Origin of the sequence: Saprospira grandis, from assembly GCF_027594745.1 — a bacterium.
In the GTDB taxonomy this organism is placed as follows: Bacteria; Bacteroidota; Bacteroidia; order Chitinophagales; family Saprospiraceae; genus Saprospira; species Saprospira grandis.
This window is the reverse complement of sequence record NZ_CP110854.1, coordinates 288,358-403,700: the sequence shown is the minus strand read 5'-3', so window position 1 is coordinate 403,700 and position 115,343 is coordinate 288,358. Positions and strand designations below refer to the sequence as shown.

The 115,343-nt window shown below is 45.2% G+C and carries 94 protein-coding genes and 1 pseudogene (1 of these 95 running past the window's edge); 67 read left to right on the top strand and 28 right to left on the bottom strand.

What is annotated here, in order from left to right:
* The first annotated feature begins 299 nt into the window (after positions 1 to 299).
* The 13 genes from OP864_RS01565 (at position 300) to OP864_RS01500 (ending at position 16,427) form a co-directional block, all read left to right on the top strand.
* Positions 300 to 7,322 carry a T9SS type A sorting domain-containing protein gene (locus OP864_RS01565; RefSeq protein WP_270099558.1) on the top strand — a complete coding sequence of 2,341 codons (7,023 nt, stop codon included), beginning with the start codon at positions 300 to 302 and terminating at the stop codon, positions 7,320 to 7,322.
* A gap of 517 nt (positions 7,323 to 7,839) precedes the next feature.
* On the top strand, positions 7,840 to 8,232 hold the full coding sequence (locus OP864_RS01555; protein ID WP_270099557.1) for a hypothetical protein: 393 nt from the start codon (positions 7,840 to 7,842) through the stop codon (positions 8,230 to 8,232).
* A gap of 140 nt (positions 8,233 to 8,372) precedes the next feature.
* Positions 8,373 to 8,912, top strand: coding sequence for a hypothetical protein (locus OP864_RS01550; RefSeq protein ID WP_270099556.1), 540 nt, complete (start codon positions 8,373 to 8,375; stop codon positions 8,910 to 8,912).
* A gap of 14 nt (positions 8,913 to 8,926) precedes the next feature.
* On the top strand, positions 8,927 to 9,508 hold the full coding sequence (locus OP864_RS01545; protein ID WP_270099555.1) for a hypothetical protein: 582 nt from the start codon (positions 8,927 to 8,929) through the stop codon (positions 9,506 to 9,508).
* Positions 9,509 to 11,231: 1,723 nt separating this feature from the next.
* The gene (locus OP864_RS01540) at positions 11,232 to 12,038 is read left to right on the top strand and encodes a hypothetical protein (protein ID WP_270099554.1); all 807 of its coding nucleotides are present in this window, start codon (positions 11,232 to 11,234) and stop codon (positions 12,036 to 12,038) included.
* Between the two features lie 12 nt (positions 12,039 to 12,050).
* Positions 12,051 to 12,644, top strand: coding sequence for a hypothetical protein (locus OP864_RS01535; protein WP_270099553.1), 594 nt, complete (start codon positions 12,051 to 12,053; stop codon positions 12,642 to 12,644).
* 51 nt (positions 12,645 to 12,695) lie between these two features.
* On the top strand, positions 12,696 to 13,040 hold the full coding sequence (locus OP864_RS01530) for a hypothetical protein (protein ID WP_270099552.1): 345 nt from the start codon (positions 12,696 to 12,698) through the stop codon (positions 13,038 to 13,040).
* Between the two features lie 93 nt (positions 13,041 to 13,133).
* On the top strand, positions 13,134 to 13,355 hold the full coding sequence (locus OP864_RS01525) for a hypothetical protein (RefSeq protein ID WP_270099551.1): 222 nt from the start codon (positions 13,134 to 13,136) through the stop codon (positions 13,353 to 13,355).
* Between the two features lie 40 nt (positions 13,356 to 13,395).
* Positions 13,396 to 13,653, top strand: coding sequence for a hypothetical protein (locus OP864_RS01520; protein ID WP_270099550.1), 258 nt, complete (start codon positions 13,396 to 13,398; stop codon positions 13,651 to 13,653).
* A 555-nt stretch (positions 13,654 to 14,208) separates the two neighbouring features.
* Positions 14,209 to 14,832, top strand: a complete 624-nt coding sequence (locus OP864_RS01515) for a hypothetical protein (protein ID WP_270099549.1) — start codon at positions 14,209 to 14,211, stop codon at positions 14,830 to 14,832.
* 84 nt (positions 14,833 to 14,916) lie between these two features.
* Positions 14,917 to 15,303, top strand: coding sequence for a hypothetical protein (locus tag OP864_RS01510; RefSeq protein ID WP_270099548.1), 387 nt, complete (start codon positions 14,917 to 14,919; stop codon positions 15,301 to 15,303).
* A gap of 101 nt (positions 15,304 to 15,404) precedes the next feature.
* Positions 15,405 to 15,773: a hypothetical protein gene (locus OP864_RS01505; protein ID WP_014373410.1), complete on the top strand. Its 369-nt coding sequence runs from the start codon at positions 15,405 to 15,407 to the stop codon at positions 15,771 to 15,773.
* A gap of 258 nt (positions 15,774 to 16,031) precedes the next feature.
* Positions 16,032 to 16,427, top strand: a complete 396-nt coding sequence (locus tag OP864_RS01500) for a hypothetical protein (RefSeq protein ID WP_002661239.1) — start codon at positions 16,032 to 16,034, stop codon at positions 16,425 to 16,427.
* A 573-nt stretch (positions 16,428 to 17,000) separates the two neighbouring features.
* Here the strand turns inward: OP864_RS01500 and OP864_RS01495 are convergent.
* Positions 17,001 to 17,612, bottom strand: coding sequence for a hypothetical protein (locus OP864_RS01495; RefSeq protein ID WP_270099547.1), 612 nt, complete (start codon positions 17,610 to 17,612; stop codon positions 17,001 to 17,003).
* A 3-nt stretch (positions 17,613 to 17,615) separates the two neighbouring features.
* The gene (mrdA, locus tag OP864_RS01490; protein WP_270099546.1) at positions 17,616 to 19,469 is read right to left on the bottom strand and encodes a penicillin-binding protein 2; all 1,854 of its coding nucleotides are present in this window, start codon (positions 19,467 to 19,469) and stop codon (positions 17,616 to 17,618) included.
* A gap of 261 nt (positions 19,470 to 19,730) precedes the next feature.
* Between mrdA and OP864_RS01485 the strand changes: the two genes are divergently transcribed.
* Entirely contained in the window at positions 19,731 to 21,065 is a 1,335-nt protein-coding gene (locus OP864_RS01485; protein ID WP_270099545.1) for a hypothetical protein, read from the top strand.
* Positions 21,066 to 21,361: 296 nt separating this feature from the next.
* Here the strand turns inward: OP864_RS01485 and cdaA are convergent, their stop codons facing one another.
* The 3 genes from cdaA to OP864_RS01470 all read right to left on the bottom strand — a co-directional run bounded on the left by cdaA (position 21,362) and on the right by OP864_RS01470 (position 25,438).
* The gene (gene cdaA, locus OP864_RS01480) at positions 21,362 to 22,132 is read right to left on the bottom strand and encodes a diadenylate cyclase CdaA (RefSeq protein WP_014373402.1); all 771 of its coding nucleotides are present in this window, start codon (positions 22,130 to 22,132) and stop codon (positions 21,362 to 21,364) included.
* Between the two features lie 107 nt (positions 22,133 to 22,239).
* The gene (locus tag OP864_RS01475; RefSeq protein ID WP_270099544.1) at positions 22,240 to 23,148 is read right to left on the bottom strand and encodes an MORN repeat-containing protein; all 909 of its coding nucleotides are present in this window, start codon (positions 23,146 to 23,148) and stop codon (positions 22,240 to 22,242) included.
* Positions 23,149 to 23,176: 28 nt separating this feature from the next.
* A complete protein-coding gene (locus OP864_RS01470) occupies positions 23,177 to 25,438 on the bottom strand; it encodes an AAA family ATPase (protein WP_270099543.1) in 2,262 nt (753 codons plus the stop codon).
* A 334-nt stretch (positions 25,439 to 25,772) separates the two neighbouring features.
* Here OP864_RS01470 and OP864_RS01465 point away from each other — a divergent pair, with 334 nt between their 5' ends.
* Together OP864_RS01465 and OP864_RS01460 are read left to right on the top strand one after the other, a co-directional pair.
* Positions 25,773 to 26,009, top strand: coding sequence for a hypothetical protein (locus OP864_RS01465; protein ID WP_270099542.1), 237 nt, complete (start codon positions 25,773 to 25,775; stop codon positions 26,007 to 26,009).
* 263 nt (positions 26,010 to 26,272) lie between these two features.
* Positions 26,273 to 26,839 carry a Crp/Fnr family transcriptional regulator gene (locus OP864_RS01460; RefSeq protein WP_050981153.1) on the top strand — a complete coding sequence of 189 codons (567 nt, stop codon included), beginning with the start codon at positions 26,273 to 26,275 and terminating at the stop codon, positions 26,837 to 26,839.
* Here the strand turns inward: OP864_RS01460 and OP864_RS01455 are convergent.
* The 3 genes from OP864_RS01455 to OP864_RS01445 are packed head-to-tail and all read right to left on the bottom strand — an operon-like array spanning position 26,784 to position 30,347.
* Positions 26,784 to 27,992, bottom strand: a complete 1,209-nt coding sequence (locus OP864_RS01455) for an ABC transporter permease (RefSeq protein ID WP_270099541.1) — start codon at positions 27,990 to 27,992, stop codon at positions 26,784 to 26,786. The two genes, OP864_RS01460 and OP864_RS01455, sit on opposite strands and share 56 nt — an antisense overlap.
* 5 nt (positions 27,993 to 27,997) lie before the next feature.
* Positions 27,998 to 28,972, bottom strand: coding sequence for an HlyD family secretion protein (locus OP864_RS01450; RefSeq protein WP_270099540.1), 975 nt, complete (start codon positions 28,970 to 28,972; stop codon positions 27,998 to 28,000).
* A gap of 4 nt (positions 28,973 to 28,976) precedes the next feature.
* Complete coding sequence (locus OP864_RS01445; RefSeq protein ID WP_270099539.1) at positions 28,977 to 30,347, bottom strand: TolC family protein; 1,371 nt, start codon at positions 30,345 to 30,347, stop codon at positions 28,977 to 28,979.
* Between OP864_RS01445 and OP864_RS01440 the strand changes: the two genes are divergently transcribed.
* Complete coding sequence (locus OP864_RS01440; RefSeq protein ID WP_270099538.1) at positions 30,346 to 30,729, top strand: hypothetical protein; 384 nt, start codon at positions 30,346 to 30,348, stop codon at positions 30,727 to 30,729. The genes OP864_RS01445 and OP864_RS01440 overlap by 2 nt on opposite strands.
* Before the next feature lie 1,696 nt (positions 30,730 to 32,425).
* Here the strand turns inward: OP864_RS01440 and OP864_RS01435 are convergent.
* On the bottom strand, positions 32,426 to 32,971 hold the full coding sequence (locus tag OP864_RS01435) for a hypothetical protein (RefSeq protein ID WP_270099537.1): 546 nt from the start codon (positions 32,969 to 32,971) through the stop codon (positions 32,426 to 32,428).
* Between the two features lie 117 nt (positions 32,972 to 33,088).
* On the opposite strand from OP864_RS01435, the gene OP864_RS01430 reads away from it, so the two are divergent.
* Complete coding sequence (locus OP864_RS01430; RefSeq protein ID WP_270099466.1) at positions 33,089 to 34,024, top strand: IS5 family transposase; 936 nt, start codon at positions 33,089 to 33,091, stop codon at positions 34,022 to 34,024.
* Here the strand turns inward: OP864_RS01430 and OP864_RS01425 are convergent.
* On the bottom strand, positions 34,001 to 34,954 hold the full coding sequence (locus OP864_RS01425; protein ID WP_270099536.1) for a hypothetical protein: 954 nt from the start codon (positions 34,952 to 34,954) through the stop codon (positions 34,001 to 34,003). The two genes, OP864_RS01430 and OP864_RS01425, sit on opposite strands and share 24 nt — an antisense overlap.
* A gap of 989 nt (positions 34,955 to 35,943) precedes the next feature.
* Between OP864_RS01425 and OP864_RS01420 the strand changes: the two genes are divergently transcribed.
* From OP864_RS01420 to OP864_RS01410, 3 genes are all read left to right on the top strand, one after another.
* Positions 35,944 to 39,612, top strand: a complete 3,669-nt coding sequence (locus OP864_RS01420; protein WP_270099535.1) for an AAA family ATPase — start codon at positions 35,944 to 35,946, stop codon at positions 39,610 to 39,612.
* A 258-nt stretch (positions 39,613 to 39,870) separates the two neighbouring features.
* On the top strand, positions 39,871 to 40,761 hold the full coding sequence (locus OP864_RS01415; protein ID WP_270099534.1) for a hypothetical protein: 891 nt from the start codon (positions 39,871 to 39,873) through the stop codon (positions 40,759 to 40,761).
* A 228-nt stretch (positions 40,762 to 40,989) separates the two neighbouring features.
* The gene (locus tag OP864_RS01410; RefSeq protein WP_349294440.1) at positions 40,990 to 42,255 is read left to right on the top strand and encodes a serine hydrolase domain-containing protein; all 1,266 of its coding nucleotides are present in this window, start codon (positions 40,990 to 40,992) and stop codon (positions 42,253 to 42,255) included.
* A 307-nt stretch (positions 42,256 to 42,562) separates the two neighbouring features.
* Here OP864_RS01410 and OP864_RS01405 read toward each other — a convergent pair whose 3' ends face one another.
* Both OP864_RS01405 and OP864_RS01400 read right to left on the bottom strand, forming a co-directional pair.
* On the bottom strand, positions 42,563 to 43,486 hold the full coding sequence (locus tag OP864_RS01405; protein ID WP_270099533.1) for a LytTR family DNA-binding domain-containing protein: 924 nt from the start codon (positions 43,484 to 43,486) through the stop codon (positions 42,563 to 42,565).
* A gap of 12 nt (positions 43,487 to 43,498) precedes the next feature.
* Positions 43,499 to 44,059, bottom strand: a complete 561-nt coding sequence (locus OP864_RS01400; protein WP_270099532.1) for a hypothetical protein — start codon at positions 44,057 to 44,059, stop codon at positions 43,499 to 43,501.
* 112 nt (positions 44,060 to 44,171) lie between these two features.
* Between OP864_RS01400 and OP864_RS01395 the strand changes: the two genes are divergently transcribed.
* The 3 genes from OP864_RS01395 to OP864_RS01385 all read left to right on the top strand — a co-directional run bounded on the left by OP864_RS01395 (position 44,172) and on the right by OP864_RS01385 (position 45,408).
* Positions 44,172 to 44,741 carry a sugar O-acetyltransferase gene (locus tag OP864_RS01395; protein WP_270099531.1) on the top strand — a complete coding sequence of 190 codons (570 nt, stop codon included), beginning with the start codon at positions 44,172 to 44,174 and terminating at the stop codon, positions 44,739 to 44,741.
* A gap of 3 nt (positions 44,742 to 44,744) precedes the next feature.
* Complete coding sequence (locus tag OP864_RS01390) at positions 44,745 to 45,098, top strand: cyclophilin-like fold protein (protein ID WP_270099530.1); 354 nt, start codon at positions 44,745 to 44,747, stop codon at positions 45,096 to 45,098.
* An 85-nt stretch (positions 45,099 to 45,183) separates the two neighbouring features.
* Positions 45,184 to 45,408, top strand: coding sequence for a cupin domain-containing protein (locus OP864_RS01385; RefSeq protein ID WP_270099529.1), 225 nt, complete (start codon positions 45,184 to 45,186; stop codon positions 45,406 to 45,408).
* Between the two features lie 307 nt (positions 45,409 to 45,715).
* Here OP864_RS01385 and OP864_RS01380 read toward each other — a convergent pair whose 3' ends face one another.
* From OP864_RS01380 to OP864_RS01370, 3 genes are all read right to left on the bottom strand, one after another.
* Complete coding sequence (locus OP864_RS01380; protein WP_270099528.1) at positions 45,716 to 47,434, bottom strand: T9SS type A sorting domain-containing protein; 1,719 nt, start codon at positions 47,432 to 47,434, stop codon at positions 45,716 to 45,718.
* A gap of 233 nt (positions 47,435 to 47,667) precedes the next feature.
* Entirely contained in the window at positions 47,668 to 48,027 is a 360-nt protein-coding gene (locus OP864_RS01375; RefSeq protein WP_270099527.1) for a HesB/IscA family protein, read from the bottom strand.
* Positions 48,028 to 48,135: 108 nt separating this feature from the next.
* Positions 48,136 to 48,564, bottom strand: a complete 429-nt coding sequence (locus OP864_RS01370) for a DUF4296 domain-containing protein (protein WP_270099526.1) — start codon at positions 48,562 to 48,564, stop codon at positions 48,136 to 48,138.
* 493 nt (positions 48,565 to 49,057) lie between these two features.
* Between OP864_RS01370 and OP864_RS01365 the strand changes: the two genes are divergently transcribed.
* From OP864_RS01365 to OP864_RS01305, 14 genes are all read left to right on the top strand, one after another.
* Positions 49,058 to 52,213: an AsmA family protein gene (locus OP864_RS01365; protein WP_270099525.1), complete on the top strand. Its 3,156-nt coding sequence runs from the start codon at positions 49,058 to 49,060 to the stop codon at positions 52,211 to 52,213.
* A 302-nt stretch (positions 52,214 to 52,515) separates the two neighbouring features.
* Positions 52,516 to 53,175 (top strand): hypothetical protein, encoded by a 660-nt coding sequence (locus tag OP864_RS01360; protein ID WP_270099524.1) that lies wholly within the window; start codon positions 52,516 to 52,518, stop codon positions 53,173 to 53,175.
* A gap of 119 nt (positions 53,176 to 53,294) precedes the next feature.
* The gene (locus tag OP864_RS16940) at positions 53,295 to 53,627 is read left to right on the top strand and encodes a pseudouridine synthase (RefSeq protein ID WP_349294429.1); all 333 of its coding nucleotides are present in this window, start codon (positions 53,295 to 53,297) and stop codon (positions 53,625 to 53,627) included.
* Between the two features lie 981 nt (positions 53,628 to 54,608).
* Positions 54,609 to 55,061, top strand: a complete 453-nt coding sequence (locus tag OP864_RS01355; protein ID WP_270099523.1) for a heme-binding domain-containing protein — start codon at positions 54,609 to 54,611, stop codon at positions 55,059 to 55,061.
* Positions 55,062 to 55,065: 4 nt separating this feature from the next.
* A complete protein-coding gene (locus OP864_RS01350; protein WP_270099522.1) occupies positions 55,066 to 55,971 on the top strand; it encodes a hypothetical protein in 906 nt (301 codons plus the stop codon).
* Between the two features lie 176 nt (positions 55,972 to 56,147).
* Entirely contained in the window at positions 56,148 to 56,759 is a 612-nt protein-coding gene (locus OP864_RS01345) for a superoxide dismutase (RefSeq protein WP_270099521.1), read from the top strand.
* An 89-nt stretch (positions 56,760 to 56,848) separates the two neighbouring features.
* A complete protein-coding gene (locus tag OP864_RS01340; protein ID WP_270099520.1) occupies positions 56,849 to 57,322 on the top strand; it encodes a hypothetical protein in 474 nt (157 codons plus the stop codon).
* Positions 57,323 to 57,443: 121 nt separating this feature from the next.
* On the top strand, positions 57,444 to 57,806 hold the full coding sequence (locus OP864_RS01335; RefSeq protein WP_270099519.1) for a hypothetical protein: 363 nt from the start codon (positions 57,444 to 57,446) through the stop codon (positions 57,804 to 57,806).
* Between the two features lie 272 nt (positions 57,807 to 58,078).
* Positions 58,079 to 58,564 carry a hypothetical protein gene (locus OP864_RS01330; protein ID WP_270099518.1) on the top strand — a complete coding sequence of 162 codons (486 nt, stop codon included), beginning with the start codon at positions 58,079 to 58,081 and terminating at the stop codon, positions 58,562 to 58,564.
* A 53-nt stretch (positions 58,565 to 58,617) separates the two neighbouring features.
* Positions 58,618 to 59,007, top strand: a complete 390-nt coding sequence (locus OP864_RS01325; RefSeq protein ID WP_270099517.1) for a hypothetical protein — start codon at positions 58,618 to 58,620, stop codon at positions 59,005 to 59,007.
* Positions 59,008 to 59,932: 925 nt separating this feature from the next.
* Positions 59,933 to 60,688 carry a tetratricopeptide repeat protein gene (locus OP864_RS01320; protein ID WP_270099516.1) on the top strand — a complete coding sequence of 252 codons (756 nt, stop codon included), beginning with the start codon at positions 59,933 to 59,935 and terminating at the stop codon, positions 60,686 to 60,688.
* 66 nt (positions 60,689 to 60,754) lie between these two features.
* Entirely contained in the window at positions 60,755 to 62,047 is a 1,293-nt protein-coding gene (locus OP864_RS01315; RefSeq protein WP_270099515.1) for an LVIVD repeat-containing protein, read from the top strand.
* A 97-nt stretch (positions 62,048 to 62,144) separates the two neighbouring features.
* Entirely contained in the window at positions 62,145 to 62,978 is an 834-nt protein-coding gene (locus tag OP864_RS01310; protein ID WP_270099514.1) for a hypothetical protein, read from the top strand.
* 222 nt (positions 62,979 to 63,200) lie between these two features.
* The gene (locus tag OP864_RS01305; protein WP_270099513.1) at positions 63,201 to 65,534 is read left to right on the top strand and encodes a TonB-dependent receptor; all 2,334 of its coding nucleotides are present in this window, start codon (positions 63,201 to 63,203) and stop codon (positions 65,532 to 65,534) included.
* A gap of 238 nt (positions 65,535 to 65,772) precedes the next feature.
* Here OP864_RS01305 and OP864_RS01300 read toward each other — a convergent pair whose 3' ends face one another.
* A complete protein-coding gene (locus OP864_RS01300; RefSeq protein ID WP_041329435.1) occupies positions 65,773 to 66,312 on the bottom strand; it encodes a DUF6794 domain-containing protein in 540 nt (179 codons plus the stop codon).
* 338 nt (positions 66,313 to 66,650) lie between these two features.
* On the opposite strand from OP864_RS01300, the gene OP864_RS01295 reads away from it, so the two are divergent.
* The 6 genes from OP864_RS01295 (at position 66,651) to blaOXA (ending at position 70,277) form a co-directional block, all read left to right on the top strand.
* Positions 66,651 to 66,962, top strand: coding sequence for a rhodanese-like domain-containing protein (locus OP864_RS01295; RefSeq protein WP_270099512.1), 312 nt, complete (start codon positions 66,651 to 66,653; stop codon positions 66,960 to 66,962).
* 9 nt (positions 66,963 to 66,971) lie between these two features.
* Positions 66,972 to 67,412 carry a rhodanese-like domain-containing protein gene (locus tag OP864_RS01290; RefSeq protein ID WP_270099511.1) on the top strand — a complete coding sequence of 147 codons (441 nt, stop codon included), beginning with the start codon at positions 66,972 to 66,974 and terminating at the stop codon, positions 67,410 to 67,412.
* The gene (locus OP864_RS01285; protein ID WP_270099510.1) at positions 67,396 to 67,602 is read left to right on the top strand and encodes a hypothetical protein; all 207 of its coding nucleotides are present in this window, start codon (positions 67,396 to 67,398) and stop codon (positions 67,600 to 67,602) included. Before OP864_RS01290 ends, OP864_RS01285 begins: the two co-directional genes overlap by 17 nt.
* 3 nt (positions 67,603 to 67,605) lie before the next feature.
* Entirely contained in the window at positions 67,606 to 67,902 is a 297-nt protein-coding gene (gene trxA, locus OP864_RS01280) for a thioredoxin (protein WP_014373347.1), read from the top strand.
* A 103-nt stretch (positions 67,903 to 68,005) separates the two neighbouring features.
* The gene (locus OP864_RS01275; protein ID WP_270099509.1) at positions 68,006 to 69,250 is read left to right on the top strand and encodes an NAD(P)/FAD-dependent oxidoreductase; all 1,245 of its coding nucleotides are present in this window, start codon (positions 68,006 to 68,008) and stop codon (positions 69,248 to 69,250) included.
* Positions 69,251 to 69,449: 199 nt separating this feature from the next.
* Positions 69,450 to 70,277, top strand: a complete 828-nt coding sequence (gene blaOXA / locus OP864_RS01270; RefSeq protein WP_270099508.1) for a class D beta-lactamase — start codon at positions 69,450 to 69,452, stop codon at positions 70,275 to 70,277.
* A 206-nt stretch (positions 70,278 to 70,483) separates the two neighbouring features.
* Here blaOXA and prmA read toward each other — a convergent pair whose 3' ends face one another.
* Positions 70,484 to 71,314: a 50S ribosomal protein L11 methyltransferase gene (prmA, locus tag OP864_RS01265; RefSeq protein ID WP_270099507.1), complete on the bottom strand. Its 831-nt coding sequence runs from the start codon at positions 71,312 to 71,314 to the stop codon at positions 70,484 to 70,486.
* A 418-nt stretch (positions 71,315 to 71,732) separates the two neighbouring features.
* On the opposite strand from prmA, the gene OP864_RS01260 reads away from it, so the two are divergent.
* The 3 genes from OP864_RS01260 to OP864_RS01250 are packed head-to-tail and all read left to right on the top strand — an operon-like array spanning position 71,733 to position 75,056.
* A complete protein-coding gene (locus tag OP864_RS01260; RefSeq protein ID WP_270099506.1) occupies positions 71,733 to 73,415 on the top strand; it encodes a 1-acyl-sn-glycerol-3-phosphate acyltransferase in 1,683 nt (560 codons plus the stop codon).
* 10 nt (positions 73,416 to 73,425) lie between these two features.
* Entirely contained in the window at positions 73,426 to 74,073 is a 648-nt protein-coding gene (locus OP864_RS01255) for a hypothetical protein (protein WP_270099505.1), read from the top strand.
* Positions 74,074 to 74,114: 41 nt separating this feature from the next.
* The gene (locus OP864_RS01250) at positions 74,115 to 75,056 is read left to right on the top strand and encodes a hypothetical protein (RefSeq protein WP_270099504.1); all 942 of its coding nucleotides are present in this window, start codon (positions 74,115 to 74,117) and stop codon (positions 75,054 to 75,056) included.
* A 410-nt stretch (positions 75,057 to 75,466) separates the two neighbouring features.
* Here OP864_RS01250 and OP864_RS01245 read toward each other — a convergent pair whose 3' ends face one another.
* A complete protein-coding gene (locus tag OP864_RS01245) occupies positions 75,467 to 76,300 on the bottom strand; it encodes an ion transporter (protein ID WP_270099503.1) in 834 nt (277 codons plus the stop codon).
* 108 nt (positions 76,301 to 76,408) lie between these two features.
* Between OP864_RS01245 and OP864_RS01240 the strand changes: the two genes are divergently transcribed.
* The gene (locus tag OP864_RS01240; protein WP_270099502.1) at positions 76,409 to 77,503 is read left to right on the top strand and encodes an Mrp/NBP35 family ATP-binding protein; all 1,095 of its coding nucleotides are present in this window, start codon (positions 76,409 to 76,411) and stop codon (positions 77,501 to 77,503) included.
* Between the two features lie 221 nt (positions 77,504 to 77,724).
* On the top strand, positions 77,725 to 78,606 hold the full coding sequence (gene fabD / locus OP864_RS01235; protein ID WP_270099501.1) for an ACP S-malonyltransferase: 882 nt from the start codon (positions 77,725 to 77,727) through the stop codon (positions 78,604 to 78,606).
* Positions 78,607 to 78,663: 57 nt separating this feature from the next.
* On the opposite strand, the gene OP864_RS01230 is transcribed toward fabD, so the two are convergent.
* A complete protein-coding gene (locus OP864_RS01230) occupies positions 78,664 to 80,862 on the bottom strand; it encodes a VIT domain-containing protein (RefSeq protein WP_270099500.1) in 2,199 nt (732 codons plus the stop codon).
* A 262-nt stretch (positions 80,863 to 81,124) separates the two neighbouring features.
* On the bottom strand, positions 81,125 to 81,574 hold the full coding sequence (gene rpiB, locus OP864_RS01225) for a ribose 5-phosphate isomerase B (protein ID WP_014373331.1): 450 nt from the start codon (positions 81,572 to 81,574) through the stop codon (positions 81,125 to 81,127).
* A gap of 100 nt (positions 81,575 to 81,674) precedes the next feature.
* On the opposite strand from rpiB, the gene OP864_RS01220 reads away from it, so the two are divergent.
* Positions 81,675 to 82,019: a DUF5684 domain-containing protein gene (locus OP864_RS01220; RefSeq protein WP_270099499.1), complete on the top strand. Its 345-nt coding sequence runs from the start codon at positions 81,675 to 81,677 to the stop codon at positions 82,017 to 82,019.
* Positions 82,020 to 82,225: 206 nt separating this feature from the next.
* On the opposite strand, the gene porG is transcribed toward OP864_RS01220, so the two are convergent.
* The 3 genes from porG to OP864_RS01205 form a co-directional block, all read right to left on the bottom strand.
* Complete coding sequence (gene porG / locus OP864_RS01215; RefSeq protein ID WP_270099498.1) at positions 82,226 to 83,038, bottom strand: type IX secretion system protein PorG; 813 nt, start codon at positions 83,036 to 83,038, stop codon at positions 82,226 to 82,228.
* Positions 83,039 to 83,171: 133 nt separating this feature from the next.
* Entirely contained in the window at positions 83,172 to 84,626 is a 1,455-nt protein-coding gene (locus OP864_RS01210) for a leucine-rich repeat domain-containing protein (protein ID WP_270099497.1), read from the bottom strand.
* 45 nt (positions 84,627 to 84,671) lie between these two features.
* A complete protein-coding gene (locus OP864_RS01205) occupies positions 84,672 to 86,087 on the bottom strand; it encodes a hypothetical protein (protein WP_270099496.1) in 1,416 nt (471 codons plus the stop codon).
* A 36-nt stretch (positions 86,088 to 86,123) separates the two neighbouring features.
* Here OP864_RS01205 and OP864_RS01200 point away from each other — a divergent pair, with 36 nt between their 5' ends.
* The 8 genes from OP864_RS01200 to OP864_RS01165 all read left to right on the top strand — a co-directional run bounded on the left by OP864_RS01200 (position 86,124) and on the right by OP864_RS01165 (position 94,147).
* The gene (locus OP864_RS01200; protein ID WP_270099495.1) at positions 86,124 to 86,768 is read left to right on the top strand and encodes an alpha/beta hydrolase; all 645 of its coding nucleotides are present in this window, start codon (positions 86,124 to 86,126) and stop codon (positions 86,766 to 86,768) included.
* Positions 86,769 to 87,608: 840 nt separating this feature from the next.
* Complete coding sequence (murI, locus tag OP864_RS01195) at positions 87,609 to 88,445, top strand: glutamate racemase (RefSeq protein ID WP_014373324.1); 837 nt, start codon at positions 87,609 to 87,611, stop codon at positions 88,443 to 88,445.
* 182 nt (positions 88,446 to 88,627) lie between these two features.
* On the top strand, positions 88,628 to 90,262 hold the full coding sequence (locus tag OP864_RS01190; RefSeq protein WP_270099494.1) for a S41 family peptidase: 1,635 nt from the start codon (positions 88,628 to 88,630) through the stop codon (positions 90,260 to 90,262).
* Between the two features lie 30 nt (positions 90,263 to 90,292).
* Entirely contained in the window at positions 90,293 to 91,939 is a 1,647-nt protein-coding gene (locus OP864_RS01185; protein WP_270099493.1) for a S41 family peptidase, read from the top strand.
* A gap of 36 nt (positions 91,940 to 91,975) precedes the next feature.
* Positions 91,976 to 92,470, top strand: coding sequence for a hypothetical protein (locus tag OP864_RS01180; protein WP_270099492.1), 495 nt, complete (start codon positions 91,976 to 91,978; stop codon positions 92,468 to 92,470).
* Between the two features lie 132 nt (positions 92,471 to 92,602).
* Positions 92,603 to 92,956, top strand: coding sequence for a hypothetical protein (locus OP864_RS01175; protein WP_270099491.1), 354 nt, complete (start codon positions 92,603 to 92,605; stop codon positions 92,954 to 92,956).
* Between the two features lie 43 nt (positions 92,957 to 92,999).
* Positions 93,000 to 93,551, top strand: coding sequence for a 3'-5' exonuclease (locus tag OP864_RS01170; RefSeq protein ID WP_270099490.1), 552 nt, complete (start codon positions 93,000 to 93,002; stop codon positions 93,549 to 93,551).
* An 8-nt stretch (positions 93,552 to 93,559) separates the two neighbouring features.
* Entirely contained in the window at positions 93,560 to 94,147 is a 588-nt protein-coding gene (locus OP864_RS01165; RefSeq protein ID WP_270099489.1) for a 2OG-Fe(II) oxygenase, read from the top strand.
* 284 nt (positions 94,148 to 94,431) lie between these two features.
* Here OP864_RS01165 and speE read toward each other — a convergent pair.
* Positions 94,432 to 95,721 (bottom strand): annotated as a pseudogene (speE, locus tag OP864_RS01160) (polyamine aminopropyltransferase).
* Positions 95,722 to 96,137: 416 nt separating this feature from the next.
* Here speE and OP864_RS01155 point away from each other — a divergent pair.
* Positions 96,138 to 99,851: a sensor histidine kinase gene (locus OP864_RS01155; RefSeq protein ID WP_270099488.1), complete on the top strand. Its 3,714-nt coding sequence runs from the start codon at positions 96,138 to 96,140 to the stop codon at positions 99,849 to 99,851.
* Between the two features lie 205 nt (positions 99,852 to 100,056).
* Complete coding sequence (locus OP864_RS01150; protein ID WP_270099487.1) at positions 100,057 to 101,328, top strand: CapA family protein; 1,272 nt, start codon at positions 100,057 to 100,059, stop codon at positions 101,326 to 101,328.
* A gap of 221 nt (positions 101,329 to 101,549) precedes the next feature.
* On the opposite strand, the gene OP864_RS01140 is transcribed toward OP864_RS01150, so the two are convergent.
* The 3 genes from OP864_RS01140 to OP864_RS01130 are packed head-to-tail and all read right to left on the bottom strand — an operon-like array spanning position 101,550 to position 105,014.
* Positions 101,550 to 102,989: a hypothetical protein gene (locus OP864_RS01140; RefSeq protein ID WP_270099485.1), complete on the bottom strand. Its 1,440-nt coding sequence runs from the start codon at positions 102,987 to 102,989 to the stop codon at positions 101,550 to 101,552.
* A gap of 5 nt (positions 102,990 to 102,994) precedes the next feature.
* Positions 102,995 to 103,543, bottom strand: a complete 549-nt coding sequence (locus tag OP864_RS01135) for an adenylate kinase (protein WP_245538612.1) — start codon at positions 103,541 to 103,543, stop codon at positions 102,995 to 102,997.
* 4 nt (positions 103,544 to 103,547) lie between these two features.
* Positions 103,548 to 105,014 (bottom strand): hypothetical protein, encoded by a 1,467-nt coding sequence (locus OP864_RS01130; protein WP_270099484.1) that lies wholly within the window; start codon positions 105,012 to 105,014, stop codon positions 103,548 to 103,550.
* A 1,050-nt stretch (positions 105,015 to 106,064) separates the two neighbouring features.
* On the opposite strand from OP864_RS01130, the gene OP864_RS01125 reads away from it, so the two are divergent.
* The 7 genes from OP864_RS01125 (at position 106,065) to OP864_RS01095 (ending at position 114,589) form a co-directional block, all read left to right on the top strand.
* Positions 106,065 to 107,498: an MBOAT family O-acyltransferase gene (locus tag OP864_RS01125; RefSeq protein ID WP_270099483.1), complete on the top strand. Its 1,434-nt coding sequence runs from the start codon at positions 106,065 to 106,067 to the stop codon at positions 107,496 to 107,498.
* A gap of 3 nt (positions 107,499 to 107,501) precedes the next feature.
* Entirely contained in the window at positions 107,502 to 109,022 is a 1,521-nt protein-coding gene (locus OP864_RS01120) for a DHHW family protein (protein ID WP_270099482.1), read from the top strand.
* A gap of 233 nt (positions 109,023 to 109,255) precedes the next feature.
* Positions 109,256 to 110,785: a GDSL-type esterase/lipase family protein gene (locus tag OP864_RS01115; protein ID WP_270099481.1), complete on the top strand. Its 1,530-nt coding sequence runs from the start codon at positions 109,256 to 109,258 to the stop codon at positions 110,783 to 110,785.
* 29 nt (positions 110,786 to 110,814) lie between these two features.
* Entirely contained in the window at positions 110,815 to 111,357 is a 543-nt protein-coding gene (locus OP864_RS01110) for a hypothetical protein (protein ID WP_270099480.1), read from the top strand.
* Positions 111,358 to 111,619: 262 nt separating this feature from the next.
* Positions 111,620 to 112,282: an ABC transporter ATP-binding protein gene (locus tag OP864_RS01105; protein WP_014373300.1), complete on the top strand. Its 663-nt coding sequence runs from the start codon at positions 111,620 to 111,622 to the stop codon at positions 112,280 to 112,282.
* Between the two features lie 10 nt (positions 112,283 to 112,292).
* Positions 112,293 to 112,982 (top strand): endonuclease V, encoded by a 690-nt coding sequence (locus tag OP864_RS01100; RefSeq protein ID WP_270099479.1) that lies wholly within the window; start codon positions 112,293 to 112,295, stop codon positions 112,980 to 112,982.
* A gap of 65 nt (positions 112,983 to 113,047) precedes the next feature.
* Positions 113,048 to 114,589 carry an acyl-CoA carboxylase subunit beta gene (locus OP864_RS01095; RefSeq protein WP_270099478.1) on the top strand — a complete coding sequence of 514 codons (1,542 nt, stop codon included), beginning with the start codon at positions 113,048 to 113,050 and terminating at the stop codon, positions 114,587 to 114,589.
* A 413-nt stretch (positions 114,590 to 115,002) separates the two neighbouring features.
* Here the strand turns inward: OP864_RS01095 and nfsB are convergent, their stop codons facing one another.
* Positions 115,003 to 115,343: the 3' portion of an oxygen-insensitive NAD(P)H nitroreductase gene (nfsB, locus tag OP864_RS01090; RefSeq protein WP_014373297.1), read on the bottom strand. It continues 313 nt past the right edge of the window; 341 of the gene's 654 nt are visible here — the last part of the coding sequence; its start codon lies beyond the right edge, outside the window; the stop codon is at positions 115,003 to 115,005.

The following is a 115,343-nucleotide window of genomic DNA, read 5'->3' as shown; positions in this document are numbered from 1 at the left end:
TAGCGATGTGTAGCAGTGGCCCTTAGGCCAGACCCAGCGGGCGCAGCCCGCGCAGGGCCGAGCGAATAGCGAGCTGCGAAACGTAGCGCCCGCCGAAGGCGGGAGGCCCCAAAATAGCAGCGAGCCCTGAAACGACAACAAGAACTTTAGTTCGCAGTTCGACGACCGAAGGGAGTAACCGCCGCAAGGCGAAGCCGCAGCGGAGGCCCCAAAAAATAACCATAAAAAATACAAAATACTTGCGTTAATAGATAGAGTTGCATAACTTAGGTATATGTTTAAAGTTAAAACCTCAATTTATGCGTAATTATTTACTGTATTTCTTGTTTCTCTTGCCCTTGGGACTTTGGGGGCAGGCTTGGCCAGCGGGGGCGCTTCCTGTTTCGGGGGACAGTTATCGGCTTTGTCAGGGCAGTGTATTGTTTGTTCTTCCTGCGGGGGGGAGTTTATATTTTCAGGGCCAGCATTTGGGCAGTGCGCCTGCTTTGGGGGCCGATAGTTTGCAGTTGCATCAGCCGGGCGCCTATTTATATATAGATAGTTTGGGCCAGCCCCTATTTTTTGAGCTCTTGACCAGACGGCAGCCGCCTAGTCAGTTGTTTTTTGGGCCGCTTTGTCAGTTAGATGCTCGGGCTCAGCAGCCGCCTTTTTTTCGCTATAGCTATGCCTTGGCCGACAGTCTGCCCGACCTCCGCCTGCGGCTTTATGCGGGCAGTCAGCTTTTAGAAAACCGCCTGCTGCCCCATGCGGGTCCGGGCTTTCATCAGGATAGTTTTTTGCTTTCTTTGCCCAGCAGCAGTCCCCAGCTTCAGCTTTGGCTTTCTTGGGAAAGCTGCGGGGGCCGCGACTCTATCGGCCGAGTCCTCCCCAATTATCAATCGCCCTTTGGGGGCTGGCAACTGCCTACTAGCTACGCCCTAGGCGATGATTCGCTCTATACTCCAGCGCTTTATAGCTTGCTAGATACGGGCTGGCAGAGCCAATTGCAATTGGGGCAGCAGCCCTTGGGCCTCTTGCAACAAGACTATTATTATCCGCAATGGGCCGGCCAAGATAGCCTGCTGCTCTATATAGAAAAAGCAGGCTGCCGCTATAGTTACGACAGCCTGCTTAGGGTGGCTCCTGCCCCCAGCTTTGCTTGGCAAAATTTAGAAATTGGGGCGGCAGTAGGAGAGGCCTGTGTGGGGGATAGTTTGCGCTTTTATTGGGCCAATTTGCGGGCGGTTCCGGCCCAGATTTTATTGCGGCAACTTAATGGGGATACAATAATCATAGACTTAAATAGTCTGCATTTGCAGCAGCAGTCTATTCGCTGCAAAGCTGAGTCTGATTGGCGATCGGCCAGCATCTATTTATTAGATAGTATTGGTCAGCATTTGATGCAAGCTTCGTCTATCTTGATGCCTGACATTAACTTGGCCTTTAGTCCATTAAAGACACCTATTTGTGCCAATGACCGCTTATTGATTTATGCTCAGCCCTCGGGCGGGACCTTTTCTGCGGAGCAATTGGACACCCTAGGCGGGCGGTCGGGCAGTTGGCAGCCCAATTTTGCTTTGGTAGATGGAGACACCTTAAAGGCCGATGAATTTATTTTTTCGGATCCGGACTTAAATTACGGTCGAGCTAATATTCGATTGACTTACAGTTATTTGCCGACCTACAGTAATCAGCAGTTTTGTTCGGACAGTATTCGTTTAGCTGTAGAATATCCGATTATAGACAATCGCTTGAGTTCGGCTTTTTTGCCTCCTCAATTAGTGGGAAATAATATTGCTTTAGGAGATATTTTGCAGGACCTTCGTCCAGCGCCACAAACTGCTTATTTTAGCGATTTGGACAGCAGTTTTTCGGGAACCTATGTACAGACTTATGGGAATACGGACTCCTTTTTGGTCCATTTGTCGGGCAGTGGAGAATATCCCGTAAATCTAACCTTAGGGTCATCGGCTTGTGAGGCAGAAATAGAGTTAAACTTATTTATTCAGCCTGAAGCTAGTATTCCGGATTTGCCCAGCGTAATTTGTACGGGGGCAGATACAGTTGTTTTTCATCGGGATAGTTTGTTTGCCTATTCGGATTGGTCTAGAGACACTATTTTGCGGCGAAATTGTGTGCAAATTAGTGCATCTTCTGGCGGCACTTTGGTTAATCGGAGTACAGGGGCTGTTATTTACGATTGTCAGAATGTACCTAGTGTCTTACGCAGCCGTAAGCGCAATGAGTTGATTAGCGTGGCGGCTTATTCGGACCAAGGCGCCCTTAGTTTAAATGATATTTTGTCTGGAAGAGCACCTATTGCTGGAGCTATAAATGCGCCTAATGCCTACAATGGGCAACCCGAGGATTTCTATTTGAATATGGGGGCGATTAACAACTTTTTGGCCTCCTCGAATGACAGTTCTTGTTATGTGGCCATGTTATTTAGGAGCATAGAAGAGCGGCAATATTTTAATGAGGAGGGGACGGCCTTGGATACGAGTCGGCAACCAACATATGATAGCAGTTATTTTGCGGCTATACAGTATGTAGAATTTGTGGATGTGGCCAATATTGGGATCATCGATAGCTTACTAGACCCTACTTATTGTTATAACCAGCAGGCTTTTCCCTTGGCGGTACAGCCTGCTTATGAAACCGGCTTTTCTAGAGTGAGTATTCGACGTTTGGGTGGAGCTACAGGAATTAGCTTAGTGGATGACATCATCGATATTTCGGGGGAGCCCTACTTTCAGGACAGCGTAGATCGAGAATATATTGTTCGTTATGAGTACAATAAATACTATGGTTGTCAGTCGGGTTTGCAGGAAGACACCTTTAAGGTGATTGCGCCCTTGCGTTTAGATTTTACTGGTCCACAAACTAATAATACCTATTGTGAAAATAGCCAAGAGGTCTATTTGAATGCTTATCCTACGGCCAATATGGGTTTATCTGCTCAGTTTGTTGGGCCAGGTATGGGCTATTTAAATAATGGTCAGCCGGCGCCATTGGCCAATACTTTTTCGCCTGTTTTGGCCGATACGGGGCAGCATACGATCAGTTATATTTTTACAGATTTGGCGGCTTGTGAGCACCGTATAGATAAAAGTTTTCGGGTACAGGCTGCGCCTGTAGTTCGTTTGCAAACTTTGGCGGGATCGCAGGACTTTTGCGCCAATGATACGGCTGTTGCTTTAGTGGGGCAGCCTTTTGGTGGGCAGTATTTTGGTCCAACTATTTTAGGCGATAGCTTATTTCATCCCAATCAGGCCTACTTACTAGATAGTGCAGCGGCTTCGGGTGGGGTACAGCTTTGGTATAGCTATAGTGATAGTTTGGGCTGTCGGGCTACGGATACTTTAGCCTTATCTATTTATCCTCTGCCTACTCCAGAAATACTAAACTTAGCTCCTGCTTACTGTGCCAATGCTTCAGCTGTTTTATTGCAGGGGGGCGATCGTTCGGGCAATTTGGGGCAGGGGCAGTTTTGGGGGAGAGCTTTGACCAATAATGTCTATCGGCCTCAATTGGCTGCAGCCCCTGAAGATACCGTTTATTATAGTCGGACAAATCAGTACGGATGCCAGCGTGAAATCATGCAATTGGTCCAAATAGATTCTGTGCCTCAGCCGCAGATTTTGCAGTTGGATAGTCAGTATTGCTTGACCGAGCCATCTTTTGTTTTGCAAGGGCAGCCACAGGCTGGACCCAATGAGCAGGCTACATTTACGGGGGCTGGAGTCAATTTTATCAATGGCCAATTTCGCTTTTCTGCTCAGCAAGCGGCAAATACAGCGGGTATTTTACAGCCAATAGCGCTTACTTACAGCTTTGTAGATAGTCGAGGTTGTCAGGGCCAAAATCAAGTGCAGACCTTGGTCAATCCATTGCCTCAAGCACAATTCAGTTTGGCTTCGGCCTATTGTGTAGATGCAGAAGCAGATACTTTGTCTAATAGGGTACAAATGCAACAGTATGCCCAAGCTTATTTTCAAGCTGCAGGTATACAGGATAGTAGTTTGGGTATTTTTTCTCCTGCTTTAGCGGCTCAGCAAGCAGGTTTTGGTTTGCAGCAGATTCAGTTTTTTGTACAGGATAGTAATGGTTGCCAAAACAGCAGCACAGAGAGCTATATCTTAAATGGTTTGCCTATAATCAATATTACGGGCTTGCCTGCTGCGCTTTGTAATCAAGGGGCAGAGGTAGATATTAGAGCTTTTCCTGTGGGAAGTATTGGAAGTCAAGCTCAGTATAGCCATAATTTCCCAATGGCCAGTTTTCAGATTCGTTCTGCTTTGCAGGCAGAAGCCAGTTTGAGTCCCTCTCTTTTGGCAGCTCAGACTTACTTTTTAGCCTATGCCTATACCGATGCCAATGGTTGCCAGAATCAGGATACGGTTTTTACTACTGTTTTTGCTCGACCGCAGGCCCAAATACAAGGGTTGGATACTAGCTATTGTGAGCAAGAGGATAGTATTTATATGCAAGGAAACTCCATTTATGGAGAGTTTTCGGGCCCGGGGGTTTTGCAAAATAGCAATATCTTTATTCCTGCTCGAGCTGCAGCTGGAAACCATCTAATTAGCTATTTAGTAGAAGAGCTACACTTATTTCCTACCGCTCAAGATAGCCTAATTTGTAGTGATCTGGCCCAAGCCCAAGTTCAGGTTCGGCCCAAGCCCAGACCCAGTCTGTTGCAACCTACGGCAAATAGTAGCTTCTGTCTGACTAGCCCTAGTGAGCAACTTATTGGGGGAATTCAAAACACGGCTTTGCTACTAGATGCCAGCTATACTGGCAATGGCCTACGGCCCGAATATCTGCAAAGAGTAGATACGATGACCGTAAATGGTCAGACCGTGAATGTCATTGTTTTAGATACCATTTATCATTTTGATCCCGCCCTGGCTGGAGTAGGCCTGCATGAACTACAGTTTAGCGCAAGCAATGTTTTCGGTTGCCTAGATTCTGTTAGCCATTTGGTGCAGGTGTTGGCTACCCCCAGTCCCAGCTTTGCCCTAGATAGCCAGTTTTGTGAATCGGCTCCCCGCCAAATTCTATCGGCTAGTCCAGCAGGGGGGATTTTCTTTCTCAATGGCGATACGCTATTGCAAAATGAATATCAACCCAATTCATTGTATCCTCAGCAGCCACTGAGTCAAAATCAGCAAGATACACTGGTCTATTTGGTCAGCAATAGTAGTTGTGAGGCTAGCGATACGCAGTTTGTTACTGTTTTTCCCAACCCTCAGGTTAGTTTTAGCTTGGACCAAAATGTAGATGCTTTTTGTCTAGGCCAAAATGATAGTTTGCTTTTGCTTCCCCAACCTTTGGGCGGTCAATTCTACGGCAATGGGGTGGCTTTTGGGCAGTCTTTATTTTTGGCTGAGAATGCGGGTTTGGGCGAGCATATTATTCGCTATGAATATACGGATAGCCAAGGCTGTCAGGGAATTTTCTGGGACAGCCTACGGGTGTATAGCCAACCCCGCTTGGCCTTGGATGCCTCTGGGGGCTGTTTGAATGATGCTTATTTGTTTTGGAATAACGGGCCCTTGGGCCTAGGGGGACTTTTTCAGAATCAGGTTTTTGATAGTATCAGTCAGGCTTATTGGCAGATAGGCGGGGGTGCACCTATTGCGGCTAGCTTATCGGCTCCCTTCGAGCTGGACAGTCTGTCCTATCAATTTACACAAGCGGGCAGCTATTGGGCCAGTCTAACCATCGAAAATCAGGGCGTTTGTTTGGCCAAGGACAGCATTCTAATACAGGCCTCGCCTAATGTTCAGCCTACTGCGCAACTCCCTTATGCAGAAGACTTTAATCAGGATGATGGCCAATGGCTAGCCGAAAGCCAAGCGGGTTATCCCGATAGTTTATGGGAGTGGGGCTTGGCCCAAGGTCAGCGAATCAACAGCCTACAAGATAGCGCCCATTTATCGCTTTGGGCCAGTCGTTTGTCTGCTCCCTATCCCGCCAATCAGAGTGCTTGGGTCTATAGCCCTTGTTTTGATTTGAGCCTTTTGGACCGCCCGATGCTCAGCCTCGATATTTTTGATGATACCGATGCGGGCAATGATGGAACTGTCATTGAGTTTTACGATCCTCAACTCGCGCTTTGGCGGCCTTTGGGCGATTTAGGGCAGGGCCTAAATTGGTACAATGAGGATATTATTGCGGGCCGCCCTGGCGAGCAGCAACTGGCCCCCAGAGGCTGGTCGGGCTCAGGTACAGGCTGGCAAACGGCCCGCTACGCCCTAGATAGTTTTCGACAGCAGTCTTTTCGCTTTCGGATTGCCTTTGGGGCCTTGGGCGTGAGCCCTACTGCCTATGAGGGCTTTGCCTTTGACAATATATTTCTGGGCAATCGCCGCAAAAAGGTCTTGTTAGAGTACTTTTCCAATTTGGGGCAGGCTGATTTGGGGGCGGCTTATACGCATCTCAATCAGTTGGTTTATCATCCGCCTTTGGTGCATGATTTGGTCCTCATACAGTACAATACGGATTTCCCTAGCTACGACCCTTTTTATGCCCAAAACATGGCGGATCCTTCTGCGCGTTTGTTGTTTTATGGCCTATCGGAGGCGGGGAAATTGGTCCTCAATGGTCGCCGTTTTAGCCAGTCGGCTCCCTTGGCCCTACAACTGCAGGCTATGGATTTGGAGAAAGATCGCTTAGCCGATCCGCTTATAGATATAGAGGGGCAGTCTTTTATTCGGGCCAATGAGATAGAGCTACAGCTCTCGCTCGATGCTTTGGGCAATTGGCAGCAGGCCAACCTCAAGCTTTATGTTGCCTTGGTCGAGGATTCGCTTTTTTATGATAATGGCCAGCCTTTGCATGCTTTTGTGCGCAAACTTTTGCCCGATGCAGCGGGTACAGAGCTGCCCGAAAACCTGAGCGCTGGACAGTCGCTGAACTATAGCTTTAGCCAGCCTTTATCGCCAGATTGGCAGCCGCAACAGCTACAATGGGTGGCCTTTGTTCAAGAGCAAACCGCCGATAGTAGCTTTATTCATCAGGTCTATAGCAACCGAGATATTTCTATTTATTTGGGACAAGAAGAAGCCCCAGAAGAGGCTGTCGCACCTCAGTTATCGCTTTTTCCCAACCCCAATATTGGACAGTTTCAGTTGTTGTTGGAGCAGCCCGCGCTTCAGGCCGGAAGCTGGCAGTTGTACAGCCTTTTGGGCCAAACTATAGCTACTGGAAGCTGGGCCCAAGGCCAAAAAGAACAGCAGATAAGGATGCCGCAAACGGCTTTGGCTGGAACCTATATCTTGCGCTTGCAAATAGGCGATTGGCTGCTGCAAAAGAAGGTCGTTTTTAAGGGCTATTAAGGTTTGGGGCCCGCGGCCAGCTAGGCCTTTGGCCTAGGTTGGCCGCCGCTATGCTGCGGGGCTCACAGGTCTGTTCGGCCCTTCGGCGGCAAAGCCGCCTCGGTCTGGCCTTCGGCCACCCCTCCGCAGCGCTGGGCCGTTTGGCCTTCGGCCAATTAATGAATCCATTAACAAGTAAATCCAACCAAACTAAACAACATAATTTTTAACAAAAACACAATTCCTATGAAAAATTACACTGAAAATCCTGATCCAGATCAGGACACCCCACCCAATCCCCCTGCAAAATAAGCGGGCGGAAGAGGAGAAGAAGCTTGGCTTTTTCTCCTCTTTTTTGGCTGGTTTATCGTATGCTTGCTTTAGGGGTGACCTACAGTAAAAAAGGTCTTGAAAAAACTTGCTTGTAAGCAATTACTCCTTATTATTAGTAATAAGGCTAGGGTTGCGTTAAATCTAAACAACTAATAATATAATGTATAGAGGGTTAATTTTTTTACTGTGTCTGACTTTTGGGACTTTGAACGCTCAAAAAGATAGCTGTTTTATTGAAAACTATAAGAAAGACCCTGAACATGCAGAAATGTTTGGGTTTGATGATAATACAATTTTTATCTATGAGTTAGGGCGACTTGTCAAGTCTGATAAAGCAAAACTAAGCAGAGACCTAGAAGGAAAAGTTTATATTAAGGTCTTTTTAAATAAGTCTCTAACTATAATAGATTCTATAGAAGTTGAAGGTTTAAGACTCAGTCCTAAAAAACAAAAACGTTTATTAAGACGATCAAGGAAAAAAGTGAAAATTATAAGGACTTGTTGGGCTGTTAATTATTATGCAACAGGACCAAAGCCTCTGCCTGTATATATTAGATTTCGTAAACGACATATTCTTTTTGCTATAAATAGGCTTTAAGAGCTTGATATTCAGGCTTAACTTCTTGCGATTTATTTGAGCAAAAATGGGCTTAACCCTTTTTATGTCTAATCCATAAGACTTTAGATTTATTCGGTAAGTCCATGGAGAGTTTGAAAATGCTACTGAAAAGTATAACGATGACAATAAAATTAAGCGAAAAGATGGAGAGCCTATTGAAAATAAGTAGTGTAATTTTAATTTTTATAGTTTATTCTTCCTGTGATGTAAAGCAAGTAAACTCAAAGGAAAAGTTGCCAGCCAAAGAAATAGAAGAGCTTAGAATTGATAAAAAATTTAGGGGGAAATGGAGAGTCGTAGATGTCCTAGAGATACCCCGAGCTAAACCAGGTTTTTTTAATATTTCAAAGGAAGAGGCAGAAAGGTATCGAGGGAGTTTTATTTTTATTGCAAGAGGTGTATACAAAAATTTAGATGGTAGTTGTGAACTTAAAGATATAGAGAACTTGAGACTTAGTGTTTTTGACTATATGGAATACTCTAGAACAGCTGCTTATCCTCCTGTTCGCTGTAAAATAGATATAGATACAATAGAAGTAGTCCGACCATATTGTACAAATCGAATTGACGCATTAGACATTTTTGAATTAAAAGGGGTTTTTTATGCTAATTTAGGATCTGTTTGGCTAGTATTGGATAAAGAAAATGAATTTAAGTAAATGAATTAACATATATGTGGTTGACTATAAGAAATATTTTGTTTGTTGTTGTGATGTTATTCTGCCAAAATAATAACAATACAAAAGAACTAGAGAGAACAAATTTGGAGCCTAAAGATGAAAAGGCCAAAATAGACCACCGTCCATCTAGGTTGTGTCGATTTTACCAAATTATAGATGAGCCTTGTTTAAGCGATTTGAAACAAAATCAGTACAGATTGACATATAAGCCTTCAATAGATAGTGGATGGGATACAGCCGTACAGTTGATAAGAATCGAAGAATCTGACTATCCAGAAGCTGTAATTTTAAAAGAAAAAAAACTGAAACAGTACTACTGGGGGCTAGAATCTGAAGCAGAAATAACATATAGTGGTCGCTATCATCATCTGCTGAGAGATATGAGCTTAGTTTATAGGCAGTTGGATGCTTTAATCTTGGAGAAAAGTAGCAATTTAGATGTCGAGGAAGCATATTTTGTTCTAGAAAAAGAACAGCAAACACCTGTATATTTTGGAGAACAACATGCCCCTAAGTTTTTTTTAAAATTAAGGACTATTCATGATAGTTTGAATGCCTATATGCAAGAGCATTAGCTTTATCCTCTAAACTTTAAGGATTACATTTTAGGGCTAGCTTTTCAAACTATTTTGGGGCCTCCCGCCTTCGGCGGGCGCTACGTTTCGGGGCTCGCTGCTCGCTCGGCCCTTCGGCGGCAAAGCCGCCTTGGTCTGGCCTTCGGCCACCCCTGCACATCGGTTACTCCCGTTGGTCGTCGAACTGCGCCCTAAAGGGCTTGTTGTGGCCGCTCAGCTGTCTTTTTTCTTTTGGCTGTTCTCTTCGGCGGTTAGTCAGTTTTGGGCCCTTAGAAGTAGGAAAAGCGAACAAGGACTTTAGTCCGTCAGTTCGCTCAAGTCAGAACCCTGGGCTTCAGCCCATGGCGGTAAGCATAGCCGCTTATTAGTCCCCCAACTTTTTCTTGGGAGTTTGGAAGAAAGGGAGGGTTGAGAAGAAGCCTTTTAAGAACTAGCGGGTTTTTGGATCCATGGGCTAAAGCCCATGGTTGTGGGGTTGAGCAAACTGGCGGGCTAAAGCCCTTGTTTGCTATAAATGATATGGGCCGATGGTTTCAACCATCGGCTCATTTTTATTGTGCTTAGTATGGCTGCTTTTGTTGCTGTAGGTTTCAACCTACAGGTACATATATCCATCCTACAGGTCTCAAAAAACAAAACTAGTCCCTCAACTTTTTCTTGGAAGTTTTGAGGGGAAAGAGGAAAAAGTAAAGAAAAAGCCTTTTAGCGGCTGGGCAGTTTTGGGCCCATGGGCTGAAGCCCATGGTTGTGGGGCTATGCAAACTGGTTGCTATAAATGTTATGGGCTTAGTATGGCGGCTTCTGTTGCTGTGTATTTTAACCCAAGGTATTCATATTATATAATCGCCTAGGGACAAGCCCCTAGGCTAATCAAATGGAGTCAGCCCTAAAGGGCCTCAAATTGTGATGTAGGGTTTTGCTCTGTTGTTATTGCAAAGAAGGACCATATCCAAAGGCCCTCTTTAGAGGGCTGTCTGAAAAAGCTAGCCTAGGGGCTTGTCCCTAGGCAGCAGAGCAGGTATGTATTGAGATAGTTTTATTAGTCCCTCAACTTTTTCTTGGAAGTTTTGAGAGGGAGGGAGAGAGGATTGAGAATAAGCATTTTACTGATAAAGCTTTATATTACAACTCATTATGGGCCGATGGTTTTAACCATCGGCTCATTTTATTGGGCTAAGTATGGCTGCTTTTGTTGTTGTGGGTTTTAACCCAGAGGTTCAAAAAAACAACCGCCAGACAATAAGCGCCGAAAAAAATCCCTCGAATGAGGGGATGGCGATTTTTTCGATAGCCTAGGGCCAAGGCCCTAGGCTGGGGCAAAGGCCAAATAGAAGCTCTGCGACTTCTATCCTTTGCTTTAATTTCTTGCTATTTTCCCTTATTTTCTCTCTCATAGCTAGGGCTATGCTTTAAAAAAATGCCTTGACTAGTCTGAAATTTTTATCAAAGGATGGCCGATAAGTTAATTTTATGAGGGTTTCAACCCTCATTTATAGATTATTGCGAAGCAATACCGCTGTTGTATGGCTGCTGGTTTCAACCTGCAGCCACGGCTAGCAGGCGGCGAAGCCGCCGCAAAGGAGCGAAGCGACTTGGCCTAGGGGCCTGAAAGGGGGCCGCGCAGCGGCAGACCAAGGGCGAAGCCCGCAGGGCCGAGCAGACTTGCGAGCCCTGCAAGGGCCCGGCCGCCAAAGGCGGCAGGCCCCAAAAAATAAATATGGATATGCGGATAAAAAGATTCCTCAACTTATTCTTATGGCTACTGTTTTTGGGCCTATCATCTTGTCAAAGAGTGCCCGCAGAGCTCGATTTTGAGCAGGCTGCCAATGAGTTGATGCAGCAGCATTATCATGAAATCAAGCCCATTAGTAATTATTTGCATCAGAAGCAGTTTGCGGCAAATGCAGCGGCTATCTATAGGGCGAAAAGGAAAGAGCTGCGAGCCAAAAGCTTCTTGAAGGTCTTGGATTACCCTGAAGACTGGGATGCACTTAGCGATTTTGAGCAGTTGCTATTCTTGCAAAATAATGCTGATTTGAGGCAACTTATTGCGGAGGATTATGCCGTTTTTGAACAAACAGTGTTTTTAAATAAGGTTTTGGCAGGCTCAAAAAAACGTTTAAAAGATTGGGGTAAAGAGGATGTAGAGGCCTTTAAGCGACTAATTTTACAGCTAGATTGGGGGAAAAGCAAGCAAGCATTTTTTGTAGATAATAAAGCAGATCCAAGGCTTTCGACTTATTATATAGATCCCTATGAGGCAGAAGCTGTTGTCTTGGCTGGTGGAGCTAATAAACAAGCTGTTTTTGCTCTATTTTTATTGGATAAGCTGCTTTTGGAGGAGGAGATGAGCAGGGCGAGCAAGCATAGCTATTTGCTTTGTTATCAGACTGTTCATCCGAAGAATCGCAAGGATCAGCAGTTGCATGATTATGGAGATATATTTTATCGCTATGAGCTGGAAGAGAAGGAGGGACAGCTACTGCTGAAAAAGCATTTTTTGAATGATTACAAGCTATTTATTCATTAAAAAAAATAAGTTATGCGTTTTTTGCTTTGTGCTTGTGCTTGGCTGTTACTCCTTGCTTGTCGGTCAGAGGTTAATCAATTATCGGAACTAAAAGAAATAGACCAAAGAATCATTGATGCAGTAATTCCTGCGCCAATAGGGACAGAAGCTGCCTTAATTTTTTATGGGACTCATTTGTCTAGTCGGCGAGTTTGCTACCTGCAAAAGTCGGATAGCAGCTGCTGTTGTTATTATTTGGAAGAAAAAGAAAAAAGCGAGAAAGGCCGTTTAGTAGCTAGTTATGCAGATGAGCAAACTTATCGTTTGCGTCAGCTTTATTTGCAGCAGAAAGCTTGTTTTAAGTTGGATAAATTTAGCTATCGAGGCTTTTGGGAAAAGCTAAAATTAGAAAAAAGTCTATCTTTGAAGCCACAAGAAAAAGCAGCAGCCCCCTCAAATTATTTGGCTCGTTACGCCCTGATTGAAGTAGTGGATAAGCAGCACATTTTTGTAGAAAATTACTTTTTGGAAGAAAAGGTTAATCTAGAGCATATTCCAACTCGCTTTTTGATGCTTTATGATGAATTAAATCAGTTTTTGCGAAATGAGTATTGGGAGAGGGGTTAAGTTGTATTAGTCCTCCAGCTTTTTCTGGATTTAGATCCAAAGTAATAGTTTATGGGAAAATTGATTGCAGGAGATAAGGTTATTCTTGTTCTGATGCTACATTTGGTTAATAGCAATTTTAAGGTAAAGCGTTTTTATCTAATGTTTAAGGCTTTCACTAAGATAGGGATATTTGTAGATCTACCTTTTTTCTTTCAAAAGCTAGAAAGTGAGGCTTATGTTCAGCTTTATGAGAAGACTTCAAAATTAGAATTAGGGCAGTATGAAATGACTGATAAGGGCAGAAAGCTTCTTGATGCAATGCCAACAAAAGAGTTAGTGAAATACCTTGAATTGTTTGAAGAATTTAATTTAGAGGGATTTCAGTTTTTTATAAAAGAGAAGGACGCTAGTTAAACTCGAACTTTAGTTCTCTAAAGTCTGACCGAAACTTATTTTTAGTATATTGTGAGCTATTTGTTTGAGATTTATGCAGCAAAGTTTATAAACATGGAAATAAAATACGGCGTAGTTGGCCTTATATTAAACGGTGATGATCAAGGTAAATATGTTAAAATAGAGGATGATACTAATGGTAGTACTGGAGGAATTTACATCTTAATTTCAGAGGACGAGTTTTTTACTAAAAATGTTTTTGATGACTGGCTTCCGAATAAAGATGATATCCTCGAATATGTTGAAGAGTCTAGATGGAAAATTCAATGGAGATAGAACAAAATAATATTATTTGGTAAGCCACAATTAAACAGGTATGATGGATGAAGAATGGATGAAAGTATTAGAGCTCATTGTGGATGAAAAGATAAATGCGTTATCGCAAGTCTTAAATCACAGAGGAGAAACCTATGGTTATAGATTTGTTGTCGTTCAAAAAGACAGTCGAATAGGGTATTTAGTTATATGGAAAGAAGATACATTACAAGCTGTAAATATTTCACGAATTAAAGTACCAGTTACTTATCTAAATCAGAGACAACCTATTCCTGAAAATTTAATTTTCGATTGGTAGATAGGCGTTCATCGATACTAATTGCCCTTGCAGTTAGGGGCCTCCCGCCTTCGGCGGGCGGTTACTCCCGTTGGTCGTCGAACTGCGGACTAAAGTCCTTGTTGTCGTTTCGCAGCTCGCTGTTCGCTCGGCCCTGCGCAAAAAACAAGTTTTTGCTGGGTCTGCGGCTTTGCCGCACTGCCTACCATCGCTAGGCCATTTGGCCTTCGGCCATGGCGGCGAAGCCGCCTGCTATTCATCGCCTAGGGACAAGCCCCTAGGCTAACTCCATGGAGTCAGCCCTAAAGGGCCTCAAATTGTGATGTAGGGTTTTGCTCTGTTGTTATTGCAGGGGAAGACCATATCCAAAGGCCCTCTTTAGAGGGCTGTCTGAAAAAGCTAGCCTAGGGGCTTGTCCCTAGGCAGCAGAGCAGGCAGATAGCTTCAGTAGTCCCTCAACTTTTTCTGTGGATAGAAGCGCGAAGAAAGTAAAGTGTCTTTTAACGGCTGGGCGGCTTTGGCCCATGGGCTGAAGCCCTTCATTGCTATTTTAGGACAAGCACATAATTTATAAAAATGCTAAATTTAAAGAGAGTAGCTAGTGTTGTCGCTCTTAGTATACCTTTTTTCCTTTTCTTTGGTTGCAGTAGTTCTCCTTCAATCAAAGGAGTAGTCAAAAGGATGACCATCTGCCACGATTTTAGAAATTTACCTAATAGCGATTGCAACATAGTATTTATTTTAATAGATATTGAGGCTGTAGATTTTCCTGAGGAGGAAATTATATTGTCCTATCCTTTTGGACAAGCCAACTGTAGGGATAGCGTTCTTCTAGCAGAAAATTTACGTATTAAGGTTAAAGATAAATTATATCCCCTCAGCTCATTAAAGGGGGGAGAGGCCGCCGAACTGCTAACAAAAGCGGAGAATGTATTTTCGGTTATGTTTACTGATAGTCTTATGTCGCCTCCACATTCATTAGAGGTTTTCTCTAATTACTATAAAACTGTTTTTGATGATGGATTTGAGATTATCTTAGATAGAGGGCAGCGAAGAAAGCCAGACTATCTTTCAATAGTCTGTGAGAAAATACCTGATTTTCAATATCAAGTATTAGAGGATAGTAGCGGCTGGAAGGCGGTTTTTGAGCATTCTTCAGAATTTGATTATTCTCCCTTTGCTCCAGCAACTATAAAGTAACGGCAATAAATAAATGCTCAAGGGGGTAAGCCAGCATACAGTTGTTTTGTCTTTCTGCACAAACATCTTAAAATATCATCCATTATGGATATACTTAAAATAATGTTTTTTATTTTCAACCTACACTACAATGCTGCTTTTCCAGAAGATTATATTCCATTCCCAAAACCAGAAGCTGTTCCACAAACTGCCTGCTGGCTTGGGGGATATGATGGTGGAAATTGGCTGAATATAGACTCAATAGTTCAGAAGAATAACAATATGTACCTCTATGCTCAGGTTTATTCGGGGTATTATGGAGAAAGCTTAGCATCAGGAAAGTTTAAATTATCTTGTGAAGACAGCCTATTCGACTTTGATGAAAAAAATGTTGAAAGCGTACTTTCTTTTTATCAAGAAGGAAAAATTTTTACTTTAGCCGTGAATCAGGATGGCCGTTATTGTGTATTTATCTTGGAGGAAAATAATTAGCTTTAAGGCTATTTCATCCTGCCTATATACAACTTTGATTTGGGGCAAAAATCTCCCCGAAGACGGAAACTAAACTCATATACCATTAAATACAGTTGATAATGTGGGCCGATAAGTTGAAACAGATAAATGAGAAATTAAGCAACCATTTATGGTTAGATGTAGAAGTTGCTTCAATTATGGATGAAACATTGGTATTAAATCTAGGAGAAGATTTGACATATAGTCCTAGATATCAGCTTAAATTGGAGGGGGTGAATTATTTTAACCTAGGTCGCTGCTGGACTTGGGAGCCTACTAAGCCATTTATTGAATCCGTTGACTTTTCTTTTATCGAGCAAGTTAATCGTCAATATATACAGGAGAGTTTGACAGAAGAAGGAGTAACTTCATTATTTAAACTCGCCACAGATGAGGACGCATTTTTCTTAGTTATTGCCGCAGAAATCGAATTATTAGCTATTGATTAAGTTGATGGACCGTTATCGCAATGATGCGGCTCAAGCACTTTTTCTCTGAATGGCTCTCTTCGCTCAGCATCAAAATGCAGAAACAAGAAGTCCTGATGCGTATTCAAATTTTAAATGAGCTTAATGCTATTAAGTTAGAAGTTGCTGTTAATCAGTGAGTTATGATTTACACCACAAGGCCCCTAGAAGCCAAAACAATGATTCTTCAGTGAAAGAACCAACTATTCTGTACGAATAAGGTAATTAACTTAGATTGATATGCAAAAAATATACTTATTCCTATTACTTAGTTTAGGTAGTTGTTATCAAATTATGAAGCCTGCACCTAAAGGAATTTACGGAGAGTATTATTACTCAATACTGTATACTACACCTTTAAACAGTCAGGAATTATATGAGAGAGCAACTTCAAGCTGTGGACTCTTTAGCATTAAGGACTCAACTTATTGGGAGTGTGAATTTACTGATGTTATTGAAGAGGATAGTTGTGATGAAAAATTTTTACTAGGCATTTATCCATTTGATTCTGTTCTGCAAATTAAGTTGATACAGGTTAATGGAGCTATAACTAGCGATGACGCTCTTTTTCAGAGAAGGAAGAAGTTTTATAAAGAAAAATTTGAAAAAGTTATCTTACCTAATTTCTTAAACTAGGTATTTCTCCAGACTAGTACGCCGATTATCTTTAAGACTAGCAATCTCAGCTGTGTTAATTGGTAGATGGGGCCTCCCGCCTTCGGCGGGCGCTACGTTCGGCAGCTCGCTGTTCGCTCGGCCCTGCGCAAAAAACAAGTTTTTGCTGGGTCTGCGGCTTTGCCGCACTGCCTACCATCGCTAGGCCGTTTGGCCTTCGGCCATGGCGGCTTTGCCGCTATCTGCAGCCTAAAGGCCGCAGCCATTCTTGTTGGGCCTTCATCTTTCTTGCCGCAGCGGCTTAAAAGCCCCTGCTTTGTTTGTGGAAAGGAGCTATTCGGTTTTCAGGTCCTGCGGCTTTTAAGCTGCAGGCCAATTGTTGCTGAGGAGCGGGCTCTGCTGTACCTAAATTGGCTGTAGGTTTCAACCTGCAGCCACAGCTAGCAGGCCCGAAGGGCCGCAGGCCTAGGGGCCTGTAAGGGGGCCGCGCAGCGGCAGACCCAGGGCGAAATGAAATGAGCCCGCAGGGCCGAGCAGACCTGCGAGCCCTGCAAGGGCCCGGCCGCCGAAGGCGGCAGGCCCCAAAAAATAAAACTACTTATTGAAAGAAGAGGAGAAGGCAAACTTTTGCAGAAAGGCCTCCACCTTTTCTGTATGCTCTATTTTAGGGCTAGAGGGATGGTTTTCGGCTAGGGTGTAGAGCGCCTTCTGTTGGTCCTCAAAGAAATTGAGCCAGTCGCCGCTAATAGTGGTTGTTTTATCGGGATGGGCTAATAATTCCTTTGTTTTTTCTTGCCAAGCCCTGCTCAAGAGAGGGAGCAAATTGGTCCAACGCTGGCTGGCTAAACTGCTGTTTTGGGTCAAAAGATACTGAGCGGCAAGCATAGGGCGCAAAACCGCCAAATAGTGACTTTGGGGGAGCTCCCAACAGCCAAATATTTCTTTACGCAGAAAAGTAGAGGCCTGATCGAGCAGCTCTAGCGCCAGCTGCCGAGGACGAATTAGTTTTTGGGCCAATTCATAGAGCTCCTTTTGGACATCATCCTGCAAAAAATCGGCAGTTTCTAGCGCCCAAAAAGCTTCTGCTTTAGAGGCTTGGAGCAAGCGCAAAAAAGAGCTAATATTCTCTGCAGAAACCCTCACTTTTTCAGAAGGGCAATGAAGGGCCGGGTAACTAAATAAAAATGCTTGTTTTTGGCTAGACATGGCTTAAGGGATATGAGTAGGAGAAACCAAATCGGCTTCTAGCATCATCTTTTCTAGAAGCTGGCGTTGAGGGCTTTCGATATGGCCTCTGAGGTGTTTTTCAATGATGAGCGAAGAAATCGGGGCTCCATAAGTAGAGCCATAGCCTCCATTTTCTACATAAACGGCCACCACAATTTCGGGCTTTTCCATAGGGGCAAAAGCAATAAAGGTAGAGTGGTCTTTGCCATGCACATTTTCTACCGTTCCCGTTTTGCCACAAACGGCAATATCCTCGATATCTGCGCGGCGGCCTGTACCCGAGAGAATAACTCGGCGCATGCCATCAATAACGGCTTCAAAATGTCTTGGGTGGACCTTGGTATAATGTTTTTTCTTAAACTTAGCCAGGGTGTTGCTTGTATCGCCTTTGAGCTCTTTGGCAAAATGAGGGGTGTAATAATAGCCTCGGTTGGCAATAATGGCGGCCATATTGGCCATTTGCAAAGGCGTCACTTCAAGTTCTCCTTGCCCAATACCAATAGAAACAGAATGAGAAAAGCGCCAGCGGCCCTCTCCGTATCGGCGGTTAAAATAATCTACGGTAGGGATGTTTCCGCTGGCTTCTCCACCAATATCAATACCCAGTTTTCTACCCAGGCCAAAGGCTTCTAGATGTTCGCTGAGGAGCTGCATCCCTTTAGCTGGAAAATCATAGCCATAGAGGTTGACCATTTCTCGATAGGTTTGGCAGAAATAGTTGTTGCAAGAGTATTGAATAGCGGCAGCTACATCATGTGTAGGGGCATGGCCGTGACAACCTACTCTTAAACTCCCCATCACAAAACCACCTGCGCAGCCCATGCCACGATCGGGTTGTAACACCCCTTCTTGCAGGGCAATAGCGGCCAAAACGGGTTTGAAAATAGAGCCTGGAGGATATTTTGCCTGCAGGGCGCGGTTAAAGAGTGGGCGGCTAGAATCTCTGACCAGTTCTAGGTAAGCTTTTTGTCGCTCTTGGTCTACGGTTAGTAACTGAGGGTTGTAGTTGGGAGCACTGACCATGGCTAAGATTTCACCTGTAGAGGGTTGAATGACCACTACGGCCCCTCTTTTATTTTGCATGAGTTCCTCGGCATAGCGCTGCAAATTCAGGTCGATAGAGGTAATGAGGTCGCAACCTGAAATAGCGGGAACATCTTGGCTTCCTTCTTTATAGCTCCCCTTGATTTTTCCCCATTTATCTTTGAGGACCTGTTTTTTACCTTTAGTTCCTCTGAGTTGGGCTTCATAGGCTTGTTCTAGGCCAGAAATACCAATATAATCCCCTCTTTTATAGATGCCTTCAGAGGCTTTGATTTGCTCGGGATTGACCTCAGAAATATAGCCCAAGGCATGGGCGCCTACGGTTACGGGATAACCACGGCTGTTTCGGCTATGTAGTTCAAAGCCAGGGAAATTGTAGAGGTGTTCTTGTAAAATGGCGAGGCTATCGGCACGCAGGCGGCTCATGAAAGTAATGGGCTTGCGTTTAGAAAAACGGCGATCGCTCCAGTCTTTCTCCATATTTTTGACAAAGGTAGCGGTATCGATGCCTAGCAGCTCACAGAAAAGAGCAGTATCTATATTGGCTCGGCGAACAGTTTCGTAGGTGGCCAATATGTCGTAGGTGGGTAAATTATAGATCAGTAGGCTATCATTGCGGTCATAGAGCAGTCCTCTGGAAGGGTAGAGGGTGAGGGCTTGTCGATAGCTTTGTTGTTGTTGATAGGAGGTATCTATAATTTGAATTTGGAAACATTTAAACAAGAGCGCCAAGGCGGCCAAAATGATGGCGCCTTGTAAAATTCTGAGCCTTGTTTGATATATATCTTGCATAAAGTAGCGTCAACTAGGAGGGCAGTGGTAAAATAGAGGCTTCATTTGTACTGCTTCAGTATGATGCCTTTAGCGAAAATACTGCTTTTGTGTAGGCTGGCCAACTAACAGCCTTTTTTTTAACCTAATTTTTAGGAGAGTTTCTTCTCGAAATAGAATAAGTTTCTGATTATTTTTTTGTAGAAAATTTGTGATTAATTGAGTTTTGCCTAGGTCGATTTTGCTATTTAAGTGTAGGATGTATGCATCTATTTATTAAATATGTACTATATTGTTTTAGAGTTTAGAAAACTAATCATGTATAAAAAAAAAGAAATGACAGTACAAGCACAAGAAACTCTAAAGTACAGAGGAGATGACTATTTGCTTATTGGGGCACCACTCTATTCTTACTTAGAAAATCATAAAGAAATTGAATTTGAGCCTTATCGCACTGATCGTTGGAATGGCTATCAAGGAACTTGGCTCTTACAAGATAATAAACTTTATTTGGTTGACCTTGAAAGTGCAAATTATACTATTCAAGATATATTTAAGACAACTGGACCTGTTTTCGCAGATTGGTTTAGTGGACAACTTCAGTTTGGAATTGGAAACTTTCAGGAGGACCACTATTGGGGATGCTATGATAACTATGTTTGGCTAAGATTCGAAAAGGGGAAAGTAGTTGATAAAAAAATCGTTAAAAACTTTAAAGAAGAAGTTAAGTTAGAATTTGGTAAGTATAAAGGTAGGTTTTTTAAGGAAGTCGTAAATGGGAAGATTGGGGATGGGCTTTATAAAACTATAAGAGAATATATAGAATGTTTGTTAGAAGTTTTGAAGAATGAAAGATTTGAGTATAAAGTTCTATTCCCACGTTTTAATGTAACAGAACAAGATGTTGAGTTGATTCGAGAAATTAGAAATTATGGAATAGACTACCTCTTGACTCAAAATTTTATTGCAGTAAGCTCAAAAATATTTTACGAGAACTCAAATAAAGATGAGCTTGCTTCTAGGTTCTCTCGCTTAGTGGAAAAAATATTATGTTCTGATTTTACTAAAATACCTAGACAAACCAAAAATGGGCTAGAAATAGCGGAAAAATCAATTCTAATTAATGGCGATTTAGAATATTTAAGCTGGGCTTTAAAAAATGTAAGTACATTTACAGTTCCACCAAAAGAGTTAGGAGGGATTTTTTTAGTTAAAGTATTAAAGACAATTTCAGTTAAGCGATTAAATAATTTTGTATTCGAATACAAACCTGTTTTTGAAACAAGAGAGTATGCTTTTTCAGAAAGTATATTGGCTCTAAATATAAGTAAATTTGAGGCAACTAACAGCGTTAAGTATGATTCTGAAAATCAGATTTACTTACTTAATCTGACTGATAAGGAGTTAATGGATGAATTTGGATATTTTCTTGATGAAAACCATTCTAAGCAAGATATAGTTAAACTTGAAAACCATTTTGACAACTATTACTCATACGAAAATTACGATGATTATGATGACCATTATGACCATTATGACCGAAATAATTGGTTAGAAGATGCTGCAGGAACTGATGATCCTGAAGTTATGAATGCAGCCTACTGGAATATGGATTAAATAAATACAATTTAACTAAAATATTGTACTTATACTTTAAGAGGACGAGTTTTTCGGGACAGAAGGCAATCGTCAAATTTAAACGCATTTGCTTTTATAGTTTACAGCAATAGTTGAGTTTATTGTTAGTAGAGCGAAAGTAGCGCGACCAAATTTGGCTGAGGGATGGAAAGGGTGGCCGCAGGCCAGACCGAGCTTTTTGAGCGTAGCGAAAAAAGCGATGGGCCGAGCAGACCTGCGAGCCCGGCACAGCCCGACCCGGCCAACGGCCGGGGCAGCCCCAAAAAAAGAAAAAACTAACGCAACACTCGACGCAACAGTTTGTGCATATCTTCAGCAGAAATATTGCGTTGGATATTGCCTTGGCGGGCATAAGAAATATGGCCTGTTTCTTCAGAAACGATGAAGGCTAAAACGGGAGTTTCTTCGGTGATGCCAATAGCGGCTCGGTGGCGAAGGCCCAGCGATTGAGGAATACCGGGGCGGTCAGAAACGGGCAGCACGCAGCTAGCGGCAATGACCTCTTGGCCCGAAATAATGGTGGCCCCATCATGCAAGGGGCTATATTTATTGAAAATGCTGAGTAATAATTGGCTACTGATTTTTGCGCCCAACATTACGCCCGAACTGTAGTAGCCGTCTAGGCTCGCGCCCGTATTGATGAGGATGAGCGCTCCTGTTTTTTCTTGGGCCATTTCTTCGGTAGCCCGGGTTATTTCACGGATAATCAGCTCTATTTGTGCATCTTCTTGGGCGCCCGACTTTTTGCCCAATAGCCGCTCGATAAGTTGGCCTTGTAGGTAGCCTTGGCCCAAAAAGAGCAGAAAACGGCGGACTTCTGGCTGAAAAAGAATGAGCAGGGCAATCATTCCAACACTAACAAATTGTCCCAAAATGCTGCTGAGTAGGGGCATGCCCAGGGCCGAGACCAGCCACCAAAGGATGTAGACGAAGACCAGCCCCAAAAAGATATTGAAGCCCAAACTTCCCTTGAGTAATTTATAAATTTGAAAGAGGAGATAGCCAACAATAATGATGTCGACTAGGTCCCAGAGGGTTACATCCATAAACCCTATTTGTAACAGCCAGATGCAGTCCATGATATCTAAATTCAGTGTGGCACAAAAAAAAGGTCCTCGAAGGACCTTTTTTATATTTTCGCCTTTTGCAAGGCTTATTCGGCATGGATCAAAGCACCTCGATCCCAAATGCCCTCTTCTACTTCTCCAAGCTTAGAAATATATTTTCCTCGGCCATGGAACTCATTTTCTCTAAAAAAGCCCTCATAATAGCTGCCATCAAGATAAAAATATTTTCCAAAACCTGTTCGTTTTCCATTGATCCAATTGCCTTCATAGCGGTCGCCATTATTATAATGGTAGGTCCCAAAGCCATTGCGTTTATCATGTAGCCAGTGGCCTTCAAAGATATCGCCATTGGCATAGAAGTATTTGCCAAAGCCATTCATTTTACTTTCGGCCCATTGGCCTTCATAGCGGTCATTGCTGGCCCACCAAAAAGTGCCTTCTCCAGTGCGGCTATCGCCTAGCCAGTCGCCCAAATATCGGCTACCCGTGGTTTCATAGACATATTCGCCACGGCCTTGCTTAAGGTCATTGACCCATTCGCCTTTGTAGCTATCGCCATTTTTATAGTAGTAATTGCCTTGGCCGTGCATTCTACCAAAGACCCAATCGCCATCATAGTATTCATTATCGGCCCAGACAAAAATGCCTCTGCCGTGTCGGCTGCCTCGGCTCCATTCGCCAAAGTAGACGCTATTATCACTAGAGTAATAATATTTACCAACGCCTTCGCGCCAACCTCCGAGCAGCTCGCCAACGTAGCGATCGCCATTTTCATAGCTGTTCTGATGGCTTTCATCGGTGAGCAGCGACTCGATATTATGAAAATGGTAGCCATTAACTTTAAAATAGCTAAAGGGACCTTCTAGCTGTTCGTCAGATAGCTCATTTTCATGAATATCTCTTTGTTTTGGGGGTTCCCAACCGCCACCATTGGCATCTCCGGGTTGCATAGGGGGCCCAGGGCCGTCGCCATTGTTCCATTCGTTATCTTTCATTGTATTTCGCGTTTTATGAAGGGATGAATTAGAGGTTAATAATAGTTAGCTCTCCATCTACATATTCAATATACAGTTTTTGTTTCTGAACTGCAACATCTTTTTGAAGTAACCAATTGGCTAGGGGGGCAATTAGTTCTCTTTCTAGGCAGCGTTGCAGAGGTCTGGCCCCATATCGTTGGTCAAATCCTTTATGGACCAATAGTTCTTTGAGGGCTGGCCCAAAGTCCAATTCTAGTTCTCTTTTCTTAAAGCCTTCTCTTTGCGCCAGTTGCTGCAGCTCGATGTCTAGAATTTTCCGAATATCTTTTTCTTCTAGGGCTTTGAAAAAGACAATTTGGTCCAAACGGTTAATAAATTCTGGACGGAAGAATTTATAAATGGCCGATTCATAGTTTTGCTGATCATTTTGGCCATAACCAATGCGGCTTTGGTTGCTAGCCCCCAAATTAGAGGTCATAATAATGATGCAGTTTTTAAAATTGGTCACTCGACCAAAGGCATCCACAAAGCGGCCTTCATCCAATAGGCTGAGCAAGCTATCAAAAATGGCGGGATGCGCTTTTTCGACCTCATCCAAAAGTAATAGGGCAAAAGGGCGTTCTCGAACAGCCTGGACCAGTTTGCCCGGCCGCCCAGCGGCCCCAATAAAACGTTCAATTTGAGCCGGATGCTGAAATTCACTCATGTCAATCCGAATCAAGGGACTTTTTTGCTGCCCTTGCCCAAAAAAGTAGTCGGCCAGCAGTTTGGCCGCCGCCGTTTTTCCTACTCCCGTCGGTCCAGCAAATAGTAAACTCCCAATGGGTTTGCTGGGGTTATTGAGCCCTACCTTAAAGATTTTGACCAAGTTGCAAAGGGCATCTACCGCTGGCTTTTGCCCAATTAAGCGACTAGAAAAATAGTCTTGCAGCTCTTCGGGCTGCAATAAAATATCATCCCGCAAAAATATTTCTGGCAATCCCGTCTGCTTGCTAAAGCTTTCTAAAACCGCTTTACTATCTATTGTTGGCTGATTTTTGTGGCTTTGCATGACTTTATCCAAAAAACGAAGGGCTTTGCCCGGAAAATGCTCATAAGGATAATAGCGATCTAAAAGACGATATGCCAATTGCCAAGCATCGGCCTGTATGCTTTGCTTAAATTGTTGCTCGGCATACTGGGCAAAACGCTCCAAAATTCTAAACACAGCCATTTCATCTAGCTGATTGAGCTGCACAAGCTGAAAATGCTGAACAAAACTAGGCAGCTTCTGACGCAAACTCTCCAGTTCTTTGGGCGTCAATTCTCCAATCAATTGTAGTTTGCCCTCCGCAATAAATCCACTCATAAAGGCCGCCAAACTATCCTCGGCCCCTTCGCCACCAATTTGCAACAAACGAATGCAGTCATTGACCCAAAGTACGCCTTGCACCGACTGCAGTTCTTCTACCAAACTTTCTACTTTCTGCTGCCATTCGCCCAAATATTTGGCCTGCGCCGTGATTCGCTGACTATTGATGCGCCAAAATTGCAAGCCCATCTGACTCACTTTCTGAATTTTTCGTAAGGCTTCTTGCAAAACCACCGTTTTCCCAGAAGAAGGTGGCCCTACCAATAAAATATTGGCTCTTTTGTTCAAAATTTTATCAATCAGTTGCTGCACCACATCTTCTCGTTCCCAAGCTTGCTCGGGTAAACGCTTTTTGCGAAGATCGGCCTGCTTGGGCGGATACAATTCGGCCAAAGCGGGCAATTCTTTTAATTGCGGACCCTGCTGCCAAGCCTGTCCAAAAGAACTGCGCTCTTCCACTTCCTTAATCCGCAATTGCAATTCACTCAACTGCGGCTCGGGCCGATTCATCAAACGAAAAATACTTTTTGGCTGATACTGATTGAGCAAGTTGCTACAATAATATTGAAGCAAAGAAGACAAACTATTATTATCCTGATACCGAAAAGACTCAAAAAGATCAGGCAACTGACATTCATAGGCATATCCGTTCGAGCTGGGCCCATAAACGGTCCAAATCGGAATTTTTAAACTTTGCTCTACCGGAAAATTATGCTCCCCCAACTGATAACTGGGCCGAAACTCAATCTCAAAGCGCTTTTTCTTAAACTGCTCCAAAGTCTGCGGCGGATAATGCCCATATTTTTTATACTGCTTCTGCAAAAGCTGCACAAAAGCCGCCTTCAAACTTTTTAAATCCTTTTCTATCAAAGGCAAATGATTCTGGCCCAAAATAAAGCCCAACTGAGAACCATCCGCCAAACTATAACTCCACAAAGGGTAGGTCAATGTTTTCATGCTCATATTTTTATCTCGGAACGCATCAAATGAGTCCACGACCCAATTTAGGATTTTTTATTTTTCTTTTCCAATTGTTTTATTTGGGGCCTCCGCTTCGGCTTCGCCTTGCGGCGCTACGTTTCGCAGCTCGCTGTTCGCTCGGCCCTGCGCAAAAAAACAAGTTTTTTGCTGGGTCTGCGGCTTTGCCGCACTGCTGCACATCGCTAGGCCGCTCATCTGTATTTTTTCTCTAAACTTTTTTCTTAGGCCCTTAAATCCCCCTTTCAATTAGCGGCTTTCAATTAGCAACTGGGCCAAAAAACAATGAATTTTTTGGCCGCTAAAAAAACTAATGGATCCAAAACAAGAGAAAAAAAAAGCGAACAAGGACTTTAGTCCGCCAGTTCGCTCAAGTCAACAACCCTGGGCTTCAGCCCAGGGCCGAACGAATAGCCGTTATTTTTTATCACTGAATTTTTTTGGCGGCAATAATAAAAGAGATTTTTTATCACTGAATTTTTTTCTGGAATTGTTTTATGGCCATGGGCTGAAGCCCATGGTTGCGGGTCTATGCAAACTAGCGGGCTAAAGCCCTTGTTTGCTGGAAAATGGAAAAATTTTAGCTTCAATAAAAAAACAACCGCACAACCGCCGAAGAAAAAAAATGGCCTGAAAAAATTAGATGAGCGGCTGAGGGATAGATAGCAGTGGCCGCAGGCCAGACCCAGTTTTTTTGAGCGCAGCGAAAAAAAACGCAGGGCCGAGCGAACAGCGAGCTGCGACATAGCCCGACCCAAGCGAAGCGCAGGGGCAGCCCCCAAAAAAACGTATCTTTGCAAAAAAAGATAAAAAATGAAGCGATTAGAAGCGGCAATAAAAGCTAGAGTAGATTTTCCAGCAAGTGATTTGGCCAGGCTCAAAGAAGAGTTTGTAGAAAAAAAATTGCCCAAAGGCGAATTACTTCTTCCAATGGGCAAGGTTTGTCGCTCACTTTTTTTTATTGAAGAGGGCTTGGCCCGCAGTTTTTACTATGGAGATTCGGGCACTGATGTTAGCTTGTGGTTTTTTAGAGAAGGAGAGTTTTTGACCAATAGCGAAAGTTTTTTCCAGCAAAAGCCCTCTATATATAATATAGAATTGTTGGAAGATGCCCGCTTGTATGAAATTTCGCATCAGCGTTTGGAGCAACTCTTTGAAGAATTGCATTTAATTGAGCGCTTTGGCCGATTGCTAGCGATTGAAATGTTGGGCGAAATGATTCAGCGTTGGCATGCTATGCAATTTAAATCGGCCAAAGAGCGCTACGATTTTATGTTGGAGCGTTATCCCGATCTATTTCAGCGATTACGCTTAGGCGATATTGCTAGTTTTTTAGGGATTCGGCCCGAAACTTTGAGTCGGATTCGGGCAAAGCATTAAGTTTTCTTCTGCGCAAAAGGGTTTTTATTTGTACCACCACAAAAAGTAAAACGAAAGCCGAAAGCGCTAAAAATTGTAGCTGTTGAATTTCGGGCTCAATTTGCGAAAGCTCTGCGCCATAGTAACTCAATTTCCTAAGGCCTTCAATAAAAGGCGTTAGGGGAATATAATTGGCGGCTTCGGCCAAAAGGGGCGGCATGCCCGAACGCGGCCAACTAAATCCACTCAAAACAAAGGCGGGAGTAGAAATGACCATCAATAATTCGGTGGCCGTTAATTGGCTGGGCAAAACAATCGAAAATAATAAACCGATAAAGGTAGCGGCCAAAGAAAAATAAATGACCAAAGGCAGCATTTTATCTAAGGGCATCAAAAAATCGATCTGAAAATATTGGAAGCCCCAATACATCAAGGCATAATTGAGGGGCAGAAAAATGGCCATGGGCAAAATTTTCAGCAATAAACTATAGCCCGCAAAAGGAGAAGCCTTGGCCAAGCGACTAAAATGACCATCTTCAAAATCTCGAGCAAAACTAATGGCCATGGCCAAAAAAATCACTTGTTGTAAAATCGCAGCCAACAAACCAGGCAACATATAATATAAATAGCTGCCGCTACTATTATATAACTTGTGAAAACTAATTTGAAAAGCTTCATAAGCTGCGGCAGCCTGAGGAGGCGCCATCCCTTGTTTTTTTAGGCCTTCAATTTCAAAACCCGCATTTAAACTGGCCAAAACCAATTGCAAATTTCTGCTGGCGAGGTTGGCTTCCAACAAATTAACCATATTGAGATCTACACGAACCTCTGGATGACGCTTTTGTAAAATATCGGCCTCAAAATCTTGGGGGATTTGCACCACCGCCATAAATTCTTCTTCCAACATTTTTTCTTTTAAATATTGTACCTCGCCCAATACTTCGGCCACTTTTAGGCTTGGATTATCGGAAAGGGCATCGATTAGGAGGGCCGAAGAAGGCGTTTGATCGGCATCCACCACCAAAATGGGCAGGTCTTGCAATTGTGCTTTGCGATAAACGGCCTGAAATAAAAGGCCATAAAAAACAGGTGCCATAAAAAAAATGGCCAGAATGACACGGTTGCTCAAAAAACGCTTAAACTCTAGGCCCAGCAATTGAAAAAACTCTTTCATTTCTCTTATTTTTTTGTAGCCTCAGCAAGCAGCAAAACAGTTGCATTGACATATTGCGGACTTTTTGTTTTTTGAATGGGCCAAAGTTGTAGCTCGTATAAATTTTCGGCCAATTCGTAGTTAGGGGCCGCAGAACTTTGGCTGGCATAACGGGCCAATTGTTTGATGCGACGCAATTCGCAGGGAATTTCTTCTTTGGTGTAAGGATTTTGGACATTTATTTTTTGTCCTTCCTCAAAGTTGTAAATTTCAGATTCGGCAATGCTAAAGCGGAAATACATGCTTTCTGTTTTGTAGCCATAAAAAAGGCTGTAGCCGGGGCCAAGGAGCTCGCCTTCTTCTAGCGAAATGGTTTCGATTCTAAAATTGGCGGGCGAAATAATATAAATTTCTTCTTGGGCCACTTCTAATTCTTGTTTGGCCGCCTGCGCTCTGGCCAATTGTCCCTGCGCTTGCTGTACTAATTCGCTGCGACTTCCTTTTTCTACTTCTTTTCGCTTTTCTTTTAAAGCCGCTAGTTGTGCTTGAGCCAATTCTACTTTCATGGCTACTTCTTCATAAGATTGCGTAGAGAGTAATGAATCGGCATGCAAAGCCGCTAATCTTTTTTCAGAAGCTTCTGCAAAAGCGAGTTGTGCTTTGGCGGCTTCAATTTTTTGTTCCAATTGCGCTCTTTGTTCGCTAGTTGCCCCATTTTTTGCCATCTCCAATTGTCCAGAGGCCGCTAAAATAGCGCCTTCGGCCTGCGCCATCTTTGCAGCGATCTCCGGAATGTCAAGTCGGGCTAAAGTGTCGCCTTTTTGGACCAGCTGTCCTTCTTTGACATAAATTTTAGCCAAGCGGCCGGCAATCTTCGAGCTAACGCCCAAGGTTTTATATTTTACTTTTCCCTGAGGAAATTTAATTTTTTCTGGCTGTTCTTCTGTCTGGCAACTAAAAAGGAGTAGGGGCAGAAGGCCCAAAATAAATAGTCGTTTCATTTGATTATTGTTGTTCGATGGTCTTAATTAACTGTCCTTTTGCTTGAATGAGGGCCAAATAGGCGCGTCTTGCTTGGTATCTGCTTTGCGCCAAGGAAAAAGAAATTTGTTCAATATCTTTTAGGGCCGCCAAAGGCTCACGCAAATCCGTCAATCCATTTTGATATTGTTCTTGCACTAGCGCATAATGTTCTTCGGCCAATTTTTTCTCGGCTTTTTGCAACTCAATTTTTTCTTGGGCCAAATCCCAATCCGCCTGCGCTTTGGTCTCGGCCAAAAGCAGTTGTTCTTCTACTTCACGTATTTTTTCTTTGATTTTTTGTTGCTCCAAAGCTTTTTGCTCTGCTTTGAGGTGACCTTGCCGGCCATCAAAGAGCGTCCAATTCATGCCCAAAGCGATATAGGCCTTGGGGTCGAGTAGCGATAAATCTTGCTGCAAAATTTCATAATGTCCTTTGAGCGCAAGTTTGGGAATAAAACTTTGGCGTTCCATTTTTTCTTGGGCTTCCAAAGCTTTTTGGGCCGCTTCTAAGGCGTTTAATTCCACTCTTTTTTCGCTAGACCAGTTTTTTTCTGCGGGCAAAACCAATTGAGGGTGCAAATTGGCCAATTCTTCTGCGGGCAGTTGCGATTGCTGAGCTAAAAGGGCCAAAACAATTTTCTTCTTGCTTTTTTGCTCTTCTACTTTGAGGGCCAGTTGTTTTTTGGCCAGTTCAATTTTTTTGCGATCAATCGGAATCGCCAAACCGTTGGCAATCGCTTTTTCAACAAAATTTTCTTGCTGGGCCAAATAATCGCCTGTTTGCGACAACACTTTTTCTGCGGCCAGCAATAAACCCAACTGATCATAAGTTTGCAGCAAATTATTAAATAGCGTTTCTTTTTGCATTTGTTTTTGGGCCAATTGCAGTTCGCCTTTGGCTTGCAAAGCTTTTCGGCCCTGTTTAATTTTTCCGCCACTATATAATAACCAATTCATATCGGCGGAGGCTTTCAAAATATTTCGCTCCAAAATGGGCGGAATTTCAGAAAGTGGTACTTGTTCGGGCAAAGGCATATTAAATGGAATGCCCAAAGCTTCTTTGGCCAACAAACTTTGGCTGCCCATTAACAAACTTTCCATATCGCTATCAAAACGAAGGTCTTCGCCCAAGCGAGTATAACTTGCATTGAGTTCTAAATTGGGCAAAAAGCGATAGCGCAGCGCTTTATCTTGCAATAAAATTTGCTCTTGGGACAAATCGAAACTTTTTAGGCCTGCATCTCGCTTTGCTGTGGCCTCCCAAAGCCCCCAAAACTCTTGCGGAATAAATTCTTGGGCCCTTATCGGTAGTACTGCCCAAAAAAGAAAAAAGGAAAACATCAATTTTTTCATGCCAGATCTATTTTTGTCTAAGGCAAAGGTCCTCTTTCCAAATTTCTTCCTTCTTGACCTAGATCAAGAAATCTATAGGGCTGCATTTTTTTGCTTTTTTTATGCGATTTTTTTGGGGCGTTACTCCTTTCCGTCGTCGAACTGCAGACTAAAGTCTTTGTTGTCGCTGCGGCTTCGCCTTGCTGCGCTACGTTTACTCCCTTCGGTTGTCGAACTGCGAACTAAAGTTCTTGTTGTCGCAGCTCGCTATTTTTTTGGGGGCCTCCGCTGCGGCTTCGCCTTGCGGCGCTACGTTTCGCAGCTCGCTGTTCGCTCGGCCCTGCGCAAAAAAACAAGTTTTTTGCTTGGTCTGCGGCTTTGCCGCACTGCTGCACATCGCTAGGCCGCACAATCTTAGTTTTTTCTATAAACTTTTTTCTTCGGCCCTTAAATCCCCTTTCAATTAGCGGCTTTCAATTAGCAACTGGGCCAAAAAACAATGAATTTTTTGGGTGGTAAAAAAACTAATGGATCCAAAACAATGAAGAAAAAAAAGCGAACAAGGACTTTAGTCCGCCAGTTCGCTCAAGTCTACAACCCTGGGCTTCAGCCCAGGGCCGAACGAATAGCCGTTATTTTTTATCACTGAATTTTTTGGCGGCAATAATAGAAGAGATTTTTATCACTGAATTTTTAGTCTGTCTTTATTGTACCGTCATGGGCTGAAGCCCATGGTTGCGGGTCTATGCAAACTGGCGGGCTAAAGCCCTTGTTTGCTAAAAAAAAACGGTTTTAACCCACTGGTCTAAAAAAACTTCAAAACAACAACCCCCCAACAACAACCGCCAAGAAAAATCCCCTCGCAAGAGGGGATGACAATTTTTTTTCTTAGCCTGGGGTTCCTATGAAATTTATCTGGGAATAAAATCCCCCTTTCAAATAGCGGCTTTCAATTAGCAACTAGGCCAAAAAACAATGAATTTTTTGGGTGGTAAAAAACTGCGGTGATCAAAACAAGGAGAAAAAATAACCGCCCCGAAAAAAGAAACAGTTTTTAGTTTAATTTTTTATGGGCCGATGGTTTCAACCATCGGCTCATTTTTTTGGATGTAGAATGTCCTCCCTTCTTGCTGTGGGTTTTAACCCACTGGTCCAAAAAAATTTCAAAACAACAACTCCCTCCAACTACAACCGCCAAAAAAAATCCCCTCGGATGAGGGGATGACAATTTTTTTCTTAGCCTAGGGCCTTGGCCCTGGGGTTTCGATGAATTTTATCTGGGAATAAATCCCCTTTCAATTAGCGGCTTTCAATTAGCAACTGGACCAAAAAACAATGAATTTTTTTCTGTGGTAAAAAACTGTGGTGGTCTGTAGGTTGAAACCTACAGCCAGGCAACAAAAAGGCATTTCATTTTAAATGGAGGTTTAAAAACCTCCATAAAAAAACAAGAGAAAAAAATAACCGTCCCGAAAATGGAAACGGTTTTAGTTTAATTTTTTATGGGCCGATGGTTTTAACCATCGGCTCATTTTTTTGGATGTAGAACGGCCATCTTTTTTTAACCCACTGGTCCAAAAAAACTTCAAAACAACAGCCCCCCAACAACAACCGCCAAGAAAAATCCCCTCGGATGAGGGGATGACAATTTTTTTCTTAGCCTAGGGCCTTGGCCCTAGGGTTCCTATGAAATTTATCTGGGAATAAAATCCCCCCTTTCAAATAGCGGCTTTCAATTAGCAAGAGGATTTAAAAACAATGAATTTTTTTGGGGCTAAAAAAATTGCGCTGATCAAAACAAGGAGAAAAAACAACTGCCCCGAAAAAAGAAACGGTTTTAGTTTAATTTTTTATGGGCCGATGGTTTCAACCATCGGCTCATTTTTTTGGATGTAGAATGTCCTCCCTTTTTGCTGTGGGTTTTAACCCACTGGTCTAAAAAAACTTCAAAACAACAGCCCCCCAACAACAACCGCCAAAAAAAATCCCCTCGCAAGAGGGGATGACAATTTTTTGCTTTAAATTCTGTATCAGTTTTTCAGGACGGGACACATAACAGTACTTGATGTTCCTATTTTAAATTTTCTCAAAAATAGCGTTTATTGCTTCTTTTTCTTTAATTGCTCTAAAGCAAGCGTACCAATTTTGGCAATAATACCTTTGGTGATATCATTAGGATCAAGACTAGCTTTCAATTTAAATTTGAGCTCCTTCCCAAATAAAACCAACTCACAATGTGTATTCCCACTCATTTTCATATTCTTATCTGCCTCTAGATGGGTATACATTTTTTTAATTTCTAAATTTGATAACGCATTTTCCAAAGCTTCATTCAGTTTATTCTTTTTTCCATCACCTATGTAGTGTGCGAGGATGTTGTACATCTCCTCTGCATGCAAATTCACATCCATGCTGATTTCCTCTTTATTTTTTGCCATAAATGCTAGATTTCCAGAAAGTAAAGTATCTGAAATTTCCAAGCCTCCTTTATATGCAAATCCTTTTTCAATCTTTTGATCTGCTATCTGCCCCCCACTAGGAGAAAAAAGAAGTTCTGCATCTTTGATGATTATCTCTTCAGGAAATAGATTTTTGGGTAGCTTTAGGCCAAACCCCTCTTCCAACATTTTAGGGCCTTGTTGCATAAATAAAACCCTTCAAATCAGTTAATTACAAAAAACCTTGCGAATTAGGCATAAAAAAAGGGACAAGCCCCGTAGATTTAAGTTTTTTCGACGAACAATAAAACCTCGAGCTGTCCCATGACAAATGTAGAAAAAACCTTACAGAATTACGCACTAACCAACAGATTTTATACCGCCCAAGGGGAGTTTATTTTTAATGTTTGGTTCCCGCCTTTGGCAAGCAAAAACTTCATCGCTAAGCGCCCAAAACGCGGCAGACCTAAAACAATTTCTGATGAATTTATTCGCTATTTATTCCGCTTAAAAGTGCTTTTTTCGTTTGGATACCGACAATTAGAAGGTATTCTAAAATGCGTTGTTTCCGAATATAATTTGGATGTCAATCCAATATCTTACAGCCAAATATGCCGTAGAGTCAAAAAACTAAAGCTGAATATTAAGCCTAAAAAAACGGATGACGAGCTGTCTATAGCAATAGATAGTACAGGACTAAAAATAAAAGGACAGGGAGAATGGCGGAGAATAAAACATACCGAAAAGTACCGTTCTGGCTGGATTAAAGTACATTTGGCCGTAAATGACAAAACAGGAGAAATCCTGGTTGTAGAGATTACCACAGAGCAAAAAACCGATGCTTCTCAACTCCTCAAAATGATAAAAAAATTGAAGCCATTTAATATTAAGCAAGTTTATGCAGATGGCGCCTATGACCAAACAAAATGTCGAGAAGCAATTTGTGATGCTGGGGCGGTTCCATTGATTCCCCCACGTAAAAATGCTCGCCTAAAAAAAGGAAAAAATGGAGAGCTAGTCGATAGTTATCGCAATGATGATATTTTATATATCTGGGAGTTAGGAGCGGCTGCTTGGAAACAAGATTTAGGCTATCATCGTCGAAATTTAAGCGAAACGGCAATGATGCGACTCAAGCACTTTTTCTCTGAACGGCTCTCTTCGATCAGCTTCAAAATGCAGAAACAAGAAGTGCTGATGCGTATTCAAATTTTAAATGAGCTTAATGCCGTCAAGCTAGAAGTTGCTGCTAATCAGTAAATTACGATTTATGCGACAAGGCCACATTTTAGTGAAATTCTCCGATGAGACTTCTTTTTGAGTGGCTTTGAGCGCAACTTGCTGCTTGGCTGGAGCAATACTCATCTGAGTAAGGTATTCTAACTCAAAAAACTGTGCTTTTTCTATGGCAAAGGCAATTGTTGTAGGCATTGGAGCGGTGGGGATCCACCCTAATGAAATGGCTGCACCTTCAATAGTAACCGCATCTTCCTTAATTCGAATATAGTCTGAGATCCCCAAAGGATCTACCCAATTATCCATCATTGCGCCTGTTCCAGTGATTTCTTGTATGAGTAAATTGTAGGACAGTTCCAATCTGCTGGTCAGATCAGGGTCCTTCTCTGTTGGGCGCATCTTTGTATTGACAAAAACTTTGAGTTTTGGGCTATTTTTTCCCATCCCAAAATCTCCTCCAATACCTATGTTATCCAACATCATACGAGTGCCAACCTCCTTAGAAATTTCTACTAATACTGGATCTTTGGAGAAATTAAGATTTGCCTCCAACTGCATTCCATTTTTACTGAGTAGGGCATGGAACTGAATGTAGGGTGCTTCTATATTCAGTGCTTCGGCTAATGTTTTCAATTTTTTGTCTGTACTTGCTTTGCCTTCTAGCTGCAGGCTATCATTTTCTAGCTTCAACTTGATTTCTTCTAATTCTAACTCTTTTATCACCTCATAGCCCGGAACCTTTATCAACTGATCAATAGTTACTGCACTTTCTAAGGCAAGAGGTTTTAGGGTTCCTTTGAAATTAAAACTCCCATAATCTTCTAAATTCAGGGTATAGGCGTCACTACCTTTTGTGTATTGGATTTCACCAAAACCTTTTAGGTTGAGGCTGTTTTGGGCAGATAGGCTAGAGACTATGCCAATTAGGAATAATAGCTGAATAGTCGTTTTCATGTTTGTGTTTTAAGTTAGACCCTTTTTGAATTTTGTTTTCTCATTAGGAATAAAGACAGTGCAGTCGCAAAGACTATTCCAGCCCCAATAACCCACAAAAACCAATTATAGGAAAGTGAAGCTCTTGCCTTTATGGTTATAGGCGCTTCATTATACGACTTTTTTCTTCCGTTTGCCACCTTAAGCTACTGTACTAATTTGGGGGGTAAGGACAGCCGCTCATCTGTATTTTTTCTCTAAACTTTTTTCTTCGGCCCTCAAACCTCCCCTTTCAAATAGCGGCTTTCAATTAGCAATTGGGCCAAAAAACAATGAATTTTTTTCTGTGGTAAAAAACTGTGGTGGTCTGTAGGTTGAAACCTACAGCCAGGCAACAAAAAGGCATTTCATTTTAAATGGAGGTTTAAAAACCTCCATAAAAAAACAAGGAGAAAAAACAACCGCCCCGAAAAAGGAAACGGTTTTTAGTTTAATTTTTTAGGAGCCGATGGTTTTAACCATCGGCTCATTTTATTGGATGTAGAATGTCCTCCCTTCTTGCTGTGGGTTTTAACCCACTGGTCCAAAAAAACTTTAAAACAACAGCCCCCCAACAACAACCGCCAAGAAAAATCCCCTCGTATGAGGGGATGACAATTTTTTTCTTAGCCTAGGGCCTTGGCCCTAGGGTTCCTATGAATTTTATGGGAAACAAAACAACAACCACCTCTAACCGCCGAAGAAAAAAAAATGGACTAAAAAAATTAGATGAGCGGCTGAGGGATAGATAGCAGTGGCCGAAGGCCAGACCCAGTTTTTTTGAGCGCAGCGAAAAAAAACGCAGGGCCGAGCAGACCTGCGAGCTGCGACATAGCCCGACCCAAGCGAAGCGCAGGGGCAGCCCCAAAAAAAACTTCAAAAAAACAAAGCCTTTTAATGCCGCTACAGTTTTTCTGCACAAGCGAAAGTCCGTAACTTGGAACATTCTATTTTATTTAGCCAAGTTGTACATGAAGATCCTAAAACTCTATATCCAAAATATTAACTCTTTACAAGCAGAAGAGCCCATTTGCATTGATTTTGAAGCGGCGCCTTTAAAAGAGCACAGTCTTTTTTTAATTGCTGGACCAACAGGCTCTGGAAAAACAACTTTATTAGATGCCATGACTTTGGCGCTTTATGGAAAAGCCGCCCGTTTTAGTGGTACGCAAGGAAGCGACCACGGAAAAGAAAGCAATATGATTTCTAAAGGCCAAAAAAATGCTTTTTCGGCCTTAGAGTTTTCGGCCAAGGGCGGAGTTTATCGCGCAGAGTGGACAGTGCGCATCAATAGAAACGGAAAATTGGAGCTGCCCAAGCAACGATTGGTGCAAATTATTTCGGAAAAACAAAAACCTATTTTAGCCACTAAAAAAAGAGAATTCCATAAAAAAATAGAAGAACTTTTAGATGGGCTCAGTTTTGAAGGCTTTTGTCGCTCGGTGCTTTTGGCCCAAGGCGATTTTATTGCCTTTTTGCGCGACAAAGAAAATCGCTCAGATATTTTGGCCCGCATTACCTCCGCAGAGCAGTATAGCGAAATTTCTAAAGCCGCATTTCAAAAAGCAAAAGAGGAAAAAGAAAAGCTAGAAGCATTAGAAAAGCAATTGCAGGCCGTTGATTTATTATCGGCAGAAGAATTATTGGCCCTAGAAACGGCTTTGGCCCAAAAAAAGGCCGAAGCAGAAGAGCGACAGCAAAAAGTAAAGGAACTAGAGGGGCAAATTAAATTGGCCGAGCAAAAAAAAGAATGCGAAACTGCCTTGCTCGAATTGCAGCAACAAAAAGCAAGTTGGGCTAAAAATTGGGCGGCCCAAGAGCCAGAACATTTTTTATTGGCCCAACACCAAAAGGCCGAAAAAGCTGGGGGCGAATTGAAGCGCCTAAGCCAGTTGGAGACAGAAATTAAGGCGCTTTTGGTCCAGCAAACAAAAGATGAACAGCAATTGGCCGAAAAAGAAAATGCTTTGGCCAAAGAAGCTACTGTTTTAAAAGAATTGACCCAAAAACTAGCCGAAGAAGAGGCCCAAGAAAATGATTTGCAGGCGCAATGGCAGGCCTGTGAACGCTTGGATCAGGAAATTAAATTTGCGCAAAAAAAATTGGCCGAAACAGAAGCAGCCCTAGAAAAAATATTGGCCCAAGAAAAAAAACAAGCCGCAGAACAGGACCAATTGGCCAAGCAAAAAGAAAAAAGCGAGCAAAAAGCGGCCACTATAGCTTTGGCCCAAAAAGAACAGGCCGCCCTGGCCGATAGTCCAGAAATTATTGAAGAATTGCAGGCCTTGGCCCAAGAAATTGAGCAATTGCATAAGGCCGGAAATGCGCAGCGAGCCGAAGAAAAAAAGCAAAAAAAGGCCAAAAAAGACTTAGAGCAACAATTAGAACAACTTAAAAATAAATTAGCCGAAGAAGTCAAGGAAGAGCAAGCCCTTTCAGAAGCTTTGGCCAAAGAAGAACTAAGTTTAGCGGAGCTGCTTCCCAAAAAGACGCTTTTGGAAAAAGATTTGGCTCAGGCCCAAGAAATTCAAGGGCCTTGGCAAGAACATATCGATTTGCGCAAGGGGATTCAGCAAGCGGAAGAGCAATTGGCCAAAACTTTGGCCGAGAAAACAAAAAATGAAGAAGAATTACAGCCCCTGCAAGAAAATGAGGCCAGAAACAAAGAGCGTTTGACCGATCTGCAAAAACATATTGCTTCTCAAGAACGCCTTTGTGAATTGCTCAAGCAACAAATGGGGGCGGCCCAATATCGCCAATATTTAGAAGAGGGAAAAGCCTGTGCACTTTGCGGATCTACAGAACATCCGCATGCGCATGAAGCCTTTGACCAAGAAGGCAAGCAAAAAGAATTGCAGGCCGAACAGCAGCGTTTGGTCGAATTAAAAGCAAAACAGCAAGAAATTCAATCGGCGCAGAGCAAATTGGAACAAAAAAGTTCTGTTTTGGCCGATCGTTTAAAGCGATTGGAGCAGGAAAAAGAAAGCCTGAATCAATCGGTAGAGCAATTGTGGGCCAAACTAGATGCCTTGCCTCAATTGAATTGGTCCGAAAAAAACTTAAAAACTTTAGAGCTTGCAGAATTGCAGGCGCTTTATCAACTTTTTGGCGAAGAGCAAGCGCAAAAAACAAAGCAACTCAAATTATTAGTGGACATTCAGCACAAGTGGGCCATTTTGGCCGAAAAAAAGAAGGCCACAAAAAATAATTATGCAGAAAAAGAGCAGCAAAAAGAAAAAATACTCGAAAGCTTGGCGCAATTGGAGGCAGAACTAGCAGAAAAGCTAGAGCAAGACCAAAAAATATTGCAACAGGCGCAATCGGCTTTGGCCCAATTGGGCAGGGAATTGTCGAGCTCCAAACAGCTCAAGCAAGAAATTGCGGTTTTAAAAAGCGACTACAAAAATTATCAGGCTTTATTGGAGCAAGCGCAAAAATTGCAACAAGAACTGGCCATTATGGCGGTAAATTGGGAAAAATCGAGCAAAGATTTGCAGCGTTGCCAAAAAGAGAGAGAGGAACAAAAAGAAAAGCAATTGGCTGAAAAAGCGGCCTTATTGCAGTTAGAAAAGCAGCGAAAAGAGCAGTTTGGCGATTTGCAGGCAGAAAAAGCCCGCAAAAAATTTGTCGAGCAATTGGCTCAATTGAGAAAAGCCGAGAAAAAAGCACAAACTTTATTGGCCCAGCTACAAAGCGAAAAAGAGGCTTTAAAAGGAGGCTTGCGGCAGTTGGGGCAGCAATTGCAGGGCAATGAAAAAGAGGAAGCCGAATTGCGTTTAAAATTAGCCGATTTGGCTGGGCAGTTAGGTTTTGAAAACCTGGAAAAATTATCGCAGGCGCTTTTGCCTGCTAAAAAAGCGGCCACTATTGCCGAGGCCAAGGAAAAAGCGGCCCAAGAAAAATTGCGTTTGGATGATCGAGCGGAGCAGTTAGAGCTGCAGGCAAAAAATATAGCCGAAAATTGGCCCAATTTGTCCCCCTTAGCCGATTATTTGGCCGAAAAAGAGCGGCTGCAAAAAATAATCAAGGAAGAACAAGCCGAAATTGGGCGTACCTTAGAGCGATTGGACCGACAAAAAGAGCAGGAGAAAAAAGTAAAGCGCATACAGTTGGCCCATAAAAAACAAGAAAAAGAAACCGACCGCTGGATTTTACTTAAAAATGAAATTGGTAGCGCTGATGGGAAAAAGTTTAGAGATATTGCTAATGCCATTTCTTTGGAGCGACTTCTCTATTATGCCAACCAACATTTGAGAAGTTTTGCGCAAAATCGCTACGAATTGGAAAAAGAAAGCTACGACAGCTTAAATATTAACGTCATTGATGCTTTTCAGGCTGGATCTAAGCGGCCACTCTCTACACTTTCTGGCGGAGAAACTTTTTTGTGCAGCCTAGCCCTGGCTTTGGCCCTCTCTAATTTATCGGCCAAACAACAAATGCAATCTTTATTTATAGATGAAGGTTTTGCGACCTTAGATCAAGAAACATTGGGATTTGCCTTGCAATTATTGGAGCGATTGGAGCATGAAGGCAAACGCATCGGCTTAATTTCTCATTTAGAATTGCTCAAGGAAAGAATTCCCTGCCAAATTCAATTGCAGAAAAAAGGAGAAGGCCGCAGCGAATTGCAAATTGTTTAAGAACTTATTTTACCTTTGCGCTTTAAACAGCAGAAGGCGAGCGAAGCGAGCCTTGGCCTAGCGATGTGTAGGGGTGGCCGTAGGCCAGACCAAAGTTTTTGAGCGAAGCGAAAAAACTGCAGGGCCGAGCGAGCAGCGAGCCCCGACAACCAGCCCCTATAGGGGCGCCAGTTCGACGACCATAGGGAGTAAACATAGCGCCGCAGCGAAGCTGCGGAGGCCCCAAAAAAAAATCATCATCATCTTTAATATTAGAAAATGAGCAGCGAAAAAAAGAATCCCAATTATTTGGTGCAAGAATTTAGTTCTATTGACTTGATGCCCAAGAATCCGAAACAAAATGCAAAAAAATTGCAAGTAAAAACGCGGATGCAGCGAGCGGAGCAAGAAATTGAGTTTTTGAGCGAAGAAGTGCTTTATGATGAAGAAGGCCGCAGCAAAGTCGTGCGCCATTTTGGTCCAGATAATGAATTGATGGAAGAATATCAGCATAATTATCCCGCGGCCAACCAACATGAGGTACTTAATGTACAGGAGGGCGAAGAAGCTGGCCATTGGTTGATTACTTATAATGAAGCGGGCCAAATTCTGCAGTCTGTTTTTTCTGATCTGCAAGAAGGCGGCAAAGATACCGACAGCTATTTTTATAATGAGGCGGGCCAACTAGTTAAAGTGGTGCAAGAAGTTTTTCCTTCTGATGAGCCCACTAGCTATGTCCTTTTGGATTGGGAAGGCGAGCGTTTGCTTAAAATTACTGAGCTTTTTGGCGATGAGTTGGAAGGCGAACATCGTTTTGAGTATGCCGAAGGCAGCAACTTGCCCAAAAAAGTAGCGCATTATGTCATGTTGGAAGAAGAAGGGGAGGCGCCCGACCTACAAATGGCGGATGTGCAGCAGCCCAAATACAATGAAAAAGGCCAACTGATTTATAATGAAGTAGAATATTTGTTGACCGATAGCAAAATTGAGTTGACACAGGAATATAATGCGGAAGAAGTTGCCGTTCGCTTTACACAAAAAGAATATGTAGAAGGCGAGCTATTTTCTGATTTGCTAAGAATTGAAGATGGAAAAGATCGAGTGATTTCTGAAGTCACGAAAATTCCGGCCGAAAATGTAACGGTAGAACAAATTTACGACTATATCTAAGTCAAATTTTTTTAGCCTAGCCAAAAAGCCAACTCTCAAAAGGAGTTGGCTTTTTTTATTTTATTTTTTCTTGGGCCAAAAAAATAAGCTAGCTTCATAGGGTACAAAAACGAATAGATTATGCAAAAACTCAGTGTATTACTCTTGTTCATGGGCTTGTCGGGCTCAATTTGGGCGCAAGCAGAAGAGATTTTAGAGGCAGAAATGCGGAGACGGTAGCAAGAAAAAATCAATCCGGCCATTTCTGTCGCTTTAATATATCCTGAGGGGCCGTTTGCTTATCGGAACTTTGGGGGCCCTGAAATCACGGAAAAAAGCCAGTACGAAATTGGTTCGTTGAGCAAAACCTTCACGGCAGAATTGGCCTTGCATTTATTGGGCAAAAAACTTCGGCAGCCTTTATCGGAGCTGCTTCCGAAAGTCGATAATCAATATTTGGAAGAAATTCGGCCTTTAGATTTACTGCAGCATCAGGCGGGCATCCCTCGTTTATCGCCTAATTTTTCGCCGGCCAATTGGGCCAACCCCTATCAAGATTATAGCGAAAAAAAAATGTGGCAGGAATTGAGGGATTGGGAGCCCTATGAAATGGGGCAATGGGCCTATTCTAACTGGAGCTATATGATTTTGGGCCAAATTATAGAGCAGCAAACAGCGCAAAGCTATGAGCAACTCCTGCAATCGGTTTTTAAAAAAGCCAAGCTGAAAAATACGCATTTTGGTCCCACTGCCGAGGCCGTAGCGCCTCGAAATTTGGGCGTACCGAGTGCAAGTTGGGAATTTTCTGGTCCTAGTCGCTATGCGGGTGGACTTTGGAGTTCGACCGAAGATTTAGCCACTTTTTTGAGCTACCAAATTGAACATAATATTTTATTTCAGCCCGGTTGGGTGGAGGATGCGATTCCTACTGGCCTGGATGATTTGGGCCAAGGAAAACTTTATTACAAAGGCGGTTGGTTTATTTATCGACCTGATGAAGAGACTGAAATCCTCATGCAGACGGGCCTCACGGGCAGTTATTCTAGCATCATGGCCTATAATAAAACCAACGGCAAGGGCGTAGTGCTGCTGAGCAACTCCCTACAATTGGCCGATGATATTGCGCTGGCCTACATTTATCCAAAAATGGAATTGGAGGAGCCGCAGCGCAATTTAGCCTATGATTTGGCCGAAAAAATTGAGGCGGGCGACTTCAAAAACCTAGAAAAATGGTATTGGAAAAACAAAATGGACGATAGCCAAGAGGATTTGCTCGATATTTATTGGTTGGAGCGCTATCATTATGGCCAAAAAAATTATGCGGCTAGCGGCCCGCTCAGTAATATTATGTACAAAATTTTGCCCGAAGATTGGGAAGCTTGCGTTATTCAAGCTGAAAACTTAGCGGCCCAGGGAAAATGCAAGGCCGCTAAAAAAATCTATAAAAAAGCCATGAATCTGGCGCCAGAACGCCAAGAAATGATAAGCAAAAAAATGAATGCTTGTAAAGATTAGGGGATGTTTTTGGGGCGTTACTCCTTTCAGTCGTCGAACTGCAGACTAAAGTCTTTGTTATCGCTGCGGCTTCGCCTTGCGGCGCTACGTTTACTCCCTTTGGTCATCGAAGACGAACTAAAGTTCTTGTTGTCGCAGCTCGCTGCTGTTTTGGGGCCTCCGCCTCGCTTCGCTCCTCGGCGCTACGTTCCGCAGCTCGCTGTTCGCTCGGCCCTGCGCAAAAAAACAAGTTTTTTGCTAGGTCTGGCCTTCGGCCACTGCTGCACATCGCTAGGCCGGCGGGCCTTCGGCCCTTTAATGGCCAGCGCTAATCCATCTCAAAATAATCTTGTACGGCTTTTCTATAAGTTTTAGAAACGGGAATGCTTTGTGGCAACTGCGGCAAAGAGAGTAAAATATGTCTTGCATTACTTTCGGTGGCGGTTACTCGGGCCAAATTGGCCCAATAAAAACGGTGCACCCGATGCAAAATAGTTTGTTGGGCCAGGGCTTCTTGGGTGTCTTTTAGCCGCATTTGCACTTTTATGTAAGCCAGTTGTTCGGCTTCGGCCCAATAAATCTCCAATTCTCCCTTTTGGCTATAAAGCGCCAAAATATCTTCTAAAAAAATGCTCTTGGCCGCTCCCTGATGATAAACCAACAACTTGGGCCCTTCTCGTTTTTGGGGAGCGGGCAAACCCAAAGGCCTTTGGGCCGCTTGCAAGCGCAGCAGCTCGGGGCCAGGGCCTAGGGCCAAACTGCCTCGCTCCTCAATTTTTTCTTCAATCTGTTTGGACCAAGCCATATTTAAGGCCGCATACTTCTGATTGCGCCAAACCACCATCAAACTAATAGGAGGGAGGCCCCAAGCCAATTGTAAAAACTGCTGCCAAAAAAAGCCAGACCACTGAAACTGCATCCAGCCCAAATAAACCAGCATTAGCGAATTGACGACCCCCACCACAAAAAACACCCAGCTACTAAACAGCAAATCTCGGCCAATTGTCCAACGGTCCGGACTAAACCAACTGCCAAACAAATAAGGCAAAATGCTGAGCTGCCCACTAAAAACCAAAATAGCCGTAAGTCCACAAATGGCAGCATCCGCCCACTCCCGATAAGCCGAAACCGGACTATCGGGCATTTGGCTATGCACCACAAGAGTGACCACTAGCCCCAAAAAAAGGCTAAACCCAAGCTGATAAGAAAGTGATTCGCGCAAAGCCGAGGGCTGCCGAAATAAGGGAAACATAAACAGAAAAACTTAATGGGCCAGAAAATGGAGGTGGAGACGATATTGGGCAGAGTCAAAAGCAACTACTTTTTGGTCCTTATGTAACTGATAGCCCTTTTTGGGCCAATAAGTTAGCTCGCTTTGGCCCGCATATACCGTATTGTTTTGGCTTAGACTTAACCGCAAGCTTTGCAACTCCTTTTTTGGACCATATTCAAGGACTAAACGCTGTAAATTACGCTTTTCTATCAAACTTTGATAGCGAATCTCATAGCCATTTTCTAAAACAATACTATCTCTTTGGTAATCTTCTCGCACAGCTGGCTCATGTAGCTGCTCTCGACCAAAAATGGCCAGCTCTTTTTCCCAATCTAGGGTTTCTCCAGGTATACTATCTATTTCTCCCTTGGCCCAAATTACTTTTTGGTAAGCTGGCGCTTCTTCTTTCAAGCGTTGGGCTTCTGCCTTAAAATAAGCGGGTAGATTAAAATATTCGGCTCCTTTTTGGGCCAGTTTTTCTTCTGTTTGACAAGCAAGAAGGCCTAGGGCCAAAAAAAAGTAAACGACTAAGTTTTTCATTATGGTCATCATCTGATTTATTTGGACCAAAGGCCCTATCTATTAAGTATTACTTTGAAAAGCATTGTTTGCTGATCGAAAGCCTAACTATCTTTGTCCTATTATCAAATACAAAGGTAGTCTAATGAAGAATAAAACTATTTTAGATCGGCTTAAAAGCGGAGAAATAATTCCACATTCGGATGCAGGTTTTGCAGAGCTAGGCCATGCCTGCAAAGAAAAACGCCAACTTATTCGCAAGATGAATCGAGCCATCAAAGATGAGGAAATCCAAGAACTCTGGGAAAAAATCACGGGCCAAAAAATGGCCGAGAATAGCTGCGTTTTTACTCCTTTCCATACGAACTATGGAGGAAACATCCAGTTGGGCGAAGGGGTTTTTATCAATCACAATTGTTCTTTCCTAGATCTGGGCGGCATCCGCATTGATAATGATGTCATGATTGGACCAAATGTTTGCCTTACATCTGAAGGACACCCTATAGCCCCCAGTCAAAGACAAAGTATGAAAACGGCTCCCATTCATATTAAAAAAAATGCTTGGATTGGCGCCAATGCCTGCATTTTAGCTGGAGTAACAGTGGGGCAATATTCTATCGTTGCCGCCGGCGCAGTAGTAACCAAAGATGTTCCCGATTATGTGGTGGTGGCTGGCTGTCCCGCCAAAGTTATTAAGTCAATTCCAAAAGTCTAAATTATGCAATTCCAATTAGTCAATGAGCGCTTTATGCTCCACGGACGATTATTTGATAATGCCTGGGCCAACGCATTGAGCCAAGAACTTCCACTAAAGCAATTGTTGGTAGAAGATTATGCGGGCTGCGAAAAAATTATGCGCCGGCCCAAAAAACTACAAAGCGCTCAAGCGCTAGGCGGTCATGCCGCCAGAGCCGGGGAGCTCTGCTATTATGCTCCTTGGGGCAACCTTTGCCTCTTTTATAAAGATTTTCGCTATGCCGACGGACTGCTGCTTTTGGGCCAAGTTCATGAGCCTGCCCAAAGTTGGTCCAGCATAGACGATATTTATTTTGATTTTCAACTTATACACTAATGAGAACCCCCAATATTTTTTTCAATTTCTGATTCTGGCAAGCATATTTACGGCTTGTCAAGAACCAACCATAAAAGAAGAACAGATGGAAAATAATGCAAAAAAAGTAGAAGCCATTTTCCCGCAGGGCCAAAAAGGTCCCGCTGAGGTTTTTACCGGAAATGCCTATAATTACGGCCTAGTTGCCCCCGATGATGTATTTACCACCGCTGTCGGAAATGTTTACTTTGAGCCCGGCGCTCGTAGCAATTGGCACAGCCATCCCGCAGGCCAAATTCTAATCATCACCGATGGAGTGGGCTACCACTAAATTGAAGGTGGCGAAATCGAAATCATCAAAAAGGGAGATGTCGTTAAATGTCCACCCAATGTAAAACACTGGCATGGCGCCAGCGCAAATACTGGCTTACAACAGCTCTACATCGTTCCTAATGTAGAAAAAGGAATTGTAGACTGGATGGAGGCCGTAAACGAAGAGCAGTACAGCCAGGCAGAAAAATAACCTATAGAAAATGCCCATTTGAATTAGAGTTGGTCCATTATGGGCCAACTCTTTTTTATAAAAAAAGAGTGCTTAGGCAAAGGCCTAAGCACTCTTCTCTATGCTTATAGAAGGATTATTTACTCAAAATTACCTTCTGCGTTCGTTTGCCCAAAGCGGTATTTACCTCTAGTAGGTAAATGGCAGCGGGAAGTTGCTGAAGATTTAGCTCAACTTGACTTTCATTTTGGTAGTGCTTGGCGAAAACCAGCTGCCCCAAACTATTGTATAAGCGAACCACTTCTATCTGAGGCGTTTGGATAATGAACTGCCCTTGACTAGGGTTGGGAAATACTCTTAAGTCTTTGGCGGCTAGTTCGCTTTCGCTAGTATTACTCAAAATAAAAGAGTAGCAGCTAGAGGTATCTACACAACCATTCTGAGAGATGATGACCGAATAATATCCATTACTCAAGGGGCTAAAGCTCTGTCCATTTGCCCCAGAAATGCTTCCAAAGTTACAGCTCTGCCACTGATAAGAAGCATTGGCCTGATTGGCAATGAGGTCGTTGCCCGATTGGCTGATGCTAAGGTCTAGGTTGGCCGCGCAGTTGTATCTAAATAGCCGACTTTGTCCAGATTCTACTCCGTTATCATCATTGTAAGGCGCACCCACAATCAGGTATTGGCCATTGGTACTCAAACGAGTACAAAAACCCGACAAACTATTGGCCGATTGCCCATTAATGCTCTGCCCATATTGTACCCAACTGCTCTGAGTATTGTCATAGCGATATACCCGGCTATGTCCTGCATCCGAGCCATTATCATCATTGCCAATGGCCCCAGTAGAAATCATCAAGCCATCGCTAGTGAGCGAAACTGATGAACCATTTTTGTCGCCAGCACGAGCACCCAACAAATCTTGGCCCATTTGGACCCAGCTGCCGCCTTGCAATTTGAAGACCTGAATAACACCCGCATCTGTTCCATTGGCGTCATTTAAAGGAGCCCCAACCGCCAAGGTAGAGCCATCTTTATCAAAGGTTACCGTGTTGCCCATATAATCACCTGCCGCAGCGCCCAAAATCGTCTGCCCAACTTGGGTCCAAGTCCCATTCAAATTATCAAAAACACGAACTTCACCAGCATTGGTCCCATTGCCATCAGCCAAACGACCACCAACCGCTACTCGGCTGCCTGCATCATTGATACTGACCGAAAAACCGAGGCCATAACCCGCTGCTGCACCAGAAATGCGCTGCCCAGTAAGCACCCAAGCCCCATTCTGAAAACTAAAAACACTAAGCTGACCCGCATCGGTCCCCCCAGCATCATTGTTCATAGCACCAATAGCTACTGCATTGCCATTGTAACTCAAACAAACGGCGCTGCCAAACTGATCTCCAGCAGCCAAACCATCAATGTCGGTACCTAGCTGTACCCAGCTACTGTTAATAGCATCATACTCATACACCCGAACATGCCCAGCATCTGTGCCCGAAGCATCATTGTAGGGGGCCGAAATGGCCAAACGACTGCCATCTCCACTCAAACTAATCTCATGCCCAGCATGATCGTTGCTGCCCTCGCCATAAATGCGCTGCCCCAACTGCTGCCGAACACCATTGACCAATTGATAAACATCCACATAACCCCGAAATATAGCCGCTCCCTCATTAGATGGGGTGGCCACAGCAAAAATTTGCCCATCATCACTTAAGGCTACAGAACGACCAGAGTATTCCCGGGCCGCCTGCCCCTCAATGTCTGAACCTACTTGTACCCATTGAGCATAAATGCAAGTAGGAAAATAAAGCAATAGCCCGAACAAAAGCAATAAATTTAATCTCATTTTGAAAATTAAAAATGGTAAATAAAAAAAAAGTGTACTACTATAGTGGTTTCTTTTAGCTTCCCAAAACTAGCGCTTTCGCCTCTATTTATCCTTGTATCAACAACTAATGTTTAAAAATATAGTGTTAAAATTAAGCATGTTGATTTTCAATATATTTAGATTCAATGTCACAAAAAAAAGAAGCTAGCAATAAAATTGCTAGCTTCTTTGGACGGAATAAGTATTATTACTTAAGCCGAAAAAGAGGTGCCACAACCACAGGTTTCTTCAGCATTGGGGTTGTTAAAGGTAAATCCTCTGTTGTTTAAGCCATCCTGAAAATCAATCTCAATGCCGAGGAGGTAAATCGCATGGGCCCGGTCCATAAATACCGTAATGCCATTAATCACAAATTCATCATCATCGGCGCCTTTTTCATCAAAGCCCAAAATATAAGAGAAACCAGCACAACCGCCACCCTTTACGCCCACGCGCAAACCATGGCCCTCGGCAATGTTCTCGTTTTCCTTAATTCTAAGGAGCTGTTTTACGGCCCCATCCGTCAATACAATTGGGTTTTCCATCTGAGGGGTATTTTTTTCTGTAGACATAGAATTCAATGTAGTTTATAGCCAACAAAGCTAAGGCTTTTTTCTGAATTTGGCTGTTTATTTAGACAATATCTTAACAGCCCAGCCCCAAAAAGAGTTTAAGCTCCCTTAGTTTTCTTTTTTGCTACTGTCCCGAACTTGCTCTATTCGTTTTATGGCTTCTGTCGCCGAGCGTTTTTTGCCTTTCTTAGTCCGCTCACTATGTTTCAACTCATGCGCCAATAGGGCCTCTACTACTTTTTCATAGAGCTGCTGCAACGCCTCGGGATTGCCCATATAGGCCTGCATGCTCTGCTGAAAATCAGTGGGGGCAATCTGGTGAATCTGAAAGAGAGTGGCATATTGCTCGGCCGCTAAACTATCTTTGGCCAAAATAGTCAAACTATTATATTCCGCTAGCTTGGCCTCCGCCAAATGAAGGTCCACCAAAAAAGGAATGATTTCTTGCTCTCCCAAAATGGGTGTTTCGGTCTCTAATGGCCGATAACAAGCCAACAAAAGAAACAAACAACTACTATAGATAAGGACTTTAAACATCTTATTTTTTGTTTTTGGGGCCCGCGGCCAGCTAGGCTGCGCCTAGGTCGGCCGCCGCTAAACGCATGAGGGTTTTAACCCTCATGAAGAAATCATCGCAAAGCGATACCACTGTTGCGGTGGGTTTTAAGCTACCGTAAAAGATAGTAGCACTAGCCTAAAAAGGCCCAAGCAAAGTACAGAAAAAAATAGCAGGCAGACAAGCTTTGGAGCTCAAATGAAACCCAAAGGCTAGCATTTTTTGGTCCAAATAAGGCGGCGAAGCCGCCGCCGAGGAGCGAAGCGACGACCGGCTGAGGGATGGATAGCAGGGCCGCCAAAGGCGGCAGACCCAAGGCTTTTGAAGCAAAGCGAAAAAGCCTGCAGGGCCGAGCAAACCTGCGAGCTGCGGTACAGCCCGACCCGCCCGCAGGGCGGGGCAGCCCCAAAAAAAAATGACCTTAAAGCCCCTGCTTTAGATCCTAATTTTTACCTTTAAAAAAAAACTTACTGTATGAAAAAATGGATAAAGTACTCCCTAATCGGATTGTTTAGCTTTCTCATCCTCTTTGTGCTGGCCGCTATTACGCTGCCCATGATTTTTAAAGAGGATATCGAAAAATTGGTCAAGGAAGCAGCCAATGAACAACTCAATGCGACCCTAGATTTTGAAGGGACCGAGCTTTCTCTCCTCTGGACCTTTCCCAATTTTGCCTTTGATCTCAAGGGCCTCAAAGTGACGGGCCAAGATGAATTTGATGGCCTCAAACTAGCCGATGTCAAACGCATTAGCCTGCGCCTCAACCTCTTCCAAGTGATTTCGGGCAATTATGCCGTGAACTCCTTGGTTTTTGAAGAACCCAAGTTCTATGTGAAGGTCCTCAAAAATGGAAAGGCCAATTATGATATCATGAAAACGGATAGCAGCGCCACCGCCGAAGAAGAAACGAGCAGTAGCGAAAGCAGCGATTTTCAGTTTGCGCTCCGCTCTTACCAAATTATTGAGGGCGAAATGACTTATGATGATGCGCCCAATGCCGCCTTTTTGCAAATTAAAGGCCTTAATCATAAGGGGTCTGGCGATATGAGCCTAGAGCAATTTGATTTTTATACCAGCACCCAAATGCAGTCGCTCCAACTCAATTATGATGGCGTGAGCTACCTCAATAAAGCGGTGGTTGATGCCGAAATCAATATTGGCGTGGGCATGAAGGAAGACGAAATGAGCTTTACGCTACTTGATAACCAACTTCAACTTAATGCCCTAAAGTTGGGCGCAGAAGGGGCCGTACTCATGAAAGGCGACGATATTATTTTTAAGGAGCTTAAGTTTTCGGCTCCCAATAATAATTTTGCAAGCCTGCTCTCTATGGTGCCCGCCGCCTATATCGAGGGCTTTGAAAGCGTAAAAACTTCTGGCGATTTTAGTCTGAGCGGAGCGGTAAACGGCACTTTTAACGAAAAGAGTTATCCCGCCTTTAATATGGCCCTAAAAGCCGCTAATGGGACCTTTCAATATCCCGATTTGCCCATGGGCGTGAGCGATATTGGGGTAGACCTCAAGATCAATAGCCCTTCTTCAGATTTGGATAAGTTGACCGTAGACTTGAAGCAATTTGCCTTCAAATTGGGCCAAAATCCCTTTTCTGCCTCGCTTTTCCTCAAAACGCCTATGAGCGACCCCGATATCAAGAGCGCAGTAGAAGGAAAAATCAATCTGGCCGAACTCTCTAAGGCTTTTCCCATGGAAGGCAGTAGCATGGCTGGCCTCATCGAGGCCCAACTCCAAGCCAATACCCGCATGTCTTATGTGACCGAACAAAAATATGATAAGGTCGATATGCAAGGAAAATTAGGCATCGAAAACATGATTTACCTGATGGAGGGCATGCCCGATATCCGCATCAAAAAGATGTTGATGCTGTTTAGTCCCAATGATGTGGACCTCCAAGCCTTTGACCTGACAATGGGCAAAAGCGATGTTCAGGCCCAAGGAAAATTGGACAACCTACTCACTTATTTTTCTGGCGATAAAATTATGACCGGAAAACTTAAAGTGACTTCTCGTCTGCTTGATCTCAACGAGCTAATGGGCGATACAACAGCTACCTCCGAGGAGGAAATGGCCGCTACCGATATGACCGATACCACTACGGCCATCAATCAGGATGAACTCTTTGACCGCTGGGATTTTGCCGCAGATTTTAGCTGCGATAAAATGGTTTATGATGTCTATGAAATGAAAAATATGAAGGCCGTGGGCAAATTCTCGCCCAGCCGAGCCAAAATGAGCAACTTTGAGCTGCTTATCAATAAAGTAGATATCAAAGCCGATGGCCAGCTGGATAATGTTTTTGGCTATCTCTTTAAAAATGAGTTGCTCAAAGGGGAACTGAACCTCTACTCTAATTACATGAATGTCAATCAGTTCATGACCGAAGACGGCAGCGCCACAGAACCCGAAGCGGCTCCCGCTCCCGCAGATCCTAGCACCGCAGAAACAGCCTTTGAACCCATTTTGGTCCCTGCCAATATTGATTTTCACATGAAGGCCCGCTTCAAAAAGTTTATCTATGATGTCTATCAATTGGATAATGTGGCTGGCGACCTCCGCATCTATGAAGAGAAGGTAGAAATGACCAATTTGAGCTGTAATGCCTTTGGCGGAAGCATTGTCCTAAACGGAGAATACAACAGCCAAGACCCCAAAGCGCCCAAGTTCAACTTCGCCTATGATGTGGCCCAGCTCGATTTTGCCAAAATTGCCGAGGGAGTGCCTCTAGTGGCCACTTTTGCGCCCATCATGAAGGGCATGTTGGGCAAGTTTAACTCTAAATTTAGCCTCAACGGGATTTTAGAGCCCAATTTGTATCCCGATATGGCCAGCCTCAACTCCGAGGGCTTGCTAGAAACCTTTGATGCGGTCCTTAAAGGCAGCACGCCCCTCAAGGGCCTGAGCCAGAAATTGGGCATCAAGGCCCTAGAAAATATCGAGATTCAAAATACCCGCAACTTCTTTAAAATTAAGGATGGAAAACTGATGGTAGAGCCTTTTGCCTTTACCCAAAAGGGAATTGATATGACCTTTGGCGGGGCCCATGGGTTGGACCAAAGGATGGACTACGACCTCAAGATGCGGGTCCCTAAAGCCATGATTGATAATTCGGCAATTGGCGGGGCCACTCAAGCCGCTGGCAATCTCCTTGCTAGTCAGGCTAGTAAGCTGGGTATCAAGGTAGAAGAGGCCGCATTTATCAACTTTGGCGTAGATATTACGGGCAATTTGAGCAACCCCAAATTTAGTCCCAAGGTCCTTGGCGCCGAGGGTAAATCTGGCGAATCTATGGGGGACCAAGTTAAGGACAACCTAAAAGAAGAGGCCGAAAAACTCAAGGCCGAGGCCGAGGAAAAAGTAAAAGCCGAGGCCGAACGCCTACAGGCCGAAGCCGAAGAACGCGCCCGCAAAGAGGCCGAGCGCCTAGCCGAGGAAGCCAAGGAGCGTGCCCGTAAAGAGGCCGAGCGCTTGGCCGCTCAGGCCGCCTCTGCCGAAGAGGCCAAACGCATCCGAGATAGCATTGAGACGGCGGCCAAAGAAGCAGCCGACAAGATTCTTCAGGATAAATTGAAAAATCCCTTTGGCAATAAAAATCCCTTTAAGCGGAAGAAGTAAGGGGAGGAGGATTTGGGGCTGCCCCAGCCTGCGGCTGGGTCGGGCTATGCGCTGGCTCGCTGCTCGCTCGGCCCTGCAGCCCTGCGGGCTTTGGTCTGGCCTTCGGCCACCAGCTACTATCCCTCAGCCAAAAAAGGCATCGCTTCGCGATAGCCGAAGAGGGCAGGGGCCAGCCCCTGCCCAATAGGCGGCTGCGCCGCCCAGCCAAGGCCCTAAAATATTGGGCCTTTCCTAGAATAAAGTGTAAATTGGGGCGGCCATGGGCCGCCCCTTTTTTTGCCTATTAAATCGCTTTAGCAACTATGAAATATTTCCTCCTCTTCTTTTCTTTTTTTGCCCTTTTTTCTGCCCCACTTTTGGCCCAAAGCGATAGCTTGGCCCTAAAAAAAACCTATAGTGGTAGCCTTTGGCCAGAGGGCGAGGCCCCCAAGGCTTGGGGCTGGGGACAAAGTATTTTACTAGAGTTTAGTGCCTACCGCTGGGACCAACAACGGCAAGAAGCGATTAGCCCCCAACCCCAAAGTATTGGGCAGGTCCTTAATGTTTTGCCTGGCTTGCATATGAGCGTCTGGGCAGGCAATCGAAAAAGCTTTCTCTTTTCTTTGGAGGGGGGACTGAGCTATTATCCCTTTAGTCTAGACATTGGACCGAAGAAAAATAAAATCCGCTCTACTTTGGCGGCTCCTCTTATGCTAAAAGGGCATTGGCTACTCGATTCTTCTTATAAACAAAATCGCAGAACGCCCTTTAAGAGCTTTTTGAGTTTGGGTTATGGCCAAGAATGGGTGTATTTGGGCCATAATGTGAATGGTAGCGATGCCAAATGGCTGCATATTGTCGAGCTTTGTCGCGGCAGCACAGTAGATAGCTTTTCTCTACAAACCTTCATCAAGTTTGGTTGGGGCCAAAGAGATGCCCTGCTGGCCCAATTGGGCATCCGCTTGGGCTGGGATGGCTTTTAAGCGCTTTTGTAGCCAACCAAAAGGCGAAAAACTTAGGTTTTTCGCCTTTTTTTGGGCCTATATGTTAGGGTTTTGTTAAAAACTGAAAAAACGTAACAAAATGAAAAAAGGCAAAAGTTATGTCTGGAAGTAAACTAGTTATGTCTGGAAGTAAACTAGTTATGTCTGGAAGTAAACTAGTTATGTCTGGAAGTAAACTAGTTATGTCTGGAAGTAAACTAGTTATGTCTGGGAGTAAACTAGTTATGTCTGGGAGTAAACTAGTTATGTCTGGGAGTAAACTAGTTATGTCTGGCGGTAAACTAGTTATGTCTGGCGGTAAACTAGTTATGTCTGGCGGTAAACTAGTTATGTCTGGCGGTAAACTAGTTATGTCTGGAAGTAAACTAGTTATGTCTGGAAGTAAACTAGTTATGTCTGGAAGTAAACTAGTTATGCCAATAGTCGCCTAGGGACAAGCCCCTAGGCTAATCCAATGGAGTCAGCCCTAAAGGGCCTCAAAGGCTCATATGAACTGACGGAGAAAGTCCTTGTTCACTTTTCTACTCTTGAGGCTATTTAGGAAATAAGAAAATGAACCTAAGGGCTAGCAGCAAACAAGGGCTTTAGCCCGCTAGTTTGCATAGATCCACAACCATGGGCTTCAGCCCATGGCTATAACCAGCTTTCCCCCGACTACTATATATACTAGAAAATTCATAAGGAGACCTTACAAAATTTTAAATAGACTCATAGTCGCCTAGGGGCTTGTCCCTAGGTCAGGATAAAAAAGCCATTATTAGTCCCTCAACTTTTTCTTGTGGGTGGGGAGAGAGAATAGAGAAGAACTTTTTTAATAAAGCCTTATATTAGAATACATTATGGGCCGATGATTTTAACGATCGGCTCATTTTTATAGCAGTTAGTATGGCCTCTTTTGTTGCAGTGGGTTTCAACCCACAGGTACTATAAAATGCCAATAGTCGCCTAAGGACAAGCCCCTAGGCTAATCCAATGGAGTCAGCCCTGACAAGGGCCTCAAAGGCTGATATAGAGGGCCTTGCTCAATAGTTGTAGCAGAGAAGGTCTATATCCAAAGGCCCTCTTTAGAGGGCTGTCTGAAAAAGCTAGCCTAGGGGCTTGTCCCTAGGCAGCAAAAAGGGCATACACAAAATATTAAACAGACTCGCTTAGTGATAGCAGGCGGCTTTGCCGCCCTATGGCCGAAGGCCAAACGGCCTAGCGATGTGCAGCAGTGGCCCGCAGGGCCAGACCGAGGCGCTTTGCGCCGAAGGGCCGAGCGAACAGCGAGCTGCGGAACGTAGCGCCGCAAGGCGAAGCCGCAGCGGAGGCCCCTAAACATTAAACTTTATTAAAAAACAGTTGTCTAAGGGCTTCTTAAATATAAGAACCTCTATATTTGCACAAATTAGAAACAGTCTAAATTAAAACTTATGAAAAAGAAGTGGATGAAAAGGGGCCTTTGGGGCTTTTTGGCTTTGCTCTTAGTGGCTCAATTTTTCCAAATCCAAAAGGAAAACCCTACATTTGATGAGCAAGCGGATTTGATGGCGATTCATCAGCCGACGGCCAAGCAGAAAGCCTTATTGGAGGCGGCCTGTTATGATTGTCACAGTTATAAGACGGTATATCCTTGGTACACCTATGTGGTTCCGGTTGGGCAGTGGATCAACAACCATATAAAGCATGGGCGCAAGCATTTGAATTTTTCGGTTTGGGGCAGTTATGAGGCCAAGAAGCAGGTGCATAAATTGGAGGAATGTGTAGAGGAGATGGAAAAGGGGAAAATGCCTTTAAAGTCTTATACTTGGACCCATGGGGATGCCAAACTATCGGCGGAGGATCAGGCGGAACTGCTTGCTTATTTTAAGCAAATAGCGAAATAACCGTATGAAAGGACTTTTGAGTTGGGGGCTAGGCCTCTTTTTGATGACAGCAGCTTCGGGCGCGGCAGCGCAGAGCGGCTATTTATATTGGTCTGTGGGAGCTGAAAATGGCCTACCCACAGGCCTTTTTTGTGGAGAGCAGCCGCCTAAAAGCCTAGAGCTAAAAGGGCCAAAAGGCGGGCTTAGGCGGCTAGATTTGGAGCCCACCGCCTTGCGTTTGCCGGCCAATATGCAAGATCTTTGGGGGGCATCATTTTCTATTTTGCCGCTTGATCCTTTGAGTGAGTTGCCCAACTTTTTTATAGAAGAGGGAGCGGGGGATTATGTGGAAACAAAGAGCCAGAGGAGTTTTTCTTTGTCGGGGCAGCGGGTGGCGCTTAAAAAGCTGGCGGCAAATTATTTGCGTTATAAGCAGCTGTTATTGACCCTTAAAAGTCAGGAATTAAAACTGCAGGCCCTAGATGCGCAGCTCAGGCAGCAAGAGGAGGATTATGAGTTGGCGGAGGAGCAGGCCAAAGAGGCGGAAAAAGCCTTAGCAACTTGGGTAAATGCCCAGCAGATAGGGGGAGGAGCCAAGGCGATTTGGCAGGAGTTATTGGCCCAATCGGCCAAGATTGACCAGAGTTTGATGCAAGTATTTAAGCATAACGACATAGATGGGGCTCGTCGTTTGGCGGATCAGACGGCGGCCTATGAGCGATACCTGCGAGCGGCAAAAAAGGAGGCGGCTTTTGCTCAGATCGCCACGCAATTTCAGGACTACGAGCAAAAAAGGGCTCAAAAAATCAGTAAAAGGCGGGCGGCTGATATTCTGGCCCAGAAACTGGCTAAAAGTAAGGACCAAATTAGCCGATTAACAGCCGAGATAGAAGCGCTAGAAGCGGAGAAAAAGGAAATAGAAAAAAAATAATTTTTTTATCTTATTGACAATCAGTCGATATTTAGCCTTTAACATCTAGCTAAGGACATATCGGCCAACTTTTAATCTAGCTCCTTGTTTAGATTCTGTATAAAAAATGATAGCTTCGCAAGAAAGGGCGAAGCGCCCGAAACATTCAATTACTTTACCCACAAAATAAGAAAACTATGGCTTTCGAATTGCCCAAATTGCCCTATGCGCATGACGCACTAGAACCACATATTGACGCCCGCACCATGGAAATCCACCACGGAAAGCATCATGCTGGCTACACAAATAAATTGAACGCTGCTATTGCAGGCACTGATTTAGAAGGCAAAAGCATTGAGGACATCCTCGCTAATGTTTCTGCTGCAGGCGCTGGCGTTCGCAACAATGGCGGTGGATTCTACAACCACAGCCTTTTCTGGTCGGTCATGTCTCCCAATGGTGGTGGCGAGCCTACAGGCGAAGTAGCTGAGGCTATCAAAGCTACATTTGGCGACTATGAGACTTTCAAGGACAAATTTGCTGCTGCGGCCAAAACTCGTTTTGGTTCTGGTTGGGCTTGGCTTTGCGTGAAAGATGGCAAACTAGAGGTTTGCTCTACACCTAACCAAGATAATCCCCTAATGGATGTAGACACTGCGGGTTGCAAAGGTACGCCTATTCTTGGACTAGATGTTTGGGAGCATGCTTACTACCTCAACTACCAAAACCGCCGTCCCGACTATGTGGAAGCTTTTTTCAATGTAATCAATTGGGAGGAAGTGAATAAGCGTTATGCGGCTGCTAAATAATTTGGCAAAGATATAATTGTTTTAATAGGCCTATAGTTTTTTGCTATGGGCCTATTTTTTTTGGGGGGAGATTCAACTAAATGATGAATATGATCAACTATTTTATTTGTTTGCTTTTGTCTTTCTGTAGTCACTCTCCTAACTACAGTCATGGGGAGTGTTTGGAGTTCTTTGCTAACGCTAAAATTGATAAGAATGCTAAGGTTGTAAGATTGACCTTTGTAAATAATTGTTCTCAGGAAATAATTATTCCTTTAAGACTTGAGAGTTTAGGTCCCAAAATGGCATCTGTTAGATTTTATTACCTATCTGAAGACATGGAGTTAACTCCCGTAAAACTCCATGAAAATATAAATTGGGACAGCCATGTAAGCACACTTAAGTTAGAGCCTATGAATAAAGTAAGCTATGATTTAAGTGTAGAATTTTTTGACTTTGATTATAGTGTTTTGAGAATTTGTAATTACAAGATTTTAGTATCTTTGAAAATAGAGGGCGCCTTAGAGGATGAAAATATTAACTTAAAGACTATACTTAATAATAACCACCTCTTGCTGAATTGAGTCTGAAAATACAGCTTGCTGTGTGCACCTATTTTCGTTGCTCTTCGAGGACAGGGCTTTTTCTTCCGTTTTAAACTAGGGTTCTATTTTGGAGAAGGGCAGTGCAAACTAACAGATTAACATGAAGAAATTTTTTAAGCTACTGATAATTAGCTTGTTGGGCGTTGGTTTGTTTTGCCAATGTAGTCTTTTTGAGACCAAAAGTTTAGTTGGAAGTTATCAGAATGATTTTTTTGACGAAATAACCTTAGAAATAGAAACTTCTGGATATTATACTCTTAGAAAGGGGAGTAAGATTTTAAACGAAGGTACTTATGATTTTCGTGGAAAAACGGTTTACTTAGATAGCTGGGTGGCGACTAGAGAATTGGGTATCTGTAAGTCAAGTAGTTGTATGCTTGGGTTCAGTTATGACGGTCGTTGTTCTCTAACTTTATTTGAAGATAATCCTAAATATAATTTCTCTCGAATTGAAACAAAATAGATGTCTACTTGTACTAGTGGCCGAATCCATCTTCAGATGAATAGCCCCATCTATATTGATGTGTAGCAGGGGCCTCCCGCCTTTGGCGGGCGCTACGTTTCAGGGCTCGCAGGTCTGCTCGGCCCTGCGGCCTGACGGCCTTGGTCTGCGGCTTCGCCGCCCCCTTTCACATCGCTAGGCCGTTTGGCCTTCGGCCATGGCGGCTTCGCCGCCTGCTGTTCATCGCCTGAGATGATTAGCCTAATGGAAATGACCCTGAAACAAACTAAAGTATGGATAGACGAACTTTATTGGTTTTGATAACAATGGCTTTTTTGGGTTGTACCCAACCAAAAGATGATAAAACAAGCGCTAAAGAATCATTTATTGATAAACAAGGGGATAGAGATACATCTAGAGTTTATGAATATGATCTCAAGAGATTATTTGATGAAGGTATGAAGGCTGTTAAGGAGAATAATCAAGTCAAATATGATAGCATAGCAAGGTTGTTCAATCTCAGCAGAGCTCCTCAAAAAGGAGTTTCAATTTCACTGCTAATGGCCGTACAGAACAATTATGCCAAGGCTTATTTTGATATTGTTCGCCTATATCCATATAAGGTAAAAGAATGCTATAAGCCCTACAGTGAGAAAAGGTTATTCTTTTTTTTGTCAATGGCAAAGAAAAATGGGTATAAATGGAAAGGAGGTATACATCTGTTTGAAAAGTACGTAAAATATGAGGATGTGGGAATGCCTAATGAGTATATTGAATAGCTAGTGTTTTGGCGAACTAAGTACTTTTGCTAGAATTTAAATTTTACAAACTGTTGATGATAAGTAGTTTTGATTTATGTAGTTATGAGGAAATCGTTCTTTTGTCAAAAGAAAAGGACGCTATCAATGTCAAGGAGGACGCTTTCGTTCTTTTTTGGGGTATACAAAAAGCTGTTGCTAAAAAAGGGAAGACTTTTTATAAGTTGGGGCGACTTGAATTCTTTTTTTTCAAATCCCTCCTAGCTAGGATCTCGATGAGTTTTATGGAGTCTGACCAAAATAATTCATACACAAAGGTCTGCCGTTTTTTAAGTGATGAGCAGTTGCTTTTTGAAGAAGATTTTCGGTATAGAAAGTTAGGGCAAAAAGGGGTGCTTGCGGATAATTTGTTATTTATATTTGATGCTAAGGGGCTATTGATAGAAGTTCATTTATCTGTTTAAATAGGAGGGGCCTCCCGCCTTCGGCGGGCGGTTACTCCCGTTGGTCGTCGAAGACGCCCTAAAGGGCTTGTTGTGGCCGCTCAGCTGTCTTTTTTCTTTTGGCTGTTTTCTTCGGCGGTTGGGCAGTTTTCGGTCCTTAGAAGCAATGAAAGCGAACAAGGACTTTCTCCGTCAGTTCGCTCAAGTCAGCAACCCTGGGCTTCAGCCCAGGGCAGTAAGTATAGCCGCTTATTAGTAGTCCCTCAACTTTTTCTTGGGAGTTTGGAAAAAGGGAGTGGAAGAGAGAAGAAGCCTTTTCAGAACTAGTTGGTTTTGGGTCCATGGGCTGAAGCCCATGCTTGTAGGGCTATGCAAACTGGCGGGCTAAAGCCCTTGTTTGCTATAAATGATACGGGCCGATGGTTTCAACCTACAGTTAAAAGGCCCGTCGGCAAAGGCCAAATGAAAGCCCTGCCACTTCTATCCTTTGTTTTAATTTCCTGCTATTCTACGTTATTTTTCTCAGCCATAGCTACGGCTATGCCTTTAAAAAATGCCTTGACTAGCCTGAAATTTTTATCAAAGGATGGCCGAGAAGTTAATTTCATGAGGGTTTCAACCCTCATTCATCAATTATTGCGAAGCAATACCATGCTTGCTGTAGGTTTCAACCTACAGTTAAAAGGGCCGAAGGCCCGTCGGCCTAGGGGCCTGAAAGGGGGCCGCGCAGCGGCAGACCTAGGGCGAAGCCCGCAGGGCCGAGCAGACCTGCGAGCCCTGCAAGGGCCCGGCCGCCGAAGGCGGCAGGCCCCAAAAAAAGAAGCTTCGAATAAACATCTAGAAAAGGGAGGAGGATTTAAGTGTAGCGTACGGCCTGAGGCGCAAAAAAGAGTAAGACCGCTGGCTATTCTCCTGATAATATTTAGCTTTGCAAAAAAAAGAACGTATGCAAATGCTCAAATCTATATCTTGTTTGGGGCTTCTCCTTTTAGGCCTAACGGCCTGCCAAGACCAACAGAATTTGCCTGCCAAAGAAGCGGCTAAACTCAATACAGAAGAGGGCTGGTTGCCCCCTAACTATGAGGCGAGTCCGGAAATGCTCCGCCTAAATGACCTTGGTATTCGCTATCAAACACAGGCCGAAACCGACCCCACAATCAACTTAGAACAGCGAGAAATTTATTTAGATTCGGCCCGCTATTACTATCAGCAAGCTTTGGCCCAAGATAGTAGCTATGGCCTTTTGTATAGCAATATGGCCGCCCTAGAAATGCAAGAAGGCCGTATGGCCGAGGCCGAAAAATACCTGCGTCAGCGTCTAGCTCAAGAACCTGAATTTGCAGAAGGCTGGCAATCTTTGGGCTTTTTTAAGGACCTGCAAGGCGATAGTGTAGCGGCCTTTAAGTACTATGAGAAAAGTCTAGCTTTATTTGATGGCCGTTTGGCTAAAGGCAAAAAGTACCGACAGCCAGAAAATATTATTTACTACTATGATAATTGGGCGGGGAAATCGCATAGCTTGCTGCTATTGGGCCAAGAAGAAAAAGCGAGAGAAAGTGTTGATGCCCTGCTTAAAGAAGCGGCTCCCATTATGGGCCCGCAAAAAGTGCAAATCTATGCCGCCATGCTACAACTGAGCCGCCAAGATTTAATTCAAGGCATCCGAGATCGACAAAAAGCAGCAAGCAGTCCAACGAATTAAGGAAGACGAACGTTTTAGAGGAAAGTTTAAATGAGAAATTTATCTCCCCACTAAACAAGATAACTTATGTACTTAAAATCCTTTTTTTACCTCGGATTGCTGGCCCTTATTTTAGGCCTCGGAAGTTGTACTAAAGACCAATGTAAGACCACTACTACTTATATTAAGTATGACCCCATTTACCTAAATGGAGAGGATTACCGCAAGCCCGTGATGATGCTGCCCGCTCGGCCCCTCAAAAAGCCAGGCAAGCTCTATATCTATCGCAACTTCTTGCTCATCAATGAGCAACTAGAAGGGATTCACGTTTTTGATAATAGTAATCCTGCCGCACCCGTTAAAATTGGCTTTATCAATATTATTGGTAATCTAGATATGGCCATTAAGGGCAATATTCTCTATGCGGATAATTATACCGACTTGCTTACTATTGATATTTCGAACTGGCAAAATGTACAGTTGCTAGACCGAGATCAGGACGTTTTTCCAACTTATGGACAGGATGCAGAGGGGCGCTCTTTGGTGGCTTACCACAAAGAAGAAGTTACCGGAAAAGTAAATTGTAGCGAGCTAGATGCCTTGGCTGGCGGCTGGGGGAACCCTCAGCTAGAAGACCAGGGAGTTAGCCCCGTAATGGTGGGGAGCTCTAATGGAAGTAACGGAAGCAATGCCCGTACTGCCACCGCTGTAGGTCTGGGCGGCTCTATGGCCCGTTTTACGATTACTGGAGATTATCTGTATACGGTAGATGAAGCCAACCTTAGAGTCTTTAATATTAGCCAGCTCGATAATCCGAGCTATCAAGGACCTCAAAATATTGGTTGGGCGACTATCGAGACGATTTTCCCACATGAAAACAATCTCTTTATCGGAAGCAATAGCGGGATGTATATTTATAGCCTAGCCGATCCTGCCGCCCCTCAACTGACTGGGACTTTTGAGCATGCTACCGCCTGCGACCCCGTTTATGTAGAGGGCAACCGCGCCTATGTGACTTTGCGTGGCGGTGGAATTTGCGATAGCTACAATAACCAGCTAGATGTAGTAGATGTGAGCAACCTGAGCGATCCTCAGCTAATTACTAGCCACCCTATGCACAACCCACATGGCTTGAGCCTGAAAAATAATCTGCTCTACCTTTGCGATGGTGATGCTGGCCTCAAAATCTTTGATGCAAGCGATGATTATGCTATTGGTAGCAGCCTCATGGCACAGGATGCCAGCTTTTCTGCCTATGATGTCATTGCTTCTCCCTTTGATGACTTGGCCCTAGTGATTGGTCCCGACGGCTTTTATCAGTATGATATTAGCAACCCCAACCAATTGCAACGCATTAGCAGCATTTTGGTAGAAGAATAAGGAATTGTTTTATTTGGAGCAGCAAAAACACTTCTCTGTTTTTGCTGCTTTTTTAGCATCTTTAAGGCCCTATTAAGCCCCCTATTTCCAATTAACTATGCGAACTATATACCTTTTTTTGCTCTGTCTTTGTTTGTCGACCTATAGCTACGCCCAAGACGGAGCGCTAAAAGCACCCCGCAGCGAAAGACGCCTCACTAAAGAATACAATGGTTATCCCGATCTTGTTATTTTGAAAAATGGCAGCGAATTGCGCTGCAAGATTATCAATTATGGGGAGAAGGGAAATATTCGAGTAGAGATTGAAGGAGGGACCAAGTTGGTTTATCCCTTAAGCGAAGTGGATCGGATTGAACGGCCCTCTCTTGTTGTCAACAACCGAGGAGTAGAAAATTGTAGAGATAGTAGCTATACAGAACGCAGCTACTTTTTTCTGAATATGGGCACGCCTGGAAGCATTACAGAGACAGGTACACCTGATGTAGGTATCTTTATGCAGTTTTCTGGAGGTTGGGCCAAAAACCCTAACTTGATGTTTGGCGCTGGTCTGTCTATGCTGCGGATGTCTAACGGCTTTATGCCTTCTAGCCATATTCCTCTTTTTGCAGAAATCCGTGGAGATTTTAAGACTAATCGTCCTTGGGCCTTTACTTACAATTTGTCTGTAGGCTATAATGTGGCTTTGCTAGACACTAGTGCCACTTCTGCAGGTTGGTGGAACGATAGCCGGAGAATGCTTGGCGCCAAAGGAGGGCTTTATGCTCGCCCCGAGCTAGGTATCCGCTTTGCGGGCAAAAGACATATTCGCTGGCATATGGGCTTTGGCTACCAATTTATTCAGGCCGCTTATGAGATGGAAATTAACAATAGCCTTATTGCTACTGAGCAATGGCTGATCCGTCCCCACCTTTCTGTAGGTATATTGTTTTAATGAAAGAAAACCCCAAGGGCTAAAAGCTGTTATGCTTTTGGTCCTTTTTTGCGTCTAAAAAGGCGCGAAGCGCCTTGGCTGAGGGATGGAAAGTGGGGCGGCGAAGCCGCAGACCCAAGTTTTTGAAGCGAAGCGAAAAAACTGCAGGGCCGAGCAGACTTGCGAGCCACGACACAGCCCGACCCGAAGGGGCAGCCCCAAAAAAACTTAAAACTATAGCTAATGAAACTCCCCTTAGTCCTCCTATTTTGCTGCCTGCAAATGGCCAGCTTGATGGCCCAAAAATACACGATTAGCGGCCAAATTCAAGATGCTAACTCTGGCGAAGACCTGATTTCGGCCACCGTTTATGCCCCGCAGGCCAATGCCGGGGTGGTGAGCAATGTCTACGGATTTTATTCATTGAGCCTGCCGGCTGGCGAATACGAAATCCGAGTAAATTATACGGGCTATACCGAAAAACGCATTTCGCTAAATTTACAGGCCGATACCACGATCGATTTTTCTCTATCCAATGAAGAGGGAATTACCCTCGATTCGGCCGTAGTGGTGACCGATGTCCGCGGCGATGCCAATGTGAATAATACGCAGATGGGGACAATTGACCTGCCCATGGAGCAGATCAAAAAGTTGCCGGTATTGATGGGCGAGGTCGATATTTTAAAGACGATTCAGCTTTTACCAGGCGTTTTGGCCGCTGGAGAAGGCAATACGGGCTTTTATGTGCGTGGGGGAGGAGTGGACCAAAATCTGCTTTTGCTCGATGAGGCGGTGGTCTATAATGCCGGACATTTACTAGGCTTTTTCTCGGTCTTCAATGGCGACGCAATCAAAAATACTACCCTGATTAAGGGCGGAATGCCGGCCAATTATGGCGGGCGACTTTCTTCGGTCATCGATATCCAAATGAAAGATGGCAACAAGCAAAAGTTTGGGGCCGAGGGCGGCATCGGTTTGGTGGCTTCTCGCCTGACTTTTGAGGGCCCAATTGTAAAAAATAAAGGCTCTTTTTTGGTCTCTGGCCGCCGAACTTACCTCTTTGATTTGGCCCAGCCCTTTCTCAAAGGCAGCCCATTTGAAGGGACCAATTACTATTTTTACGACCTGAATTTAAAGGCCAATTATCGACTTTCGCCCAGAGACCGCATTTATCTTAGCGGCTATTTTGGTCGAGATGTCCTGAAATTGAATAATCCCGACCGAGACCTAGAGTTTGGCCTCAATTGGGGAAATGCCACTTCTACCGTTCGCTGGAACCACCTTTTTGGCGATAAACTCTTTATGAATGCTAGTTTTATCTTTAATGATTATGATTTTAGCAGCAGCGGAAGACAGGACCAATTTTCCTTTTCTGTCAATTCGGGGATCCGCGACTGGGGCGGAAAACTGAGCTTTGATTATTATCCCAACCCCAAGCATCATATTAAGTTTGGCGGCGATTATACCCACCACCAATTTACCCCCAATATTGCCGAGGCCGTTTCTGGCGAGGAGGCCTTTGATATTGCGCCCCCTATTAAGTATGCCCAAGAGGCGGGGCTTTATATTCTGGATGATTGGAAAATCTCTAACCGCTTGTCAATCAATGCAGGCCTGCGCTTTTCGCTTTTTCAGCAGTTGGGGCCCTATACTTCTAGCCTAGATAGTACGGTTTATGGCCGCTTCGAGCCGGTCAAAACCTTTTATGGACCAGAACCCCGAATTAGTGGAAAATACAGCCTTACCGAACGCTCTTCTGTCAAAGCGGGCATCAATATCGGCCGCCAATATGTGCATCTGGTGGCTAATTCGGCCACAACCTTACCCACCGATTTATGGGTGCCTTCTGGCGAGCTGGTGCAGCCACAATGGGGCATCCAATATGCCCTGGGCTATTTCCAAAACTTTAAAGAAAATACCTATGAGTTTTCGGTAGAGGCCTATTATAAGGACCTCCGACAGCAACTCGATTATGCCGAAAACTATACGCCTACGGTCGATCAAGTTGTAGAAGAACAGTTTATTTCTGGCAAAGGCCAAGCTTATGGCCTAGAGCTGTTTTTGCGCAAGCAAAAAGGCGATTTTACAGGCTGGATTGCCTATACTTTGGCCCGCTCTACCCGCGATTTTGAAGGCATTTTGGGCAATCAATATCCCTCTCGCTTCGACCGCCTACACGATTTGTCTATTGTCGGTAGCTATGATTATAAACGCTGGAACTTCGGTGCTAGCTTCATTTTTGGCTCCGGCAGCCCCTATACGCCCATCAAAAGCATTTACCTGATCGGTAGCGACCCTGTCCTAGAATACGGCCTGCGCAATTCGGCCCGCCTGCCCGCCTACCATCGCCTCGATCTCTCGGCCTCTTTCCGCCTCAACAAAAAGAAGGAAAAACGCTTTAGCTCTACCCTCGTTTTCTCGATCTATAATGTCTACAACCGCAAAAATGTCTTTTTCACTTACACCCTGCCCGAGGAAAATGCGGACTCTGGCAATTTAGAACTCAAATCTTATAAAGTTTCGCTCTTTCCCATCATTCCTTCCATCAGTTGGAATTTCAAATGGAGACAAAAGTAGCTGTTTTGGGGCCCGCGGCCGCCCTGATTATTGGGGCGGCCGCCGCTATGCTGCGGGGCTCGCTTTTCGCTCGGCCCTTCGCTTTTTTCGCTTTGCTCAAAAAGCTCGGTCTGGCCTACGGCCACCCCTCCGCAGCGCTGGGCCATTGGCCCTTCGGGCCCTGGGGGCTTCGCCCCCAGCCAAACAACAAAGCCCGCTGGCCTTCAGGCCAGTGGGCTTTTCCTTAATTGGACCAAAATTACTGCCCCAGCAGGGCTTTGGCCTCTTCCTCTTGTTTTTTGGCCCAAATCTTCTGAAACTTCTGGACCAACTCCTTGACCCCCAAATCTCTTTGGTGCAACTTCCTATGATAGGTCTGAATAATAATCCCCACGGCATACTCCGGATGAGGAACCCCCATCTTCCTAAAATAATCAGACAAACGAGAACCCTCCATCAATTGCCAACGGTGCTTCATCCAAAGCCCTAGGCTGCCATGGGTGCGAGCATCTACCTCCTCATCAGATAAACTCATGAAATACTCCTTAAAGTCATCTTCCATGGCCCCATCCAAAACCCGAAAACAATCATAAAGGTCTCTGGGGATATAAATCCCATTGATTTCTCTTTGGGTAATCCGCTGCTGATAAAGCGAATCCATCCGCTTTTCAATAGGTCCCACCTGCCGACGAATATACATCCGCTTTTCTGCCCCACTACTATCAGAGGCTGTTTCTATTTGGCCCCAACTTAGGGGCAGAAAGAAAAGCGAGAAGATCAAAAACATAAATGGACGCATACTAGAATCTGGTTTTAGTAGAATAGAAATACAGGACAAGCTCAGCCTGTTACAGAATAGTGCCAAAAATCTAAAGAGGTTAGGGCTAAAGACAGAAAAAAAGAAAAAAAATTTGGACCAAGGCTTTATTCCCCCATTTTAATTTTGCTAATTTAAATGCCCTATCTGCCTCATTTTCTGAAGTCTAGACCAAAATCTCGTCCCCATTTTAGCGCCTAGCGCTGTTTCGATGTGACGACTGTCACCAATAAAGTATCAAGCATGCTTTAATTTTAGGTTAAGAAAAGCAAGAAGTACAGCTACTTTTTGCTCTCTTCACCCTCAAAAATAAAGATAAAATGGGATTTTTCGATTTTTTGTTCAAACCACAAGAACTCCCTCAAGAAGTCAAGGACGCCATTGAAAAGGGTTGCCCTATCGTTGATGTACGCACGCCTATGGAGTATGGCATGGGCCATATCGAAGGGAGCATCAATATGCCCTTGGGCAATTTGGCCGACTTTCAAGCAAAATTAAAACAACTTCCCGGTCCAATCATTACCTGTTGCCGCTCCGGAAACCGCTCCGGCCAAGCCGCTAATCAACTCAATGCTTGGGGCATCAAGGCCGTTAATGGCGGCGCCTGGACCAATTTGAACAAACAACTCTAAATCTGTACAATGAAATATCTATCGCTTTTTGTAGCCGCTCTTATTTTTGTCTCTTGCAATGCCCAAGAAGCCCAAAAAGTACAAGAGCTCGATAAAAAAGAAGCCGCTAGCCCTGCTGCTACGCAACTAGCTAAAAATATCTCTGCTGCCGACTTTAAAGCCGCAGTAGAAGCCGCTGGCCCAGAGGTTCAATTAGTGGATGTTCGCACCCCCGGAGAATGGGCCCAAGGTACCCTCAAAGGAGCCGATAAAATCAATTGGAATGACTCGGCCTTTGACCAAAATATTGAAGGACTAGACAAAACAAAAGCCGTTTATGTCTATTGCCGCTCTGGCGCTCGTTCTGGTCGCGCTATGGCCCGTATGAAAAGCCTAGGGTTCACAGAAGTCTATAACCTCAATGGAGGAATTATGGCTTGGCAAAGAGCAGGTTATGAAGTGGTCAAATAAATGGCCCTTCATGCGCATCCTCCGCTTAACTATGGCGATCTTCTTCCTTATAGATGTCTACTATAGTCATAGCCCCTGGATGCTAATTTTAGGCCTATTCCTTCTCTATCAAGGCATTTTTCACAAACCCTGTCTAGGCAGTTGCCAACTGCCTTACTCTCTCAAAAACAATCACCTAAAAGAATCATAAGTTATGAGCAAATTTCAAGAAATCATTAGTGGCGATACCCCCGTACTCGTAGATTTCTACGCAGTCTGGTGCGGCCCCTGCAAAATGATGCCCCCCATCCTCAAAGAAGTAAAAGATAAAATGGGCGATGCGGTCCGCATTATCAAAATTGATGTAGATAAAAACCAAAAATTATCTGCCCAATATGGTATCCGCTCTATCCCCACAATCATGCTGTTCAAAAATGGCCAAGCACTCTGGCAACAAGCTGGTGTTGCATCAGCAGACCAACTACAAAAAGTAATTAAGACCCACAGCTAGGCCTTATATTATTTGCACTGACTATTCACCAATGACTGCCTGCTCTGCTTAGAGGAACGCCCAGTTTAACCGAGTCAGACAGTCAGCAACTATCCAATATATTATGAAACATTATCAGGTACTCGTCATCGGTGGAGGAACAGCCGGAATTATGGTTTCTTCCCAACTCAAAAAAGAAAATGCTAGCCTTTCTATCGGCTTAGTAGAACCCGCAAAAACACACTATTACCAACCCGCATGGACCCTAGTCGGTGCCAATACTTATAATTATGAGGATACGGCCCGCCCTATGGCTAGCCTTATCCCCGCTGGCGTAGATTGGATCCAAGATTATGCCACGGGCTTCGATCCCGATAATAATAAACTCCACTGTAAAGAGGGAGACTATACTTATGACTACCTCGTGGTCGCTCCAGGTATCAAAATCGACTGCTCTTTGGTGGAAGGCCTCTCTGAAGCGATCGATAAAGGGGTGGTTTGTAGCAACTACACCGACCCCAAACACACTTGGAAGGTCCTCCAAAACTTTAAAGGCGGTACGGCTCTCTTTACGCAGCCCACGACGCCCATTAAGTGCGGTGGCGCTCCCCAAAAAATTATGTATCTAGCCGCCGACTACTTTAAAAAAGCCGGCCTGAAGGATAAAACAGATATCGTTTTTGCCTCTCCTGGCTCTAAGATCTTTGGCGTGAAACCTATCGCCGAAACCCTGATGAAGGTGGTAGACCGCAAAGATATTCATCTCCGTTTTGGCCACCGTTTGGTTAAGGTAGATGGCCCCAACCAAATCGCTTGGTTCGAAATGGCCGATCATAAAAGCCTTTATAATGAAAACTCTAATGCCAAAATTGAAGAAAAAGACGGCCTAGTGGGTATTCATTATGATATGATGCACCTAGCACCACCCCAAACCGCTCCCGATTTTGTCAAAAATTCTGTTTTGGCCTCCGAGGCAGGTTGGGTAGATGTGAATATCGAAACAATGCAACATGTCAAGTTTCCCAATATCTTTAGCCTAGGTGATGTGGCCCAATTGCCCACCGCCAAAACAGGGGCCGCTATCCGCAAACAAGCCCCTATCGTGGTAGAAAGTATTCTCCGCCTCATGAAAGGCCAAGATATTAGCGCCAAACGATACAATGGCTACTCTTCTTGCCCCCTCGTTACCGGCTACGGAAAAATGGCCCTAGCCGAATTCGATTATAAAAATAACTTTATTCCCGATCCCAAACTCAAGCAAATGCTTGTCTTTAATTCGGCTAAGGAACACTGGCGTCTCTGGATGCTCAAGAAGTATATGCTTCCCTATTTGTACTGGAATTACATGATGAAAGGGAAACAAGTTTAGGCGTTCCTCTTTTATCCATTCGCCTCTGTTTCCTCTTGCTGAATCATAGAAGAATTTAAGGATGGATGGTGTAATTGTCAGGATAGAAAGTCAGTAGCTACGGTTGCTGGCTTTCGTTTTTTTTAGGCCAAGCTTTATCGCTATCTTGTCCCCAGAACTACAAGATTGTAGCTGAAAACCCCTAATAGCAAACTTAGCCATGTATCAGTACTTTTCTGTCGCCATCCTAATCTTAGCCCTTTCTTGCACCAACTCCCAGCCCAAAAAACAGATCGAAATAGCCGGGCCTAAAGAAGAAATTAAAGCAGAGTTTCACGCAATTCTCGACTCCGCAAATGTTCGAGGCGCTATCTTAATCTATGAGCTGCAAACAAATACCTACTACTCCAATGAGTATCACTGGGCCCAATCAGGACGCCTACCCGCCTCTACCTTCAAAATACCTCACTCCATCATTGGGCTAGAAACCGCCCTGCTCGAAGATGATAGTACAATCTTCTATTGGGACCAAAAACCAAGGGCCTTCGCTAGCTGGGAACAGGACCTTAGCCTCAAAAAGGCCTTCCACTACTCTTGCGTCCCTTGCTACCAAGAATTAGCCAGAAAAATTGGCGCTAAAAGAATGAAGGAACAACTCGCTAAACTGAATTTTGGCGAGATGCAGGTAGACTCATCAAATATTGACCTATTCTGGCTAGAAGGGAACTCCAAAATTAGCCAGTTTGATCAAATCAATTTTCTGAAAAGGTTCTACCAAGACCAATTGTCCATCAGGGCCCGCACCAAAGAAATCATGAGCCGAATGATGATTATTACCCAAGAAGAGGATTATATTCTAAGAGGAAAAACAGGCTGGGCAAGCCGAAATGGAGACCATAATGGCTGGTTTGTTGGCTACCTCGAAAGCAAAGACAAAACCTACTTTTTTGCCACGAATATCGTCCCAAAAGAAGGCCTAGAACTCGATAAGTTTACCGCCGCCAGAAAAGAAGTCACCTTAAAAGCTATCGATTTGTTATTACAATAAGCATCTTTTTTGGGGCTGCCCACTCGCTGCGCTCGGGTCGGGCTGTATCGCAGCTCGCTGTTCGCTCGGCCCTGCAGCGCTTCGCGCTTTGGTCTGGCCCTTCGGGCCACTGCTGCCCATCCCTCAGCCGGCTCGCTACGCTCGCCCCTACACCCAGAATTTGGACCAAAAAAAAGCAGAGGAAGATCTTCCTCTGCTTTTCGCATTTAGCCTTTCTCAAAAATGAGGCAACGCCACTTTTCTCGAGCTTTCTGCTCCAATAAACGGAGCCCTTGGCCCTTTTCTATAATCAAGGGAATATCTTCCTCCAAAAAGCCAGAGCAAATCAATTGCCCGCCAGGCTTTAAGGCCGCCACCATATCCGACATAGAAGATAAAATCACATTGCGATTGATGTTGGCCAAAATTAAATCATAATCTGTTTCGCCCTCCAATAATTCGCTTCCCCCCTGGGCCAAACGCAAAGGCGCCTCAGGACAGTTGTTGGCCACATTCTCCACCGAGTTTTCATAGGCCCAAGGATCAAAATCAAAGGCAAAAATATCTTTGGCCCCCAAATAGGCCGCCATGATGGCCAAAACGGCTGTACCACAACCAAAATCCATGACCTTTTTGCCTTTTAGGTCCAAAGGACGCATGGCCTGCAAAACCATATAGGTAGTAGCATGATGCCCAGTACCAAAAGACATTTTGGGCGTAATGACAATCTCATGCTCAATATGTTTTGCCGCAGGCGCATGAAAATTGGCCCGAATAAGACAGAAGTCATCTACTTCAACGGGCTGATAATCCGACTCCCACTGGGCATTCCAGTTGGTAGGCGCAATTTCTGTAATTTGGGCCTCTGGCCATTTGGGCGCCAATTGGGTCAAAAATCTTTTTAGCTGCTCATCTAGGGCAGACTGAGGCAAAAAGGCCGTTAGGGCCTCCTCCTCTTGCTGAAAACCCTCAAAGGGAAAATCGGCCAAAAGCGCAATTAACTGCTCTTGTTGGTCTTCTTCAGCTACCGAAAAGGAAAAAGAAAGGTAAGTTTGCATAAGTTTTTTATATGTTTGTAGGCCCAGCAAAATATCATAAATTGGAATGGCCACTCTCTCTAGCGGCCGTAGGCCGAACGGCCTAGCGATGTGGAGCAGTGGCCGCAGGCCAGACCTAGGCGGCAAAGCCGCCGCAGGGCCGAGCGAATAGCGAGCTGCGAAACGTAGCGCCTGCAGCTTTGCTGCAGGAGGCCCCAAAACAACAGCGAGCTGCGACAACCAGCCTCGAAGAGGCGCCAGTTCGATGACCAACGGGAATAAACGACAACAAGGCCTTTAGGCCGCAGTTCGACGACCAAAGGGAGTAACCGCCCCGAGCCCCTAAAGGCGAGGGGAGGCCCCAAAATAAAAAAAGAGTAATTTGGGCCCTTATTGGCCTGCAAAAATACACTTTAATTTTTCATTTAAGCCCCTTTACATGAAAATAGAACAGGAGGATCAGTCTTATCAGGCAGAAAAAGCCTATCCCTTGCCCTCTGTGATTGAGGACCTCAATAAATGGCCCATCAATCAATTGTATCGAGATAAAAAAGCGTTTATGGACCAGCTTGTGGCCTTTACGCAAGACCGCTTGATTGCCCAGAAAAAAGGGGGAGAGTTGGCCCAGAAAATTGCTGCCGTAGTCTATAAAGAACGACAACGAATTTTAGAAAACCCTTGGAAAGTAGACCCCCCAGATGAACTCGATTTTTGGGGCGATATCCGCCGAAAATTGGTTAAGGGGGCCAAATTGGAAGGGGCCGAAGCCCAGGCGCATCATGAGCAACTTTCTGAGCGAATATTGAGACGTTACACAGAAGAAATTACGGGAGATTTTAAGATCTCTACCTATAAATTGGCCCGAATTCTTCTGCCCATGCTCTTCAATTCTATCCTTAATACCCTAACGATCCGCAAGGCCGATTTGCGCAAAAAATTGCGGATTTCTGGGCATGTAGAAGAGCTGCGCTCTTTGGTCGATAAGGGAACGGTGGTCTTTGTGCCTACGCACTTTTCTAATCTAGATTCTATTCTGATTGGCTGGGCCGCCGATAGAATCGGTATGTTGGCCTTTTCTTATGGGGCAGGGCTCAATCTGTTCAATAATAAAATTATGTCCTATTTCTTTAGCCGATTGGGGGCCTATACCTTAGACCGGCGAAAGAAAAACCCTTTTTACCTAGAAAGCCTGAAGTCCTTTTCTCAACTTTCTATTGAAAGAGGGGTGCACTCGCTCTTTTTTCCGGGCGGTACCCGCTCTAGAGATGGCGCCCTAGAAGAACGCCTGAAGTTGGGCCTGCTCGGTACAGCCATTGATGCCCAAGGAGCGGTTTTGGAAAGAGGAGAGAAAAATAAGGTTTACATTGTACCCGTGGTCCTCAATTACCACTTTGTGCTAGAGGCCAAAAGCCTAATCGAACAGCATCTGAAGTATACGGGTAAGGAACTCTATATCCCTGAAGGTAGCGGATTTAGCGCTATGGGTATTCTGAAGTATCTACGGCAATTTGTCTATAATAGCTCTGAGATTTTGGTCAATTTTGGGCAACCCATGGACGTTATGGGCAACTTTGTAGATGAAGAGGGACGTAGCCTAGACCCCCAAGGTCGAGAAGTGGACCTTAAAGATTATTATACTTCTGCGGGGCAACTTTGCTATGATCGCCAACGCAATGAGGTCTATACCGAGCGCCTAGCCGATAAAATTGTTGAACGCTTTAGGGTGGAAAATGTGGTCCTTTCTAGCCATCTTTTGGCTTTTACGGCCTTCAATATTATTAAAGCAAGACAAAAAGAACAAGATTTATACGGTATCTTGCGTTTGCCAAAAGAAGAACGCCGAATTAGCCAAGCCCTGCTCTTTGATAACTTGAAGCTGCTCCGAACTGCCCTAAAAGAGCTAGAGGCCAAGGGGGAACTCAAACTATCAGAGATGTTGGCCAAAAATAGCCTAGAAGAATTGGTGGCCGATGGCCTGCAAAATATTGGCGCATTTCATGTCAATAAACCTCTTTTTTGGAACAAAAAAGAGGGCTGTTATGAAAGTGAAGACCTCAATTTGCTATATTATTACCACAACCGCATGAAGGCCTATGGCCTGCACCGATTGATTAAAATTTAAAACCCTAAAGATGTATTACCGTCTCCTATGGCTGCCCCTAGCCCTGCTGCTCTTTAGTTGCGGCCCCAATGTATCTCCAGAAGAAGAGGCCGCCTGGCAAACTGCCGAAAAAGCCAATAGCTTAGCTGCCCTCGATAGCTTTGCCAGCCAATATCCCGAGCATAGCTTTAAAGAGCAACTGGCCAACAAAAAAGAACGCCTGCTCTTTGCACAGGCCCAAATGGAAAACCGCGTCTATTTTTATAAAAAATATTTGGCCGACTTTCCAGAAGGAAAACGAAAAGCCGAAGCCCAAGAGGCCCTCGCAAATATTCAAAAAAGTATTAAATTACCCTCCAAGGAGATCTTAACCGCTAAGCCTTTTGTGGGTAAAGTAGAGTATGAACATGCCGCCGATAAGGAAATTCTCTCCATGAAGTTTGTCGAACTCAACGAAACCGATGGCAGCTTCCTGGCTGATGTGCACCTCTCTAACGATATCCGCTGCCAAATTACTGGCCGCATCGAACAACAAGCTCCCTATACCATCATCTTCCTCAAGCAAGTGGGAGAACAACAGGATTTTGTCCTCGACCTCTCGCCAGCCCTGCCTTATCTCAAAAATGGCGAGCTGATTATCGAGTCAGTAGACCCCAAACAGTACTGGCGACTCAAGTAAAACCATCTATTATCATCACTTTCTAATGAAGTAGCTTTTTTATGCGCACCACCTACCTTTTTAGCTTTTTGTTGCTCGCTAGCTTTCTTTTTTCAGCTTGCAATAATTATAAGTCAGAATACGAACAGTTGCTAGATGAAAATGCAGCTATTCAACAAAAACTCAATGCCATGAGCGAGGAGGACCGCCTAATTCGTGGCGAATACTCCGAAACCATCGAAACGCTTAACGCTATTGAGGATACGCTTCGTGCTATCGAAACCCGCGATAAGGAAATTCAGAAGCTGAGCCAAAGCAAGGAGATGTCTGGCGATATCTCTCAACGTCAAACGATTATTGCCCGCCTCCAAGCCCTCAAAGATGCCAACGAGAAGTCTAATGGCCAAGCCCGCCAAATGCAGGCCCGCCTCAATAGCTTCCGCATCGAAAATGAACAGCTCCGCAAAATGATCTCTCAGGCCGAAACAAAGGTAATGGCCAAAGAGAAGGAACTAGAAGAGGCCCAAGGCGTAATCGATGGCCTACGTACCGCACTCTCTAAAATGGAGTCGCAGCTGCTCGAAAGCGAAGGCAACCTAGCCGAAGCCTATGAGGAACTCAAAACTAAAAATGAAGACCTCGAAAGCACGAACCGCCAACTCACCACGACTATCGAGGAGCTTAACCGCAAAAATGTCTTTATCGATGAGCAAGCTAAAGGTTATGTGGCCTGCGGAAGTAAGAAAACCCTCCGCCGAAAAGGCATCCTTAGCCGCTTTACCATGAAACTGACCAAGCAGTACCAGTCTGCCGTCCGAGCCAATAGCTCGAGCATCAATTATTTTGAGAGCAACCAAATCGAATGTGGCACCGAAGGCGATATCATTGCCGTGCTCCCCGCTCGCCCCGAAAGCTCTTATACCATCAATGGCAACCGCCTAGAGGTCAATAATGCCGAGGAGTTCTGGAAAACCGACAAAATTGTTGTGATTGTCAAAAAATAAGAGGATTTCTCTCTAATATAAAGGTCTAGTTCTGTAAGGAGCTAGGCCTTTTTCTGTTTTTTTAGGGGCCTCCGCAGCAAAGCTGCGGCGCTACCTTCCGCAGCTCGCTGTTCGCTCGGCCCTTCGCAAAAAACAAGTTTTTGCTCGGTCTGGCCTGACGGCCACTGCTTCACATCGGTTACTCCCTTTGGTCGTCGAACTGCGCCCTAAAGGGCTTGTTGTGGCCTGCGGCCCTTCGGGCCTGTAAAACCGTAAAAGTAAGCCTCTTGAGGGGATTTGTAATTTTCAGATAGCTTCTTGTCAGGCACAAGGCCCACTTTTTTATTGCGAATAGCTTCTTGTCAGGCACAAAGCCCACTTTTTTATTGCGAACAGCTTCTTGTTAGCTACAAGGAAGTCTTTCTATGAGCTTATAGTTCTTCGCCACAATATTTACAGTAAATCGCATCTTGAGCATGGCCCTCTTTTAGGCAAGCTTTGCAAACTTGGGTGCTAGGCGTACTCCCTCTTTCTTGTTGTATGATTTCGGCCGTAACCATGCCCGTAGGGACCGCAATCACGCCATAGCCCAAAATCATAATGAGGGCGGCCACAAATTGGCCCAAAGGGGTGGCCGGAGCAATATCGCCATAGCCCACAGTAGTAAGGGTGACAATGGCCCAGTAAATACTGCGGGGAATAGAGGTGAAACCAGAGCCAGCCTGCCCCTCAATGAGGTACATCAGGCTGCCCAAAACCACCACCAACAAACTAATAAAGCTGAGAAAAACGGTAATTTTGGCCCTAGAGCGGTAGAGTGCGCCCAAGAGGAGATTGCCCTCATTGAGAAAGCCCCCTAGCTTGAAAATCCGAAAAATACGGATGAGCCGCAGCGCCCGAACCGTTAATAAGCCCCCAGAAATAGGGAAAAACAGGCCCAAATAAGTCGGAAGAATAGACAATAAATCAATAATGCCAAAAAAGCTAAAGACATAGCGCCTAGCCTGATAAACCGCCATAATCCGTAAGATATACTCTAGGCTAAAGAAAATAGTAAAGACCCATTCTAGGACATAAAATAGGGTTCCGTAGTCCTTTTGGTACTCTTGCACACTCTCTAGAGAAACCGCCAAAACACTACAAAAGATGGCGATGAGCAGCAAGACATCAAAGGTTTTTCCGGCCAAGGTATCGGCCTCAAAGATAATCACATGCAGCCGTTCTCGCCAAGCTGCCCAATTTTTGGGGCGCTCTGTTCTCTTCATTTTAATTTTTGTTGCGTAGTTTTGAGCCCCCTTTTGTCAAACATATTCAGATGGGGGGCGTTTGCCTGAAGATAGCAAAAGCCAGTCATCTAAAAAAGCGTTCATTTTATGGAACTGAATAAACAAAAAATTATCGAGGCACTCCGAGAGGTCAAGGACCCCAAATCGGGAGAGGACATTATCTCGGCTCGAATGGTGGAGCAGCTTGAAACTGATGAGCAGAATGTCAGTTTTAGCCTACTTTTGCCAGCCAATATGGATAGTGGGACCAAAAACAGCCTCAACTTTGCCTGTATAGCAGCTGTCAATTCGGTTTTTCCAGAGGCCGAGGTGCATATACATGTAAAAACGACGGTGGTCCAAACGGCCCCAACTTCTATTGTGCCGCAGATTAAGAATATTATTGCCGTAGCTTCAGGAAAAGGGGGCGTAGGGAAAAGCACAGTTGCCCTCAATTTAGCCTTAGGCCTAAAGGCCCTTGGTGCTAGAGTGGGCATTATGGATGCCGATGTTTATGGCCCTTCTTTGCCGACTATGTTGGGCTTGCAAAAGCAGCGGCCCAAAATTAAGGATGTAGATGGACAGCCTAAAATTGTTCCCATTGAAAAATATGGAATTCCTTCTATTTCTATGGGCTATATTATTGAGCCAGAACAGGCGGTGGTGCTTCGTGGACCTCGTTTGGCGGGAATCATCAAGCAGTTTTTTCAAGATTGCCTATGGCCCGAGCTGGATTATTTGATTATTGATTTGCCTCCAGGCACCGGAGATGTGCAGCTCACTTTGGTCCAAACGGTAGCCGTAACCGGGGCTGTGATGGTCACTACCCCCCAAGAGGTCTCTTTGGCCGATGCCGTTAAAGGCATGAATATGTTCCGTCTACCCAATGTGAATGTTCCCATTTTGGGCGTAGTGGAAAATATGGCTTGGTTTACGCCAGCCGAACTGCCCAACAATAAATACTACATCTTTGGACAAGGAGGCGGCAAGCAATTGGCCAAAGAATCGAATAGCGTACTTTTGGGCCAAATTCCCTTGGTGCAGGCCATCCGTGAGGGGGGCGACAATGGCTTGCCCGCCATTCTGAATGAAGACCCCATGACCAAAGAAGCCTTTATGAATGTGGCTCGTCAGACCTTGCGGCAGGTAGCCATTAGAAATGAGGCCATGCCGCCCACTTCTATGGTGAATGTTCAATCATAGCCGCTGGTCCAAAATTGGCCCCGCAGGGGCCAATTCGGCTGAGGGATGGACAGCAGTGGCCGTTAGGCCAGACCCAGCCGCCGCAGGACCGAGCGAGCAGCGAGCTGCGACAACCAGCCCCTATAGGGGCGCCAGTTCGATGACCAACGGGAATAAACAGCCCGACCCGCCCGCAGGGCGGGGCAGCCCCAAAATAAAATTAGAAATAACTCAACCTTTATATGAAAGCCTTTATTTTTCCGGGCCAAGGCGCCCAATTTGCAGGCATGGGCGAGGAGCTTTACCAAAGTTCTGAGCAGGCCCAAGCCCTTTTTGCTCAAGCCAATGAGATTCTTGGATTTGATATTACGGAAGTCATGCGCAAGGGTAGCGAAGAAGATTTGCTACAGACCAGAATTACGCAGCCAGCGGTGTTTTTGCATGCCATCATTACCTATTTGACCAAGGTAGAAGAGGCGGATCGTCCCCAAGCGGTGGCGGGCCACTCTTTGGGCGAGTTTACGGCCCTTGTTGCCTGTGGCGCGCTCTCTTTTGAAGAGGCCCTTAAGTTGGTTTCTGAGCGGGCTTTGGCTATGCAAGCGGCTTGTGAAGCGGTAGAGGGAACCATGGCGGCCATTATGAGCCGTGACATCGAATTGGTGGAGAAGATCTGCGCAGAAGTGGAAGAAGTGGTGGTGCCAGCCAACTACAATAACCCCAGCCAATTGGTGATTTCGGGTTCTGTAGAAGGGGTGGCCAAAGCCTCTGAAGCATTGAAGGAAGCTGGAGCCAAGGTGATTCCCCTCAAGGTAGGTGGGGCTTTCCACTCTCCTTTGATGAAAATGGCCCAAGATCGTTTGCAAGCGGCTATTGAGCAAACACAGTTTAATGCGCCCTTCTGTCCCATTTACCAAAATGTGACAGCTAGTCCGAGCCAAGACCCAGAAGTCATCAAGCAGAATTTGATTCAGCAATTGACGGGGGCGGTGCGCTGGCAGCAATCGGTAGAGAAAATGATTGCAGACGGTATGCAGGAGTTTACCGAAGTAGGTGGCCGTGGCCGCATCTTGTTGGGTATGCTTCGCAAAATTGACCGTAGCGTAGGCATGGAAATGCTCAAGTAATTGCGCATTTTGGACCGATAAAAAAGGCCAGCTCTTCTCAGAGCTGGCCTTTTTGCTTTATTCATAAATTTCGATCCATTCCTCCTTCCATTCGAAGGTAATGTTATTGCCGAGGGCCAGAATGTCTTGCAGGCCATCTTCTTCGAGTAGCTTAAAGTATTCCTTAGAATTAAAGGCCACCCGACGTAGGTTTTTGGGCGCTTCATCTAGCAGTAGATAATTGGCATCCACCCAATTATTGCCTTGTCGGTAGAGGGCACGGCCAGAGCGGTTGACAATAGCCGAGGCATTATCTTGAGCCAAGTCTTTATTGTTTAGTTCGGCTCGTTCTTGCTCCATTTCGGCCATGTTTTGGGCCTGATTCATCTTTTTGAACCGTCGAGAAGCCCGAACAGAAGCCGTTCCAGAGCTCTCTTTGAGTCCTTGGGCAGCATCTCTTTGCAGCTCATCGTCTAGTTCTTCCTGAAAAACATGAGGGGCTCGTCTAGGAATAGGACGAATGCCTGGGTTTCTCGCAATTGGCTGGTCCTCCACAATCAAATAACTGGTGTAGGGGGTAATAATGCCGTGCTTTTTGGCTAGGCGGATGACCTCTTGTTTGAGCTCTTCTTGTTCGCCATTAAAGCGGATTTGGTCCAAAAGATAGCCCACGGCTCTAAGAGCCCAAAGGTCGGGAATAAAGCTGTGTTCCTCCTGCTTTTTCTTGAAATCCAGTTGAAACTCAAAGGTTTTTTCCTTGCCATTAACTAGGGCCTTAAGTTGGAGCTTAGCGGGTCCCTCGCCTTTGTAGCGGCCCATAATATTGAGGCTTTCGCCACGGAAGAGGTCCTCGGTTTTGCGGGGATAGAGTTGTTCTACTTTTACATTTTTATCAAAGACCAATTCGATATTGCTGAGGACGGGAGAGGCGGCCTTGAGGTAGAAGTTAGAGAGTTTGAGTTCTAAATCTTCATCTTCTAGGGCATAATCGCGATAGCCTTTAGACATCTCGGTCATTTGGTCCAATAATTTAGTATTGATATCGCTACCAATGCCAAAGGTGAAAATGCGGACCTGGTCTTTTTGGTAGCCCGCCAATTTATCTAAAAGGGCCTGCGGCTCAATTTCGCCAATAGTGGGTTTGCCATCGGTCATGAAGATGACGAAAAATGGACGTTTGGCCTTTTTTTCTTTGCGGTCGAGGGCCATTTGCAGGGCTTCTTCGATATTGGTGCCGCCAATGGCCCGCAGCTCGTCAATATATTCTTTGGCCTCTTCTCGGTTGGTTTTGCTATTGCTTTTGAGCTGCCCAAAAAGGCTTTGGGCCTCGGTAGAATAAGGGATTAGCTCAAAGCGATCTTCTGGTCCTAGATTATCCACGCAGAATTTTAGGGCTTTTTGGGCTTGCTCCATTTTTTTGCCCGACATAGAGCCCGATTTGTCAAAAACAAAGACGACATCCTTGGCCATCACGGCTTTGGGGTCGGTCCAGCCTGGGCTCAAATTGAGGAAGAAATAGCCATCTTCTTTGCCCTTTTGGTATTGCAACAAAGAGCTGCTAATGGCCTTATCTTCGGCTCGCCAATAGAGCTCAAAATCTCGATCGGGCCGTACATTTTTTTGCTCAAAACCTACGCTAGCCGCCTTTTCGCCTTTGCGGATGAGTTCAATTTCATGGCTAGGACTATAGACATTTTTGATCGCTTGCTGGTTTTTGAGTTTTAATCGCAGGCTGATGTTTTGGATGGGTTTGGCCGAAAATTTAGCGCTATTCATGGGCAGTCTATAGCTCAAACCTCCATCATCTTTTTTGAGTGCCTGATGGTAAGTCAGCTCAATTTTTTGCTCGGAGCGGGGCTCAATCGGGAAAATTCGGACCTTAAACAGTTCTTGGTTGTAGTATTCGAGCAGGGCGGGATCTTTGGCCTGCCGCACAATTTGTTCATAAATTTGTTTGGCCTTTTTGGCATCTAGCAGCTCGGCCTCCTGCATTTTTCCGTTCACCGTCATGGCAAATCGCTGAATCACGACCTCCTTGGGCACAGGAAACAAAAAATAAGCTTCTAAGCGGCTGTTTGTTGGGTTATAAAAGGTTTGTTTAATGGAAGTAGAGGCCATAAAATCGCTAACTTCTACTTCAACCTGCGTGCTGCGGTTTTCTAGTGGAAACAGAACTTGTCGGCCATTGCCACTACCGTCGGGCATCACAATCAGAAAGCCGCTGGCCCAAATAGGGAGACTGAGGAGCAGCAGACAAAAAGACATCAATAATTTCATAAGGATAGCTGTTAAGTGAATTGAATCTATACCTTATAAGATGCAATTATGGCCATTTTGGCGCAGTGCAGAACGATTTTAAGATTGTTTTTTTGGGGCTGCCCACTCGCTGCGCTCGGGTCGGGCCATTTCGCAGCTCGCAGGTCTGCTCGGCCCTGCAGCGGCAAAGCCGCTTTGGTCTGCCGCCTTCGGCGGCCCTGCTACAGCCCCTCAGCCAAAAAAAAAGAGAGCCAAAGCTCTCTTTTTTTTTCTTTCTCTCGGCTTAAAAATTAAGGCCATCGGCAATTTTAGCAACTCGGCGGGCGTGGCGCCCTCCCTCAAAGTCGGCAGATAAAAAGCTATCCAGAATATTTTTGGCTGCCTCTAGCTCAATAAAGCGAGCGGGCAGGGCCAAAACATTGGCATCATTGTGTTGGCGGGCCAGACTAGCTAGCTCTGGCAACCAGCAAAGGGCCGCCCGAATATGCGGATATTTATTGGCGGTAATGGCCACCCCATTTCCGCTGCCGCAGACAATAATACCCAGCTTAAAGTCGCCTTCTTCCATGGCTTGGGCCATAGGGTGAATATAGTCGGGGTAATCTACAGAATCACTAGCATTTGGACCAAAATCTTTTACGCTATAGCCTTTTTCAATCAGAACCGCCTTGAGGGCTTCTTTATAATCAAATCCGGCATGATCGCCTGCCAGGGCAATAGTACTGCTTAGCATGGGATATATTTTTTTAGTTTTAATAGAATAAGCGGCAATTTACTAGCAAAAATACCTAATTTATGCTTTGCAACGGATTAAAAAGAAGAACTTAATTATTATGGCAAGTATAATTGTACTCCTGATTGTCTACCTCTTGGTCGTTTTTGGCATCATTGCAGGCAGCTGGAAAATTTTTGAGAAGGCGGGCAAACCCGGCTGGGCGGCTATTGTGCCGATCTATAATATTATTGTGGCTTTAGAAATTGCCGAAAAGCCCCTTTGGTGGATTATCCTGCCGATTATTCCCATTTTTGTGGTGCCCATAGAAATTGCCAAGCGTTTTGGCAAGGGAACAGGCTTTGCCATGGGGATGATTTTTTTGCCTTTCGTCTTTCTCCCTTTACTGGGCTTTGGCGAGGCCAACTATGAGGGAAAACTAGATGAGTTGGACCATTTTGGCTAGTCGGGAAGGCGCAAAAAAGGAGCAAACAGAATTTTCTGTTTGCTCCTTTTTCTTTTGGCAGCATCGCTGCCTTTTCGATTGGCTTAGGGATGGAAAGCAGTGGCCCGCAGGGCCAGACCGAAGCCCGAAGGGCTGAAGGGCCGAGCAGACCTGCGAGCTGCGGCACAGCCCGGCCCGCCCGCAGGGCGGGCAAGCCCCAAAACCTCTTAATAAGCAGGACAATGCAGGGGCATAAAGCGGTAAGAAAAGCCCACCGTAAGCATCATATAGCTATCTTTGGTGCTGCTGTCGCCTCTTTGTCGGCCATTGCCACCTAGGCGAACATCTGAAATTTCGATCGAGCGATCGGAGAGGGCGGCGGCGATGGTCCCATTATAATCGCCAACGGTTTGCACATTGGCGTAGCTGCCGCTGACATCATCGAGATAGTCGGTAAAAGTAGCCCTATGGCCCAACTCTACATTCCAGCTCCAGTGATAATCGACATGGAATTTGAGGCCGATGCCCAGAATCACGACCGGGCTAAAGAGGCTATATTCTTGGCCGGGAGCTTGGCCCTCGGTGCCCAGTGGTTGTAGGTCGTAGAGCACATCATTGTAGCGGGTTTGGGGGTTGAAATACATCATGCCGGCCCCAGCAAAAAGGTAGGGGGAGATATCGGCATCGTCTCGGCTATCGCCATGAAAATCTTGGAAATTAAACTCGATAATTGCCGAGCCTTCGAGGACATTAGATTGAAATCGGAGGTTGCGGGCTTGGGCATAATCACTAGCCGATTGGGCATCATCGGCCCAAACATGGGCAAAGCCCGCATTGAGGCGCAGGCAAATGCGGCCATCAAAATTTTTGCGAGCGAGCAGGTTAATGGCTGGGCCGGGGTGTTTGACCGTAAAAAAGGGGTTGAGGTCGCCAAAATAGGAGGCTAGGCCCGCTCCTGCGCCCAGTTCCCAGTTTCTTTGGGCCGATAGGGAGCTCAGAGAGAGCGCGGCAAAGATAAAAAGCAATGCAAATCGTTTCATAATAGTTGTTTAGTCAGGCTTGCGCAAGGGTTAAATTAGGGCTTGGCGCAAAGGCGCAAAAAATATGCAAGAAAAGGTAAAATTTGAATCGATCGCTATTGTTTTTAAAGAAGTGAGGGTAAAAAACGATTGGCTAGCCTTCATAGGCGCCTATATTACAGTTGAGTAGGCGGTTTTTTAGGGTTTGTATTTTAGTGGGCTCAAACTGATCTACATTTAGGATGAGGTCTTTGAGTTGGCGCATTTGGTAGAGGACTTCTGGAAAAGCCTCAAATTCATTATCGCTAATATCTAAACGGCGCAGGGCGCTTAAATCTTGTAAATAGGGGGGCAAATTGCGGAGTTCGTTATCATAAAGGATCAAAAACTCTAGGTTTTGGAGCTCTTGAATTTCCTCTGGAAGTTCTTCTATGTAATTCCCTTCTAGGTCTAGGGCGATTAAATTTTTGATGCCAGAAGCATTTTTGGGAAAGAGGTAAATTTCATTATTGCTCAGGTTTAGGCTAGAGAGTTTTTTGAGTCTTTTGATGGATTTGGGCAGGGCCTCCAACTTATTTTCGGAGAGCTGCAGCTCTTCTAGCTGACTCAATTTACCAAAATTTCGGGGCAGGGCTGTCAACTTATTTTCTTGCAATTGTAGTTCTTGCAAGTTTTTGAGCTGGGCAAACTCTGCGGGCAGTTGCTGCAGTTCGTTTTCCGTAATAAATAGGCTTTTCAAGGCTTGAAGTTGGCCAATTTCTGGGGGTAGTTGCTGCAGAAAGTTATCCGATAGGTCTAGTTCTACTAGGCTTTGGAGTTGGCCAATTTGGGCGGGAAGTTGGCCAAGGTCATTATCTTGGAGTTCTAATAGTTCTAGTTGTTTTAGTTGGCCAAGAGAGGCCGGCAGTTGGTCCAGTTGGTTTTCGGCGAGCACTAATGTTTTTAGGGCAACTAATCCGCCAAAGTTAGAGGGCAGAAAAGAGAGCAGGTTATTTTCTAGGGCCAGTTCTTCTAGTTGGGTCAGTTGGGAAAATTCATTGGGCAGCTCTTGCAGGCGGTTGCTGCTTAGGTCGGCCATTTTTAGGGCCTGCAATTGGCCAATGCTAGGGGGGAGCTCTTCTAGTTGATTAGCCGACAGGTTAAGCGCTTCTAGATTTTGGAGTTGGCCCAGCCCTTCGGGCAGCTCCTGCAGTTGGCAATTGCCTAGGTCCAATATTCGGAGGTTTTGGAGCTGCCCAATGCTGGCGGGCAAGCGCTTGATCCCCGTACTATTTAGGATTAAGACTTCTAAATTTTGTAGCTGGCCAATTTCTTCGGGCAGCTCTTCTAGGGTTTCTTGCCCCCAAAGCGAAAGGTAACGCAGCTCGCTATATTGGCCAATTGTAGCCGGCAATTCACTGAGCGCCTCCTCTTCTAGTACAAGGGCTTGGTAGCTAATATCTAAATCAGCTAAACGCTCGGCTTGCAAAAGCCGACGACCGTCTTCTAGGTCCAAATACTGTTCTTTGACGGCCTTGGCTTGACCCGATGGCCCCGGGCTCATATTGAGCTGGGCCAATAAAATAGAGTTGCTCAATAGCCAAAGGCAGAGCGAAAAGCTTAGTTTCATCTTAGTGAATTTGTATGGTTTATCCACAAAGATAAAAAACCTTTTCTACTCTTTTTCTTCCTTTTTTCGGTAGTCGTTCCAATAAGAAACTTCTCCCTTTAAGGCCGCCTCATAGTCGGGAATAATGAGCCATTCCTCATAATCTGCCGTCTTTTCGGTCCGTAAAAAATGATCCCAATAGGTCTTTTTCGACATGCTGTCCCAATGTATAATGCCCTCAATGTATTGCCAAGTCTGAAACATACTGAAGGCTAAAAATACCCCCAGTACACTACCCACTCCCCAACGCAATAGCCTCGACCAATTAAAAAAGGCCTGAAAGAAAAGCGCAAAGCCCAAACTCAAAAAGGGATAAACATCAATAAAGGCCCGATGCCCAAAGCTGCCCCCATACCACCAACACCACCAAGATAAAATGATGTAGCTGTTGAGCAGTAGATAGATCGGAAAGGCCCAGCGCAGGCCTTTGGGCAAGCGAAATAAGCCCAAAATAGCTACTATCATCAAGGGGCTGTAGAGCAACCAACCTTTGGTATAGGAAAATAAACCTAAGTAGATTTTAGGCCGATCAAAGAAGAAACCCTCTGTATATTGGCCGTTTTTGTAGGAGTAGCAAATCCAGTCGCCAGAAACGTATTTCCAGTAGAAGAGCTGCGGCAATAGGACCAAAAAGGCCAAGGCTAACAGACTCCCCAGCTTGGGGGCATTGTTCCAAAATAACTGCAGCTGCGCCTTCAAGCTCTGCCAATGATATACCCCAAAAAAGATAAAACTCAGGCCAATCAAGACGTTATTGGGCCGAACCAAAACGATGAGGCCAGACAACAGCCCCAGCCAAATCGTATGTTTCCAGCTCTGCTCCCTAAACCAAAGTTGTGTCCCCCTTAAAAATAAACTAAAGAGCATGAAGTTGTGAACATGCGGCATCGGTCCATCATTAGAGGCATAATAGGCCAAATTACTGCCCAAAACAATAAATATAAAGGTCCAAGCTACCACTTTTTCACACACATAGGCCAACAAGAATTTTCGCAAACTCAATAGCCCAATGAGCAAATGAATTGGCCCCGCCAACATCAACGTAATCTGATAGGGCTGAGAAAATCCATTGGCCGCCATGCCCGTATGCAAATGCGCCCAAAGATGCCCCAAGAAAAAATAAGGCGAGTAAATAACCGCTAGGCCCATGCTCATCTTAATGATCCGATCCCCATCTTCCGTATAAACAGGCTGATAGTATAAGTCAATGTATTCCGGATGCTCATCCAAAAAACTCAAGCTCAAATCGCCCTCTATAAAAGTGGCGGGCAAATAGGCATAATAAGACCAAATGTCAAACATAATAGGAGAGGCCATCAGCCATTTCTGACAACTAAAAACAAGGACCATCAGTGAGATAGCTAGGCTATAAGCAGCTATCTTGGCCCAAGGCCGAGAAGAAGAGAGTGGGGGAGAGAGCATGAATTTCTTATTTTAGGGTCCAAAAAAGTAAAAACTATGCAGAAAACAGAACGTCTGACCGTTAAAAAAACCGCTCACTACCACACTTTAGGCGAGCTGAATGCCCAAACTCAGCATATTTATTTGGCCCTACATGGCTATGGCCAAGATGCCAGCCGCCTGCCCCAAAAGTTTGCCGAGCTGCCCCATACTTTTGTCATCGCCCCCGAGGCGCTTTCTTCTTTTTACTGGAAGGCCAGCAGTGGCCAGATTGGCCATTCTTGGATGACCAAAAACCACCGAGAAGACGAAATTAAGGATTATCTAGCCTATCTAGACCAGCTTTACGCGCATCTGGCCCCGCAGTTTCCGCCCCAGGCAAAGTTCCATTTGCTGGGCTTTTCGCAAGGGGGCGCCACGGCCCTCCGCTGGGCCTTGCACCGCCAACCCCAAAGGCTAAATAAGTTGATTATCTGGGCCGCCGATGCCCCGCCCGAGCTAGATGTTCAGAGCGAGTTTTTAACCCAGATTCAGTTCCATTGGGTCTGTGGCCAGCAAGATGCCTATTTCCCAAAAGAACGCCTAGAACAACAAATCGCTTTCTGGAAAAACTTGCCCCAGCCGCCCCATATCCAACTTTTTGATGGCCCACACCGCATCGATAAAAGGGTTCTTAAGACTATTCATGAAGATAATGATTAAGGGGTGAGGCGTTACTCCTTTCAGTCGTCGAACTGTAGACTAAAGTCTTTGTTGTCGCTGCGGTTTCGCCTTGCGGCGTTTACTCCCTTTGGTCGTCGAAGACGGACTAAAGTCCTTGTTGTCGCAGCTCGCTGCTATTTTGGGGCCTCCTGCCTGTGGCAGGCGCTACGTTTCGCAGCTCGCTCTTCGCTCGGCCCTTCAGCCCTTCGGGCTTCGGTCTGGCCCTGCGGGCCACTGCTGCACATCGCTAGGCCTGCGGCGGCTTCGCCGCCTGCTAAACCGCCTAAGGGGCCAATTGTTAGCAATAAGTTAAAGTACTGACTTACTGAACTTATTCAAAGAGCTAGAGAATGACCTTTTTAGTATCGTTAATGATACCCCAGACATCATTGATAATAGTTCAGCGGTCGTTGATGATGCTCCAGACATCATTGATAATAGTTCAGCGGTCGTTGATGATGCTCCAGACATCATTGATAATAGTTCAGCGGTCGTTGATGATGCTCCAGACATCATTGATGATAGTTCAGCGGTTGTTGATGATACCCCAGACATCATTGATGAGGGGACTGTTCGGGACTGTTCAGGATTTTGTGTATTAGAATAAAATGTGGGTCTTTAGATGGTTAGGATTTGGCCAATAGTCGCCCAGGAGCTTGTCCCTAGGCAGCAAAAAGGGCAGGCACAAAATTTAAAACAGCCTTAAGGAGGCAAAAATAGCCTTGAGGGCAAAGGACAGTTGGTTTTAACTAAGTTCAAGCTTATATTTAGGCCTAATGAAAGAAAAACTTAAATCTGCAGCACAAACGGGCATTGGCCCAAAATCTTTTTATATTCTTTATGGCAACAGCTAAACATGGCCCTATCGGCATATTTGATTCGGGTATAGGTGGACTTACCGTTGCGGCGGGGATTAGCCAGGCGCTTCCTCAGGAGTCTATTATCTATTTGGGCGATACGGCTCATTTACCTTATGGGGAGAAGAGTCCAGAGGCCATCGCCAACTATGCCCTGCACATTAGTCGCTTTTTGGTAGAGCAAGGCTGCAAAATGCTGGTCATTGCTTGCAATACGGCTTCGGCTGCGGCTTTGGGGCGGCTCAAAGCCTATTGGGGGGATCGCCTACCGATAGTGGATGTGATTACGCCCTTAGTAAAAAGCATGGCCCAAAAAAACTACAAAAAAGTGGGTGTAATTGGGACCAAAGTCACTACTCGAATAGACCAATACCCCCAGCAATTGCAGGCCTTAAGGCCAGATATTGCCGTTAGTTCTTTGGCTACGGGTATGTTGGCCTCTATGATAGAAGAAGGCTTTATTAACAATGCGGTGAGTCAGGCCGTTTTACATCAGTACCTCAGCTATCCTGATTTTCAGGATATCGAAGCGCTTTTATTAGCTTGCACGCATTATCCGCTTATTCGGCCAGAGATAGAGGCCTTTTATGAGGGCCGAGTGGCTGTTTTTGACTCTATTGCGGCAGTAGTAGAAGAAGTAAAGGCGCAGTTGGTCCAAAATGATATGCAAGCCAAAACAGATCTGGCCCCCTTGGCCCAGTTTTATGTTACCGATTATACGCCTTCTTTTGAGAAGGCCACCGCACTTTTTTATAAGCGCAAACTGCATTTGCAAGAATTGGATTGGAAAGAAGAGGGCTTGAGCTTTGCCAAAACATAGGTCCTACAGGCCGCGAAGCGGCCGCAGGCTTAGGGATGGAAAGCAGTGGCCCGCAGGGCCAGACCAAGCTTTTTTGAAGCGATAGCGAAAAAAAGCGAAGGGCCGAGCGAATAGCGAGCTGCGACAGAGCCCGACCCGCCCGCAGGGCGGGGAAGCCCCAAAAAAAAGAAACAAAAAACAGTATGAAATACAGAAAATTTTGGCCCTTAGGGCTACTGCTTTTAGCGGGGCTGAGTTTGGCCAGTGGGGGTCGGCTGCTTCGTTTGGCCCAGAGCATGGAAATATTTGCGGCCGCCTACCGCTCCGTGAATCGCTATTATGTAGAAGAGCCTGAGCCGACGGCCCTGATGCGCATAGCCATAGACTCGATGAATGGCAGTTTGGACCCCTATACCAACTACTTTTCGGAGGCCCAGATTGAGCAATTTCGCATCAACTTTAAGGGCTCTTGGGATGGGGTCGGCATGGAGCTCATTGAATATAAAGGGAAAGTATTGGTCAATGAATTGGTGGATGGTTCGGCAGCTAAGGCGGCGGGCATTCAGATTGGGGATGAGCTCTTGCGGATAGATGGCAGCGATATTTCGGGCAAAAAGCTAGAGGATATCGAGCGGAGTTTGCATGGAAAAGCGGGCACGCAGGTATTGGTAGAAACGCGTAGGGGAGTGGCTGCCTCGGAGGAGCATAACCTAACACGGACCAAGGTAGAACGAAAAAACGTTCCTTATTATAGTATGTTGGACGATAGCACGGCCTATATTGTGTTGACCACCTTTACGGAGCGAGCTGGAGGTAATGTCTCTAACGCTTTGCAAGAACTGCAGGAAAAACACAACCCCAAGCAAGTCATTTTAGATTTGCGAGACAATGGTGGGGGGCTTTTGATCGAAGCGGTAGCGCTTTGCAATGTCTTTTTGCCCAAGAACAAATTGATTGTCTACACCAAAAATAAGGTAGCTAATTGGGATCGTTCTTTTAGTACACAAAAGCAGCCATTAGACAGCCAAATTCCCTTAATTGTTTTGGTCAATGGGCAGTCGGCCTCGGCCTCAGAGATTGTAGCGGGGGCCATACAAGACTACGACAGAGGGGTATTGTTGGGGCAGCGATCTTTTGGTAAAGGTTTGGTGCAAAACACCTATGATATTGGCTACAACTCTAAGGTCAAACTGACCACTGCCCGTTATCATATTCCCTCGGGCCGTTGTATTCAGGCCCTAGCCTACAAAGGAGGGAAGTCTAAGCGGATGGACGACTCTTTGCGGAGCAGCTTTAGCACCGAAAATGGCCGAGAAGTATTTGATGGAGGCGGTTTGGAGCCGGACTATAAAATAGCTTTGGCCGAAACCAAATACTTATTGGATGCGATAACGGAAAGTCGTTTACTCTTTGAATTTGCCAATGATTTTCGGCAGAAAGTAGACAGCATTGCCCCCGCCTTGGAGTTTCAGGTATCGGAGCAGTTATATGCGGACTATCTGCAGTTTTTGGCCCAGAAAAACTATGCTTTTGAGTTGCCCTCGGAAAAAGAATTGGCCAAGCTAGAGAAAACGGCCAAAGAAGAGAAAAAATACGCCTCGGAAAAGGCGGCTTTTGAGGCCTTGCGGGCCAAAATCCGAGCAGAAAAAAAGCGGCTATTGAATCAAGAAAAAGCGGCCTTATCTATTCAGCTTCGTCAGGCCATTTTGCGTCGTTATTATAGCGAGGACCAAGTTATTATGGCTCGATTGAAAGAGGATAAAGAAGTAAAGGCCGCCATTGCCCTTTTTGGGGATGCAAAGGCCTTCGATCAGCTTTTGGAAGCGCCAGAAAAGTAAATTCACTCCATATTAAAACCGATTACAAAGATGTTTGCCATACAATCAGCCAAGAAACTGTTTTTCGCTTTTCTCATTTTGGGGGGCGGGATAGGTTTGGCCACCACCCTAACCGATGAGTTTGAAATTGCTAAGAACCTAGAGCTCTACTCTAATGTATTTAGAGAGCTCAATACCTACTATGTAGATGAGGTGCCGCCTGAAGATTTGATGAAATCGGGCTTGGATGCCATGCTTAAGAGCTTAGACCCCTACACCACTTATATTCCAGCCCAAGAAGTAGAGCGTTTTCGCTCTTCTATTACGGGCAGCTATGCGGGCATAGGAACCCGAGTGCGGGCCACGGCTTCGGGCGGCTTAATTACGGCCATTTACCCCGATGGTCCAGCCCATAAGGCGGGCCTTATGGCCGGAGACACCCTTCTTTTTATTGATGAGGTATCTTTAAAAGGCAAAGCCCTTTCAGAAATCAGCCAAGAGTTGAGAGGAAAAATGGGGCAGGCCATGCAATTGACCGTGCATCGGCCGGGGCAGAGCAAAAAGCTAACATTTAGCCTGCGCCGCCAAAATATCCTCATCAATAATCTTCCGCATTATGAGGTTTTGCCGGGAAAAATTGCCTACTTCTCGCTCACTACCTTTTCAGAAAAGGCGGGGCAGCATTTAGGGGAAGCCCTAGAGGCCTTGCAAGAAAAAGAAAAGCTCAATGGCGTGATTCTCGACCTTAGAGGCAATACGGGCGGCTTATTGAGCGAGGCCGTCAATGTCATCAATGTCTTTGTGCCCAGAGGGCGGGAAGTCGTTTCTATTCAGGGCCGAGAGAAGTCGCAACAGCAAATCTTTAGAACCCTCAATATGCCCATAGATAGCAGCATTGCCTTGGCGGTGCTCATCAATGAGCGTTCGGCCTCTGCCTCAGAAATTGTGGCGGGCGCAATCCAAGACTTGGACCGAGGCGTTATTGTTGGGCAGCGTTCTTTTGGAAAAGGCTTGGTGCAAAATACGGTAGACTTGCCGCATGGAGCCAAGCTCAAGCTCACTACCGCCCGCTATTATATTCCCTCGGGCCGCTGTATCCAATCGCTAGAATATGAAAATGGAGCTCCAAAAGTGATTGCCGACTCTCTGCGACAAGCCTTTAGTACCCTAGCGGGTAGAAAGGTCTATGATGGCGGTGGCATTCGCCCCGATTTAGTACATGAAAATCAGGAATGGTTGAGCTTGAAAAAACAGCTCTTGGCCAGCCCCGCTATTTTTGACTTTGGCGTAGCCTATCGCAGCCAGCATAAACTGCCCGAAAATTTGGATAAATGGAGCCTTCAGGCCAAAGACTTTGATGATTTTATGGCCCTGATGGATAAAAACGCTTACCTTAAAAAGAGCAAAACGGCCTTGGCCTTCGAGCAGTTTGAGCAAAAACTCGATCAGGAAGGAGCCCTAAAAACAGCCCTTAATAAAGAACTAAAGGCCCTAGAAAAAGGACTCCGCAGCCAAGAGCGCAACAAACTACTGGCCGCCAAGGATGAAATTCTACATCTCTTAGAGGTCGAAATTGTGGCGCAAGAAAAACTAAGAGCTGCAGCTATTGCCCATAGTATAAAGGCTGATCATTGCCTCGATATGGCCCTAGAATTGTTGGGGAAAAAGAAAAAATATCAGCGCTTGCTTATGCCTTAAGTAGCTGACTTTCTTAGAACTAATGAACAGAAAACGATGAAATACCTCTTTTTTCTCTTACTATTGGCCCTGAGCAGCCCTAGCTGGGCGCAAAGAACAGCCAATATTGCCCCCCACAAGCTCCCCAAAAAGGTCCAAACCGCTTTTGAAACTAAATATCCCCAAGCCCAGGTCAAACAAGCCATCTGGCAGGAGGTAGATAGCAGCTATCAGGGCCAATTTTGGGATGAAGCCAACGGAATCTATGTCTTGGCCTACTTTGATGAGCTCGGCAAATGGCTCAAATCAGAAATGGAGGTGGAACCCTCTGCCTTTACCCTGGCCATTAAGCGCTTCTTAGAAAAAGAATATGCCGACAGAACCATTAGCTATGTCTTGGCCACCCAACACCCCCTTGGCCATTATACCTACTGGATTGTTCTCGAAAATGAAACCGAAATCCTAAGTTTAGAGTTAGACGCTTATGCCAAGATCCTCTACCAAGAGGTAGAGCAAATTCAGATCAAAGCAGGCGAAGGATTAAGACCTTAATTTTTTTTGATTTTCACTTGAGGATTTAAGCTTTTTTTGCAAGTTTTGCGGCCCTAAGCCAATAGGCCCAATAGACGGATTTAAAAAGACAAGAATAATAACCTTATACACCACCACTTAAATTAGCAAGTTGTGAACAGCAAAAAACGCATTATCAAGGATTATGATGCCCTAGCAGAAGAAACCCTTGATCAAATTAAACTCCGCTACCCTCGGGGTTTTGCCCAGCACCTCGTCAAATATACCGACCGAAACGGTAAGCTGGTTTCTGCACTCCCCTTCGAGTGCGAAGATGTTTACTATTTGGTCCGTATGACAATTCGTGAAGCCGAACAAATCATTGAAGATGATGACGATTACGATGATGACGGAACCCTTCGCGATGACTTTGGCCTAGACGATGAAGATGATGCCGCTATCCTCGATGAAGCTAGCCAAAGCGAGGAGGAGGAAGAAGAGGCCGAACGACTCAAAAAAGACGATTAGACTGGCCGCCCCCGCTTTTATTGAACTTACTCCAAAAAATATTATGAACTTTATCATTTATGATCTAGAAGCTACCTGTTGGAAAACTGATGTGGAACGACGGGGGCGCAGCCAAGAAATTATCGAAATCGGCGCTCTTCTCTTTAATGAATACGCCGAACTACAATCCAGATTCGAGAGCTTTGTCCGCCCAAGCGAACATCCACAACTCTCCGATTTTTGTACGCAACTAACCGGAATCAGCCAAATAGAGGTCAACCAAGCCGATGAATTTCCTACCGTAATCGAGGATTTTCAAGATTGGATCGGCCTAACAAAAGGCGAAGACTACTTGCTCTGCTCTTGGGGTTTCTTTGACCGCAAGGCTTTAGCCCGAAATTGTAAGCTACACGATTTACCGGCCGATTGGACCGATAAACACATTAGCCTCAAACATCAATATCCCCGCATTAAGGGCATCCGCCGAGAAATTGGCCTCAAAAGAGCCGTCGAACGAGAAGGCTTTGAGTTTGAAGGCGCCCACCACCGAGGTATTGATGACGCAATCAATTTGGCCAAAATTTTTGTTAAGTACGCCAACCAATGGCGCTTTTAATCCCTTGAATGGAAGAAAAATACGAATCCCTAATTACTGGGATTATTGAGCAGGGCTACGGGCTGGTAGATGATTTTCTGCCAGCCCCTTTTGTGGCCCAAATCCGAACTTATTTGCTGGCCCAAAAAGCCCAATCTAAGTTCAAAACCGCTGGCATCGGCCAACAAGCTGCCCAGCATACCACTATCCGAAATGACCAGATTCTCTGGATAGAACCCCATAGCCCACAAACCCTAGAAGCCCAGTACCAACAGGCCCTGATGGGCTTTCTGCACTATCTTAACCGCAGCTGCTATACGGGCCTGCGCAGCGCAGAAATGCACTACGCCTTCTACGATATAGGCAGCTTTTATAAAATGCATGTCGATCGCTTTCAACACGATAGCCGCCGACAGTTTTCCGCCATTTTTTACCTCAATGAAAATTGGGCAGATACCGATGGGGGAGAGCTCTTGCTCCAACTCCCCAATGGCCAAGAAGTAAAAATTGCCCCCAAAGCTGGCCGATTCGTCTGCTTCAGAAGCCATGAGTTGCCACATGCCGTCCTGCCCGCCAAACGAGCTCGACTCAGCATTACCGCTTGGATGCTCAAGTAATTACTCAACAGTTAGTAGTTTTCTGCTAGCTGTTTTTTTTATGCGGTTTTGGGGCCCGCGGCCGCCCCAAATAGGGCGGGCGGCCGCCGCTATGCTGCGCCGCTCGCAAGTCTGCTCGGCCCTTCGCAGGCTTTGCCTGCTTGGTCTGGCCTTCGGCCACGGCTGCGCAGCGCTGGGCCATGCTGGCCTGCGGCCAGGGGCGGCTTCGCCGCCCATTTGGACCCAAAAAAGCGCAGCCTCCCCCAATGGAAAGTCTGCGCTCCTTATCTATTAAGGCCTAAACCTTATTTCAACATCTTACGAACAAAGGGAGGCAAAGCAAAAGCCGCCTGATGTACCGCCCCATCATAGTAGCTCAAGCCATGCTTCTCAGAAAAAGCATTGGCCGCCGCCTGATCAAGCTGAGGCAATTTGGCCTGCCCATCTTTGCTCGCCATAGTAAAGCTCCAAGTACCCGTAGGATAAGTAGGAATCTGAGCCAAGTATACCTCTACCGCCTCAGCACCAAAAATATCCTTTAGACAGTGGTTGAGCTCAACAAAGGCTTTTTGATGGAAATGCGGGCTTTCGCTCTGCAATACCAAAATACCATCCTTTTTAAGGGCCTTTTATACATTTTTGTAGAAGGCCTCAGAGAAAAGTCCCTCTGCTGGACCAGCAGGGTCACTGCCATCTACAATGATAATATCAAAGCTTTCTGCAGCCGCTTCAGCTACATAAGCAATGCCGTCGGCAATTTTGAGGTCCAAATTAGGATGGTCAAAAGCCGCCGCAATCTGAGGCAAATGCTCCTTACAAGCTTCTACCACATTGCCGTCAATTTCTACCATAGTCACCTTTTCTACCGAATCATGACGGAACAACTCGCGAACAGTTCCTCCATCACCACCACCAATCACCAAAATGTCTTTGGGGGCAGCATGGCTCAACATGGCCGGATGCGTAATCATCTCATGATAGATGAACTCATCCTTTTCTGTAGTCATAATAAGGTTGTCAATAGTCAACATCTTGCCAAAGGCATGAGATTCTAGAACCTGAACAGTCTGAAAATCAGACTTTTTGCGGTAGAGCAAATTGCCGGTATGACGAAGAGAAAGCGCTAGGTTTTCATCCTTATCGGTAAACCAAACATTGCGGCTAAATTTAACCTTATGCTCTAGTTGCGACTCGGTGCCCTGTCGCTCTTTGAGCAGGTGGTCAATGTTTACTCGCTTGAGCAAGTCCGCTTGACCGCGGTTGATCTCCATGGCCGAACCATAATCTGCCTCAAAAGCTGTTTTGAGGTAGTCATAAGAAATCCAAGGGTTTACCTCATCGCCACAGGTAAAAAGGTCTACCGCAGCATAACCGTACTCTGGCCAAGTATGAATGGCCAAGTGGCTTTCTTGAATAACGACAACGCCAGAAACGCCATAAGGAGAGAAGTGGTGAAAAGTCGCATTGATGACCGTTGCTTGGGCCTCAAGAGCGGCATTTACCATAGATTTTTCAATGGTGATAACATCGTTGAGAATGTCAGGTGAACAACCAAAAAACTCAACCAAAATGTGTCTTCCTAAAGTCTTGCTCATCAGCTAAATGTGAAAGTTGTGCGCAGCAAGAGCTGCATGAAAAAAATGAATTTTGCTTGGGGCGGCAAAAATAGAACAAAGTCTCAAGTTGCAAACTTTTTTTGCTTTTTTTTTGAGGGCCGCTATTGATTTTTTTGCCACCAACCATAAGTTGAGGAAAAACTTTAGAATACCGAAAATATTTTAGTTCTTTTAGGAAAAGCCTTTGCTTCGCTTTGTACTTTTGAGCAGAGGTAAGTCGCCCCTATTGGCCGCAGGCCAAAACGGCTTAGCGATGTGCAGGGGTGGCCGCAGGCCAGAGCGAGCAGCGAGCCCCGAAACGACAACAAGCCCTTTAGGGCGTCTTCGACGACCAAAGGGAGTAACCGCCTGCCGCAGGCAGGAGGCCCATCATCATCATCTAGTCTAGCTTCATCATGAAACGAACCATATTTTGGCCTAGCTTTATTTTCCTTTTGGGTTTGCTGTTTATCCTCTCGGCAAATACCTTAGAGAATTGGGCCTACCGATCGCCAGATTTGCCAGAAGCAGCCCAAGAATTAGCCAGTCAATTGGCCTTTTGGGAGCAGGATTTAGAGCAGCGAGTTGAACGCCGAGAGTTTCTGATGCGCTCGGTAGATAATGAATGGTCCGAGGATAGTTTGGCGGTTTATAATGCCCTGCCCTATACGCTTTTGATTTATAATGAAAGCGATTCGCTGATTTATTGGAACAACAATAAGGTGGAGCCCTACCAGACCGATGTGCGCTATAAAAGTAAGCCAGAGCGCCGTATTATGGATATGGCGGGCTCTAAGTACCTGATGATTAAGCGCCCTTTTAAGGTGATTTTGAACCAGCAGGAGTATCGCTATACCTTATTGGGCCTCTTGCCAGTCTACCTACGTTTCCCGGTGCAAAATGGCTATCTAGACAATAATTTTCCGCTGATGTCAGAGGAGTTTGGAGAGTATGTTCGCCCAAGTACCGATAGTTCGGCGCAGCTAGTCCTAGATGATTTGGGCCTAACGTATTTGCGCTTGGAGGAACAACCCAATTTTCCCTACCGAGACTCGGCCTATGGGGCTTTGGCCCTTTATTTATTAGGGGCTTTTTGCTGGATCGCCCTGCTTTTTCGCCTAGCCGCCCAACTCACTCGGCAAAAGGGGCAGTTGTTGGGCACCCTTTTCTTTTTGTTCGGTAGCCTCAGCCTACGCCTGCTAGGGGTTTATACCGAGCTGCCTCGACTAACCCACGATTTGCCGCTCTTTAGCTTTAAATTATCAGATGATGACTCGCTTTGGTATTATGCCTTAGGCGATTTACTCCTCGATTTGGGCTGGATTGTGGCCCTGCTGATTTTTATTTTGGCCAACTGGCAGGAACAGGCGATTAGAAGCTGGAGTAGCTGGCGGAAAAATGGCCTGGCCCTTTTTATCTTTTCGGTTTTGGTGGGCGGTTTCCTTGCTCTAGAGTTTACGCTCCGAGATATTGTGCTCAATGCCAATGTCTATTTGGAGTTTGAAAACTCGACTAGGGTGGATGCTCCCTCTTTTTTGGCTATGCTGGCCCTAGTGGTCCTTTTCTTCTCCTATTTTCTCTTGGTCAATAAGTTGTATCGCATGCTGGCGGTCTTAAATTGGAGCTACTTACAGCAAGCAAGCTATCTGTTAATCTGTCTGCTTTTTGGCGCCGCCCTAGGCCTGAGCATGGGCCTGCCCATTTTCTATGTTTTGGCCCTGGCAGCCTTTGTGATTGCCTTTGGCATTTTGCTGCTTTGGTTTGTGCAGGAAAAACAACTGACCTTTATGTGGCTTACCGTTTGGCTGCTCTTTTTTAGTGGGGTAGGGACCCTGCTTATCGAACAGGCCAATCATGAAAAAAATCTGGCCCTCCGCCAAGACTTTCTTAAGGTCCTTACCTTTGAACAAGACCCCAAGGTAGAAGAAGCTTTCTTAGAATTAGAGCCCAAATTGCTCAACGATAATTTCTTTAAGGTCTATTTTAGCTCGCTTTATATCCCTTATAGTCAGGTGGTCGATCGCCTGACCTACCTTTATCTGGATAATGCCTTTTTTGGCCGCTACGATTATAATATCTATCTCTACAATAGCCTGAATTTGCCAAAAAAAGGAGAGCAACTCCCTTATGGCCAATTAAAAGATATTTTTGAACGCTCGCAGAAAATGGCTAGCCCCAATCTCTATTTCTACTCAGAGAAATCAGGCCGCTTTGTCTATTATGCCGACCTAGAACTGCGGGAGGGCAATAAGCTCTTGGGCCGAATTGTCCTCGAACTCCGCCCGAAGGAGGAGGATAGCCAAAACTCAATCTATGTCGAGCTGCTCTCTCTGCCCAAAAGCCGCCTAGAACAAACCTACGGCAATTTTGAGTATGCACTCTATAAGGGCAACCAAAGGGTGCTGAGCAAAGATGGCGATTTTGCCGCCTATCTGGCTATTGATGAGGAGTTGCCCGAACCCAAGCAATTTTTACGCAAGAAAAAAGGCGATAAAACTTATCTGCTCTACCAAGATGAACGAAGTTACCTAGGCCTAGTGGCTCTGCAAGCAACTTCCTGGCTGCAACCCTTTAGCCTCTTTTCTTATATCTTTTGTATTGGCTTTCTCTTGCTTTTCCTGCTCTTTATTAGCCTAGCCGCTATGAAGTATTTGTTCCAATGGCAACCTATTGTGATTGAGTTTAAGGCCTCTTTGCGAGAACGCATCCAACAGGGGATTGTCTTGGTGAGCCTCTTCTCTTTTATCGCTATTGGGGTGGTCACGATTTTCTACTTCCAAAATGAATATAATGATTACCACAAACAACGCCTAGAACGAAAAATTGCTAGTACAGCCAAAACCGCTAGCTGGCAAATTGTCAATCGCCCCGATTCTAGCCAACTGATTCCCGATGCAAAGGATCTGGCCAATATTCACAAAATTGATGTGAATGTCTATGGCCTCAATGGCCAGCTTTTGTCCTCTTCTGAAGATGCCATTTTTGAACGCCGCCTGCTCAGCCGACAGATGGATCCCCTGGCTTACCGAAAAATGCGCTTCGAACAACTCGATAATTATCCCCAAAGAGAAACAATTAACAATCTAGAGTATCTCTCTGGCTATGTGCCGCTGCGAGATGAGGAAAATAATATTATCGCTTTTCTCAATCTGCCCTATGATTTGGCCGGTAGCAATAATATCCGCTCGCAGGATGTGGCGGAGTTCCTCGGGGCCCTGCTCAATGTCTATGTGATTTTCCTAATTTTAGCCGCTGGGGTGGCTTTCCTAATTGCCAATTCGGTCACCCGCCCGCTCTCGCTAATTGGCGAGAAGTTGCGCCTGATTAAGGTGGGCGAGAAGAACGAACAACTAGAATGGAAGGGCCGAGATGAAATCGGAGATTTTGTCCGCCGCTTTAATGAAATGCTGCTGGCCCTAGAAGAGAGCTCCGAGAAATTGGCTCAAAGCCAAAGGGAGTCGGCCTGGCGAGATATGGCCAAACAGGTGGCACACGAAATTAAAAATCCCCTGACTCCCATGAAGTTGCAATTACAACTGCTAGAAAGAGCCGCCCAGAAAAGTCCCGAAAAAGCCCAGCAAATGATGCCCCGCATCTCTAAGGCTCTGGTGGAACAAATTGATAATCTGGCCCGCATTGCTTCCGAGTTTTCTAACTTCGCCAAGATGCCGCCCCCAGAAAATGAGGTGATCGCCCTAGACGAAATGCTGCAGTCTATCCAACAGCTCTTTCAGGAAAATGAAAGCGAAACCGAAATCGAACTGCTCTCGCCCTTGCCTCAATTAGCCGTTTGGGCCGACCGTAGCCAAATGCTGCGCATCCTCAATAATTTGGTCAAAAATGCAATCCAAGCTATTCCCGAAGAACAAAAAGGACGGGTGCAAATCCAATTGGAACAGGCCGGCGAAGACGCCCTGGTCCTTGTCCGAGATAATGGCTGCGGCATCCCCGAAGAACAACGCAAACGCATTTTTGTCCCCTATTTTACCACCAAATCTTCGGGCACGGGCATCGGCTTGTCTATGTGCCGCAAGATGATTCGGGCGATGCAAGGCGAAATCTATTTCGAAACAGAAGAGGGCCAAGGCACAGATTTCTATATCCGCCTCCCGCTTTTTAAACAAGATTAACAAACTGAAGGATTTGGGGCTGCCCCGCCCTGCGGGCGGGTCGGGCTGTGCCGCAGCTCGCAGGTCTGCTCGGCCCTGCAGGCTTTTTCGCTGCGCTGCAAAAGCCTTGGGTCTGCCGCCTGCGGCGGCCCTGCTTTCCATCCCTCAGCCAGGCGCTGCGCGCCTCTACACCCAAAAACTTTTCCCTTTTACTCAATTTCCGTTTATGAAGTATTTTCTCCCCCTCTCTCTTTGTTTGCTCCTCTTTTGGGCCTGCGAACCCGCCCAAATTGTAGAAAACCAAAGGACCACTAAGGACAGTAGCCAAGCGCCTCCGCTCCCCCTAGATACCTTTGTCAACTTTAGATTCCTTGCCGTAGGCGATTTCATGCAGCATGGGGACCAAATCCGCGCCGCTTATGATCCCGCCTCTGGGCAGTTTGATTATGAACCCGCTTTTCGCTATCTCCGCCCCCTCATCGATTCGGCGGATTTGGCCATTCTGAATTTGGAGCTGACCCTAAACGATAAGAATAATTTTAGCGGCTACCCCATGTTCCGCTCGCCCGATACCCTGGCCCATTTTATTAAGGCAGCAGGCTTCGATCTGCTGTCTACAGCCAATAATCACACAAATGATAACTTTGATTATGGCCTACAACATACCCTAGATGTTCTGGATAGCCTAAATTTGGCCCATACGGGCAGCTTTAGAGATAGCACAGAACGAAAAGCGATTTATCCGCTAGTTTATGAACTGCAAAAGGATAGTGTAGCGCTGCGCCTGGCGGTGCTCTCTTTTACCTATGGAACCAATGGCATCCCAACCCGCAAACCAGGTATCGTCAATTTGATGGATAGCCTAGAAATTAGAGCAGATATTGCCAAAGCTAAGGCCCAAAAGCCCGATTTAATTGTTGCTCTAGCTCATTGGGGCCTAGAATATCAACTACAGCCCAACCGAGAACAGCAAAAATGGGAAGCTTGGCTAAGAAAAGAAGGGGTAGACCTTATTATTGGGGGACATCCCCATGTTTTGCAGCCCTTGGCCCGTGATAGCAGCAGCGGACAGTTTACCGCCTACTCTCTCGGTAATTTTATCTCTAATCAGTTTCGCCCCAATACCGACATTGGGCTAATCCTAGAGCTGGATTTTCAGAAAAACCGCTTTACGGGAGAGCTACAGCCCAAAGGAGCCAATTATATCCCTATTTGGCGACATATTCACCACTATAAACAAAAGCCCGTAGCCGATTGGGTCTATACTTTATTGCCTATCTCGGCCCTTTTGGCAGATAGCAGCAATTTTGCCCAGTTGCCTCAGGCGGAATGGGCCAGAATGAAAGCCACTTATCTCCGTAATCAAAAGAATTTGGCCCAAGGGGCAGGCCAAGAGCGCTTTTTGCCCGCTACTTACTGGCAGGGCTTTCCCCCCATTGATTCGGTCCTTACGCCCCTGCCCCCCAGAAAGCATAATTTTCGGCCAAGGATCCGCTAAGCTGGGGGCGAAGCCCCCACTGGCCGCAGGCCAGAACGGCCCAGCGCTGCGCAGCCGTGGCCGAAGGCCAGACCCAGTTTTTTTGAGCAAAGCGAAAAAAAACGCAGGGCCGAGCAGAACTGCGAGCGGCGCAGCATAGCGGCGGCCGCCCCAAATTGAAGGGCGGCCGCGGGCCCCAAAAGAAAAGAAAGGTCTAGTCTGTAGAGATTAGGCCTTTTGCTTTATCTATGCCTAAAAAGTTGCCCTTCTGCAAAGGTTTGATAAGGGCGATAGTCCTGTTTTAGGGCCTCATAGCCATAGGGCGCATAAATGTAGTAGAAATCGAAATGGGCTTGGGCGTCAAATTCTGCGCGATAGTTCATCAGTTGGATGCCTGGGTAGCAGCCCCTTTGCTGGTAGTAGCGGAAACTGGGCAAATTGAGCCAGTAGGTCCCTAAGCTATAGGTTTTTTGCTCCTTTTGGGCCAATTCAGAGACCGCAGCAAGGATGGCTTTATTGTCTTGCTCGTAGGTCCATTCTCGAAAAGCATGGGGCTGCCAGCTTTGCGCAAAGATATAGAGCTGCAGCAGGGAAAAACCGCCCGCTAGCCAGCTTTGCAGCCGCCATTTTTGGACCAAAGCCGCAAATAGCGCAAAGCTGAGTAGTTGGATAAAGGGCAGGTAAATGAGGGCCGTACGATCAATAAGGAAGCGGACCCCAAAGAGTTTGTGGGCCAAAATATGGCCGATGCTCATGAGGCTGAGCAAGAGGCTACTCATAAAGATGAGGCGGTAAATGGGGCTATTTTCCTTTCGTTTTAGGACTAAAAAGAGCAGGCCCAAAAGCAGCAAAAGAGGATAGGCATAGTAGAGCAAGAAACTATATTGTTCTAGCCCAAGGCCCTGCAATTGATGCTTGGCCAAAGAGCCGATCGTGTCTTGTAGCAGCCCTTTTTCTCCCCCAAAATAGAGTTCTTTGCGTTCAATTAGGCCCGAAATAGGGCCAGCAATAGCGGCGCCAAGCCCAAGCAGCCCCAAACCCATCAGGCCCAATTGGGCAAAGAGATGGGCTTTGCGGTTTGGACCAAATAATAACTGATAGAGCGTATAACTGGCCAAAAGGGCCAAGAGCGGAATCAATTGAGAGAAATTGGCATAAACCGAAAGGCAGGCCAAGAGCAGGGCAGCCGCCAAGCCTTTTAGGCTCGACTTCAGGAGGTATAATTGGGCAAAAGCCAGCAAGAAAAAACCATAAGAAAGGCCGTAGCCTCTGGCCAAAGAGAAAAAATCATTGAAATAAGCCTGACCCAAAAGCCAACTGCCGCCCAAGAAAAAGAGCGGAAGCGAAAGGCGAGGCAAAGCCTGTAGAAGCCGCCAAATCGCATAGGCAAATAGGGCTCCCGCCAAGAGATTGGGCAGCCGCAAAGCCCATTCTGCAGCTCCAAAAAGGGTATTGCAGCCCTTCATCAACAAACTGTTGAGCGGATGATTATTGGCCGAAGCATGATGGGCAAAACTAATGACCTCCCAGCTATTGCGGCCAATCACATAGTCTAAATAACTAAGGCTTTCATCATGGGTGAAGGCCAAAAAATAGGCTTTATAAGCCGCCAAGGCTAAAAAACTTAGGGCCAAACAGCTATATACAAAGCCTTTGGCCCTAGTGGAAGAGGGGGAATACATGAAGCTTAGTTTTCTTGGGTCGTTCCGCGAAGCAGTTTGCGAATTTGCTTGTGTAGGGCCTTCCAGTCGTCTTGCTCACTTAGTTCTAGCTGAGGAACCTCGGGAAAAATTTGAAGGATGCCAGGTAAAAGCTTTACAAAATAGTCTTTGATTTCTTCGGCAGCAGTTTCTTTGTCCTCATAATCGGGGACCTCCGCCAAGAGGTTTTCGGCAGTGGCCTGCCCAATGATGATGGCATCTAAAGGGTGGTTGAGTTCTTCCAACAACTCTTTAAGGGCCTGCGCCTCCTCCAAAGAAGAAATGCAATCGGGGTCTAGCAACCAGCCCGCCTTAATATTGCGGGGGAGTTTGCGCAATTTGCTTTGCATCAGCTGCTTATAACGGTCCTTGGCATCTAGCTCGCCCAAGCTTTGGCCCAAAGCCGACTTACTTCCCGCTTCTTGCATAAACAAATCGCTAAGCGAGAGGTAGTAATAGTCTTCTTGCAAGGCCAATTCTTCTACTTCTAGGCTGTAGACGGCATAAGGGGGCTCTAAGAGCAATAGTGTTTTCATGCTTTTAAAATTCATAGGCACCAATATCGGGCTGGGCGTCTCGCCCTTTGCTCTCTGCATCATCGGCTAGGCTCGGATTGAGCGGCATGCCAGCATTGATAAGCGGAGAGGCACTGCTGTCAATTTGGTACTCATACAGTTCTAAATCTCTAAAATAAGGTTCTTGATTGATGAGGCAATTGAATTGCCCCGTTGCAAAGGTATCTACCTTGAGTAGGCAGTGTTCAAAGGCATAATCCCATTGGGCGCCGCCACTAAAGTCTTCTAAAGAGCCCAGCTCAATCTCTTCGGCCTGATTGCCATAGACGATAGAGTTTTGGAAGCGAGCGCGAAGATCCGCCGTAACTGGAAATTCATTTCCATCGGCATCATAACGGATTTCAAAGTCACGCATACTCAAAACGGCTTCATTGCGGCCCACAAAGGGGTTGGTCCCAAAGTTAATCAGATTACAATGCCTAAAGGTATAATCGCCGCCCAAAATATTGATGAAATTATATTGGTTCGAGTTAGCTAGGATACAGTTTTCGGCCCAAAGGCTACTAAAACGGGCCAAAATACAGCTGCGGTCTACATTATAGATCATGCTTTTCTTGAGCTCTAACTTGACCGTAGGATGGTTCGGGGCCAAAGAATCAATGACGATTCCATCTACCGCATTGCGAATAATGCAACCATGTATTTGGTTGTTCACGCTTTGGGCCGTGAGGTAAATTCCCCCATGCTGAAAGGGTAAATCCTGATAATCCTCCTCCAATCGATGGGTTTTGAACTCGGCGGGCTGGTTGAGGTCGCCGCCTACATTCACTTTGATGGAGGAATTATGCCCGATGACAATGGTCGCTCGGTCGCCGGGGCGACTTGTCGGTCCCCCAAACATGAATACCTCTGTTCCGGCAGGCACGGTCAGTACCGAACTGCTATCAAAGTAGAGTTGGCCCAAAAAGATATAGGGGGTATCGGGGTTTAGCTGGATTTGCTCATTGACAAAGCGGGTTTGGTAGCCTCTTCGGCCAAGATAAATAGCGTTCCAGCCATAGGCCTCTAAGTAGACCTTTTGTTGGCTGCCGTTGGTCTCAAATAAAATAGAGTCTAGCCGTATAGCGTCCCCATTATTGGGGTCAATTCGGGCAGAAGCGAGGATATACAGGCTATCGCCTCCCGCCAATTCGATGTCTTCTACGGCCAAGGCATTTTGGCCGTCAATGTTTAAACTGAAATCGGAGCTTCCGCCTCCAGCTAGCTCAATCCGACTAATTTTTAGGGTTTGGCTGTGTGGGTTATAGACCTTAAATCGCCTACTGGCCGAGCCCATATCGGTAAAGACGGTATCAAAACTGAGGGTATCCAGTTCAAAGCGAAGATCTGCTCCCGCTTGCGTTAAGAATTGCTCTTTTCGGCAGGCGCTAAAGGGCAGAAGGAACAATAAACAAAGGCCCAAACAGGCCCAGGAATACTTTTTTAATCTCATATCGCTAGCTATTCTTTTTATACTAAACGCAGCTCATCGCTTTTTGGCAAAGCTACAATTTTTTGCGCATAATATTTTTTCGCCTTTTTCTTTGGGCCGTTGGCCTGGGGCCGCCAGCATATTATTTATTGTCCTTTTATTTTTTTTGATTTGGGGCTGCCCCGCCCTTTGGGCGGGTCGGGCTGTGCGCGGGCTCGCAGGTCTGCTCGGCCCTGCGCTTTTTCGCTACGCTCAAAAGCTGGGTCTGGCGCTTTGCGCCACCCGCTACCATCCCTCAGCCGCGGGCCTTCGGCCCTTTTAGGGCAAACTCTTGCTTGATGCAGCTAGAGAATCGTTTTAGGTCCTTCTTGGTCCAAGGCGGCAGCTAAACGCTAGTTTAGCAAGCTTCGGATGATGCAAATACAGCCAAAACGGCCGCATCTTGTTTATTTGTATTTGCAGAATGGGGAGAAACAGTTGTTCAGCGTTAATTTGCAATTGCAGAATGGCCAGATACAAGTCCCCTAGCTAATTTGCATTTGCAGAATAGGGAGAAACAGTTGTTCAGAGCTAATCTGCATTTGCAGAATGGCCAGATACAGTTGTTCAGCGCTAATCTGCAATTGCAGAATGACCAGATACAAGTCCCCCAGCTAATCTGCATTTGCAGAATAGGGAGAAACAGTTGTTCAGCGCTAATCTGCAATTGCAGAATGACCAGATACAAGTCCCCCAGCTAATTTGCAGTTTACAAATCCCTCCGGGCATATCTATAATGCCCTATCTTTTTTTTCTGGACTGACCCTACTACAGTTTAACAATAGGCGCTTAGCGGCGAAATATTGGCCTAGCGATGCGAAAGGGGGCGGCGAAGCCGCAGACCAAGGCCGTCAGGCCGCAGGGCCGAGCAGACCTGCGAGCCCTGCAGCGTAGCGCCTGCCGAAGGCAGGAGGCCCCAAAAAACAGCAATAAAAAACAGCGGCAGAAATAGGTAGATAAATACTATAGATATTTGTACTTTTGCGGGTCAATGATTTAACGACCAAGCTGGACTTTTTCAAAGCGTATTTAATGGTATTTGCTAGCCTCATCTTCTTAACGGTCTTTCTGCCCCTGCATTTAGTGCTCTACTATGCGGTAGACAACAAGACCTATCGTAATATTCTGCTGACTTTATTCTCTTTGGCTTTTTATGCTTGGGGGGAGCCGGTCTGGATCATCTTGCTGATTATTTCGGCCATGGTGGACTATGGCAATGGGCGTTGGATTGAGCATTTTAGGGGGACGGCCCATGCCAAATGGGGCTTGATTTCTTCTTTGTTGGTCAATTTGGGTTTGCTAGCCACCTTTAAGTACAATGTTTTCCTTTATGAAAACTTCAATGCCTTGTTTGGGACCGCCTTTGAGCCGACCAAATATGCCTTGCCTATTGGAATTTCCTTTTATAGCTTTCAGACCATTTCTTATACTGTAGATGTGTATAGAGGGCAGGTCAAGGCGCAAAAAAGTTTTCTGCGTTTTCTGATGTTTGTCAGTTTATTTCATCAGTTGGTGGCTGGTCCGATTGTTCGTTATTCGGATATTGAGGACAACATTAACAATCGGAAAGAAACGGCCTATGATATTAGTCAGGGCATCTTGCGATTTTGCATTGGGTTGTTTAAGAAAGTCTTCATTGCCAATGTGGCGGGTGGTTTGGCTGTTTTGTATTTGGGCGAGCCGGGCAATCCATTAGATTTGAGTACCATTACCGTTGCCGAGGCCTGGTTTGGGATTTTTATGTTTGCTTTGCAGATCTACTATGACTTTTCGGGCTATTCCGATATGGCGATTGGTTTGGGAAGGATGTTTGGCTTTCACTATTACGAGAACTTCAATTATCCATATATAGCAAAGAGCACCGCAGACTTCTGGCGGCGTTGGCATATGTCATTGGGGAGCTTTTTCAAGGACTACATATATATACCTTTGGGGGGAAACCGCAAGGGGAAACTAAGGGGCTACCTTAACCTTTTCGTCGTTTGGTTTTTGACGGGCCTTTGGCATGGCGCAAGTTGGAACTTTGTCTTTTGGGGCTTATATTTTGGTGTGTTGATCTTATTGGAGCGTTTGATTTTGAATAAAATCTTTAAGCGTTTGCCGGCTATTTTCAGTCATGCTTATTTATTGATTGCGGTCATGTTTAGCTGGGTGCTCTTTTACTTTGAGGACAGCAGTCAGTTATTCCAATTCTTTGAAATTATGGTAGGCGCCAGTGAAAATGCGTTTTGGAACTTTAAGCTGGGCCTTGTCTTGAAAGAGCATGCCTATTGGTTGGCTTTGGCGGTACTGCTTTGCTTGCCCATTTATCCGCCATTTGGAAAATGGTTTGAGAACAAGCTGCGTTTTCAGTCGGGTTTGCTTTATTGGTGGTCCTTGGGAATTATCCAGTTAATTTTGCTTCTTGCATCTATGGCCCTTTTGGTTGGCGATTCCTTCAATCCCTTCATTTATTATCGTTTCTAGCTTATGAACACCCCTTATCCATATCGTTTGAATGCCATTTTGTTTATGATTCCCTTGGGGGTTTTAGGCATTTTGTTTTTTGTTTTGCCCAAGCAGCAAGTTTCTGAAATTGAGAAGCGGGAGCTGGCGCCTATGCCGTCTTTTTCTGCCGAAAAATTATTTGCGGGGGGCTACACCGACAGTTTGGACCTTCATTTCTCTGATAATTTTCCTTTTCGGGAGCGTTGGGTGGCTGTTGCGAAGTTTATTGAAAACCACCGAGGTTTTGCGAATGAAGATGTAAAGTTTTATGCCGAAGGAGTAGATATGGATGCGGGTATAGATGCCATTGCTGCGGCCAACGATAGCTTACAAGGCGATAGTTTACAGACCGTTGGAGGCGATTCTTTGGCCCAAGACAGCAGTGCCAATAATCTATTTGAAAATGAGGGCTTTGCCTCTGATGTACAGCGCCTTAGTCGAGGTCTACTCATCTATGAAGGCATGGCGATACAGATGTTTGGCGGTAGCCGAAACACCGCTAAGCTTTGGGCCAGAGTCGTGAACGAATACCAAAAGAAGTTGGCACCCAAAGGGATCCAGTTGCATTGTGGGGTTACGCCCACCCATGGCGAATTTTACCTGCCTTCAGAATACATAGAGGAGGCGGTTTCAGAACGCAAAAATATTGATACGATCTATCATTATTTGGACTCTGCCGTGCATGCCTTTGATGTGACCACCGAGCTCTTTAAGCATAAAGACGAATATTTGTTTTTCAATACGGACCATCATTGGACGGGCCGTGGGGCCTATTATGCCTACAAAGCCTTTTGCGATGAGGCTGGCCTAAAAGCGATTCCGATTGAGGAAATGGAACAGGGCACTATCCCCAACTTTTTGGGCTCGCTCTACCTTAAAACTAGAGACAAACGCCTGAAGGAAAAAGGCGATTCGGTAGAGTACTTTAAAATCCCTTTCCGCCACAAAACTTACCGCTTGGTCGGGGCCGATTATAGCCGTTTGGCGGGCAGCCGTCTGTATATCGAAAATGCCAAAGGTGGGGCCGCTTATGGGGTCTTTTTGGGGGGAGATTATCCCGCTATTTGCGTTTTTAGCGAGCAGGATACCTCCAATCATCGCCGTGCTTTGGTGGTTAAAAACTCTTATGGGAATCCATTTGCTACTTATATTCCCTCGCATTTTGAGCGAACCTATGTGATCGATTACCGCTATTTTAAGGGGAATTTGATGGACTTTATGGAAAAGAACAAGGTGACCGACCTGATTCTCTTCCACAATAGTTTTTCGGCCAATACGCCTTCACATGTCAAAATGATTAAGCGTTTATTGACGCAGGGGGGCGTTTGTGCGCCTCATGCAGTGCCCGCCCGCAAAAAAATGTTTCCGATGGGCGACTTCCTTTCGCGTCATTTGGGTAAGGCAGAAAAATACAATGAGCTCTACCTGAAAAAACAAAAAGAATTGGCAGAGCAAGCCGCCAAAGCCGCCAAGGAAGAATGGGACAGTTTGCCCCAGAATTAGAAACTCAGCGCACTGTTTAATTGTTTTAATTTGGGGCTTCCCCTCGCTCTGCTCGGGTCGCTATGTTGCGGGGCTCGCAGGTCTGCTCGGCCGTTCGCTTTTTTTCGCTTTGCTCAAAAAAGCTCCGTCTGGCCTTCGGCCACCCCTTCACAGCGCTAAGCCGAAGCGCATGCTTTGCGCTTGCTTTTCGAGCTTAAAAAATAACTGCTCAACCGCCTAAAATAGAAGAATTCATGTTTGGACGAATTAGTTTTTTTGCCGTACTCCTCCTCATTTTTGCCCAGCAGGCCTGTCAGGCACAGCCCGAAGCTGTAAAATTTACGCCGACCACAAAGGTGGATCTGTCTGAATACCCTTGGATGCATCCCGAGCTCAATATGCTGCAGTTTTATAACCGGGACGCCTTAGAGACCTTGCGCCAGAAGTGGAAACGGACCGATAAGGAGAAATTGACTGTCATTCATTTTGGCGACTCTCATTGTCAGAATGATGCCTTGCCTGGCCAAATCCGAAAGCGGATGCAGGAAGTACATGGAGCAACGGGCCGTGGGCTGATGTTTCCCACTTCTACCGCCAGAACGTACTCCTCTATAGAGTATAAAACCAAGCATACGGGAAAATGGATTGCGGAGCGTAGCTTTCGCATGCGCCTCAAACTGCCTTTGGGAATTCGGGGGATGAGTTGTCGGACCGAACAGGCCAACAGCAGCCTGGTCTTTGAGTTTAAAAAGCCAGTCCCCAAAAACTACCGCCAGCTAAAAATCTTTTGCAAGCGAGATATTCGCAGCTTTGATATTGTGGTAGAAACCAGCGGTAAGAGAATTCCCGTCATTGTGGATGCGTCTAGCCGCAAGCCTTACATTGAGGTAGAACTGCCTGCTATTACGGACCAAAAGTTGACCTTACATATTGTTCGCCGCAATAAATATGAGTCGGAGTTTGAGTTTTATGGTATGAGCCTAGAGGACGAAGCCGATAAGGGCGCTGTGGTCCATAATGCTGGAGTAGGAGCGGCCAAGTACAACTCTTTGCTCAATCAGGTATTGCTCTGGGAGCAATTGCCCCACCTACAGCCCGATGTAGCTATTATTGATTTTGGGACCAATGATTATCTATATTATGATAAGATTGAGCCCGAGCTCGAAAGCGAAATCAAAACCATCATTGATAAGATGCGTAAGGCTGTACCCGATATTTGTATTATTTTGACTAGTACGCAAGACCTTTTCTGGAAGAAAAAGAACTGTATGTCTGGAGAGCCTTTCTCGGATATGATGCACAAAATTGCCTATGATAAAAAATGTGCGCTCTTTGATTGGTACTGGATTTCTGGCGGCCAACGCAAAATGTTAGATTGGACCAAAAGCCGCTTGGCCCAGCCAGATATGGTCCACCTAACCGTAAAAGGCTACCGCCTAAAAGGAGACCTCTTCTTTGAGGCCCTACAAAATAGTTTGGCTTGGTTGGATGAAAACCCCAAGGAAAATGAGTTCTTCTTCCGCATCGATAAACTTAAGGAAGAACAGGCCGTCTTAAGAAATGGAGGAAAACCCAAGTCGGAGTCTATGAGCCAGAAAACGACAAAAAGTAATCAAAAACCTGCGGCAGCTACTGGCAAATACCGCACACATATCGTTAAAAGAGGAGAATCCCTGTATTCGATTAGCTTAAAATACAATGTGAGCATTCAGGAATTGAAAAGATGGAACAATAAAAGCAAGAACACCATCTATAAGGGCGATCGCCTTAAAATTTATAAATAACTTGGCCCTTAGGCCCAAAAACTAACAAGATGAAAAGATTCGCATTTTATTTCCTTGGCCTTTTTCTAAGCTTGGGCCTTTTGTCTTCTTGTGAAGAAGTCGAAAAATTTACGCAGTTTAATCTAGACTATAATAGTACGGTCACTATTCCCTCTACCTTTGGGGTGCAAGTTCCTTTTGATGTGTCTACTCCTGCGATTAACAGTAGCTCGACTTCTACCTTTGAGTCGAATGACACCCGTAAGGACCTAATTGAAGAAATTCAATTGACAGAAATGACCTTGACGATTAACAGTCCTTCTGGGGCCGATTTCTCTTTTCTAGAGTCTATTGAGGTCTTTATTTCTGCCGATAGCTTGGGTGAAACTCGGATTGCCTACCAAGATTCTGTAGATGTAGCGGCTGGAGAGTCATTGAGTTTGACCACCACTGGCGTAGATCTTCAAGAGTACATCAAGGCCGATGAATTTAGCCTAAGAATCAATGCCGTAACCGATGAGGCGATTAGCCAAGACCATGAGCTAAATATCTACACTAAGTTTTTTGTAGATGCCGAGCTCTTTGGTATTTAGGCGGATGAGCTGAATGGCGCAAAGCGAAACTTGCTGAATAGCAAGTTTCGCTTTTTTTTTGGCCCAGCGCTGCGCAGCGGTGGCCGTAGGCCAGACCCAGTTTTTGAGCGCAGCGAAAAAACGCAGGGCCGAGCGAACAGCGAGCCGCGGAGCATAGCGGCGGCCGACAGAAGCCGAAGGCTGAGTTGGCCGCGGGCCCCAAAAGCTCATCTAGATAAAAATCTTCTGGAAAAATGTTTATCTTTTCGGCAAATCGAAGAAAATGATCAAAGCAGTAAATATTCGTAAATCTTATCAGCAATTGCAGGTGCTCAAGGGCGTAAGTTTAGAGATTGCCAAGGGCGAGCTGGTGAGTATTGTTGGAAAATCGGGGGCGGGAAAAAGTACGCTGCTGCATATTATGGGCACTTTGGACCAAGCCGATGAGGGGGAGCTCTGGATTGATGGGCAGAATTGTGGGGAGATGAAGAAAAAGGCGCTTTCTCGCTTTCGGAATGAGCAAATTGGTTTTGTTTTTCAGTTTCATCATCTTTTGCCAGAATTTACGGCTCTAGAAAATGTTTGCATGCCAGCTTTTATTAAGAAAACGCCAGAAAAACAGGCGCATAAAAAGGCCAAAGAACTGCTGGATTATTTGGGCTTAGCAGATCGTATGGACCATAAACCCCAGCAATTGTCGGGCGGAGAGCAACAGCGGGTGGCGGTGGCCAGAGCTTTGATTAACTCGCCGGCGGTAGTCTTTGCCGATGAACCTTCGGGGAATTTGGACAGTCAAAATTCGGAAGAATTGCATCAGCTCTTTTTTAATCTGCGTAAAGATTTTGAACAAACTTTTGTCATTGTGACGCATAATATGGAGCTGGCCAAAATGAGCGACCGCTGCTTGCGGATGCAAGATGGATTGATTGTAGAAGAACTCTCTTAACCTTAATCCTATGGCAAATCCCTTTGAAGAAATCCCTGAATTGGCCGAGGCGCAGAAAAAAATGGCCCAAAAAGTAGAACGTACTGGCTATTCTCCCCAAAAGGGAGATTTGATCTTCAGTTTAGACATACAGTATGTAGAAGAGGATGCTTTTGTGGCCATAGATGTTTTGCGTTGGCAAGAAGGAGCAGAAAAAGTATATTTATCGCTACAAAAGGCGGGCATGGAATATCGGCCCCGATATTTTTCTTTTCGGGAGGGGCCACCTTTATTGGCGGCTATTTTGGCCTTAGAAGAAAAATTGGGCGAAGAAGCCAGTTGTTTATTGGTTGATAGGCATGGCATTGCGCATCCTCGGCGATTGGGGGTGGCTAGTTGGTTGGGCGTTCAGTTAGATCGGCCTAGCATTGGTATGGCCAAGCGTCCTTTATTGGCTGTTGATGATCCGGAAGGAGAGGAAAGAGGAAGTATTTCGCCCATTATGCAAAATGAGGAACTTTTGGGCTATGCCTTGCGGACGCAGGCGGGCGTAAAGCCTATATATATAAGTATAGGCCATAAAATAGATTTGGAAACGGCTCGAGAAATGGTTTTGCAGTTGGCTGATCAGGGCTATCGGATTCCGGAGCCCATCCGAAGAGCAGATCATGCGGCCCGAGCATTTGCCAAGGGCCAAAGCCATTTAGGGCAAGTTTTTTAGGACCAAAGTTTGGCCGTCCCTTAAAAAAGTAGCATTTTAGGCGGCGAAAAAAATATCGAGAAGCTATGCAAGATAAACTACAAACGCTGCAAGATAAATTGGCCCAAGCGGCTCAAGGTGGCGGAGAAAAACGAATTGAGAAACAACATGCCAAGGGCAAACTTACGGCCCGTGAACGTATTCATTTTTTCTTGGATCCAGGTTCTTTTGAAGAAATGGGCGCTTTGGTGACCCACCGTTGCAATGACTTTGGAATGGAAAAGCAAAAAATTTATGGCGATGGTGTCGTGACGGGTTATGGAACCGTAGAAGGGCGCTTGGTCTATGTTTTTGCTCAAGATTTTACCGTTTTTGGCGGTTCTCTTTCTGAAACTCATGCAGAAAAAATCTGCAAGTTGATGGATATGGCCATAAAAAACGGGGCGCCTTTGGTGGGCCTCAATGATTCTGGTGGAGCGCGCATTCAGGAAGGCGTACAGTCTTTGGGCGGTTATGCCGATATTTTTTATCGCAATACCTTGGCCTCTGGCGTAATTCCACAAATTTCGGCCATTATGGGCCCTTGCGCAGGCGGTGCGGTTTATTCTCCCGCTTTGACCGATTTTATTTATATGGTGGAGCAAAGCTCTTATATGTTCATCACGGGGCCAAATGTGGTCAAAACCGTGACCAATGAAGAAGTAAGTGCTGAAGAATTGGGTGGAGCCATGACGCATGCCGTAAAATCTGGCGTGACGCATTTTACCGCTCAAAATGATATGGATTGTTTGCTTCAGATTAAAAAGTTGCTTTCTTATTTGCCCCAAAACTGTGAAGAAGAAGCAGCGATGCTGCCTTATGAAGTGGGCCAAGAGGAACGCCCGGCACTAAATACAATCGTGCCCGAAAATCCCAATCATCCTTACGATATGCGTGCTTTGATTGAAGAGTTGGTAGATGCTGATTCTTTTTATGAGGTCAATAAAGAGTATGCAGAAAATATCGTGGTCGGTTTTGCTCGCCTTGGCGGCAGAAGCATTGGCGTTGTTGCCAATAATCCGATGGTATTGGCGGGTTGTTTGGATGTAGATTGCTCGAAAAAAGGCGCTCGCTTTGTGCGTACTTGCGATGCTTTTAATATTCCTCTTTTAGTTTTGGAAGATGTTCCTGGCTTTTTGCCCGGCACCGATCAAGAGTGGAATGGCATCATTAGCAATGGGGCCAAATTACTTTATGCATTTTGTGAGGCTACCGTTCCTCGCATCACGGTCATCACGCGCAAAGCCTATGGCGGAGCCTATGATGTGATGAACTCTAAACATATTGGCGCCGACTTGAACTTTGCTTGGCCTTCTGCAGAAATTGCGGTGATGGGGGCTAAAGGCGCTTCAGAAATTATTTTCCGCCGAGAAATTATGGAGGCCGATGATAGTGCCGCCAAATTGGCCGAAAAAGAAGCTGAATACGCAGAAAAATTTGCCAATCCTTATCGCGCCGCCGCTCGCGGCTTTATCGATGCTGTGATTGAGCCTTCTACTAGTCGCGAACGCTTGATTAAAGCCTTCAAGATGTTAGAAAACAAGGTGGATGTTCGTCCCCGAAAAAAACATGGCAATATGCCGCTCTAAATTTAGAGCCTAAGTTTCAAAGCTGTCGATTTTTATCGGCAGCTTTTTTTTTGTTCTTTTTTGGGGCCTCCGCTGCGGCTTCGCCTTGCGGCGCTACGCTTTGGGGCTCGCTGTTCGCTCGGCCCTGCGTTTTTTTCGCTGCGCTCAAAAAAACTTGGTCTGGCCTTCGTCCACCCCGTCGCATCGCTAGGCCGCTCATCGGTCTTTTTTTGCTGGGCTTTTTTCTTCGGCCCTTAAATTCCCCTTTCAAATAGCGGCTTTCAATTAGCAAAGAGCAGAAAAATCAATTTGATTTTATCTGTGAGTAAAAACTAATGCAGCTAGAATAACAGCTTGAGACTAGCACAAAAAAAAGTAGCCAAGGATTAAAATCCTCAGCTACGATCAAGATATTTTTTGTTGTCGGCATTTTATTAGACCATCGTTATAATATCTTCTAACTCCAGTCTTGATTTAGGTGTTGTTGCATTGAAATCGCTTGAAGATCTGTACCCTAGAGCAATAACAGCAACAGAAGTATATCCTTTTTCGCGTAAAGAAAACTCTTCATCAAGAGCTTTTAAGTCAATTCCTTCCATAGGAAGGCTGTCAATTTCCATAGCAGCCGCTCCCAATAAAAGATTTCCCATATTCAAATAGACTTGCTTTTCCATCCAATGCTGAAAATCTTTGAAATCATAGCGGTGCAAATCTGCAAAGTATCTTCGCCCGCCATCTACCATATTTTTAATCTCTTCATTCGGGAAGCGCCCAT

Bases quoted from the DNA above. Each gene is read 5' to 3' on its own strand.
- OP864_RS01565 (WP_270099558.1), top strand. From the start codon at position 300: ATGCGTAATTATTTACTGTATTTCTTGTTTCTCTTGCCCTTGGGACTT.
- OP864_RS01550 (WP_270099556.1), top strand. From the start codon at position 8,373: ATGACAATAAAATTAAGCGAAAAGATGGAGAGCCTATTGAAAATAAGT.
- OP864_RS01545 (WP_270099555.1), top strand. From the start codon at position 8,927: ATGTGGTTGACTATAAGAAATATTTTGTTTGTTGTTGTGATGTTATTC.
- OP864_RS01540 (WP_270099554.1), top strand. From the start codon at position 11,232: ATGCGGATAAAAAGATTCCTCAACTTATTCTTATGGCTACTGTTTTTG.
- OP864_RS01535 (WP_270099553.1), top strand. From the start codon at position 12,051: ATGCGTTTTTTGCTTTGTGCTTGTGCTTGGCTGTTACTCCTTGCTTGT.
- OP864_RS01530 (WP_270099552.1), top strand. From the start codon at position 12,696: ATGGGAAAATTGATTGCAGGAGATAAGGTTATTCTTGTTCTGATGCTA.
- OP864_RS01525 (WP_270099551.1), top strand. From the start codon at position 13,134: ATGGAAATAAAATACGGCGTAGTTGGCCTTATATTAAACGGTGATGAT.
- OP864_RS01520 (WP_270099550.1), top strand. From the start codon at position 13,396: ATGATGGATGAAGAATGGATGAAAGTATTAGAGCTCATTGTGGATGAA.
- OP864_RS01515 (WP_270099549.1), top strand. From the start codon at position 14,209: ATGCTAAATTTAAAGAGAGTAGCTAGTGTTGTCGCTCTTAGTATACCT.
- OP864_RS01510 (WP_270099548.1), top strand. From the start codon at position 14,917: ATGGATATACTTAAAATAATGTTTTTTATTTTCAACCTACACTACAAT.
- OP864_RS01505 (WP_014373410.1), top strand. From the start codon at position 15,405: ATGTGGGCCGATAAGTTGAAACAGATAAATGAGAAATTAAGCAACCAT.
- OP864_RS01500 (WP_002661239.1), top strand. From the start codon at position 16,032: ATGCAAAAAATATACTTATTCCTATTACTTAGTTTAGGTAGTTGTTAT.
- OP864_RS01495 (WP_270099547.1), bottom strand. From the start codon at position 17,612: ATGTCTAGCCAAAAACAAGCATTTTTATTTAGTTACCCGGCCCTTCAT.
- mrdA (WP_270099546.1), bottom strand. From the start codon at position 19,469: ATGCAAGATATATATCAAACAAGGCTCAGAATTTTACAAGGCGCCATC.
- OP864_RS01485 (WP_270099545.1), top strand. From the start codon at position 19,731: ATGTACTATATTGTTTTAGAGTTTAGAAAACTAATCATGTATAAAAAA.
- cdaA (WP_014373402.1), bottom strand. From the start codon at position 22,132: ATGGATGTAACCCTCTGGGACCTAGTCGACATCATTATTGTTGGCTAT.
- OP864_RS01475 (WP_270099544.1), bottom strand. From the start codon at position 23,148: ATGAAAGATAACGAATGGAACAATGGCGACGGCCCTGGGCCCCCTATG.
- OP864_RS01470 (WP_270099543.1), bottom strand. From the start codon at position 25,438: ATGAAAACATTGACCTACCCTTTGTGGAGTTATAGTTTGGCGGATGGT.
- OP864_RS01465 (WP_270099542.1), top strand. From the start codon at position 25,773: ATGGATCCAAAACAAGAGAAAAAAAAAGCGAACAAGGACTTTAGTCCG.
- OP864_RS01460 (WP_050981153.1), top strand. From the start codon at position 26,273: ATGAAGCGATTAGAAGCGGCAATAAAAGCTAGAGTAGATTTTCCAGCA.
- OP864_RS01455 (WP_270099541.1), bottom strand. From the start codon at position 27,992: ATGAAAGAGTTTTTTCAATTGCTGGGCCTAGAGTTTAAGCGTTTTTTG.
- OP864_RS01450 (WP_270099540.1), bottom strand. From the start codon at position 28,972: ATGAAACGACTATTTATTTTGGGCCTTCTGCCCCTACTCCTTTTTAGT.
- OP864_RS01440 (WP_270099538.1), top strand. From the start codon at position 30,346: ATGCCAGATCTATTTTTGTCTAAGGCAAAGGTCCTCTTTCCAAATTTC.
- OP864_RS01445 (WP_270099539.1), bottom strand. From the start codon at position 30,347: ATGAAAAAATTGATGTTTTCCTTTTTTCTTTTTTGGGCAGTACTACCG.
- OP864_RS01435 (WP_270099537.1), bottom strand. From the start codon at position 32,971: ATGCAACAAGGCCCTAAAATGTTGGAAGAGGGGTTTGGCCTAAAGCTA.
- OP864_RS01430 (WP_270099466.1), top strand. From the start codon at position 33,089: ATGACAAATGTAGAAAAAACCTTACAGAATTACGCACTAACCAACAGA.
- OP864_RS01425 (WP_270099536.1), bottom strand. From the start codon at position 34,954: ATGAAAACGACTATTCAGCTATTATTCCTAATTGGCATAGTCTCTAGC.
- OP864_RS01420 (WP_270099535.1), top strand. From the start codon at position 35,944: ATGAAGATCCTAAAACTCTATATCCAAAATATTAACTCTTTACAAGCA.
- OP864_RS01415 (WP_270099534.1), top strand. From the start codon at position 39,871: ATGAGCAGCGAAAAAAAGAATCCCAATTATTTGGTGCAAGAATTTAGT.
- OP864_RS01405 (WP_270099533.1), bottom strand. From the start codon at position 43,486: ATGTTTCCCTTATTTCGGCAGCCCTCGGCTTTGCGCGAATCACTTTCT.
- OP864_RS01400 (WP_270099532.1), bottom strand. From the start codon at position 44,059: ATGATGACCATAATGAAAAACTTAGTCGTTTACTTTTTTTTGGCCCTA.
- OP864_RS01395 (WP_270099531.1), top strand. From the start codon at position 44,172: ATGAAGAATAAAACTATTTTAGATCGGCTTAAAAGCGGAGAAATAATT.
- OP864_RS01390 (WP_270099530.1), top strand. From the start codon at position 44,745: ATGCAATTCCAATTAGTCAATGAGCGCTTTATGCTCCACGGACGATTA.
- OP864_RS01385 (WP_270099529.1), top strand. From the start codon at position 45,184: ATGGAAAATAATGCAAAAAAAGTAGAAGCCATTTTCCCGCAGGGCCAA.
- OP864_RS01380 (WP_270099528.1), bottom strand. From the start codon at position 47,434: ATGAGATTAAATTTATTGCTTTTGTTCGGGCTATTGCTTTATTTTCCT.
- OP864_RS01375 (WP_270099527.1), bottom strand. From the start codon at position 48,027: ATGTCTACAGAAAAAAATACCCCTCAGATGGAAAACCCAATTGTATTG.
- OP864_RS01370 (WP_270099526.1), bottom strand. From the start codon at position 48,564: ATGTTTAAAGTCCTTATCTATAGTAGTTGTTTGTTTCTTTTGTTGGCT.
- OP864_RS01365 (WP_270099525.1), top strand. From the start codon at position 49,058: ATGAAAAAATGGATAAAGTACTCCCTAATCGGATTGTTTAGCTTTCTC.
- OP864_RS01360 (WP_270099524.1), top strand. From the start codon at position 52,516: ATGAAATATTTCCTCCTCTTCTTTTCTTTTTTTGCCCTTTTTTCTGCC.
- OP864_RS16940 (WP_349294429.1), top strand. From the start codon at position 53,295: ATGTCTGGAAGTAAACTAGTTATGTCTGGAAGTAAACTAGTTATGTCT.
- OP864_RS01355 (WP_270099523.1), top strand. From the start codon at position 54,609: ATGAAAAAGAAGTGGATGAAAAGGGGCCTTTGGGGCTTTTTGGCTTTG.
- OP864_RS01350 (WP_270099522.1), top strand. From the start codon at position 55,066: ATGAAAGGACTTTTGAGTTGGGGGCTAGGCCTCTTTTTGATGACAGCA.
- OP864_RS01345 (WP_270099521.1), top strand. From the start codon at position 56,148: ATGGCTTTCGAATTGCCCAAATTGCCCTATGCGCATGACGCACTAGAA.
- OP864_RS01340 (WP_270099520.1), top strand. From the start codon at position 56,849: ATGATCAACTATTTTATTTGTTTGCTTTTGTCTTTCTGTAGTCACTCT.
- OP864_RS01335 (WP_270099519.1), top strand. From the start codon at position 57,444: ATGAAGAAATTTTTTAAGCTACTGATAATTAGCTTGTTGGGCGTTGGT.
- OP864_RS01330 (WP_270099518.1), top strand. From the start codon at position 58,079: ATGGATAGACGAACTTTATTGGTTTTGATAACAATGGCTTTTTTGGGT.
- OP864_RS01320 (WP_270099516.1), top strand. From the start codon at position 59,933: ATGCAAATGCTCAAATCTATATCTTGTTTGGGGCTTCTCCTTTTAGGC.
- OP864_RS01315 (WP_270099515.1), top strand. From the start codon at position 60,755: ATGTACTTAAAATCCTTTTTTTACCTCGGATTGCTGGCCCTTATTTTA.
- OP864_RS01310 (WP_270099514.1), top strand. From the start codon at position 62,145: ATGCGAACTATATACCTTTTTTTGCTCTGTCTTTGTTTGTCGACCTAT.
- OP864_RS01305 (WP_270099513.1), top strand. From the start codon at position 63,201: ATGAAACTCCCCTTAGTCCTCCTATTTTGCTGCCTGCAAATGGCCAGC.
- OP864_RS01300 (WP_041329435.1), bottom strand. From the start codon at position 66,312: ATGCGTCCATTTATGTTTTTGATCTTCTCGCTTTTCTTTCTGCCCCTA.
- OP864_RS01295 (WP_270099512.1), top strand. From the start codon at position 66,651: ATGGGATTTTTCGATTTTTTGTTCAAACCACAAGAACTCCCTCAAGAA.
- OP864_RS01290 (WP_270099511.1), top strand. From the start codon at position 66,972: ATGAAATATCTATCGCTTTTTGTAGCCGCTCTTATTTTTGTCTCTTGC.
- OP864_RS01285 (WP_270099510.1), top strand. From the start codon at position 67,396: ATGAAGTGGTCAAATAAATGGCCCTTCATGCGCATCCTCCGCTTAACT.
- trxA (WP_014373347.1), top strand. From the start codon at position 67,606: ATGAGCAAATTTCAAGAAATCATTAGTGGCGATACCCCCGTACTCGTA.
- OP864_RS01275 (WP_270099509.1), top strand. From the start codon at position 68,006: ATGAAACATTATCAGGTACTCGTCATCGGTGGAGGAACAGCCGGAATT.
- blaOXA (WP_270099508.1), top strand. From the start codon at position 69,450: ATGTATCAGTACTTTTCTGTCGCCATCCTAATCTTAGCCCTTTCTTGC.
- prmA (WP_270099507.1), bottom strand. From the start codon at position 71,314: ATGCAAACTTACCTTTCTTTTTCCTTTTCGGTAGCTGAAGAAGACCAA.
- OP864_RS01260 (WP_270099506.1), top strand. From the start codon at position 71,733: ATGAAAATAGAACAGGAGGATCAGTCTTATCAGGCAGAAAAAGCCTAT.
- OP864_RS01255 (WP_270099505.1), top strand. From the start codon at position 73,426: ATGTATTACCGTCTCCTATGGCTGCCCCTAGCCCTGCTGCTCTTTAGT.
- OP864_RS01250 (WP_270099504.1), top strand. From the start codon at position 74,115: ATGCGCACCACCTACCTTTTTAGCTTTTTGTTGCTCGCTAGCTTTCTT.
- OP864_RS01245 (WP_270099503.1), bottom strand. From the start codon at position 76,300: ATGAAGAGAACAGAGCGCCCCAAAAATTGGGCAGCTTGGCGAGAACGG.
- OP864_RS01240 (WP_270099502.1), top strand. From the start codon at position 76,409: ATGGAACTGAATAAACAAAAAATTATCGAGGCACTCCGAGAGGTCAAG.
- fabD (WP_270099501.1), top strand. From the start codon at position 77,725: ATGAAAGCCTTTATTTTTCCGGGCCAAGGCGCCCAATTTGCAGGCATG.
- OP864_RS01230 (WP_270099500.1), bottom strand. From the start codon at position 80,862: ATGAAATTATTGATGTCTTTTTGTCTGCTGCTCCTCAGTCTCCCTATT.
- rpiB (WP_014373331.1), bottom strand. From the start codon at position 81,574: ATGCTAAGCAGTACTATTGCCCTGGCAGGCGATCATGCCGGATTTGAT.
- OP864_RS01220 (WP_270099499.1), top strand. From the start codon at position 81,675: ATGGCAAGTATAATTGTACTCCTGATTGTCTACCTCTTGGTCGTTTTT.
- porG (WP_270099498.1), bottom strand. From the start codon at position 83,038: ATGAAACGATTTGCATTGCTTTTTATCTTTGCCGCGCTCTCTCTGAGC.
- OP864_RS01210 (WP_270099497.1), bottom strand. From the start codon at position 84,626: ATGAAACTAAGCTTTTCGCTCTGCCTTTGGCTATTGAGCAACTCTATT.
- OP864_RS01205 (WP_270099496.1), bottom strand. From the start codon at position 86,087: ATGCTCTCTCCCCCACTCTCTTCTTCTCGGCCTTGGGCCAAGATAGCT.
- OP864_RS01200 (WP_270099495.1), top strand. From the start codon at position 86,124: ATGCAGAAAACAGAACGTCTGACCGTTAAAAAAACCGCTCACTACCAC.
- murI (WP_014373324.1), top strand. From the start codon at position 87,609: ATGGCAACAGCTAAACATGGCCCTATCGGCATATTTGATTCGGGTATA.
- OP864_RS01190 (WP_270099494.1), top strand. From the start codon at position 88,628: ATGAAATACAGAAAATTTTGGCCCTTAGGGCTACTGCTTTTAGCGGGG.
- OP864_RS01185 (WP_270099493.1), top strand. From the start codon at position 90,293: ATGTTTGCCATACAATCAGCCAAGAAACTGTTTTTCGCTTTTCTCATT.
- OP864_RS01180 (WP_270099492.1), top strand. From the start codon at position 91,976: ATGAAATACCTCTTTTTTCTCTTACTATTGGCCCTGAGCAGCCCTAGC.
- OP864_RS01170 (WP_270099490.1), top strand. From the start codon at position 93,000: ATGAACTTTATCATTTATGATCTAGAAGCTACCTGTTGGAAAACTGAT.
- OP864_RS01165 (WP_270099489.1), top strand. From the start codon at position 93,560: ATGGAAGAAAAATACGAATCCCTAATTACTGGGATTATTGAGCAGGGC.
- OP864_RS01155 (WP_270099488.1), top strand. From the start codon at position 96,138: ATGAAACGAACCATATTTTGGCCTAGCTTTATTTTCCTTTTGGGTTTG.
- OP864_RS01150 (WP_270099487.1), top strand. From the start codon at position 100,057: ATGAAGTATTTTCTCCCCCTCTCTCTTTGTTTGCTCCTCTTTTGGGCC.
- OP864_RS01140 (WP_270099485.1), bottom strand. From the start codon at position 102,989: ATGTATTCCCCCTCTTCCACTAGGGCCAAAGGCTTTGTATATAGCTGT.
- OP864_RS01135 (WP_245538612.1), bottom strand. From the start codon at position 103,543: ATGAAAACACTATTGCTCTTAGAGCCCCCTTATGCCGTCTACAGCCTA.
- OP864_RS01130 (WP_270099484.1), bottom strand. From the start codon at position 105,014: ATGAGATTAAAAAAGTATTCCTGGGCCTGTTTGGGCCTTTGTTTATTG.
- OP864_RS01125 (WP_270099483.1), top strand. From the start codon at position 106,065: ATGGTATTTGCTAGCCTCATCTTCTTAACGGTCTTTCTGCCCCTGCAT.
- OP864_RS01120 (WP_270099482.1), top strand. From the start codon at position 107,502: ATGAACACCCCTTATCCATATCGTTTGAATGCCATTTTGTTTATGATT.
- OP864_RS01115 (WP_270099481.1), top strand. From the start codon at position 109,256: ATGTTTGGACGAATTAGTTTTTTTGCCGTACTCCTCCTCATTTTTGCC.
- OP864_RS01110 (WP_270099480.1), top strand. From the start codon at position 110,815: ATGAAAAGATTCGCATTTTATTTCCTTGGCCTTTTTCTAAGCTTGGGC.
- OP864_RS01105 (WP_014373300.1), top strand. From the start codon at position 111,620: ATGATCAAAGCAGTAAATATTCGTAAATCTTATCAGCAATTGCAGGTG.
- OP864_RS01100 (WP_270099479.1), top strand. From the start codon at position 112,293: ATGGCAAATCCCTTTGAAGAAATCCCTGAATTGGCCGAGGCGCAGAAA.
- OP864_RS01095 (WP_270099478.1), top strand. From the start codon at position 113,048: ATGCAAGATAAACTACAAACGCTGCAAGATAAATTGGCCCAAGCGGCT.